This is a genomic window from Paenibacillus radicibacter (assembly GCF_024721995.1).
Classification (GTDB): Bacteria; Bacillota; Bacilli; order Paenibacillales; family NBRC-103111; genus Paenibacillus_AM; species Paenibacillus_AM radicibacter.
The window spans coordinates 115,344-230,686 of the sequence record NZ_JANQBC010000003.1 but is presented as its reverse complement, the minus strand read 5'-3'; the positions used below and the strand labels follow the sequence as shown (position 1 = coordinate 230,686).

The following is a 115,343-nucleotide window of genomic DNA, read 5'->3' as shown; positions in this document are numbered from 1 at the left end:
GAATAACCCGGAAATTTGCGCAAGCGACCAGCCCCAGCGGATAATACCGACCATGAGCAGGACAAGGAAAACACCTACAACGATTAGCACAAGGGCATGACGGCGCTCCATAGGCTTCGCATGTACCTCAGAATGAGCTTCTGTCTGCATATCGCTAGATAAGAAGCGTAAGGACGGATTGCGGCGTATTTTGCGTGCATAACGCAAGACGAAGATGATGTTAAGTAACGCGAATGCTGCGCCCATTGCGATGCGCACCTCTGCTCCTGAGAACAGAGGAACTTGTGCCAAGGTTTGCGCGACTCCTGTTGTAAAAGGATTCATCACCGCCGTCGTAAACCCCGCCGATGTACCGAGCAGGACGACCGCGGCTGCGGTCATATTGTCAAAGCCTAAGCGAATCATGATCGGTAGAAGCAAGGTGATATAAGGAATCGCTTCTTCAGCGAGTGCAATGAACGAACCGCCGATCGCAAAGACGATCATGAGAGCGGGTATTAAGTAATGTTCTTTGCCAGAGAGACGAAGGGCGAGCTTGCCGATAGCACGCTCAACAGCTTCTGTTGCACGAAGAACTTCAAAAGTTCCGCCAACGATGAGCATGTAGAAGATAATGTCGCTAACCGCGACCATGCCGTTAAGGACAGATTGCAGCATGCCCATGATCGAGACGGAAGGGCGTTGTGCCAATTGTTCGTACGTACCAGCTACGACAGATTCAATGCCCGCGGCGTCGGTTGCGCGCTGAAAGTAACCAGCGGGAAGGATATAAGTTGCTAGAGTTGCCAGGGCGAGCATGCTGAACAAAATGACAAGGACATGTGGCATTCTAGGTGACTTGATTGTTGATGTTTTTTCTGAATTCATGAATTGACTTCTCCCTCTTTTTTTAGTGTCACAAGCCACCATCTTAATGAAAATTCCCTTCGAGATTCAGTCAAAAAGCTCACACGTTATATTTTTAGGAAACATGGTTATAAGAGTTTTACTATGTAAAGTTAAAAACATGGTAAAAAACTTAGTAAAATACATAGTAAAACTAATTGAGTAAAGGGTAAAAATATGATATGTTTTACTTAATCTAAATCTACTTTATTGAATACTGAGGGGGATTTATCTATGCGTACTATGAAGTTGTGGGAAAATATCGAAGTGAGTCATCAGAATCGGATGAAGCCGCGTGCTTTTTTCCATTCTTTTGCAAGTAAAGAGAAGGCATTGATGAATGAACCGGGGTACACCCATCACTATAAAAATTTAAATGGTTCGTGGAAATTCTTGTTCTTATCAGCACCGGAGTACAGTCCGATTGGGTTTGAGCAGTCAACATATGAGGCTAAAGCATGGGACTCGATTACAGTTCCGAGCAACTGGCAGCTAGAAGGATACGGAAAGATGCACTATTCCGATCTATGGTACAACTTCCCGATTAATCCGCCTTATGTGCCGACGGATAATCCGACTGGAATTTATAAACGCACGTTTACGATTGGTCAGGACTGGCTTGCAGATCAGCAGGTGATCCTGCGCTTTAACGGCGTGGATTCGGCTTACCAAGTCTGGGTCAATGGACAGGAAGTTGGATTCAGCAAAGGTGCGCGCATGCTTGCGGAGTTTGACGTAACCGCTTTCGTGCAAGCAGGCGAGAACAATATCACCGTGCGTGTGGTGCAATGGTCAGATGGTACGTACTTGGAAGATCAGGACATGTGGTGGCTTAGCGGTATATTCCGCGATGTGGAATTGTATACACAGCCAGTTGCAGGTATTGAGGACTTTGCGGTAGTGACAGACCTGAATGCGGACTACACAACAGCGAAGCTCCAAGTTACTGCGGTTGTACGTGGAGCGCATACGGGCGGCGCAATTGCTTATGAATTAATCGATGAGCGCGGACGCACAGTTGTAAGTGGCGAAGTGGCTGTTAACGCTGGCGGGGAGCCTGGTGTAGCTATTGAAGAAGTTATTGAAGCACCGAAGCTATGGACAGCAGAGACACCGAACTTGTACAAGCTACTCCTTACTTATAAGCAGGGGGATCAGGTTATTCAAGTGATTCCACAGCCAGTTGGTTTCCGCAAAATAGAACTGAAAGGCGATACGTTCACGGTAAACGGCGTCGCTATCAAGTTCAAAGGCGTAAACCGTCATGATTACCATCCGATCACAGGTCGTGTTGTGTCACGCGAAGATATGATTGCAGACATTCATCTCATGAAACAGCACAACATTAACGCAATTCGTACAGCGCATTATCCGAACTCCACTTGGCTATATGACCTGTGTGATGAGTACGGGATGTACGTCATTGATGAGGCGGATTTAGAGTGTCACGGATTTGAATTGACAGGCAAATACAACTGGATTTCCGATGATCCAGCTTGGGAGAACGCTTATGTAGAGCGTTTAGAGCGAATGCTGCATCGTGATAAGAACCACCCTTCAATCATTATGTGGTCACTTGGTAATGAATCTGGATTCGGCTGTAACTTTAAAGCGATGGCGAAGCGTTCAAGAGAGCTAGATCCTACACGTTTGGTGCATTATGAAGGAGATCGTGAAGCAGAAGTAACAGATGTACTGTCTACGATGTATTCGTGGTTAGAGAACCTGAATGGATCTACACAGAAGCGCATTATGCAGACGATTGCAGATACATCAGCTAAGCCGCACATTCTATGCGAATATGCACATGCAATGGGTAACGGTCCAGGTAACATGAAGGACTATCAAGATCTGTTCTATGCCCACGATAAATTGCAAGGTGGATTCATCTGGGAGTGGTTCGATCACGGGATTCAGACGATCCATGAGGATGGCAGCGTGTACTACCGTTATGGTGGTGACTTCGGTGATGACCCAACGAACGGCAATTTCTGTATCGATGGTCTATTGATGCCAGATCGTACGCCGTCACCAAGTTTGCTCGAGTATAAGAAAGTAATCGAGCCTATTCATACGCATGCAGTAGATGTCATGAAGGGGATCATTCGAGTAGAGAGCAAGTATGATTTCAGTACGCTGGATCACTTGGATCTGATCTATTCCATTGTGAAGGATGACGAGATTCTGCACACAGGTAGAGCGGATATTAGCGGTATTGCAGCGCGTTCGAGCAAGGAAATTCAGCTTGATTATACATTCGATTGGCAGCCAGAGCTTGGCACGGACTACTATTTGAATATCTCATATGTCCTGAATCGCTCGTACAAGTGGGCACCACGTGGACATGAGCTTGCGACAGGTCAATTGCAGCTTCCAGTTGAGACTGCACCTTACTTCATCCAACCGCAAGGAACGCTTGCGATGATCGAGAAACACTGTGAGCTAGTTGTACGCGGTGGAGAGTTCGAGATTATTTTCGATACGGTAAAAGGTTCGATGAAATCGTGGACGCGCAATGGTCAAGTTGTGATAGAGAGAGGTCCTGCTTTGCAGTTCTGGCGCGGCCCTATTGATAATGATATGTACATTGTTGAGGATTACAAGAAGAAGACGTTTATGCATCTGATGCATGAAGTTGTGGAGTCTGTTCATTATGAGCAGCTAGCGGACCATGTACATGTACATGTTAAGACGATGAATGCAGCGACGAATGCAGCTTGGCACTATTGCTCGGCTTATGACTACAAGATTTATCCGAATGGCGATGTGCTGTTCGAAGTGAGTGGTCAGCCAGGTGGGCTTGTCGAAACAGCACCTGAGATGTTGCCGCGTATCGGCGTGAAGCTTCAAGTCAATAAGAACTGTGAGCATGCGAAGTGGTACGGTCGCGGCCCAGGCGAAACTTATATTGATTCCAAGGAAGCTGGGTTGTTCGGGGTATATGAGCAGACAGTGGATGGCATGTTCACGAACTATGTCGTGCCACAAGAGAATGGCAACCATACCGATACTCGTTGGGCGCGTCTAACGGACCGTTATGGAGTAGGTGTGATGGCAGTGGCGTATCCGTCGATGGACTTCAGCGCGATGTACTATGAGGCAGATGATCTGGATGCAGCGAAGCATACAATTGAACTGAAGAAGCGGGAATATATTGTGCTGAACCTGGATGTGAAGCAGAATGGTCTTGGATCGAACTCATGTGGACAGAACCAATTGGATAAGTACCGCTGCAAGTTCGAGCCGTTTAGCTTGAAGGTGAAGCTTGGGGTGTATTCGAATAAGGAAGTTTCGGATGTGCGCAAGGCGAAGGAGACGATTGAGGGGTAGTTTTGAGCGAAAGTGCTTGAAGGTATGACTGAAAGTACTTGAGAGTTTGAACTGAGAGCAACTCTGAGAGTCCGCCTGTGGGCAGTCTATATCCTTACGTGCTCTGTTGAAATCGTGTCCCTTGATTAGGTTAGTAGGTGAGGACACGATTTCAAAGGATCACCGCTGACGCTCTTCAGGACATAGACTGCCCTTCGGCTCTACTCGAGGGAGCAAGAATAGCGACTTCCGCTCATCAGGTGGTGAGGGGAAAAAAATGCCCGTGCTTAGCGCCGGGCATTTTTGATATATTGATATGGAACGCTTGTACGTATCTGAAACATTTATTCTTGCACTCTTAACTTACATTAATCATAACAACAAGAGAAAGTAAAACCCCCACCCATAGATTGAACGCCTTAGGTGGGGGTATCCCGAAATAAAGACTCAGAAGGGATCTGCCATCCAAGCCAATTGTCGGACCAAGTGTTAGTAGCACTTGGTCTTTGTTATGGATATTCTACCATATTTGATAAATGAATCAAGATTGAAACAGAGCTAACCTTTAGCAGATCAGGCAACTACATCGAACAATCATAACCCGATTTACTGCTGAGCGCAGTGCGGTGGTCAGTAGGGGTGACGCCGTGCCATTTCTTGTATTGTTTCGAGAAGTAGAGTGGATCTTTGAAGCCGACGGAGGCGGCGATTTGTTGCATGGACAGTTTGCTGGTCATTAGATTTTTAGCACGTTCCATCCGAATTTTGGTGACGTATTGCATCGGCGACATGCCGGTGTGTTCTTTGAACATTTTGGATAGGTAAATGCGATGATAGCCAAGTGAGTGCGCCATCTGCGCAATGGAGATTTGTTCTGCATATTTGAACTGAAGCCAGCGCACGGCTTGATCAACTTGACGCTCAATGTCGGTCATTGGTACTTGTTTGTGTGAGGGTTCAGTGAGCATTTGGTTTTTGCCGTACTCCGCAAACAACAATCGCAAATAGCCTGTCATCTCCATGTTGCAGAGCTCATCACTTCGCTTTAATGTGCGGTAGAACTGGCGATAGAGCACGTTAATTTTGCGATATTTGGGGCAGTGGATGATCGGCTGATAAGCGGAAATGTTCAGATTGCTTAAGATTTGGTCGGCATCACGCCCTTGGAATCCAACCCACATGTAGTGCCACGGCTCATCGGCATCTGCTTCATAGAGATACATCTCTTTCGGAAAAATGACAAAGCTATCCCCAGCCTGTAAGTGATATTCACGTCCCATTTGTTGAAAATATCCCTTACCCTTGATGACATGATGAATCAAATAAAAGTCGATAAAAGCTGGGCCCATCCGATGATACGGTACGGTCTGTGATTCGCCTGCAAATAACGGCATCAGCTCACCCTGAATCGGATTTGGATTAACAGCAAACAGTTCAAAAGCGGTGATCATCAGTGGTCCCTTCTTTCTATTTATTAAATCCAGATTAACAGATCATATTGCATTTCTCCATATCCATATTGTTTCACTCCATCGTCGCTATTTCCGATCCCATGTATATTAAATATAGAAGATACGAGCTTAGAGTAGCAGCGGGATTGAACCATGAGGAGGAATAAAACTTGAGTAAAATTACATTTATCGGTGCGGGAAGTACCATTTTTGCAAAAAATGTACTTGGCGATGTTATGATGACACCGGCTTTGCAAGGTTTTGAAATTGCATTATTCGATATTGACCTTGAGCGCCTCAAAGATTCGGAGAACATGCTTCAGAACATTCGTACCACGACAGGCAGTACATGTGTGGTTAAGTCTTATACAGACCGTAAGGAAGCTCTTCGTGGTGCGAAATACGTGGTCAATGCGATCCAAGTGGGCGGATATGATCCTTGTACGATTACAGATTTTGAGATCCCGAAGAAATTTGGTCTTCGCCAGACGATTGCAGATACGATTGGGATTGGCGGTATTTTCCGTAACTTGCGTACGATTCCGGTGATGTTAGGCTTTGCTGAAGACATGCAAGAAGTGTGCCCGGATGCACAGTTCTTGAACTATACGAACCCAATGGCGGTACTCACGAATGTGATGAATACATATGGGGGCATTAAGACGGTTGGGTTGTGCCATAGTGTACAGGTATGTGTACCGCATATGTTCAGAGATTTGGAGATCGATACAACAGGTGTCCAGTATAAAATTGCAGGGATTAACCACATGGCTTGGCTGCTTGAAGTAACGAAGGATGGCAAGGACTTGTATCCTGAAATTAAGCAGCGCGCAGCGCGTAGACAGCTTGAGAAGCACGATGACATGGTGCGCTATGAGATGATGTTGAAGTTCGGTTACTACATTACAGAGTCGTCTGAGCACAATGCCGAGTACCACCCGTACTTCATTAAGCGCAACTACCCAGAACTAATCGAGCGCTTCAATATTCCGCTTGATGAGTACCCACGCCGTTGTATCGATCAGATTGATCGTTGGAAGCAAATGCGTGAGTCGCTTGTTAACAACAAAGATCTTTCGCACAAGCGTACACACGAGTATGCGTCATATATTATGGAAGCGATGGAGACGAATGTTCCTTTCAAAATCGGGGGCAATGTCATGAACACAGGTCTTATCACAAACTTGCCACGTGAGGCATGTGTTGAAGTTCCATGTTTGGTAGACAGCAGCGGAGTTACACCAACTTACGTTGGAGATCTGCCGCCACAATTGGCAGCTTTAAATCGTACGAACATTAACACGCAGTTGTTGACGATTGAAGCGGCAATGACTCGCAAGAAAGATCACATCTACCATGCTGCACTCCTTGATCCACATACTTCTGCTGAACTTTCGATGGACGACATCGTAGCAATGTGTGATGCTCTGATCGAAGCACATGGCGATTGGTTACCGAAATTCAATTAATGCAATGATAATATAGGGTAATATGGAGTATAGATTTAAAGGTTGAAAACCTACCTCTTAATGAGATGTAGGTTTTTTTACTTCCTTTTTACTAAAAAAGAAAGTACAATTTAATGATACTAGGTAAAAATGATGGAGTTGAAAAATAGATGGCTACGCTGAAGGATATTGCAGAGAAAGCGAATGTGTCGATCTCGACGGTGTCACGAGTGCTGAACTTTGATCAGACGTTGTCGGTGTCGGATGAGACGAGAAGACGTATTTTTGAAATAACCGAAGAACTGGAATATAAGAAATCGAGTAAAAGTGAGAAGCCGCAGAAGTCTGCAACGAAGCGGACAGAAGTTGGGCTAATTCTGGCGTTTGCCAAGAGTGAGGAACTGAATGATCCTTACTATTTAGCTATGCGACTTGGAATCGAGGGGGCTGCGCAAGAGAAGTCGATTCAGCTTATTGAGAGTCATAAAGATGACCTGAAGTTCAATGTCCAACAGGTCGAGGGGCTGATCGTTGTAGGTCCAATGGATGTGGACGAAGTGGAGCGTCTTAGCGAATCTAATCCGAATATGGTGTTCATCGACTCGCTGTCAGTGAATTCGAAGTACGATGTAGTGATGGTGGATCTTGAAGAAGCGGTTAAGCAATCGATGAATTATCTTCAGAGCTTGGGTCATAAACAGATTGCATTTATCGGAGGTACAGATGGCGACGATTCTTCTTGCAAAATAGACCGACGTGAGATTGCTTATGAAGCGTGGATGCGTAAAGCAGGGACGTATCAGGCAAACCTTAAGCAAATTGGCGAGTTCTCTGCTGAAGATGGTTATCGCTTGATGCATGAATTATTTACATCCAAAGCGAAGTTTACCGCAGTGGTAGCGGCGAATGATTCTATGGCAATTGGCGCTGTACGTGCGATTCAGGAGCGGGGGCTTAAAGTGCCAGAGGACATTAGTATTGTTGGATTTAATGATATCAAAGTCGCACAGTTCATGACGCCTTCACTGACAACGGTAAAGCTGCATAGTGAGTTTATGGGAGAGACGGCGTTAGATTTACTATTGGAGCGAATTCAAGGCAATCGCAGCATTGCGAAGAAAGTGATCGTTCCAACTGAACTGATCGTGCGTGAGAGTTGCTCCGAGGTAGAATCATAATGTGCAATTGCCTATATGCAAAAAGGCCGCTAGTGCTCCGAATGGAGAACTAGCGGCTTTCTTTATGCATCTATGATTTCGCATATATATTATAGAAGGAATACATTATTGAGATGTCCAGCCGCCGTCGATCACAAGCTCAGCACCTGTTACGAACGAAGCTTCATCCGAAGCCAAGAATAGAACGCCATACGCGATTTCTTCTGGACGACCGACGCGGCGCATCGGTGTGCTTGCTTCTACCATGCCTTTGATGCTCGGATCAGCCATAACCCCTTCGATCATCGGTGTTACGATTGTTCCTGGATATACGGAGTTCACACGAATATTGTCTTTACCGTAGGAAACGGCTACTTCCTTAGAAGCTGCACGAACTGCGCCTTTAGAAGCGGAGTAGGATGGGCTTGTTCCTGTCGATACGATTGCCGCTGCAGATGCGATATTGACGATGGAACCACCGCCGACTTGTTTCATTTGCGGAATCACATGCTTCATCCCAAGAAGTGTACCTTTCACGTTGATGTTCAAGATTTTATCTAGGTCAGATACAGGCATGGATTCCATGTCATGGAACACGAGAATACCTGCATTATTCACGAGAATATCCACTTTACCGAATGCTTGAACCGCCGATTCTACGACTTGTATCCAATCTTCTTCAGATGTGACGTTATGTTTCACTGCAATGGCTTCACCGCCAGCCGCTTGAATTTCAGCTACGACTGCCTGCAGCTTGTCCTCTTGTAAGTCAGTAGCGACGACCTTCGCGCCTTCTTGCGCGAATAGCTTGGCTTCTGCTGCGCCTTGTCCCATTGCAGCCCCCGTAATGATTGCGACTTTACCTTGTAAACGTGCCATATTTGATCATCCTTTACTGTTGAAGTTAATGAGCATTTTCTCATATGAAGCTATCAATTGATCGAGTTCTTGATCGGAAAAATTTGTCCATAGACGATCATTGATCTCTCGATATTTCTCTTGAATCTTGGTTTCAAGCTCTCTACCGGCATTAGTTAGATGCAAGTAAATTTGGCGACGATCTTCTTCGGATTCCATACGCTGGATATATCCTTTGTTCACCAATTTATTCGTTAAGTTGGTTACAGAGGAGAGGGAGATACTTAAGAGTGCTGCAAGTTCAGAACTATTCTTACGACCTTCGTTTGCGAGTGTCATGATGATGAAGTACTGTGGAGCGGTTAGCTCATTTTCCAAATTGCGTGTGTAACTGGCGACAATCTGATTCATATGGTTTGAGACTAATGTGGAGAGACGATCTTTCTTCTGCTCCTGATCCAGTACAATCACCTCATTTCTTCATTTAATTAAAACATTCAAATATATATATTATTTAATGGTTTCATTATACAAATGATTTAATAGTTAAACAATTTGGATATAATCGATTATTCGGTCGAAATAAACCGCTTTCATGAATTTGTCTATGAAAAAAGCCACATCTCTTAGTGAATCGCTGAGAATCGTGGCTTTTTGTTTTTTTTTGATGGTAATGGGAATGCTTATTGATTGCTTTTACTAAGTACAAACGACTATTTGATAAAAAAAGAAAGATCTGTTCATATTCAGTTCATAATAATGGTGTATTTTAAATAAGACAGATTTAGTTGACAGCTAAATTATTTGGTCATATACTTAGTTAAGCTAATTTAATTAGAACTAAAATATTTGTAAACCTAACATATAAGAAGGAGATGACTTGGGTGGAGGATGAGATTCGGAAAAAAATGATCCGTGCATTTATGCAGTTTCGCCGAACGGAGTGGCATCAGCGATCTGTACAGGGATATAAGCCAAGTGAAGTTCGAATGCTATTTGCGATTAAGCATGGTCCAAGGCGCAACGGAATGAACTTGAAGGTATCGGAGCTAAGCAAAGCGCTGCATATTATGGCGCCAACTGCAACACAATTGATTAATGGTTTAGTTGAAACCGCAGTGGTAGAACGTTATGAAGATCCCGAAGATCGTCGCTCGGTACGGTTAAAGTTGACGCCTAAGGGTGAAGAAGTGACGCAAATCGCAATGGATCGGGTGAATGCCATATTTAATGGATTGATTGAGCATTTAGGTGAAGAGCGGAGTCATTTACTGGCGGATTTGCTCACAGATGTGTTTGTCTATTTTGAAGAAAATAAAGCATTTGATGCGAAGGAGGGGGACTAAGCTTGATTCAATTATTTCGATTTCTTAAACCGTACCGTCTACTCATCGGATGCATTCTGGTATTGATCTTCTTGCAAAGCTTATCGGAATTGTACTTACCAACGTTAATGGCGGATATCGTAAACATCGGGATTGTGCAACAAGACACGCCTTACATTATAAAAATCGGCGGATTCATGCTGCTGATCGCAGCAGTCGGAGTAATATTCTCAATCGTGGCAAGCTATGTGACCTCGAAGGTGGCGGCTGGATTCGGACGAATCGTTCGCGGGAAAGTATTCTCCCATGTGGAGAACTTCTCGCTGCAAGAGTTCGATAAGATTGGGACGGCATCGCTTATCACACGTACGACCAATGATATTAACCAAGTGCAACAGGTACTTACGATGATGCTCAAGATGATGGTCATGGGGCCGATGATGTGTATCGGTGGGATCATTATGGCGGTGTCCAAGGATGCAGAGCTTTCCTTGATCTTTGTTGCAGTTGTTCCGATTATTGTACTTGCCATTCTTGCGATTAGTAGAAAAGGAATTCCGCTCTTTAAAGTCGTACAAGAGAAGCTGGATAAGCTGAATTTAGTGTTACGCGAAGGCTTAACAGGAATTCGTGTGGTACGCTCCTTTAACCGTAACGATCATGAGGAGAAGCGGTTTGAAGTGGCGAATCGGGATTTAACGGAAACATCTATTAAAGTGAACAAAATTATGGCGGCACTTATGCCGACGATGATGCTTGTGCTGAACTTCTCGACGATCGCCATTATATGGTTCGGCGGTATCCGAATTGATCAAGGTAACATGCAGGTCGGGGATTTAATGGCGTTCATTCAATATGCAATGCAAATTATGTTCTCACTCATTATGTTGTCGATGATGTTCGTGATGATTCCGCGTGCATCGGTGTCTGCGGCACGTATTAATGAAGTGCTGAATATGCAACCTGAGATTAAAGATCCAACTAATCCTGCGAAACCAACTGCAGTTAAGGGTGTCGTATCGTTCAAGGATGTTGTGTTCAGTTACCCAGGTGCTGAGGAGCCTGCACTCACTAACATTACATTCGAAGCAAGGCCAGGTGAAACGACAGCGATTATCGGGGGTACAGGTTCAGGTAAGTCAACGCTCGTGAATCTAATCTCTCGCTTCTATGATATTAGCGGCGGCAGTGTAGAGGTCGATGGGCTGGATGTACGCCAGATGTCGCAAGAGAGTTTGCGGGCGAAGATTGGCTATGTACCTCAGAAGGCTGTGCTGTTTACAGGAACGGTTGCGGACAATATTCGTTATGGCAAAGAGGATGCAACAGATGTAGAGATTGAACATGCGTCAACAATTGCTCAAGCGAGTGGTTTTATTGCAGAGATGCCAGATGGATATCAATCGGTTATGGCACAAGGGGGTACGAACGTATCTGGTGGTCAGAAGCAGCGTTTATCCATTGCACGCGCACTCGTTCGTCGTCCAGAAGTATATGTGTTCGATGACAGCTTCTCCGCGCTTGATCTTAAAACAGATGCGAAGCTGCGCGGTGCACTCAAGGGCGAAACAACCGAGTCTACAGTCATTATTGTGGCACAGCGTGTATCAACCGTAATGGACGCAGATCAAATTATTGTACTCGATGAAGGCAAGATTGCAGGCATCGGCAAACATAAAGAGTTGATGGAAACAAGTGAGGTATACCGTGAAATTGTGTCGTCGCAGTTATCTGAGCAGGAAAGGGAGGGAATCGCATGAGTGAATCGAACAAGTCGCAAGGTCGTGGTGGAGCAGGGCCGAAGCACCCAGGTCCAGGTGGTGGAATGGGAATGGGCATGGGAATGCCGACGCAGAAAGCGAAGAATTTTAAAGGCAGCTTAAAGCGTCTGATGGGTTACTTAAAACCACGTAGAATTCAATTGATCGGCGTATTTATCACTGCGATTATTAGTACGGTCTTTGCGATTCTCAGCCCCAAGATTCTCGGGAATGCTACGACCAAGTTGTTTGAAGGTGTAATGGGTAAATTCAACAAAGTACCGGGTGCGCATATTGATTTTGATGCGATCTTGCAAATCCTTGGGATTCTTGCCGCGTTATATCTCATCAGTGCTGCGTTTATGTACATTCAGCAGTATTTGATGGCAGGTGTTGCACAGAAGACGGTCTATGATTTACGTCAGGAAGTGAACGACAAGTTGGCACGCTTGCCGCTGAAGTTCTATGATTCGAAGACCCATGGGGAAATATTAAGCCGTGTCGTCAATGACGTAGATAATATTAGCAGTACGCTGCAACAAAGCTTAACGCAGCTCATTACTTCAGTTGTCACCCTAATTGGGGTTATCATCATGATGCTCACAATCTCCCCGCTGATGACGCTGATCCTGATACTGACATTGCCGCTTAGTGCGGTTGTCATTAAGGCGATTACGTCGCGTTCCAAGGGCTATTTTAAAGGGCAACAAGAGGAACTTGGTAAGCTCAGCGGACATGTCGAAGAGATGTATACCGGACACAATATTGTGAAGGCGTTCGGACATGAGGATAAGTCGGTTGCAAAGTTCGAAGAAATTAACGACCGCTTGTACAATTCTGGGCAAAAAGCACAGTTCATCTCGGGTATCATCATGCCGCTGATGAGCTTCATTAATAATATTGGGTACGTGCTGATCTGTGTGGTCGGCGGGGTGCTCGTGACACGCGGTTCTATTAGAATCGGGGACATTCAAGCGTTCATTCAATATGCAAGACAGTTCTCACAACCAATCGTACAAACGGCTAACATCGCGAATATCATTCAATCGACGATTGCATCGGCGGAGCGTGTATTTGAACTATTAGATGAAAAGGAAGAAGTGCCAGAAGCAAGAGGCAGCCAGTTGAAAAGCTTGGAGGCACCGCAAGGCAATGTGAAGTTCGAGCACGTGAGCTTCGGCTACAAAGAAGATGCGACGCTTATAAGCGATATGAATATCGATGTAAAGCAAGGACAGATGGTGGCAATTGTAGGGCCGACGGGTGCTGGTAAGACGACGCTTATTAACCTCCTCATGCGTTTCTATGAGCTGAATGAAGGTCGAATTACGATTGATGGTGTGAACATTACGGATATGAAGCGCGGTGATTTGCGCAGCTTGTTCGGGATGGTACTACAGGATACATGGCTGTTTAACGGAACGATCCGAGATAATATCGCTTATGGACGTGCAGGTGCGACGGAGGAAGAGATTGTGGGTGCTGCGAAGGCTGCATTTGCACATCATTTTATACGCACATTGCCTGACGGTTATGATACGGTCTTAAATGAAGAAGCTTCGAATATCTCTCAAGGTCAGAAGCAATTGCTTACAATTGCACGTGCCATTCTCGCGGACCCTTCGATTCTCATCTTAGATGAGGCAACAAGCAGCGTCGATACACGGACAGAGGTTCATATTCAGAAGGCGATGAATGCACTGATGACAGGCAGAACGAGCTTCGTCATTGCTCACCGCTTATCTACGATTCGTGATGCTGACCTTATCTTGGTGATGGATAAAGGTAGTGTAATTGAGCAGGGGAATCATGAAGAATTGCTTGCCAAAGGTGGATTCTACGCAGATTTGTACAATAGTCAATTTGCAGGAAATTCCACCATGCAAGAAGTGGGTTAATTGACCAAAAAAAGTTGGAAAAATAGTGACTCAGAGGTATAGTTAAAGCTAGGTATACGTTTACTAAAAATTTTAATATCTTTGGAGGAATTATCGATGAGTCTATTCCAGCAAAACCTTGAGAAATACGCAAATTTAGCGATCCGTACAGGTATCAACTTACAAGAGGGCCAAACCCTTGTTGTTAATGCATCCATTGAATGCGCACCACTAGTTCGCTTAGTTGTAAAGAAAGCATATGAAGCAGGCGCGAAGAACGTTATGGTGGAGTGGAGTGACGATACAGTAACGCGTACGAAGTATGAGCTTGCACCAGATGAAGCTTTCACAGAGTTCCCAATGTGGAGAGCGCAAGGATTTGAAGAATTAGCAGCAAGTAATGCTGCATTCTTGTCCATTTACGCACCGAATCCAGATCTACTTACGGGTATTGATCCAAAGCGTATCGCAACAAACACGAAGACCGCTTCTACAGCAATGAGCAAATACCGTGCATACTTGATGTCTGACCGTGCGGTATGGTCATTGGTGGGTCACCCAACAGTGGAGTGGGCACGTAAAGTGTTCCCGAACGCGGAGAGCAATGACGATGCAGTTGCGAAGCTATGGGATGTTATTTTCGAAACGACACGTATTCCTGCAGAAGATCCAGTTGCTGCGTGGCAAGAACACTGCGATCAATTGCATAAAGTAGCAACAATTTTGAATGAAAAGCAATACAAGACGCTTGCATATGAAGCACCAGGTACGAACTTCACGCTTGATCTTGTGGAGAATCACATCTGGGCTGGCGGCGGCGCTGTAAGTGAGAGCGGTACGCCATTTAGACCGAACATGCCAACAGAAGAAGTATTCACAATGCCGCACAAAGACGGTATGAATGGTACAGTTCGCAGCACGAAGCCACTTAACTACGGTGGAACGGTGATCGACAACTTCTCGATAACTTTTGAGAATGGTAAAGTTGTGGATTACAGTGCGGAGCAAGGCTATGAAACATTGAAACACTTGGTTGAAACGGATGAGGGTTCAAGCCGTCTTGGTGAAGTTGCATTAGTGCCTCACAAATCACCGATTTCCGATACGAACCTAATTTTCTTCAATACACTATTTGACGAGAATGCTTCTTGTCACCTTGCAATTGGTAATGCATATCCAACGAACGTTCAAGGTGGTACGAAGATGACAGACGAAGAGAAAGCAGCGAGCGGCGTGAACCAAAGCTTAACACATGTGGACTTCATGATCGGTTCTGCTGAACTTAATGTAGATGGTATTACGAAAGACGGTAAGCGCGAACCGATTATGCGTAACGGAAACTGGGCTATTCTGTAATGATCGAATTAAGTGTGCTTGATCAGTCCCCCATCTCAGCGGGCAGCAGCGCAGGCGAGGCGCTGGAGAATACAGCGCGCCTTGCACAAGAAGTAGAGATGATGGGATACAAGCGCTTTTGGGTATCGGAGCATCACTTCTCGCAGAGTTTAGCGGGATCGAGTCCAGAAGTGCTTATCTCGCACTTGGGAGCGAAGACCTCTCGTATTCGCATCGGTTCAGGTGGTGTCATGCTGCCTCATTACAGCAGCTACAAGGTGGCGGAGAATTTCCGCCTCTTAGAAGCATTGTACCCGCGGCGAATTGATCTAGGACTTGGGCGTGCGCCGGGCGGTATGCCGCTGTCTACACAAGCGCTGCAAGAAGGCAAGGTAAGTGGTGTGGACCAGTATCCGCAGCAGCTTGATGATCTGATCGATTATTTGCATGATCGGACAGAAACGCATCGTTTTCGTGGATTACGTGCTGCACCGGTCATTCATACTCGCCCTGAAATGTGGCTGCTTGGTTCAAGTGGTGACAGCGCAGCTCTTGCTGCGAAGCGGGGAGCATCGTTTGCCTTTGCACATTTTATTAATGGGCAGGGTGGAGAAGAAGTCATGCAGCGCTATCTGGAAACATTCCAGCCAACGATTGTAGGCAATAAGCCGCAAGGTATGGTCGCGGTCTTCGCGATATGTGCGGAGACGGAAGAGCTGGCAAATGAGATTGCTTCGAGTTTGGATCTAACGCTGCTCTTGATGTCGAAGGGCGACTTCAGCTCTGGTGGTGTTCCTTCGATTCAAACGGCGCAATCTTATCCGTACACGACGATTGATCGGATGCGGATGTATGAGAATCGCAAAAGAATGATTGTCGGGAACCCTGAACAAGTCAAAGCGCGTATACTGGAATTAAGCGATGCTTATCAGTCGCGTGAAGTTATGATTGTGACGATCACGCATGATATCGAGCATAAGCTGCAGTCCTATCGCTTAATTGCGAAGGCGTTCAGTGAACATAAGGATTAAAGGCTTAACAACCACAACTTGGAATTGGAGGATGTGATGAAACATGAGAGGGATTGTGATTCCTCCCCATTATTTATCGATCTTGGCATCGCTTGTTGGAGGGTTGCTTGTTATCTTTCTACGGATGCGAAGTTCGGATAAGCCGACTAATATGCGTAAAATTATTATCCCACCACTTGGGATGTCTACGGGATTCTTGATGTTTGTTGTCCCAATGATGCGTATTCCATGGACGTGGGGAATTGTCGCTTTTCTAGTAGGTGCCGTATTCTTTGCTTACCCATTGATTCGCACATCCAAGCTCCATGTGGTAGGCCTAGATATTCTGCTTACGCGTTCGAAATCATTCATATTTATTATTGTTGGATTACTCGCCATTCGGCTTCTGCTTCATGATTACATCGAACAATATGTCAGTATTGCGCAGACAGGTGCACTCTTCTTTATTCTTGCTTTTGGGATGATCTTGCCTTGGCGGATTGCCATGGCACTTGAATATATGAAGCTGGCAAGAACGATGCAATCCGAATAAATCAGATCCCTTTGGTGATATGCCAAGGGGATTTTTTATGAAAATGACCAGTTTCATAATTGCAGTATTATTTTTCACAATAATAATTTCTTAACGGTTGAAAACCTTGCCAAATCACCCGAATTTCTATACGATTATATATAGAAAAGCGTCAACAAGTAGGGAGATTATTGTGTTAAAGGAGGGTAGACAAATGTTTTTAATGGGATTTAACGATGCTTGATTGACCTAATTTCATATCAGGAGGAGATTCAATGGCAAGAACGCATAAGAAGATGACATGGTTAGATTATTTGAAAAAGTTCGTTTTTATTACAATAGGTGCCATATTAATGGCGGTCGCTCTAGAGATTTTCTTAGTACCTAATGCAATTGTCGATGGTGGCGTTGCAGGTATATCCATTATGTTATCCAAGATTACCTCGCTTCCACTAGGTATATTCCTGTTCGTACTTAACATACCCTTCCTTATTCTAGGCTATAAACAAATTGGTCGGACATTTACAATTTCCACTTTGTACGGAATCTCAGTGATGTCCGTGACGACCGCGTGGTTGCATCATGTGCCGGCTTTTACGGATGAGAAGCTGCTTGCTGTGTTGTTCGGCGGATTAATACTTGGTGTCGGTGTCGGTCTAGTTATTCGTTTTGGTGGTTCCTTAGATGGAATTGAGATTGTAGCTATTCTATTGTCCAAAAAGTTCCGTTTCCCAGTTGGACAGATCATTATGATCATTAACGTGTTTGTGTTTATCGGGGCAGGATTTGTGTTTACTTGGGATTCTGCGATGTATTCCATATTTGCTTATTATATAGCGTTTAAAGTCATCGACATTGTGGTCGAAGGTTTGAACGAATCCAAATCGGTAACGATTATTTCCAATGAATACGAGGAAGTGGCTCAAGCGATCATGGATCGACTCGGGCGCAGCACGACCTTCATATATGCTAAAGGCGGTTACAAGAAAGAAGAAATTCAGATGATCTATTGCGTCGTTACGCGTCTGGAGCTTGCGAAGCTCAAAACGATTGTGCATGAGATCGACGATCGTGCGTTTATTGCGATTGAATCAGTATCGGATGTATTAGGTGGTAACTTCCAGAAGAACAATATCCACTGATGTAGGCGTGAAAAAGGGTGGGTGCTGCGTAGAAAGTATGTGTTTCCGGTCGCTGTCTCAATCGTGAATTTTGAATTGATATAAAGGTATTTTCACGATTTCAAAGGCGAACGCTACGCTCCTACAACACATACTTTCTACTTCCGCTCACCTTTTGTCAGCTACAAGGAAACAACAAAAATCAAAACACAAAAGACTTAGCTTCTATAATAGAGGCTAAGTTTTTTTGTGTTTGGCATGCTTAAGAAATTAGTAAGGTTCTGTTAAGGGAAAAGAAAAGATCGGTAGATACAATGAAAGAGTGGAGACATCGAATTGCTGAATATGTCATTTTTGTAAGATTGGTGTAAGCGAGTTCGATGGGTTCATGCCCTACGTTTGTTTTAGAATAGGGATACATAAATAGAAATGCTTCTAGAGGAGGAGCTTGCAGCATGAGAATGGGACTAACAGAAGAACAAGTACGTACGCGAATTGAAAAAGGACAGATCAACAAGACGCCGCAAGCACCATCACGCACAGTGGGGCAAATTTTGCGTACGCACTTGTTTACGACCTTTAACTTTTTGAATGCGATCTTAGCGATCGCTGTATTAATTGCAGGATCACCGAAAAATGCGCTGTTTGTTGGCGTTATCATATTAAATACCGTAGTAGGATTGTTTCAGGAACTTCGAGCGAAGGCGACACTCGAAAGATTGTCTGTTTTAAATGTGTCCCAAGTGCATGTCATGCGTGAGGGGAAAGAGAAGGAAATTGATGCAGAAGAACTAGTTATAGACGATATTATGATCTTAAAACCAGGGGATCGTATTGCCGCTGATGGAGAAGTATTAGCTGACTGCCTGATTGAAGTGGATGAGTCGATGTTGACAGGAGAGGCAGATCCAGTCGGGAAACGAGAAGAAGCAAGCATACTCTCCGGAAGTTTTGTCGTGGCAGGCAGTGGTTATGCGAGAGTTACGAAAGTTGGAGCTGACACGTACGCGGCGAAGCTTGCGAATGAAGCAAGGAAGTTCAAGCGAATTAATTCCGAGCTGCAAAATGCCGTGAATAAGTTGTTCAAAGTGATTATGTGGCTTGTGTGTCCGATTGGTGCGCTGCTTGTGATGACGCAATTTATGTTTGCTAATAGTACATGGCAAGATGCTGTAATTGCAGCAGTGTCAGGTATTGTGAGTATGGTGCCGGAAGGTTTGATTCTACTGACCAGTGCAACGTTCGTTGTGGCAATTGCGCAACTAGCGAAGCATAAGACCTTGGTGCAAGAGCTTCCTGCAACCGAAGTATTAGCACGTGTAGACGTTCTTTGTCTGGACAAGACGGGTACGATTACAGAGGGAGACTTGGAGCTTGTTGATGTTCGTGTAATTGGGAGTGCGTCTAAAGAACATGTGGAGACGATGCTTGCAGGTGTGGCTCACGCCTTGCCAAGTATGAATCCGACTCAGCAGGCCATTCGTGATCGCTATACGGAAATGCCGAATGTGGAAGTGACACATACAGTTCCTTTTTCATCCGATAAAAAATGGAGTGGGGCTGCTTTTGCAAACGAAGGTGCATGGGTGTTAGGTGCGCCAGAGATGATTCTGCGAGAAGCTTATGATCTCGTGCAAGGAATTGTGGAACTTGAAGCGCAGAAGGGTAGACGTGTGCTATTGCTTGCGCAAGTGGATGAAGCTGCACTGAAAGAGGGCGAAATTTATCTGCCCCGCAAAGCAGCAATGCTACTAATTGAAGATAGAATTCGTGAAGAAGCACCGCAAGCACTTCGTTATTTTGCCGAAGAAGGGGTGTCGATTAAGATCATCTCAGGTGATAACCCTGTTACCGTATCTGCTGTTGCAAAGCGTGCAGGTGTAGAGGGAGCGGAGTCTTATATCGATGCAAGGACGCTACCTGAAGAACCAGAGAAACTAGCAGAAATCGTTCAGAAATACACGGTCTTCGGACGCGTATCTCCACACCAGAAGAAGCTACTCGTTCAGGCGCTGCAGTCCAGAGGACATACAGTAGCGATGACTGGCGATGGTGTGAATGATGTACTTGCACTTAAAGAGGCCGATTGTGGGATCGCGATGGCGAATGGATCGGATGCTGCGAAAGCTGTGTCCCAGCTTGTCCTGCTTAATTCAGACTTCAGTGTATTACCTAAAGTCGTAGCGGAAGGGCGCAAGATCATTAACAACTTGGAGAAAGTATCTGTACTCTTCTTATCCAAGACCGTATATTCGATAATACTGTCGCTTATCTTCTCCTTGATCATGATGCCTTATCCGATTATGCCGATACATGTGACGCTTATTGGCGGACTCATGATTGGAATTCCAGCCTTCTTCTTGGCGATGTGGCCTAATCAGGAGCGCGTGCAGCGTGGATTCTTACGACGTGTACTCCGAGCGTCGATTCCGAATGCGATTATTCTTGCGGGTGTAACGATCACGATGTTCCTCTATGCTTTCAAAAGTGGACTTGGAATCGCCGAAGCGCGTACGCTTGCCGTCCTCGTTCTAGGGGGGTCTAGCGTTGTCGTATTAGCCCGAGTAGCAAGACCGCTTAGCGGCTTGAAGCTGCAACTAGTCATTGGTATGCTGCTACTCTTTATTGGAGCGTTCTTGGTGCCTGTGGTTAAGGATATATTCATGCTGACAACTTTGCCAAGCGTGATTCCTGCGATGGTCCTTGTCCTATTAACATGGCCGCTCATCTCGCTGAGCAATCGTTTGGTTCGAAGATTTGTGTAGCGGATAGATAGAAAAGACCTTAGCTCTGTATAGAGAGCTAAGGTCTTTGTTTATCGCATTCGGGTTGAAACACTACAATCGGGGCAACTTCTACTTCTGCTCTTGCAGCACGCGTGCTGCTGGGAAGTAGCCGATTTCCACGGCGTGATCGATCATTTTGCGAATAAAAGTTGAATTGGCTTCAGGACAAGCTACTTTCGTTCCTTCAAGCATCTTAGATGCTTCTGCACAGCCATAACGGTAGTTCGAATCCTTCGCACCGTCCCCTTCTAGCTGTGCCATTGCTAGCTGTAATGCTTCGGAACTTTGGTTATTACTAGGATCTAGCACCCAGTTCTCATACTGCTTGAACTTCATCGTCTCAACCTCATAACCATATTCACGGATCATATTGACGAATGAGCTGTACAAGATTGGTTTCGGATTCACAATGTGCAGCAGACGTCCAATCGTGTCTTTGCGCATTACGAAGTGAACGATGGATTTGCTTGCATAATCAATTGGCGTAAAGTCGACATACCAATTCGCTTCAGGCGCTTTGCCTAAGAGTATCATCGCTTTGATCATACGATAGAAGGCGTTGCTGTCGATATTTTTCTGGAAGCGCCCCGTTTCGGAGTGGCAAGTAAGGTTACCGGCACGGTAGATCGTTACGGCAGTTCCATTCTTCCCAGCGTCCAGTAACAACTTCTCTGCTTCTAGCTTACTATTCGTATATACATTCTCAACGGCTAGATCATCGGCAAATTCCGGCTTCTCGCACACGGATTCCCATTGGCCACTCATAGCTAAGTCTTCGGGAACTCCAATTGTCGATACATGGTGGAAGCGAACGCCTTTCTTCGCTTGTGCAATATCGAGTAGGTACTGTGTACCATGAATATTCGTCTTCGCGAAGCTTGCCACATCTCCAAAGTGTCTGACATCTGCAGCGCTGTGTAGGATTGTATCGACTTTCTCATGTAGCAACACGCGATCTGCCTCAGAGAGACCCAGTTGTTCCACTTCAAGATCGCCTTCGACTATCGTGACACGACCGTGCATGGCTTGTATAATCTTGTCCCCAAAGTATAGGGTCATAATCTGTTCAAGACGCTCTAGACTTGCGCCTGTCGCCGATTTGCGAACTAAGCAATACATATGCGCTTCGGAGCTCTGCAATAGCTCATAGAGTAAGTGAGAGCCTAAGTAACCGGTTGTGCCTGTTATTAGTACATGCTTAGGCAGCGCATAATCTTCGATCTGAACAGATCCTTCCACTCTGACAGGGTGTTCGTCCAAATCGCTGACTTCCCACACACCACTCGAAACTTCCTCTAACTGATCTTCTTCGGCAAGCGTTTCAACTCGAAGTGCAAGCTCGGCAACCGTCTTGTATTGGAAAAAGTCGTTGATTCGAAGCCCTGCAAAATGCGGTTTGAGCAGCACAAGCAATCGCATAATCTTTAAAGAATCGCCGCCAACTTGGAAGTAATCATCGTTAATACCGATTGGTTTGGTACTTAGTACCTCTTCCCATGCTTCAACAATGATTCGCTGCACTTCATTTTCTGGTGCTACATAATCTTCGGATGGCGCATGATCTTCAGCCAGCTCAATTAGTGCGAGTTTCTTGCGATCAAGCTTACCTGTCGGCGCAATTGGCATCTGCTCGATCTGATTAATAAACTTAGGAACGAAGTAAGAGGGTAAGTGCTCAACTAGGAACTTTCTGATCTCAGGCACAGCGAGTTCAGACTGATCTTGAGAGGTGAAGAACGCAGCGAGCATGTTCTGATTCTCTTGATCTTTTTTCGGAATAATAGCAACGTCTTGTACGTTCGGATACTTGGAGAGGCAATCTTCAATCTCCCCAATCTCAATGCGGTGTCCACGAATCTTAATCTGCGAATCGCGACGTCCGACATATTCGATTGTGCCATTCTCTAAGAGGCGAACAATGTCTCCAGATTTATAGATGCGATCATTCTCTGCAAAAGGATTCGGCACGAACGATTGCTCCGTGCGATCCGGTTGATTCAAATAACCTTTCGCTAGCGCAACAGTGGATACATATAGCTCCCCAGGTACGTTTGCGGGGCATAACTGATCCGCTTCGTTTACGATATATACTTTGTAGTTATGAATAGGTCTGCCGATCGGCACGTTCGCTAAGTCATCCGGGATGAATCCGCTGATGCGATGCGTTGTCGTAGCAACCGTACACTCTGTCGGTCCATACACGTTCACTATATCGATCTGCTCACCGAATTTACGCTGGAAGGCACGTACCATCTCACCATACAGGGCTTCTCCTGCAACTGTAATTAATTTCACTTTCGCAAGCTTTTTGAACCCTTCATCGGATAAATAAGTCGCTAATTGATTGAAGAATACAGTTGGCAGAATCGTAATAATCGTCGTCTTCGTACGCGCGATCGCATCTGCAAACTCTTCAACGGAAATACGCTCTTCAGGAGATAGTAGATATAACTTCGCACCGTAGAATAAAGCGCCAACCGTATCCCATACTGATGCGTCAAAGCTATAGGTTGCGAACTGCGTTAACACTTCATGCTCGTTAATGCTGCAATCCCGCTTAACGACAGCACCTAAGTTTACAACGCCTTCATGTGCGATGAGTGCGCCTTTCGGACGACCTGTTGATCCAGAAGTGTAGATGATGTAAGCCAAATCGTCAGGACGTATATCCAGATCTAAGTTGCTTGTCTCATAAGTATCTAGTCGTTCATCTAACAACAAGACCTCTCGAACGGTATTGATGCTGGCGCATAAGTGCTTCGCTTGATCCACATAGCTTTCCTTCGTTACGACAAAAGCAGACTTCGTATCTTCAATAATGTAGCTGTTGCGCTCTTCTGGATGCTCAGGGTCAACAGGTACATAAGCACCGCCAGCTTTCATAATGCCGAGGATACTGATGATTGTCTCTAAGCTTCTTTCCATTAGAATCGTGACAAAATCACCTTTGCGTAGCCCTTTATCAACAAGAAGACGGGCAAATTGATTCGCACGCGCATTTAGCTCGACGTAACTAAGCTCACCATGACTGGATGCAATCGCACAGTGTGACGGGAACGTTGCAGCTGCATGTTCGAACATCTGATGAATGGTCTTGTCGGTCGGATAATCGACTTGTGTGTCATTTAATTGTTCGTATAAATCTTTATCTATTTGCGTCAGTAAAGGCGTACTGTTGATTGCTGTGGTTGGGTGGTGCATGGCTGCTGTTAGTAATAACGTGTAGTACTCGATATATCGTGTCATTGTGTTTTCAGTAAACAAGGATTGATCATACTCAACGCAGATGCGATATGACCCATTATCCTCAATTAGCTGCCAATGCAGCATAAATTTGGGGTTCGTGAATAACTCAGCATGTGCATTCACACTCAGTATCGACTCCAGATGTTGAATAGGCAGAGTTGACTGTGGAGTATGGTTCCATGCATCTTGCAGCGTAGCTGCTAATTGCTGATAAGATTGATTTCCTTCAATAGAGATGACGATTGGTGCGAGTGTTCCGTTGGCATTTGCAGCAACTACACATAGCTCATTCTCATTGGATAGGCGATACGTCCAAGCCATATAGGTTGTTAAGAATAGAAGGTGTTGCTCGGATTTATTGTAAGCCGTAATCATTTGCTTGTTTAATTCCGGGTGTAAAGGTGCTTCCAAGCGTGTATATGTATACGTTCTAGTGTGTCTGGAGAAGTCGAGTGGAATCTGAAGAACGGGTAAATTTTCGTTTAGTATGGATGAATTTAATTGTTGTTGTAACATGGTTACTCCCTCTCTAAGCAAATACCCTCCATGCAAGGATGGAAGGTATCTGCATTCTACATTTCATTTGTCTAGGTCAGTTATTGTTTTTTCTGTACATGAAATTGTGTAATTAGATCTTGTAGATCTACAGATAGGCTCGTTAACTTGTTCGATGCATCTACAACGGATTGCATAGAGGCGGTTTGTGCATGAACGGCTGTACGAATTGAGTTGCTTGTAAGTGCCGTCTTGCGTGCAGTCGAGTTGAGTTCTTCAGCCGTTGCTGTCATTTCTTCTGTTCCTGCTGAAATCTCTTGCGTTGCGCTGGAAACCTCCTGAATTTGAGAGGATACTTTTTGTGTCGCTGTAATAATTTCAGTGAATAAAGTACCTGTTTGTTCAGTTACTTCGATACCGGTTTGAACTTCTTGCATCCCTTTTTCCATGGATTCAACGGCATTGGCAATATCGGCTTGAATCTCCTTGATTAGCACAGTAATTTGCTGTGCCGAGTGCTCGGATTGCTCAGCAAGCTTACGAACTTCACCGGCTACAACAGCAAAGCCTCTACCTTGTTCCCCAACACGAGCTGCTTCAATAGCGGCATTAAGTGCAAGTAGGTTTGTTTGACTGGAGATGCCCGTAATGATGCTTAGAATGTCACCGATTTCTCTAGAGCGATTGCCTAGAGCATGAATCGATTGCGATGTTGTCGTTACGGATTGAGAGATAAGACCCATCTGGCTGGATACTTGATCAATAATCGCGTTCCCTTGTGTTGAGATGGTTTCCATCGCATGTGCTTCATCCGATACAGCAGAAGAGCTGCCCGCAATATTGGAAATAACAACAGCCATTTCAGCCATCGCCTTCGAGCTGTCGATTGTAGCCTGTTCTTGCTTTTGAATGTTGCCAGCGATTTCTTGAATGTTATGGGTAATCTTCTGGGTATGTTCACTGTTCTGTTCAGAGATGGTGAGTAGATGACGAGCGGAACTTGTCACTTCATCACTTGCTCTACTTACCTTGATGAGCATACCGCGAATTTTACCTACCATGTCATTGAACTTTTCATTAATAAGTCCTAGGTCATCTTTACCTGTAGGCACCTGAACTTCAAAGTTGCCTTTGCTTACTTCATCAATTCCATCGATTAAGTGCCTGATTGGCGCTAGTGTTTTGCGAGAGATGAAATATTGTAGCAAGATCAGGATCAATAAGAAGACGAGCAGGATTAATATTTCATATGTAAGCAAGGTCTTCAACCCATTAGGAACTGCGCTCGCATCGGCATCAGCTGCAAAGTAAGCGAAGATTTGTCCATTTGCATCCTTAATTGGATAAGCAATTGTTGCCCATGTACCGAACATATCAGAGTAGAAGCTTGTGAATGTCGGTTGTCCGGTTTTAAGCATCTCTTGTAGCGCAGTAGCTACGGTTTGAGGCTGCTCGTACATGTCACCAATCATCACATTTTCTTTCTTAAAATCATTCATTAAGCTTGTCGGCATGGCTACTAATGATGTTTTATTGCCGTCTTGTAATTCGGTTCCAAAAATATAAGCTTGCGCGATATTCGGATTAAACTTATTAACGGAACTTAAATAATCGCGAAGGGCTGTCTGAACAGGACCCTCATAGTTCTTCTCTGTAATCGCTTCTTTGATTTTTGCGCTATCGATTCCTTTTGCCCAATTGTCGGTAATGACTTGGATTTGTTTGTGCAATTGCGTTACGAGAACGTGTTGTTGAATGATGTAACTAGCAAAAATAAGCATGGCTCCGACTAATACGATATTAATCGACGAGAAGATGACATTTTTCGTGAAAAACGATAGATTTCTATACTTCTGCAAGATTTCCAACTCCTATTTCTAAATCTAGTAAAAAGTTTCTGCCGATTGGTATATTCGTGTGCAATCTCCCTCCTATCTCTCTATATAATCGGTAGATGATGAAATATACATTAGAGCACTAGCTACCTATTATAGACCATTATTTACATGTTGAATAATAATAAATGATGTGCTAGCGCTAGTTTTCTTCAGTAAAATTATGTACTTTTTCTAGAAGAGGGAATATGTACTTTTACTGATAAGATGTGGAAGTCTTTTTTTATACTTTTGGGTAATCTAACAAGGAGTATAAGCGTAAAGGAAGTGTGATCTTGAGTTCGTCATCCAATAGTAAAAAATCTGTGAATCCTGCGCAGCATCAGAGTAAACAGCCAGGAATTGAAAGTGAAATGCACCCCAAACCGGAAGCCGTAGATCCTTCTTATAAAGGCTCGCAAAAGCTGCATGATCGAGTTGCGATTGTGACGGGTGGAGATAGCGGAATTGGTCGTGCGGTGTCTGTTTATTTTGCAAAAGAAGGCGCGGATGTTGTCATTGTTTATTTGAATGAGTCAGGTGATGCGGAAGATACGCAGAAAATGGTGGAGGCTGAGGGGAGAAAGTGTCTGCTTCTTGCAGGTGATCTGGGGGAGGAGGCATTCTGCCAGCAGGTTGTGCAGCAGACGATTAATACGTTTGGGAAGCTGGATGTATTGGTGAACAATGCAGCGGAGCAGCATATTCAGAAGGAATTAACAGGGATTACGCAACAGCAGCTTGAGCGCACGTTCCGCACGAACATCTTCTCGATGTTCTATCTGACGAAGGCAGCACTTCCTCACTTGAAGCAAGGTGCCTCTATAGTCAACACAACGTCGATTACGGCTTATAAGGGAAGTGCAGATTTACTGGATTATTCAGCGACAAAAGGGGCAATTACCGCATTCACTCGTTCGCTGTCAGCGAATCTTGCTGGTCAGGGAATTCGGGTGAACGCGGTTGCACCAGGTCCAATCTGGACGCCGCTTATTCCAGCTTCGATGGATGAGAAACAGGTGTCCGAACATGGTTCAGATACACCGATGCAGCGGGCGGGTCAGCCAAGAGAGCTTGCGCCAGCGTACGTATATTTAGCGTCGAATGATGCATCTTATGTGACTGGGCAAGTGATTCACGTAAATGGCGGGGTTATTCTCAATGGGTAATGAGTAGGTGAAATAAAGCGGCAAAGCGGATCCAATCTGTGTTTGCCGCTTTTGTTCTGTAAATCCATTTAATTAAATTATTTGAAAATAATTGAAATTATAGATTGATATGATATATTAGGAGAATAATCAATCGATACATATAACAGGGTAATGGCGCGTAAATGAAACTACGGATTGAAGGAAGGTGGACTCATGGCCGAACCGCTTCTTGAGATTAAAGGTTTAGAGACGCATTTTTTTACAGATCGTGGCCGGGTTCCAGCCGTTGATGGTGTGGATATACAGATCCGCAAAGGAGAAGTTCTGGGCATTGTAGGGGAGTCTGGTTGTGGGAAGAGCGTTATGTCGTTATCGGTAATGGGCCTTATTCCTCAGCCGCCCGGTAAAATTGTAAGCGGTTCCATTGAATTTAAGAACCAAAATTTAGCTTCCCTTTCCGAGAATCGGATGCAGCAAATTCGTGGTAATGAGATCGCTATGATCTTTCAAGAGCCGATGACATCACTTAATCCTGTGTTTACGAGTGGGAATCAGATTGTAGAGACGGTGCGTCTGCATCGGAAAATAGGAAAGAAAGAAGCGCGTGCGCACACGATTGAGATGCTTCGCAAAGTGGGTATTCCAAGACCAGAGGCGGTTGTTGATCAGTATCCGCATCAACTCTCAGGTGGTATGCGTCAGCGTGTGATGATCGCTATGGCGATGTCTTGTGATCCCGAGCTATTGATCGCGGATGAACCGACAACAGCTCTTGATGTGACCATCCAAGCGCAAATTCTGGATTTGATGAAACAATTGAATCGCGATTCGGGCACCGCCATTATGATGATTACTCACGATCTGGGCGTGGTCTCGGAGATATGTGATCGGATTGTCGTCATGTATGCAGGTAAAGTGGTCGAAGAGGGCGATAAGCGATCGATTCTGAAAAATCCGCAGCATCCTTATACAAAAGGTTTAATCCAATCCGTTCCCGATATGAGCAGCAAGCAGGAGCGGTTGTACTCGATTCCAGGTACCGTGCCAAGTCCGAGAGCACTCCCGCAAGGATGCCGCTTCGCACCACGCTGTGAATATGTGATGGAGAAGTGCCACCAAGAGATGCCAAGTCTGATGGCAATTGACGCGGATCATCGCAGCCGCTGCTGGCTGCACATGCCAGAGGAGGAAGCCTGATGGATCAGCAATTATTGACGGTGAACAATCTGAAGAAATATTTTCCGATTAGAGGCGGGATCCTCGGCAGGGAAGTCGGGCAGGTAAAGGCTGTTGATGATGTTTCCTTCGCTGTGAAGAAAGGCGAAACCCTCGGTCTTGTTGGAGAAAGTGGTTGTGGTAAATCGACTACAGGTCGCTCCATCTTACGTCTAATTGAACCGACGGCTGGGCAAGTGATGTTCCAAGGTAAGGATGTCACACAGATGACGGATGAAGAGCTGCGTCGTACAAGGCGCAATATGCAGATGGTGTTTCAAGATCCATTCGCCTCGCTGAATCCGAGACATTCGGTTGGACGCATTCTGGAAGAGCCGATGATTGTACATAAGATTGGTAACAGCAAGGAGCGTAAGGAACGTGTGATGCATTTGCTTGAAGTCGTTGGACTTGATGCTTCCCATGCTAGGCGATATCCGCATCAGTTCTCAGGGGGGCAGCGGCAGCGTATTGGAATTGCGAGGGCGCTTGCCGTACATCCGCAGCTTATTATTGCAGATGAGCCGGTATCGGCGCTTGATGTGTCGGTACAGTCGCAAGTGCTCAATTTGATGCAGGATTTGCAGCGAGAATTTGACCTTACGTACGTGTTTATCGCGCATGATTTGTGCGTTGTAAAGCATATAAGTGATCGAGTAGGCGTGATGTACTTGGGCAGACTTGTGGAGCTTGCGGAGAAGGATGAACTCTATAACAACCCGAAGCATCCATACACACAAGCGCTGTTATCTGCAGTTCCGGGAATTGATCCGGATCAAGTACGAGAGCGCATCATTCTGCAAGGGGATGTACCCAGCCCAGCGAATGCACCGGCGGGTTGTGCGTTTCATACGAGGTGTGCGCAGTCGATGGATATTTGCAAATCGGTTCGTCCTGTTCTGCAGGATTCAAGTACCGAGCATTATGTAGCTTGTCATTTATATAACTAGCACCTCAAGTAGGATGAGGATGATGCTAGATGTATAGATTGTTATTTTTCACAAAAGTTAAGGGGGTTTGTAGGATGAAAAATTGGAAATCAGCAGCATTATCTTCTGTACTGGTCATGTCGATGGTACTGACAGCTTGCTCAGGTTCAAGTGGAACAGGTGCAAGTGCAAGCCCGAACGCCGGAGGAAGCAGTAGCCCAAGTACGGGAAGTACAGGTGGCGGCAGCACGAAGCAAAGCACGATTATTGTCGGTCGTGGCGGTGATACTTCGTCACTTGACGTATCGATCACAACAGATGGCGAGTCTGCGAAAGTAGCTCAGCAAATTACAGAAACTTTGCTTCGTTACAAGGAAGGGACGACGGAAGTAGAACCGAACTTGGCAGACAGCTATGAGGTTGCAGCAGATGGTTTGTCCTACACGTTCAAGCTTCACCCAGGAATTAAGTTCTCTGATGGCACGGATTTCAACGCAGAAGCGGTTGCGTTTAACTTTATGCGTTGGCATGATCCGAATAGCCCGTACAAGTTCGCAGAGGATTCTTTTGACTACTACAATGACATGTTTGGTTCAAAAGATAATCGCGTTATTAAAGAGATAAAAGCCGTAGATAGCTTAACGGTTCAATTCATACTGAATAAGCCACAAGCGCCATTCTTGCAAAATATTGCGATGACGTTCTTCGGTATTGCGAGTCCAACGGCAATTAAAGAGAAGAAAGAGAAGTACAAGGAAAATCCGGTTGGTACTGGACCGTTTATTTTCAAAGAGTGGAAACGTAATGATTCGATTACGCTTGAGAAAAACGCTAACTACTGGAGAAAAGGGTTGCCGAAAGCAGATAAGCTGATCATTCGTTCAATTCCAGATAACTCTGCACGTTTATCGGCGCTACGCTCAGGTGAGCTGGATCTGATGGAAGATGTAAACCCAGATGATGCGAAGACGGTAGAAGGCGATGCGACCTTGCAGAAGATTCTGCGTCCATCCTTTAACATTGGTTACTTGGGCTTTAACCAGAAGAAGAAGCCTTTCGACAATCCGAAAGTACGTGTAGCGCTGAACTATGCAGTGGATAAAAACGCGCTGATCAAAGCGTTCTTCGGTGGTATGGCAATTCCTGCGGTGAACACGATGCCGCCGTCCTTATTAGGTTATAACAAAGATATTAAAGATTATCCGTATGATATTGAAAAAGCAAAGCAGTTACTTGCTGAAGCCGGTTATCCGAATGGATTCGATCGTGAGCTTGTGTTCTATGCAATGCCAGTTCCACGTCCATATATGCCGAATGCGAAGAAAGTAGCGGAAACGCTGCAAGCAGAATTTGCGAAGCTGGGCATTAAGACGAAGATCGAGTCGCCGGATTGGGCAACGTACTTGCAAGATTTGAAGAAGGGTGAGAAGGATGACATCTTTATCATCGGCTGGACTGGAGATAATGGTGACCCAGATAACTTCTTGTACCCACTCTTAGATAAAGATGCAATCGGAAGCAACAACTATGCATTCTATTCAAGCGATCCATTGCATGAAGTGTTGCAAAAAGCGCAATCCAATCCAGATCAGAAGCAACGTGCTGACCTGTATATGAAAGCACAAGAAATTATTAAAGCAGATGCACCGTGGGTACCACTCGTACACTCCACACCGCTTCTAGCTGCTAAGAAAGGATTGAAAGGTTACGCTCCATCTCCAACAGGATCGGAAACCTATATGAATATTGTGATCGAATAATTAAGTTGAACGTTATAGAACCTGAGCAGAAGGCGATATACATTGGAAATGCACAGTCTACATAGAGACGCTTGCGAGATGCTTCCTCTGGCCGACTGCTCGGGTTCTTTATCTTTTAAAGTGGATGGAAGATAGTTGGGAACGGAGGAGGTGAAGGACTATGATGGCTTTTACATTACGGCGTCTGCTTATGCTCATTCCCGTGTTGTTTGGGATGACGTTAATTGTATTCTCAATTATTCATGCAATTCCGGGTGATCCGGCGGATGTAATTTTGGGTGAGAAAGCGTCTGAAGCTACGAAAAAAGAGCTTCGTCTACAGCTTGGCTTGGACAAGCCGTGGTATGAGCAATATTCGACGTACATGGGCAAATTGCTGACAGGCGATATGGGCAATTCGATTCGAACCAAGACACCGATCGTTAAAGAAATTGTACCTTACTTAGCGGCAACGCTAGAGCTGACGATTGTGAGTATGTTAATTGCCGTCTTCGTCGGGGTAAATGCCGGTATCTTGAGTGCTTGGAAACAGAATTCGTGGTTCGACTACATGAGTATGGTCATTGCGCTCATTGGGGTGTCGATGCCGATCTTCTGGCTCGGTCTGATGGAACAATGGGCATTCGCCGTTGAGCTGAAATGGCTGCCATCTATTGGACGGATGAATATTCGAGATCCTATTGAGAGTATAACGGGACTGTATGTGCTAGATTCGCTGCTTGCGGGACGGGTCGATCAATTCTGGGTCGCGCTGAAGCACTTGATCTTACCAGGTATCGCACTCGCTACGATTCCAATGGCGGTCATCGCACGGATGACACGTTCGAGTATGTTAGAAGTCATGCGCTCTGACTATATTCGTACCGCAAGAGCGAAGGGATTGTCGCAATTTTTCGTGGTGTACAAGCATGGACTGAAGAATGCGCTCATTCCTGTTGTTACGGTCATCGGGATTCAATCCGGCTTGCTCCTAGGTGGAGCGGTGCTGACAGAGACGATCTTCGCTTGGCCAGGTGTTGGGCGTTATATCTACGATGCGATTAGCTTCCGGGACTACCCGGTGATTCAGTCGGGGATCTTGGTTATTGCGCTGATCTTCGTGCTGGTGAATTTAGTCGTAGACTTGCTCTATGCGTATATTGATCCGAGGATTAGCTACAAGTAGAAGAGGTCGGGGGAGCGAGAGTGCTAGTGCTAGTGCTAGTGCTTAGGTGCATTCTTCGGGTCGGGTCGGTCGATTGCGGGTTTGTTTATGTCTTTACGTGCTCTGTTGAAATCGTGTCCCTTTGATTAGGTTAGTAGGTGAGGACACGATTTCAACAGAGCACGGAAGGGTATAGACATCTCGCAGTCGGACTATCAAGGAACTTAGCCTTCCGAGCAACACAGAACAGTCAGCACATTCATTCCTACATAACACTTCATCTTTTACATTTCACGAAGGAGGTGAAACCATGCCACAACAACTCTCTTACGGGCCTAAAGTACCCCCTGCCAATACCCCCCTCACCAATGACATAGAGTCTCCTTGGCGCGATGCGTGGCGCGGATTGCGGAGGAATAAGCTTGCCATGATTGGTGCGGTCATCATTGTATTCTTCGTCTTGATCGCTTTGCTTGCACCTCTGCTGACAAACTATGACCATACGACACCGGTGCTGGAGGATCGGCTTCTTCCACCTTCCAGTACGCATTGGTTTGGGACGGATGATCTGGGGCGTGATTTGTTTGCACGGATTGTATATGGTGCGAGGACATCACTAACCGTCGGTTTCGTCTCTGTGATCGTCTCGATGATAGCGGGTTCCTTCTTAGGGATACTCGCAGGCTACTACGGCAGATGGGTGGACATGCTGATCTCGCGTTTCTTTGATATCTTACTTGCTTTTCCGGGTATTCTACTTGCAATTGCAGTCGTATCGGCGTTAGGACCTTCCTTAGAAAATGCCTTGCTCGCAATTGCAATCGTCAACATACCAACATTCGGTAGGCTTGTCCGCTCGAAGGTGCTCAGTTTGAAGGAAGAAGAGTTCATTATGGCAGCCAGAGCTCAAGGGATGAAAGATCGTCGTATCTTGTTCATCCATTTGCTCCCGAATAGCTTAGCGCCCATTATGGTGCAAGGGACGCTTAGTATCGGGACTGCGATTATTGAAGCCGCGGCGCTCGGATTCCTTGGGCTTGGTGCGCAGCCGCCAGCAGCAGAATGGGGGAAGATGATCTCCGATTCCCGTCAATTCTTCGAGCAGGAACCGTGGACGGTTATTTTCCCAGGGGTATCGATTATGCTGGTCGTACTCGGATTTAACTTGTTAGGAGATGGGCTGCGCGATGTTCTTGATCCACGATTGAAAAATTAGCTTTGGTTTACAAAGTCATAAAAGCAGTGCGAAGTCATTGTTCGCATTGCTTTTTTCCTGTATAACTGGAAATAGAAAGTAGCGGTGCGAGAGGATGATAATATGACGATCAAGATCATATTGGCAGATGATAATTCTTTTATAAGAGAAGGCATGAAATTGATTTTAAGTACATATCCAGATTTTGAAGTATTAGATACGGTGTCAGATGGGAAGGAAGCGCTCGATTATTGCCTGAAGCATCAGGTGGATGTGGCACTGCTCGATGTCCGAATGCCGAATATGAATGGGGTGGAAGCGACAAAGCTGATTTGTGAGCAGACCACAACCAAGCCGCTTATTATTACGACATTTGATGATGATGAATATATTCTCGATGCGATTCGTTATGGGGCGAAGGGTTATCTGCTCAAGAATAACGATCCTGAACGTATCCGCGACGCGATTATTAGCGTTTACAATGGCAATAACGTGATGCAAGACGTTGTACTAGAGAAACTGAAGTCGAACTTAACAAGTCCAGCCGAAAGGAAGGAACCGCAGGAGTCGAAGCCGCTCATCGACACGAGTCTATTTACAGAGCGTGAATTGGACATTATGAGGCACATCGCCAAGGGATTATCTAACAAAGAAATCTCCAAGCAATTATTCATTTCCGAAGGCACGATCGCGAATTACATTACTTCCATTCTTAGCAAAACAAATCTAGAACACCGCACCCAAATTGCGATTTACTATTTGACAGGAAAAATCAACTAAACGAGGTACCGAGATGGAATTAGTCCTCATTTTTAATAAATTAATTATTTTGATTTATATTATTGTGACCACTTCACAATCAGATCAGATGAATGTGACAACCCTCGTCATTACGATGCTTCTACTGCTGTGTGCGAACATGGCGATTTATGTGGTCAATATGTTCAGCGGTAAGCATAAGTGGCCGAAACAATTGTTCATGCTGTGTGCAATCGGCATCGTGTGTGTGGCTTATATTCAGGTTGACTGGCTGTTTATTCTTCTTCTACCTATACTCATCTATGAATTAGGCATTACCTTAACAACGGATAAGTGGTTGATCAGTGTTGTTTCAGTTGTCCCGGGATTGTTTATGATCGATATGGTGCATCGCCCACTCTATGGGCTATCTGCACTTTTAAGTTTATTGCTCCTCGTGACGGTACAAGTACTAATTGATAGATTTAATAGACTTGAGGCTCAATCGGATGTACTTCGTATAGATATTCAACGTTTGACGAAGAAATTGCACGGGAACACAGAGTTCATTCGTCAATCCGAGTATACGTACAAGTTGGAAGAGCGGAACCGTATATCGCAAGAAATTCATGATCAGATCGGTCATTCCATGACGTCCGCACTCATTCAGATGGAAGCGTCCAAGCGTCTTATCGATTTGGACAAAAATAAAGCCGTCGAACTTCTCCAGAATGCGATTCAAATATCTAAAGAAGGCATCGAGAACATTCGTCTAACATTGAAAAATAAGAAGCCCCCGACCGAGCAGATGGGGATTCATCGCTTGAAGTTAGCCATTGATGAATTCTCGAACATGCATGCCATTCAGGCTCATTTTACCCATCAAGGTAATCTAGACAGTATTACCGCCATCCAGTGGAAAATCATTCAAGAGAACATCACCGAAGCATTAACCAATTCAATGAAATACGCCGATGCAACCAGCATCGCGATCGACATTCAAGTGCTAAACAAATTCATTAAAGCCATGGTCAAGGACAATGGCAAAGGCTCTTCTCGTATCAAAAAAGGCCTCGGCATCGTTGGCATGGAAGAGCGCGCAGCGGCCTTAAATGGCACCGTCATCATAGACGGCTCAAGTGGCTTCTCTGTCACGACACTCCTACCCATCAAAACCTAAGAGAGTGTTAATGAGCCGAGGAACAATGGCGAATCAACTACCGCAAGCAAGGGCGAGGGAACAATCCGAGCCTTCCGTACCTACCCAACGGGAGGGTTTTCATGAGCCAAGGAACGGAGGTGAAAAGAGTCACTGGAATGGCGAATTGAAAGAGTGAGCGCACCTTAGAAACCTAATCAAAGCTCACGAATTTCACGGGAGCCTGGAAGTGACTCTTTTCGCCGCAGTGACTCCTCCTCACAAACCGCCCCCTCATGAAAACCCTCCCCCTCAACATGATATTTCTCATACCAAAAGGATGAACTTCTGCACTTATGGAGGTTCATCTTTTTTCGCTATACTTGGTTTACAAGTTGAAAACAAAGGGGAAATGAACGGTGAACATTCTAGAAGTAAAAAACCTAACGAAGAAATTTGGCGATTTTATCGCAGTAGATCATATGTCTTTATCCGTCGCAGAAGGAGAAATATTCGGTTTCCTAGGAGCGAACGGCGCGGGTAAAAGTACAACAATCTCAATCGTATCCAGCCTCATCCGCAGCACAGAAGGTGAAGTGTTCATCCTCGGCAAAGACATCACCAAACATGGCAAGTTCGTTAAATCCAACATCGGCATCGTGCCACAAGACATTGCGATTTATTCGAACCTAACTGCATATGAGAATGTTGCTTTCTTCGCAGGATTGTACGGTTTACGCGGCAGTGAACTTCATGACCGAGTGATGGAAGCATTAGAATTTGTTGGACTTACCGATAAAGCCAAGAGTATTCCTGGTAACTTCTCTGGTGGGATGAAGCGTAGACTTAATATTGCTTGCGCGATTGCGCATCGACCAAAACTCATCATTATGGATGAACCTACTGTTGGTATCGATCCTCAGTCACGTAACTATATTCTGAACTCTGTTCGAAAGCTCAATGAGATGGGTTGCACAATCATTTACACCAGCCATTACATGGAGGAAGTCGAGGAGATCTGCTCACGAATCGCAATTATTGATCACGGTAAGATCATCGCTGAGGGTACGAAAGAACAACTGAAAGCAATCATTACCGATACGAAAGATTTGTGGATCGAGGTTAAATCCGCTGAGGGTCTACATATCGATTCCATCAAGGAGGTCAGCGGTGTGAAGGCAATTCAAGTGGAAGAGAATGTTGTGAAAATCAACTCCGATACAGGGGTTAACAATCTGAATAAGATCATTCAAGTTTTCATGAATCAAGAGGTAGAGATTCGCTCCGTTCAAGAACAAGCGCCAAATCTGGAGACCGTCTTCTTAACACTAACTGGTAGAAAACTTCGGGACTAAGAGATAGAAGACGAATAGGAGGGTGAATCACGTGGTGGTGATTTGGAATATAGCGTTAAAAGAAATCAAGAGTAACTTACGAGATCGCAGATCATTCTTATTCATGTTGGCATTTCCAATCGTACTCATACTCATTCTAGGTACCGCACTTTCAGGCATGTTTGATTCAAATATCAAGATTGGCGAGATAAAAGTTTTGTATCAAGACAATAACGGGGGAGGGTTCTCCACCTATTTTGAAAAGGTAACTGAAGAAGTGGCGAAGTCTGATATCATCTTTACGAAAAACTCTTCAAACCTAGACGGGCAAGAAGAAGTGAAGCAGAATCGCTATGATGCCTTCGTTGAACTATCGCCAAACGGTGTGCAAGTATACGGCAGTAATTTAACGAGTATTCAGAGTACGATTGTGCAGGGTGTGATGAGTACAGTTGTAGATAAATATAATGCGGGAACGGAGATCACTAAAGTGAATCCAGCGGCCATCCAATTGCTCGCAGGTAATAACAATTCGACTTACATCAAGGAAACTTCACTTCATTCGCCTAATAAACCTGGAGCGATGGATTACTATGCGCTTGCAACGACAGCGAGTACAGCCTTATATGGTGCAATCTCGGCTTTGTACCTCTTACGTGGTGAACGAAACAATCATACAGCAGATCGACTCCTTGCTGCACCCATTAGCATAACGCAAATTGTTATCGGCAAAATATTAGGTGCATTCGTCATTCAATCGTTGTTCGTTCTTATCGTAATCTTAGTAACTAAGTATGCGTACAATGCCAATTGGGGCGACCACATAGGTGTCATTATCGCAATCTATCTCTCACAAGTGCTGCTTGCAATTAGCTTTGGGATTGGTTTAAGTTACATGACGAAATCTGATGAAGGTGCAAGATCAATCGTTATGATCGTTGTTCAAGTTCTTTCATTTATTGGTGGTGCTTATTTCGCGATTGATCCGACAAAAGATCAGATCGTGAATATTGTGGCCCATCTATCACCGATCACTTGGGTTCGGTTAGCTGCTACAAAGATTATTTATACCGGTGATGTATTAGCAGCACTTCCTGCAATAGGATTTAATATCGGTATCGCGGCTATTCTACTGCTCATTGCCATTTTCTCGATGAGAAAGAGGGAGGGAATCTAACATGCGAGATATACTATGGTTAATTCGACACACGTTTAAAGTGACTTTCAGCAATAAGAAGACCGTTATGTTCTACTTAATTACGCCGCTAGTGGGTATCTTCATCGCCTTTCTTGCTTACGGTAATTCAGGTCAGAATGTTGTCCGTATAGCAGTCGTTAATCAAGATGATCAAGCGATCACAACAGATACCATTCACTTTCTCTCAAATCTTAAGTCTGTTAAGGTGACCCCGATCGAATCGACAGAGGTTGATGATGCACTGACGGATAATAAACAAGATGTAGTCGTGAAATTCGAAGCAGGATTTGCTCAATCTGTACAGGAAGGAAGTCCATCTCATATTGAGGTCACTTCTATCCAGGGCGCGCAAATTACGACTTTTGTAAAAAATGATTTATACCGCTATATCGATACTATTACAGCGATGAGTAAGGCGGCGGGCGGCGATGCAGCGAAGTTTAAGACGATGTATGAGAACTACCACCAAGCGAATTTTAAGTTAACAAGTTCAACGCTCGAAGATACTTCCAGAGGCAAGCAAATGACTTATGGAGCAGTGGGTTACTTGCTTATGATCTTGCTTATGTCAGCAGGCAGCTTAACGGAAATTTTGCTCAAAGAAAAAGAGGGTAGAACTTACTACCGTCTACTATCTACACCAATTACCGCTAGAAGTTATGTGATTGCTAATGTTATGGTGAATTTGTGCGTGCTCATCGTACAGCTTACATTTACACTGCTAATGATGAAGTTTGTGTTCAACATTGATTTTGGAATCCCATTTGGGGCGATGATGTTCGTTCTCGTGTTGTATGCACTGGTTGCTATCGGCTTCTCCTTTATCACGGTTGCTTTCGCGAAGACATCGGCAAGTTCAAGCTCCATGCAGACGCTACTTTTCGTGCCGACAAGTATGCTTGCAGGCTGCTTCTGGCCAGCAGAATTTATGCCGAAGGTGCTACAGCAAATCGGAGATTTCATGCCGCAGCGTTGGGTGCTCGACACCATTACACAGTTACAAAAAGGTGTTAGTCTAAGCAGCTTATCGATGAATATCTTGATCATCTGTACCTTTGCGGTTGCATTCTTCCTCGTCTCGATCTACAAGTTTGGACGCAACAACAGCACGAACAATTATGTTTAATCCGTGATTACAAAAAAAGAAGCTCGACCACTCAGTGGTTGGGCTTCTTTCGTAATTACTCTGCAGTAAACTTCGATTTAAGCTCGGCTAGTTCATCCTCACTTAATCCAATATGACGCAAATACGCTTCGCTGCTGCCGTACTTCTCATGCATGTAATGCAGCAATTGTTCCATATATTCCGGTTCACAGCCCAGGAAGCGCTCATACATTTCTTCGGGTACGAAGGATGGGCGAGCTTCACGCATCGCTGGCAATATCGGTGCAATGCAAGACGCCGTTAGAGCATAATCCTCCACAATAGTCTTCTCTGGCACGCCTAATAGTTCAAGTAATAGCGCTGCAATGACCCCAGTACGATCTTTACCCGCTGTGCAGTGGAACAAGATAGCTCCGTCTTTAACTTCAAGAAACTGTTTGAATACTTGTAAGATCAACTCTTGAGAGTAGTCCACTAATTCTACATACATATCGTACAAGCTTGTGATCTTTATATCTTTAGGTTTAGCAGGATTGATGAGTGCGATATTGATGTAATGCACGCCGTCCATGCCATCGAATACGTCTTTCTGCTTGTCCACTTCGAAGCTGCTGCGCAAGTCAATGACGGTATGGATGTTACGATCAATTAGCGCTTGTGTGCTGTCTTCGGATAACTGATGAAGGCCATCTGCACGATAGAAGACGCCCCAGCGCGTCGTTTGCCCTGTTTTCGTCTCATATCCACCAAGATCACGGACATTGTAAGCACCTGTGACTGGAATATGACGTGAGTTTGAAATGGATGTTGTGGATGACATTTGAATCGACTCCTGTCTGTTATGAATGTCTTATGTCTTACTTTTAATGATACAAATCACGCTTTCAAAAGTCCAATGTTCATAAGGCTCGTGTATATCAGGGTTTTATTACCAAACTCTATGTGAATCGATCTTGATAAGATCTTCATAACTCTCCCGTAGACTCGTAATCAACAGCAATAGATTACGAGATTTGGAGAGTGACTATATACGATGAAGACGAAAAGATGGCTATATGTACTGCCTATTATGGTGATATGCCTTGTCCTTATATTCGACAGTTCCGACTTTACAGGTAAAGATGGATTCTATCAATCATTAGCAAGTGCTGATCCTTCCGTACAAGCGTTAAACAATGAAAATAAATTATATGCGCCTGTACATAATGAGCAGACGCAACAAGTGGATAAGACGGCAGATCAGAAGCAAACTAATAATCAACAAGAGAGCAGACGCCTTGATGTGCCGCTTATTCATCAGATGCCGGAATTGCCGCGCGGCTGTGAAGTGACTAGCCTTGCGATGCTGCTGCAATATGCAGGTGTAGATGTGGGTAAGATGGAGTTGGCAAGGAACATACCGAAGCTTCCGTTTAAAGACGCAAGCGGTTTGCATGGCAACATGAATAAGGGTTTCGTTGGTGACATGTATTCATTCGACAATCCGGGTATGGGTGTGTATGCGGATGCAGTATTTAAGCTTGGTTCCAAGTATTTGCCGACGCAATTAGTGAATTTAACAGGCGGGAGCATGGATGATATCTATGCTGCGATCGACAAGGGTTCACCGGTTTGGGTCATTACGAATGCGGCACATGCGAAATTGCCACAAGATAGTTTCCTGACTTGGCACACAGATGAAGGCTCAATGAAAGTCACGTATCGGGAGCATAGTGTTGTCGTAAACGGCTATGATAATAACTTTGTTTATATTAATGATCCACTCGATCGTGTAAGAAAAGTAAGAAAACAGGATTTCGAACAAGCATGGATTCAAATGGGACGTCAAGCGATTAGCATTGGACCGGAACTTATAGCCGGATTGTAATTCCTATCTTAAAATACATGAGCATTTAGGTGATCAGTGGTGGAAAGAAAGGTACTCGTTATCGAAGATAAAGCGATACTGCGTGAAATGATTGTCGATTATTTTCATAGCAATGATTATCAGGTCATTGAGGCTGCTGACGGGTTGCAGGGCATTACGCTCTTCGATCAGTCAACGGTCGATTTGGTCATTCTGGATATTATGATGCCGAAGCTCGATGGCTGGGAAGTATGTAGACATATTCGCCAGCACTCATCAGTACCCATTATTATGCTAACAGCGCGTTCAGATGAAGAAGATGCACTACATGGCTACGAGCTAGGGGCTGACGATTATGTCACCAAGCCGTTTAGCCCCTCTGTTCTTGTAGCAAAAGCAAATACGCTGCTGAGGCGCATTCAAGGAACGAAACATACGAAGGATCGAATTGAGCTTGCCGATATTGGGATAAATCGCTCCACACGAATCGTAACCGTGGATGACCAAGAGATTAACTTAACACATACAGAGTTTGAGATACTGGATTATTTGATGGAAAATCAGGGGCATGTGATGACGCGAGAATCACTTGTAATTCATATTTGGGGTTATGATTATGAAGGCGATGATCGTACGATTAGTACCCATATTCGCAATTTACGAAGCAAATTAGGCATTAAGGCAAACCATATTGTGACGGTATTTGGCTCTGGATATAAGTTCGAGGTTCAGCCATGAGAAATCGGAGCATCACATACAAGTTGTTTATGTGGACGATGGGATTGTTTATATTCGCGTTTATCGGTTTTTTTGTTGGTCAAACTTATTTTTTTAAATATTATTATGTGAAAAATAAAGTGATTCAGATTAATCATCAGATGGAAAATTTCGCCCAAGCGTATGAGGGAAGTCAGCAGGATGACGATGCCGTAAATTTACTAATTGAGAAGTTTTATGAACGCAATCATACTTACATCTCTATTCTGGATTCGCAAGGTAACATAAAGTTAGGCGAGGATTATTATATTGAGATGGAATATAAGTATGCCTTATTAAACAACGGGGAAGTGAAAGTTCTTCCTAAAGACTCAACACTTCGAATTCCGCTTAATAATTACATATCGCTTAAAGAAGTGAATAATCGCCAATTGTACCGACTTATAGCTGGAGATTATATCGTCGCAGCAGGTATTCTGGATCAAGACTCCCTCTATCCCTATCAAATCTTGGCGCATTCCATTCTCACCCAATTTGATTGGATGAATTCGGAGCTCATGAAGCTTTTGCAGGATGAACAGTTCGCAGCTAATCCTAAGAATACAACCTCGCCCATTGAAGGGCATATTCGGAGCATTCATTTACCTAAGAATCAAGAAGAATTGCCGCCACTTACAAGTTTGGAACAGATAAAGAGCATCCGGTATTTTCAAGCGATACTAGTCATGGGCAAATATAAGGCAACGGATCAATTGAATACGTTAGATTATGTGGAAAACGGAGTAACCAACAAATTATTTGTTAAGCCAATTGTAAAAAATGGTGAAACAACGGGCTATATATTCGGCATGACCTATTTACAGCCCGTTACAGAAGCAGTAGGGATGATGCGGAAATATTATTTATTTGGCTGCTTAATCGCAGTTGTATTTGTGATCTTGCTTTCGTTTCATTTTTCAAGAATGATAGCTGCACCGTTAATTCGAATGAAGCGGGTCACGCAGCAGATGGTGGAATTTCATTTTAATGAAAAATTACCTGTTACCTCTAAAGATGAGATTGGCAGTTTATCTGGGAGTATTAATCAACTATCGGACAACTTAAAAAGTCATATTGACCAATTAGAAGTGGCCAACAGCAAGCTGCAGCAGGATATCGATAAAGAGCGCAAGTTGGAGAAGGTACGTAAGGAATTCGTTGCGGGTGTCTCTCATGAACTCAAGACGCCACTTAGCGTGATGAAAAGCTGTATCTCCATGCTGCAAGAGGGGGTAGCCAAGCATAAGAGCGATTACTATCTGGGCGCACTAGCGGGTGAAGTGACGTATATGAATCGGATTGTCACGGATATGCTGGAGCTGGCGAAATTTGAATCCGGTACGTATAAGTTAAGTATGACGAACTTCGCGATAAGACCTTTAGTGATGAAGACCAGTGAGAAGTTCATATTTCAATTGGAGGATAAGCAATTGCATTTCCATGTGGAGGAGGTAAGTCCCCTTGTACTTGGGAATAGTGATCGAATTGAGCAGGTGCTTGTTAATCTATTAAGTAATGCGATTACGTATACCCCTCCTGGCGGAACGATTAGTGTGTCATTTAAACAAGAGGGTAAACGGATTCGAGTTGAGGTAGAGAATGAGGGTAGTCCAATAACGGATGAGGATTTAGAACGGATCTGGGATCGCTTTTATCGTATTGATGCTGCTCGTAATAGCGGGGGGACAGGACTTGGACTTGCGATTGTAAAAAATATTCTGGATCTGCATCATTCGACCTATGGAGTACGTAATACAGATCATGGGGTTATGGTTTATTTTGAACTCGATGAAGGGCATGAATATTTGTAGTATGATAGGGGATGTGTGTCTATGAATACTAAGAAAGTGAGTGTTAGTCGATGCGAGCTAGTCCAACAACCGAGTATTTTCGCGGAGGAGGGTTCAAATATTTTGGCTTGTTTTTCTTCCCTTTGCTCTTAATAGGCGGTATCATCTTATTCTCTGCGTATAACTGGGAATCAGCGCGGTTTATGGAGGCGATTGGGAAGAAAGAGTTAAATAAAGTGATGAATGGGGTCGGTTCGCTGTATCGGAATTTGAGTGCAAGGAAGACAGATGTCTTGTTTCTCTCTGATCTAGCGACACATCATGGCAAGAGTGAATCCGAGCAACTTGCGCAGGAGTATAAGGATTTCTCTAGACGGAAGGCTTTCTATGATCAGATCCATATTTTGGACATGCAGGGTTTTGAGCACACCCGAGTGAACAATAATGGAGGAAATCCGGTCATTGTCGCGCCGGATCGGCTTCAGGATCAAGCGGATACGTACTATTTTTTACATACATTAGCTTTGAATAAAGGTGAGTTATATATTGCTCCATTTGATCTGAACAAAGAGAATAACGTGATTGAAACGCCGATTAAGCCAACGATACGGATGGGAACTCCGATTTACGATCAAGATGGGACTAAGCGAGGGATCTTGGTCGTTAATTATTTGGGCAATAAATTGCTTGAGTATTTCAAAATGGCCACTATTGACGAATACGGTACTGCAGAACTTGTGAATAACGATGGGTATTGGATGGCGAGTAACGATGCTGATCTGGATTGGGGATTTATGTATCCGGATCGTCTTCATCTGACTTATGCCAAAATGTATCCGGATGAATGGGGTCGAATTTCGACTCTAACGAAAGGGCAGTTCGTTACGGAGAGTGGCTTGTTTACTTACGACACCATTATTCCTTTTCTAGAACCTTATGAGATGGATGGTGTGCATGTACAGTTCGTGACGACCGATTATTCGTGGAAAGTGATCTCGCATATTCCACAGTCGGTGATTCAAAGTTACAAAGTGAAAGAGATTGAGAAGTATATCTGGATGTTTGCAGTCGTCTTTGTACTCATTCTTGTGATATCCTGGCTAGCAAGTATGAATGTGATCCGCAAGAAAGAACGTAAATTAGAACTCATGCAGATGGCGCAGTATGATTATTTAACTGGCTTGCCGAATCGGATGTTGTTCCAGACGCGACTACACGAGATGCTGGATGTGGCGAAGAAGACGAAGCAGACGCTAGGTGTGATGTTCTTAGATTTGGATGGATTTAAGCAGGTGAATGACATGTATGGTCATGATATTGGTGACATGTTATTACAGCGGGTAGGTAAGCGACTGCAGCGGTGTGTGACAGATTCTGATATTGTTGCGCGAATTGGTGGGGATGAGTTTACCGTGATCATTCAAGTGACCAGTGAACATCATATTCAACATGTTGCAAGAAATTTTCTCGATGAAATGATAAGACCAATTCAAATTGGGGAACACACCTGCCAAGTGGGTGCATCCATCGGGATCAGTCTATATCCGGATAGTGCGGATACGGTAGATCAATTGATGATTCAAGCGGATTCGGCCATGTATCAAGTGAAAAAAAGTGGTAAGAACGGTTACCATATGGCATAGTGAAAGGGTATGCCCCGACTTCGCAAGTGACGAGGTTCGGGGCTATTTGTATGTATAGCGGGGAGGTTATTGTTACCGATTCATAATTATCTCGTACATAGTAGTGAGGGAGTAATTGTTATCTTTAGATTTATTAGATAATAAGGATGGGGAATTGTAGATGAAGTTTGAAGAAAAAGAACAATTATTAGTGGCATTAGCTGAGATTGATGCTTGGGAGAAGGATCAACGCTCACTGTGGTTCTGGGAGAAGTTAGGGCGACTGCCTTTTGCAATATTAGATAAACTCACACCGAAGTTTATGCAGGATAAGATTGGACAAGTGATTGATGAAGTAGGCAGCTATATACAGACAGGTGGACAATACTTGATTCAACCGAAAGACATTCGCAAGAAACTAGCGAAGCAAGCAGATGTATCTCAAGAAGAGGTGGACGCGGATGTGGAATTGCCGCTCGCCGTGCGAGATACCGTTGCAGATGATTTGAGTAAGTCACGTTCGAAGTTTGCTTTTATGCAGGGTGCGACTACAGGGTTTGGTGGAATCTTTACCCTAGCGATCGATATTCCTGCTGTACTTGGTCTCTCTCTTAAAGTGCTGCAGGAGATGGCGATCTGTTATGGATTCGACCCAAATGACCCGGCTGAGCGTATATTCATTGTTAAATGCATGCAATTCTCCTCATCCGATATTGTTGGCAAGAAGGCGATCTTGGACGACCTGGCTTCGTTCGGAGATGAAGAACATCGTAGACAAGTCGCTTCGCAGCTCCAAGGCTGGAAGGAGACCGTCCTTCTGTACATGGATAATTTCGGTTGGAAGAAGATATTCCAGATGGTGCCGATCGCAGGTATGGTGTTCGGTGCTTTCATCAATAAATCAACAATCGAAGACGTAGCTGAAGTGGGTAGGATGCTGTATCGCAAGCGGAGAATTAAGATGATGTTAGAGACAATAGAGAAGTGATGAGGTAAACCATCATGAATGTCCTTGTCGTGGGTGATGTACACGGTTGCTATCATACATTCCGGGAACTTGTTGAAGCCAATTGGAATCCTGAGCAGGAGGTATTGGTTCAACTAGGTGACTTGATTGATCGGGGCAACTTTGTGCCCCGAACGCTGCAATATGCAAGAGAGCTAAAGGAGCAGTACGGTGAGCAAGTTGTATTCCTTAAAGGGAATCATGAGTTTGAATGGATCGAACATGTCTTGCGTGGACCCAACGATAATTGGCTAAGGCAGTGTGGTCAAGACACTTTGGATCAGCTTGCACAGGTGAATATGGAATATGAGACTGTTACGAGTTGGGTTGAAGCACTGTCTTTAGTTTGGGAAAATGATCATGTGTTCATCAGCCATGCGGGAGTGTCGCTTGCTGCTCACAATCCACTCCTAGAAGACAGTGAAGTTGGCGTACTGTGGAATCGCACGCCACTTAAGGATATTGGTAAGCTGCAGATTATTGGGCATACGCCTTGCAAGTCGGGGAAACCCGAGTACGATGAGAGCTCGCATACGTGGAACATTGATACAGGAGTGTATAAGCCGAATGGACTCAGTGCGATTCGCGTAAGCTTACAAGGTGAAGTGTTACAATTAGTCTATCAACCGACTGAAGAAGTCGATGTTACTTCATGAATGCATACACATAAGGAGGACGAATAGATGAATCCAGTTATTGAAACGATTATGAATCATCGCTCCATTCGCCAGTTTGAAGATCGCCTCTTAACAGATGAGCAAATACACACAATCGTACAAGCGGCGCAGGCTGCTTCTACATCGAGCTTTATTCAAGCTTATTCGATTATTGGGATTAAAGATAAAGAGAAGAAGAAACGGCTAGCAGAACTTTGTGGTGATCAGTCTTATGTCGCACGTAATGGGCATTTGTTTGTTTTCTGTGCAGATTTGCACCGTCATGAGCTAATTGGTCAGATGGAAGAGGTTGATGTGCTCCCATCACTTGAGAGTACCGAGAAATTTATGGTAGCGCTCATTGATGCGACACTTGCTGCACAGAATGCGGTTATTGCGGCAGAATCGATGGGACTTGGAATTTGTTATATTGGGGGCTTGCGCAACAAGCTGGATGAGGTGTCACAGGTGCTTAAGACCCCTGCACGTGTCATTCCACTATTTGCGATAACGATGGGTTATCCGCTGCAAGAATCGAGTCAGAAGCCTCGTCTGCCGCTAGCACATGTATACCATGAAGAAGAATATGAGCAAGATGAATGGCGTACAAAAGAGCAACTTGCCGAATACAACAAGACGATTCAAGACTACTACACAGAGCGTGCTGGCGGTAAACGCAGTGATACTTGGACGAGCCAGATGGCGAATATGCTATCCAAGCAGTCGCGTATGTATATGAAATCGCACTTGGAAGAGCAGGGATGGAACAAGAGATAAGCTATTCAAAGAGCTTGTTCAAAAAGTTACATGCAAGAGAAAAAAGCAACTGTAGGAACGAAGTGTTCGCCTTTGAAATCGTGAAATTACCACCTTATCTAATCAAAACTTTCACGATTTCAACAGCGACCGGAAGTGTTTTTTTCTATGAAATGATCTAACTTTTTGGGCATGCTCCCCTAGGGAGAGGATCGCATGGCAAAACCAACGTATATTCAGCCGAATATGGAAGAGTGGCTGGGGAAGTTTTCTTTTCATACAGAGATTAAAATTCGTTATAGTGAAACGGACATGTCAGGTCATGTAAATAACACGAGCTATCTCGTGTATTTTGAGCAAGCAAGAACCGAGTACTGGCAGTTCCTTGAGGTGATGGGTGATGACTTGTTAGCTGTTACGGCAGATATTTGGTGTCACTATCATGCGGAGGCTTTTTATCCAGAAACACTAAAAGTCGGTGTACGGATTGCGAGAATCGGAACCTCTTCGTTCGACTTGGAATATTACATAAGCTCGACCCGAGATAATCGGATCGTAGCTACAGGTGCGGGTACAATCGTCCTGCTCGATAAACATACAAAACAAAAAGCCCTCGTACCACAGCAGATACGGGAGCAGTTTACACACTATTTAGGATAAGTAAGAAGAATTTAACCGTCTAATGGCTCGATGATCATGGAATCTACGATATCTGTAGGTGTACTGGTCATCGGGCTTTTTCACCTATACCCCGTAATGCCTATTCCAGTAGCTCCTATTAATCCAGTAGTTTCTACTAATCCCAACTAAGAGTGAATGACACGGGTGTTGATTTTACATCCAAAAAACATTTATACTATTATAGTAAAACGTTTTACTACATGCTCAAATAATGAGGAAGTGAGTTCGTTGAGCATTACCATTAAAGATATTGCGAAGATAGCTAATGTATCGATTACGACAGTATCTTTGATTCTGAATAACAAGTGCCACAACATTGGCGAAGAGACGATTAAGCGTGTGCGATCCATTATTGAGGAGCATAATTATCGTCCGAATGCACTTGCTAGGGGACTTATTACGAGTAAGACGCGAACGATAGGACTCCTTGTGCCTAATATCACGAATCAATTTTTTGCTGAGATTACCAAAGGTGTCGAAGATGGTTTGAGTGAGCATGGTTATAACGTTTTCCTGTGCAACTCCTACAATGACATCGACAAGGAAAAGCAATATATTCGCGTTCTAAAAGAACAGCGTGTAGAAGGGGTCATCTTATCCTCAACGAATACGGTTACGCAGGATTATTACTCGTATTTGAAAGAACAGGGTGTTGCTTTCGTATTGCTCGACCGTCATGCGTCAGAACCTCTTAATAACGGCATTATCGTAGATGATCGTAAGGGCGGTTTCTTGGCAGCGCAACACTTGCTAGAGTTAGGTCATCGTAAGATTGGCTGCTTGGTAGAAAGTACAGGACTGTGTAATATTGATGAGCGTTTGCATGGCTATAAGGATGCTCTTGCGCAGTATGGTGTTCCCTATGAGGAGAAGTTTGTTGTCTCTGGAGAGTTAACGATTGAAGGCGGTTGTCAGGCGGCGATAAAGCTTATTGAAGAGCAAATTGTAACCGCTATTTTTGCAACGAATGATCTCATGGCAATTGGGGTTTATGAGGCGGCGATCCAATTAGGTAAACGTATCCCGGAGGATATATCTGTCGTTGGATTTGACGATATTTCGTTTGCTCATTACCTAACTCCGAAGTTGACCACAGTCAGACAACCGATCTATGAGATTGGTAGGCGTGCAGCAGCAAACCTAATCTATATTTTGCAAAATAAATTGTACATGCCAAGCACAGAAGTACTTGATGTTGAACTCATCATCCGTAATAGCACATCAAGCCCTCGATAATTGAACCTGGCAGTGCTAATATGGTGAGATATACTTTTATTATTCATTATTCGAAAGGCAGGGAATAATATGAATTCAGTTATTACACAATCCATTAATAGCATTCGTACACTTGGTATCGATGCAATTGAAAAGTCTAAATCCGGTCACCCGGGTATCGTAATGGGAGCTGCACCAATGGCGTATACGCTATGGACGAAGCATCTTCAAGTGAACCCACAAGCACCACAGTGGTTTAACCGCGACCGTTTTGTACTATCTGCAGGACATGGTTCCATGCTTCTATACGGACTGCTTCACCTGTCTGGGTTTGATCTTTCCATTGATGATATTAAGAACTTCCGTCAAGACGGCTCCAAGACGCCAGGTCACCCAGAGTTCGGTCACACAGCTGGTGTAGATGCGACAACAGGTCCGCTTGGACAAGGGGTAGCAATGGCAGTTGGTATGGCGCTTGCTGAAAAGCACTTGGCTGCTAAATATAACCGTAACAGCTTAGCTGTTGTGGATCATTACACATATGCAATTTGTGGCGATGGCGATCTAATGGAAGGCGTATCTGCTGAGGCTTGTTCATTTGCAGGACACCAAAAGTTAGGCAAGCTAATCGTGATGTATGATTCAAATGACATTTGCCTAGATGGCGACCTTTCTGAAGCATATTCGGAAAATACACGTCAACGCTTTGATGCATACGGCTGGCAAACGATCCTCGTTGAGGATGGAACAGACGTTGCAGCATTAAACGCAGCGATTGCAGAGGCGAAGCTTGATACAGATCGTCCAACACTTATCGAAGTGAAGACAATCATCGGTCATGGTTCACCAGGTAAAGCAGGTACGAATTCTGTTCACGGTGCACCACTTGGCGCAGCAGAAGCAGAACTTACGAAAGCGGCATACAACTGGACACATGCACCATTCGAAGTTCCACAAGAAGTTTACACACACTACAAAGAAACAGTTGCTGATCGTGGACAAGCGGCAATGGAAGCTTGGGACAGATTAATTGGTCAATACGAAGCTGCACATCCGGAGCTGTACAAAGAGCTTATGATGGCAATTAACTCCGAGCTTCCTGCTGATACATTTGATGCACTTCCAACACATGAAGCTGGCTACCAGCAAGCAACTCGTAATTCCAGTCAAGATGCGATTAATGCAATTGCGAAGAACCTGAGCTACTTCTTAGGCGGTTCTGCTGACCTTGCGCACTCCAACATGACAATGATCAAAGGCGAAGGCTTACTTACGCCTGCTGAGTCTGCTAACCGCAACATCCAATACGGTGTGCGTGAGTTTGCAATGGCTGCAATCATGAACGGTATGGCTGTACACAAAGGTCTTCGCGTATTCGGCAGTACATTCTTCGTATTCAGCGATTACTTGAAAGCAGCAATGCGTCTATCTTCCTTGATGAACGTTCCTGTTACTTACGTGTTAACGCACGATAGTATCGCAGTTGGTGAAGATGGTCCAACGCATGAGCCGGTTGAGCAATTGGTAGCTCTTCGTGCGCTTCCGAACATGAACGTAATCCGTCCTGCGGATGCTCGTGAGACACAAGGTGCTTGGAAACTTGCGGTATCTTCCAGCAAGACTCCAACTTCTATCGTGCTTACGCGTCAACCGCTTGATGTGATGGCAACATCCTCTCTAGAGCTTGTAGAGAAAGGTGCTTACATCATTGGTGCTGAAAAAGAACGCCTAGACGCGATCCTCATCGCAACAGGTTCCGAAGTGAACCTAGCAATGAAAGCACAAGAAGCACTTCTTGTAGAAGGCATTGATGCTCGTGTCATCAGTATGCCATCTCAAGAGTTGTTCGAAGCTCAAACAGCTGAGTACAAAGAATCCGTTCTTCCACGCGCTTGTCGTGCACGTCTTGCAATTGAGATGGGTGCAACACTTGGCTGGCACAAATACGTTGGCCTAGATGGCGACGTGCTTGGTATCGACACATTCGGTGCTTCCGCTCCAGCAGGCGTATTGCTTAAGCAATATGGATTTACGGTTGAGAACGTTGTGAGCAAAGTGAAAGCTTTGGTATAAGCCCTTATCGATGTTAATTGTAAAATAAAAAATAGCCTCCATTCCGCAATTGTTGCGGAGTGGAGGCTATTTCTTTTACTTCGATCCCATCTTCGTTGCGCCAATCATTATTCCAGTATCATCCGGGTCCTTCAGTTCAATCTTGGAGATTGCCCAAGTATCGTAATCCTTGTTTACAAGATCTACGATGATTGAAGCGCTGCCTGTAGCATACGTTTGCCCGCTTGCGATCAGAGGGTAATCGAACGTAATTTGCACTTGATCTGAAGACAGCTCCTTCGAGTTTAGCTTTTCCACCTTACCCATATGCGGACTGGATCCGCCTGTTACCCAGAAAAAATCTTCGAATTCTTTTTTCGTTTGCTCGCGTAGTGCCGGGGATAGAACGGCATACTGCATGGCACCGTTACGTCGTTGAACCCCACGAATCCAAGTTTCTACTGCTACCTCTGGTTTTTCCGCTACTAGACCACTTTCTAATCGTTTCAATTGCATCGCCACTTTGGATGCCTCAGGCATATCCACATAAATCGAGTCATCCTTATACGTAACCTTTCCCTGTAAATGCTCAACGAGCGTACGTAGAGAAACCGTCGCTCGATCATTCACGATATCCAGATTAAAGTAATTGCTTGCATACTCATTGTTGTTGAAGAAAATACGAGGTAACGGTGAAGAAGCTGCAACTGTACTCGTAACGATCAAGAATGCTGCACCTGTGGTAATTAGGACTTTCCAACCTTTTTTCATTTCAAATCCCTCTATTCTATATTTTCAAGTAATTACCATTTCATTATAAAGGACGAATTGGCATATTGCCTATACTAGAAAAAGCCCTTGAACCCTCCAATTGGAGAGCAAGGGCTTTGAACATTTTATCCAATAATAATCTTTCCCTCTGGATAGCGGTACAGTTCTTTCTTCTTTCTTGAACCGAGCGCATAAGCGAGCGTTAACGGGCCGAGTCGACCGATGAACATGACCATACAGAGGACGATTTTGGCGAAATCACTCAGTTCAGGGGTAAGCCCCATCGACATACCAACAGTTGCAACTGCAGATGTTGTCTCGAACAGCACCATGATGAATTGCTTGTCCTCGGTTAGTGACAGAATCATCGACACGCCAACGACCATGAACAATGCCATGAAGATGATTGTAAGTGCCTTAAGAATCAGATCTTTCGCAATGCGGTGACGGAATAGGACAACGTCTTCTTTACCCCGTAACATGGCAATAATGGCACCAAGCATAATCGCGAAAGTTGTCGTCTTAATTCCCCCGCCGGCTGAACCTGGTGAAGCACCAATGAACATCAGCAGAATGAGGAAGAATTGAGTTGCTTGCCTCAAATCCTCAACACCGACCGTACTCGTTCCAGAGGAACGCGCGGAGATCGATTGGAAGAACGACGAGTACAGCTTTGTAATGAAATCCATCGATCCGAGCGTGCGTATATTCGTAAATTCAAATATAAAGATCACGATTGCCCCTAGCAGCGTTAGAATGATCGTCATCGAGATGACGACTTTGGAGTGCAGGGATAATCGGCGTGTTTTCCTGTAATCCAGAATTTCCGACAATACGATAAATCCAAGTCCGCCTGAGAGAACCAGAATCATCGAGACAATATTAATGAGCGGGTCGCTAGCGAACTTCTGGAAGCTGGTGAACTCACCGAATAGATCGAAGCCCCCATTATTGAACAGCGATATCGCATGAAAAATACTTTGGTAAATCGCACGATGTAGCGGCATATCCATCGACCAGCGAATCGTGAATATAATAGCCGCTACCCCTTCCATAACGAGGGAGTAGATCAATACACGTCGAATGAGTCGGACGATGCCCTCTAAGCTGTCAGTATTCATCGCCGCTTGCAGAATGAGTCTTTCGCGCAGGGAGATCCGTCTCTTTAATACGAGCGCGAAGAACATCGAGAACGTCATGAACCCGAGACCGCCAATCTGCACGAGACTGATGATCACGACTTGTCCGAATATCGAGAACGTCGTTCCCGTATCCATCACTACAAGACCCGTGACACACGTAGCCGATGTTGCGGTAAAGAAAGCATCCACCCAATTAATCGTCACTCCGCTATTTGTGGCAAAAGGTAGCTTGAGTAAGACGGTACCGAGCATAATAATGAGTGCAATCCCGACTGCTAATATGCGAGGTGGAGATTGTGATAAATACTTATTCTTAAACATCTTGCAAATTCACCTTGTTGGCCATGCGCTATATCGTGCTCCTGTTGGGCAGCCAACACCTTTCCATATCAAAAATACCACTTCATTTGAATTTGATTCTATGATGATCTTTACTTCATAACTAACCAATGCTTGCCAAAAAGTTGATTATCTCAGCTTCACAGCAGAATGTAAAGATAATTGGGATTAGGTCGTGATTTTCAGGTCACCAGGACGAATTAAACCTCTTCTGCTAAGCACCCAATAAACTGCATACGATACAACTGCTGGAATGAGTACATAAGTGACGAGCATCGCCGGAATGATCTGAGACGGATTGTATTTCGTTAAGAGATGAATCGGTGCAACGAGTGAGCTGATGCCAAGTCCTGCATACTCTTTGCCAATTTCGATACCGAAAATGAAGGTTGAGACGGGACCTGCCACTGCACTTGCGGTTAGTGTAGGCACAACAATCATTATATTACGTGTAATGTTCGGGAGTTGAATCTTTGGCGTACAGATCGCTTGAGCGAGAATAACGCCCATATTGTTCTCGCGAGCTGAGATGACTGCAAGTCCGACGAAATGCGCCGCACATCCTGCAAGCGCCGCGCCTGCTGTTACACCCGATAGTTGCAGTGCAATTGCAAGGGCCGTGGAAGAAGCAGGTGATAGAATGAGTATGCCCCAAACAACAGCAATGACGATGGAAGATAAGAAGGGACTCACTGCCGTAATTTCTGTAATCCAGCTGCCGATAGTAGCAAGCAGGGGTGCAATTCGCGCAGACAGCCATAGTCCGAATAACCCGGCGATCAATATCGAGAACAGCGGCACGATCATCATATCAAGCTGTGTCCGTCCAGAGATCCTTCGCCCAATGTAAGTAGCAAGTGTGGCTGCTAGTAGTGCGCCGATCGGCTCACCCGTTTTGATGAGATAACCACCAAAGTCCAGAGACATCTTAATTGCGCCAGCACCGACCGTGGATGCAGCCATTGCGGAGAAGATCGTCAGTGAATTTGCCCCTAGCATATATGCAATCCCCACCCCGATGCCGGGTGCCATCAGTAATTTAGTCGTCGCACCAATAGCAATAAGAGCGGGTAATCCTAGAATCACGCCTAAATTTTCAATGAGTAATCCGATGCCTAGTGTGACGAGAATGCCATAAGCAATTCCGGATGAAGCTTTAAACATACGATCCATAATGTAACTTTTCATAAAATGATAGAGTCCTTTGCTGTAAATGGAATATAATAGGTAATTTTGCCCAAAATGATAATGAATATGTGCAGTTAAAGTGAAACGTAAATCGTACATGCTCGTAACAAACTTTGTAGGATAAAGGAGGTCATTTAATGAATTGTCCAGTTTGTGATGGGGTACGCATGAGAGAAGTGATGAAAGATGGAGTAAGCATCGATACATGCCCAGAGTGTAAAGGAATATGGCTGGATCGCGGAGAGCTTGAGAAGCTACGTGCGAGAAGTGAAAGCCACGATCAATGGGATACTCACAAACCGAATCCGAATTACAAATCCCACGATCATGATCATGACCATGACTACGATAAGGATAAACATGGATACAAAAAGAAAAAGAGCGGTTTCGATCTTTTCGACCTGTTCTAATATAATCGTAAGGACCGACCAGGATCAAGCTTGGTTGGTCTTTTTTTCATGCGTGGGGGAGATTACAATAAGAGATATGGAAAGTGATCGATAAATACATATAGCAATGGTGGAGGAATGGAAATTGAAAGTGGAGCAGTTACCCATTCAAGCTGTTATGCCGCAGCTGCAAGATGCTTTGCGAACAAACAATCATGCAGTGCTTGTCGCACCTCCAGGAGCGGGGAAGTCGACACAAGTGCCGATTGCACTGTTAGGGGAGCCGTGGCTAGATAACAAACGGATTATTATGCTTGAACCACGTCGCTTAGCAGCGCGTTCAGTTGCGAAGTTTATGGCAACTTCGCTAGGTGAGCAAGTTGGAGAGACAATCGGTTATCGCGTGAAGCAGGATACAAGAGTAGGTGCGCGCACGCGAATTGAAGTTATAACAGAAGGTGTATTAACAAGAATGATTCAAGACGATCCTGCACTTGAGGATGTAGGCATTGTTATATTCGATGAATATCATGAGCGCAACTTACATGCGGACTTGGGATTGGCATTATGCTTACAGTCACAGGCTGTCCTGCGGGATGATCTGCGACTGCTGGTCATGTCGGCAACAATTGAAGCGGAGCCAGTGGCTGCGCTCATGGGTGGTTCTCCGATTATAACAAGCGAGGGACGCGCTTATCCGGTGGAAACGAAGTATTTGGAACAATTGCCGGGGAGTGTTGGGAGTAGCGTATCAGTTGGTAGCTATTCTAGTGCAACTAGCTTGTTGCGAGCAGAATTCGCACAGGGTGGAACAAGACGAGATGCGATGGAGTCATTCGTTTCACTTGTTGCACGTACGGTTCAGTCTGCCTTGCGAGAAAATGAAGGTGATGTTCTTGTGTTCTTGCCAGGAGCGGGTGAAATTCGGCGTGTAGAACAAAGCTTGCATAAGCTCGGATTAGATTCAGGAATTCGAGTTGCACCTTTATACGGAAATATGACACAAGAGGCGCAGGATCAAGCGATTGCACGATGCCCTGCTGGTGAGCGGAAAGTAGTGCTGGCAACTTCCATTGCAGAGACGAGTCTAACGGTAGATGGTGTGCGAGTCGTCATCGATAGCGGTTTGATGCGTGTACCACGCTTCTCGGTACGCACAGGTATGATGCGACTGGAGACGGTACAGGTAGCGCGAGCATCTGCGGATCAGCGCCAAGGTCGGGCAGGTCGTCGGGCATCAGGCGTGTGTTACCGATTATGGACGGAGCAGGAAGATCGTCACCTAGCCTCGCGACGTACTCCGGAAATACTAGAAGCTGATCTTGCCCCAATAGCGTTGGAATTGGCGTTATGGGGGGTATCGAATCCCAGCGAATTACAGTGGCTCGATCCGATTCCTGAAGCAGCTTATGTGCAAGCACAGGAATTGCTTCAGGAACTTGGAGCACTCGATGAGCAAGGAAGTGTGACAGCACATGGCAGACAGATGGCAAGCTTGGGCACTCATCCACGTCTTGCTCATATGATGCTGCGTGCGATTCCGCTCAACCTTGGTGAAATCGCTTGTGAACTAGCTGCACTGCTAGGGGAGCGGGATATTGTGCGTGGACGTAGTCATGGTGGACATGGTCATACAGATTCTTGTGATCTTCGTGTACGTCTCGATATCCTGCGTGATCGACAAGCTCTTGATCGGGCGGAACGCGGAGATCTGGTTCATGGATATGAAGTTGATGCTGCCACATGTAAAAGAATACGAACCGAAGCGGATCATTGGAAAAGGATGCTGCCAGCGCTGCAATCTAGTGTTACGGATAATACCAGCACTCCAGTCATTTCAGACCCATGTGGTCTGCTCGTTGCGTTCGCATATCCAGATCGAATTGCACAACGCAGAGTAAGTGGAGGAGGGTATCTGCTTCGCAATGGTCGTGGAGCGGTGCTGACGCAAGTGCAGACGATCTCAAATGAGCCATACCTTGCTGTTGCTCAAATCGAGGATCAACAAGGTGCACAGAGTCGAATCCATCTAGCAGCGCCTATTGATCAGCAATTGTTCGAGGAGCATTTTGCCGATCAGATTAAGCACGAAAATCTCGTCTTGTGGGATCGTGAGGTACAAGCTGTTCGTGCTCGCAAAAGAGTACGTTTAGGTGCGATCATCTTCCAGGAAGGACAATTGCAAAATCCAGATGCGGATGAGATTCTTCAGGCATTGTTGCAAGGAGTCGCAGAAGAAGGATTAGGCATATTACCGTGGAATCGTACTTCACGTCAGTACTTGGATCGACTTCGTTTTATGCAGTTGCATGATTCGTCGTGGCAGGATGTATCAGAAGAAGCGCTACTCGCTTCCCTTGACGAGTGGCTTGCGCCGCATCTATTTGGTATGAAAAGTCGCAGTGATCTTCAGCGACTAAACATGATGGATGTGCTGCAAACGTTAATTCCATGGGATCAGCAGCGCCTGCTCGATCAAGAAGTGCCAACGCACTATACCGTTCCGAGTGGATCAAGAATTCCGATTGATTACACCGATATGCAAGTACCTGTCCTTGCTGTTCGCTTGCAAGAGATGTTCGGTCTAACCGATACGCCTCGTATTGCCAATGGCAGCGTACCGTTAACTCTACATCTCTTATCGCCTGCTCAGCGACCTGTTCAAGTGACACAAGACCTAGCGAGCTTCTGGCGAGGGACGTACTTTGAAGTGCGTAAAGACTTGAAGGGACGTTATCCGAAGCACTATTGGCCAGATGATCCGTTAGTTGCTATGCCAACGAATCGGGTTCGACCGAAACTATAGAACAAGGATTATGGAGCAGTGTGTTTATTGAATAAAGAGAGAACACGCCTGCAAACAATGGTGAACAGAAGAACCGGGTTTTGTCTCAACTGCTCTCTGAACTGCCATCCATCTCGTATATATAAAAATAGTGTACGAACAAGTGTGAATATTCTAAAATATAACATGTACATATTTTACCAATAAAATGGGGTATAGTTTATGGAAGTGAATCCTACCAAGTGGCAATACACGAAGCCGAGAGAATCCGTTATGGAGTGGCTTCTAGACTCAGACCCATCTATCCGTTATCAAGTCATGCGTGATCTGATGAAGGAATCGGATGAAAATGTCTCGGCAGAATGTGCACGAACCGCAACGAGTGGCTGGGGGGCGCAGGTTCTCCAGCAGCAAGGGGCTAAGGGGAACTGGGGCGGTGAAGCAGATGAACGGAACTGGCTGATCACGGTCTATACGCTTATGGTCTTGAAGGATATTGGTTTGGACCCTTCCTCGGAAGAAACTCGCAAAGCGATTCGTCTCGTGCGTGAAATTGTATGGTGGCAGTTCGATGGAAATAAGTTCTTCGACGGGGAGACGGAGCCTTGTATCAATGGAGCGATCTTAACAGCAGGCGCTTACTTTGGTGAAGGTAGTGAACTCCTGGTCAATCGCCTTCTAAGCGAGCAGCTTGCAGATGGGGGTTGGAATTGTGATGCACCGAAAAAAAGCCTACGAACTTCCTTCCACTCGACAATTTGCGTCCTGGAGGGACTGCTCGAATATGAGAAGTTAATGGGACCTGTGCCCGCAGTGACAGAAGCTCGCGAACGTGCCCATGCGTACATGTTGAATCGAGGAATGCTTCGTTCGCTTTCATCTGGTGAAATCCTTGATCGTGAATGGTTGGACTTCTCCTTCCCGCCTACTTGGCATTATGATTTGCTTCGAGGTTTGGACTATTTGCGAAGCGCAGGTGTAAAGCCGGATGAAAGACTCGAAGAGGCTGTGCAGTTCGTAGCAGCTAAACAGAATGAACACGGACGTTGGCCGCTTGAGAACCCGCATCCAGATCGCGTGAGCTTCGATATGGAGACCGAGGTGGGCGAGGATAGTCGCTGGAATACACTGCGCGCTTTGCGGGTGTTAGATTGGTATTACGGGCAATCCTAGTACGGATTGCACGGATTAATTGATTAGAAGAAATGAATAAAGGCTAGAGCATCAGAAATGAACCGACTGCTCTAGCCTTTATTTTTACTGTATAGCTAGGTTCTTCGCAATTCTGCTAGTCGACAACGTAGAACGTGTGACCAGCCTTTTTGACTACTTTCGTAATATTCACCGATACTTGCATCGAATCCGTGTTGACCTCGATCCTCTTGTCCGAGATCTTAGCTTCTTTTGGTAGTGGGATCATCGATACATACGGTTGCTCTTTGAACTCTGGCAATTTCAATTCTCCTGAAATAAATCCGCTATTCTTTAAAGTGATTTTTCCATTCTGCAAGGTAGTTACGCTGCTAATTCGAGGGAAGAACGTTAGATTACTGAACTTCGAATCTAATTTTATCGAAGGGTATGAAAAGCCTCCTGAAGACTCAGGTACTTCATAATCCGTCGCATTACCAGGGATAATGAAACTTACATTCTTCGACTCGATGACTTTTTTCAAAGATTCCATGCCTGGCTTTATGACTTCTGAAGGTTGTGCTACTTTCTTATCCAAGATATCTTTAACAGATTGTGGGGTCTTCATCTCAACAGGTTTCGCGCTCTTAAGCAGCGATTCGAGTGGAGGGATTCCCTTCTCGGCATCTTTTTTCCAAGTCATATTCCCTTGACGCTCAAGTAGAATACCAGCAGGTCCACCGATCTCATAAGATTCGCTATCGCTTTGCCCATCGTAGCGCCCTAAGTGATAGTCGATCTTCATCATTTTACGGAAAATATCATCCATCTCCGCAGGAGACGCTTTCCAGCCAAGTGCAGCTCTTGCATTCGCACTCATATCGAAAAATCTCGCTGTCCCTTCAAGCAAATCATACATCCGAATACGATCATATTCATCCTTCTGCTTCTCTATCATCTGATCATACGTCCAGCGAGCCGCTTGAATGTGACTAAGTTCCATCTCAGGTTGTAGCACCGCTTCACGTAGATGATGGATAATTTCTAAGCGCATTTGACGGGCTTCCACATTGATGGGGTAGATCGTGCTTCGCTCTGTACTCGCTTCTTCTCGGTCATAACTCCAACGTTCTTGACTGTGATGGAATGTCTCGTGAGTTAGAGCCATGAATGAAACATTGGAAGTAGGTATAGATTCGAATTCACCTTCATCATAAGGCTTTTTGAAAAGATCAGGGTCAATCGTAAGCAACATCGTCGGTACATCATTCATTTTCCCAGCGTCGGGTGGTAAATAGAGTCCTGGGTAAAGTTGATAATCCTCAGGTAGATCCTTTATGTCGATTTTGCTTAATTCACCGCTCTTCGCTTTAATTAGCCATGCGTCACTGCCTGATCGAATTGCGACCTGATAACTGCCAAAGTCTACTCCTGGCCATATTTTATCGAGCTGAGACCAAGTGGTTTTAGCTTGCTGTGCAATACGTTCAACATAACGATCCATTGTCATCGTGGACCATTCTTTTTTCAAATCTTGATAGGGTAAAGTCGTATTCTCAGCGGCAGTAGGTTTCGCAAAAGGTGCTGGAGGTTTCTTGGTACCTGTACAACCCGTAACAATCATCGTCGCTGCAATGATCGTAATGGCCATGGTTACTGTTTTTCTATTATGCAGCCTCACTCGCATCGAACCTCATCTCTTATGTTGTTTGAATCATGATGTTTTTCTTACATTATAAGGGATGAAAGTAATTGTTTGAATTCAACCAGCTTACGGCAGAATGACAATTCTGTAAGAAAGAGTGAAGTGGTAATCGTTAATAAATTTGGAACTGATCTGCTAACTTTCAGTCGCAGCCATCCAGCGCTCATACAGCTCATCAAGTGAAGCTTGGTGTATGTCACGTTCAGTCTGGAGTGACATAAGCTTCTGCGTATCCGAACAAACTTCAGGAGCAAGCATCTGTGTATCAATTTCTTGCAACTGAGTTTCTAGCTCCGCAATATCCTTCTCTAATCGAGCGAATGTAAAAGGCTTCATGCCAGACTTGTTAGAGTGACTTGAGCTATTGCTACCTTGGGAGGATGGATCAACAATATGGGTGCTAATCGGTTGTTCTGTTCTTACCGCACGTACCTCCGCTTTTCCTTCATCGAACGTAAGTCCTGCCGATAGCGGCGATCTCTTCTCCATATAGTGATCAAAGTTGCCCAAATAGTTGGTGATCGCGCCGCGATTCAGCTCCCAGATCTTACTGGCAAGACGATTAATGAAGTACCGATCATGAGAAACCGCAAGTATCGTCCCTGGAAAATCTTCTAACGTCTCTTCCAGCGCTTCGCGGGAGTCGATGTCCAGATGGTTCGTCGGTTCATCGAGCATGAGCAGATTCGGCTTGCGGTACATGAGTAGAGCTAGACGTAGACGGCTCCATTCGCCGCCGGATAGTCCCCGCACTTGCTTGAACACATCGGCACCGTAGAATAGGAATCGAGCTAATTGACCGCGCGCTTCGCCTTCCTCCATACCAAGTTCCTCGCGGAAGTACTGCAAGACGGTCTTCTTATTATCGAGTGGAGCATTCTCTTGTGCCAAGTAGCCGATATCTACACGTGATCCAACACGAATCTCACCAACGTCTGGCTGCTCCTGCCCGAGAACCATCTTAAGTATTGTACTTTTACCTGTCCCGTTGTTGCCAATCAGCATAACGCGCTCACCGTATTGTAGCTGCTCACTGACGTTATCGAACAACGCACGATTGCTGAATGATTTACTAATGCCATCCAGTGTGAGTACCTGCTTGCCTGAACGATCGCTTTGGGTAAGCTGGAGGTCGATTGCTTTACGCTCTAAGATCGGCTTCTTCACTTTCTCCATACGATCGAGTGCTTTCTGCATGGAAGCCGCGCGAGTGTGGAACGATGGGTTGGGCGGATTTCCGCGATTGCCCCATTCAATGAGCTGTTTGATCGACTCTTTCATCTTCTTGATCTTCTTCTGCTGTTCTTGATAATCGGCGAACTGAGCGAGAAGACGTGCTTCCTTTTCCTTCTGATATTCACTGTAATTGGTATGGTAAGTAATCGCTTCGCCGTCTTCAATATCGACGACTTTCGTCACGACTTTATCTAGGAAATAACGGTCATGCGAGATGACCATCACGGTGCCGCTATATGCGACCAAGTATTGCTCCAACCACTCAATTGCATTCATGTCGAGATGGTTCGTCGGCTCATCGAGCAATAGAATATCGGGTTGTGTAAGGAGGAGTGCACCTAGACCAACCTTCGTCTTCTCGCCACCAGAGAGGGAAGCGAATGGTCTTGTATATTGGGATGATGGAATGCCAAGTCCACTAGCAATACGTTCAATGCGAGCATCCATTTCGTACCCGCCTTCACGTTCAAACTTCTCTTGTAACTGCCCATACTGCGTTAGCATTTTGTCAAAAGCATCCGCATCCGCGCTCTGCTCAGGGTCAGCCATTCTCGCTTCGAGCTGCTTCATCTGCTCCTGCCATCCTCTTAACTCGCGGAAGCTTTCGCCTAGCACTTCATAGACATTCGTTGTGTCTTCGTAATTCGGAATTTGGGCTAGGAAGCCGATCTTCGAATCTTTGCGAATCGCAATCTGACCTTGATCAGGTTTAAACGTGCCTTTGATTAAGTGGAAAATGGTCGTCTTTCCAGCGCCGTTACGCCCAATTAAAGCAACTTTCTCTCCTTGCTTAATTTCAAAAGAAATGTCGCTAATCGCAAGCGCTGCACCGTAATATTTTTGAATATGTTGAAAAGTTATCATCATCATGAGTAAATTTCTCCTTATGGATGACGACTCCGTAAGCCTCTTGAACAACAGAAAAAAGGCTGCAGGGAAATGTCCCTACAGCCTTTGATCATCACACGTATATCCACGTTTGAGGTTAAGGTAGGAGTGTCATCTCGCAATTTTGTTTAATCGTATTCGTTTGGCTGTAGAAGGGCAGACTGATCCCGTTCCCAGTTTTCACATGAGTAATGCCAAATAATGCCATAGGCAATTGGCTAATACGATCGTTTACAAAATTGCGTTCCATCCTACCTCACCTCCTTTATCGTTAATTATTATTAATGTAACACACAATTAGCAGAATATTCAACTCGTAGTGAGTCTATTATTTTCTAAATTGACTTGGAATACGTGTTGCAACGCCAGTCTTGATCGCTGCACGGATAACGCCTTCGCGGATTGCAGGAACAACTTTCGTATTAAATACAGAAGGAATGATGTAGAAGTTATCGCGCTCACCGTCAGTTACGATGGATGCGATCGCTTCAGCAGCTGCAAGCTTCATCTCTTCGTTAATTGTTGTTGCACGGCAATCAAGTGCCCCGCGGAACATACCTGGGAAGCAAAGTACGTTATTGATTTGGTTCGGGAAGTCGGAGCGACCAGTCGCGATCACACCTACGATATCTTCCACCTCGTGAGGCATAATTTCAGGTGTCGGGTTCGCCATCGCGAAGATGACAGGATCTTTAGCCATTTTCTCAACATCAGAACGCTTTAGAATGCCACCAGCGGATAGACCGATGAACACGTCAGCACCTTCGATTACTTCGCTTAATGAACCGGATTGACGGTGTGGATTCGTACGCTGTGCATAATCATTCCACACGGAGTTTTCGTATACGTTATCTGCATTAATTGCACCTGCACGGTCAACACCGATCAAGTTCTTAACACCTGCTGCAAGTAGAATGTTACTGCAAGCTACGCCTGCTGCACCAATACCGCACACGATAACCTTAATTTCATCAATTGGCTTGTTTACAACTTTAAGCGCGTTGATTAGACCTGCATAGATAACAACTGCTGTACCATGTTGATCATCGTGGAACACTGGAATGTCTAGCTCTTCACGAAGGCGTTGTTCGATCTCGAAGCAGCCTGGGGAGCAGATATCCTCTAAGTTAATACCGCCGTATGCTGGCGCGATAGCTTTGATTGTTTTAATAATTTCTTCAACATTTTGTGTGTCCAAGCAGATTGGGTATGCATCAACATCAGCAAATTGCTTGAATAGCATCGCTTTACCTTCCATAACTGGCATTGCTGCGTAAGGACCAATATTTCCAAGGCCTAGGACAGCGCTTCCATCTGAAATAACAGCAACAGAGTTACGTTTCATTGTAAGGGAATAAGCTTTCTTAGGCTCGTCATGAATCGCCATACATACGCGAGCTACGTCTGGTGTGTATACGCGAGATAGATCTTCACGGTTGTGGATTGGAGTTTTCGGTTTCATCTCGATCTTACCGCCAAGGTGAAGCAAGAAGGTGCGGTCCGATACGTTCACAAGTTTAACGCCGTGAAGTTCTTTGATAGATTCTGTAATTTTCTGAATATGAGAAGTGTCAACAGTGTCGATTGTAATGTCACGAATGGTCATGTTTGGTGCAGTATGAATTACGTCTATCGCAACGATGTCGCCACCTGCTTCGGAAATGCATTGCGCAATTTGTCCGAATTTGATTTCTCCTGTGCTGATTTCAAGACGAAGAATAATACTCTTAGCACCTAGCATTTTGTTTCCCATAATTTCCCCCTAATAATTGAAAAAAAGTACATGCCGGTAAATACTTCCCTATCATAGCATAGGTTTTTTGGATATTAGAGTTTTGGTTAATAGAACATTTTAAAGTACGTAATAGGAAACATTAATTATTGTTTTCACGAAATAGCAATAATTGCGAGCGAAAAATTGCTGAAATAGCGCTAGACAAGGGATTGTTGAATATGTCATAATACCCCCATAGGTATTTAATACCCCGTAGGGTATATTGAATGGGAGGCATAAATAATATGAACAAAATCGTAATTGTTGGCGGAGTAGCAGGCGGTGCAACGACTGCGGCACGACTTCGTCGTCTAAATGAGCAGAATCAGATTATTATGTTCGAGCGTGGGGAATACATTTCGTTCGCGAACTGCGGACTTCCATATTACATTGGCGGATCGATTACGGATCGCAAAAAGTTACTGGTACAGACGGTAGGCGGGATGTCCAAGCGCTTTGGGCTGGATATTCGTAATTTGAGCGAAGTCACTCGTATTAATCGGGATCGCAAGACGGTTACAGTCACGAATTTAAGTACGAATGAAGAGTACGAAGAGTCTTACGATGTGCTGGTATTATCGCCTGGCGCGAAGCCGATCGTTCCAGATTTGCCAGGTATTGCGGATGCGAAGGACTTGTTCACGCTGCGTAACATTCCAGATACGGATCGCATCAAGTCTCATATCGATAACAATAAGCCGAAGCGCGCAGTCGTGATAGGCGGCGGATTCATCGGTGTTGAGATGGTTGAGAACCTTGTGGAGCAAGGCATTCACGTGACATTAGTGGAGATGGGCAAGCAAGTGATGGCACCAATCGACTACGAGATGGCTTGTATCGTGCAGGAGCACATGCGTGCGAAGGGTGTAGACATCCTTCTTGAGGATGGCGTGCAATCTTTTGAGAATAATGGAAAGCTTGTGAAGCTTAGCAGTGGTCGAGAGCTTGCGGCAGATATGATCATTCTTGCAATTGGTGTGCAGCCAGAGAATAAGCTTGCGAAGGATGCAGGTCTAGAACTTGGCCTACGTGGTGCGATTAAAGTGAACAGCTCGCTGCTGACGAATGATCCTTCGATCTATGCGATTGGTGATGCGATTGAAGTGATGGATCTTGTGAACGGACAACCAACTGTTGTGCCGCTTGCATGGGGTGCGAACCGCCAAGGTCATATTGTGGCAGATCGGATTAATGGTCGTGATGTGAAATACAATGGCGTACTCGGTACTTCGATTGCGAAGGTGTTCGATCTAACCGTTGCGGCAACAGGCAACAATGAGAAGACGCTTCAGCGTGTAGGGGCTTCTTATGAAGTGATCCACGTACATCCGAGTTCACATGCATCTTACTATCCGGGTGCGGCGGCGATTTCACTCAAGCTTATTTTTGAAAAAGAATCCGGGCGTATTCTCGGTGCTCAAGCGGTTTCCTTCGACGGAGCAGATAAGCGCATCGATGTGATCGCAACCGCAATGCGAGGCGGACTCACGGTAACGGAGCTTCCAGAGCTAGAGCTTGCATACGCACCTCCGTATTCTTCGGCGAAAGATCCAGTGAACATGGCGGGTTATGTGGCAACGAATATCGTCGAAGGCTTGGTAGATACGGTGCAGTGGCATGAGATTGATGAGATCGTTCGCGAAGGCGGGTTGTTAATTGATGTTCGTGATGCGATTGAGCGCGAGATGGGCTATATTGCTGGTTCGATCAACATTCCGCTCAATGATCTGCGTGAGCGCATGGCAGAAGTGCCGAAGGATCAGATTGTGTATGTGTCTTGTCAGGTTGGACTTAGAGGTTACTTGGCTGCGCGTGTTCTGATGGAGCATGGTTATCAAGTGAAGAACTTAGACGGCGGTTATCGCACGTATGCGAGTGTATATCGGGAGCAAGAAGCACAGAGTAAAGTGTCCACTGGGAATGGACAGTCGCAAGGGGGAACTACGGTGGCGAGCGAAGTGAAGCAAGTAGATCAGAAGCCAGATCAGATCGAAACGCAAGCGACATCTGTCGAAGCAAGTGTCACGATCGACGCATGTGGATTGCAGTGTCCAGGGCCGATTTTGCAAGTATATAATACGGTGGAGAAAATGAAGGCTGGCGAAGTGTTGGAAGTGAAGGCGACCGACCCTGGATTTGCCGCAGATATTAAGAAATGGTGCGAGAAGCGGGGACATCAATTACTCGATTCCTCTGTGCAAAATAATACCGTTCATGCGCGCATCCGTAAGGGTGGAGGAGCAGAGGTTAATGGAGTGAACGCAGTTGCTGCTGCACCTGCAAATACGAAGAATGGCGCGACATTGGTTGTGTTCAGCGGAGATTTAGATAAGGCAATCGCGTCATTCATCATTGCATTAGGCTCGGTGTCGATGGGCAAGAAAGTGACGATGTTCTTCACGTTCTGGGGCTTAAACATTCTGCGTAAGGCAGATGCGCCGAAAGTAGATAAAGATATCGTTGAGAAAATGTTCGGCATAATGATGCCGAAAGGCGTAGGCAACTTGCCGATGTCCAAGATGAATATGGCGGGTATGGGACCGAAGATGATCGAGCACGCGATGCAGCGTAAGAATGTGGATTCCCTCGCAACATTGATGCACAAAGCGCAAGAGTCCGGCGTGAAATTTGTTGCTTGTACGATGAGTATGGATATAATGGGTATGAAGCAGGAAGAGTTGTTGGACGGTATTGAATACGGCGGCGTAGCAAGCTACTTAGGGGATGCGGAAGACGCTGGATTGAACTTATTTATCTAAGAGGAAGTGAACGTGGTGGAATATAGCGATTCTTTGAAAAATCGGCTGCGCCGCATTGAAGGTCAAATCCGCGGTGTGCTCAGCATGATGGAGAATGAGAAAGATTGTCGTGAGATCGTCACCCAGCTATCTGCCATTCGCACAGCAGTAGACCGCTCAATTGGTCTCGTGGTAGGAGACAATCTATCCCACTGCATCAAGGAAGAACTTGAGAAGGGCAATAATGCGGACGATGTGATTCAGCAAGCGGTGAATTTGCTGGTGAAGACGAGGTAAATAGTTAATTTATTTATAAAGCAAAGAGGCATTTCCAGAAGTAGTGGTTTAGCTACAGATGGGAGTGCCTTTTTTTATAAAATAAGGAGCGACAATTTGATTTAAATCACTTATAATTATATATTATATATAAAAATATATATTAAGTATGCACTTAAAACTAATATCGTAGGTGATACTATGGATAAACAAGACTATTTGAACCGTATTTAAGCCAATAAACAAGATGATTTGAACTTAGCGTATTTAGCGCATTTACAGAAACAGCATGTCATGCAAGTGCATTTTGAAAATCTAGATATAATGAACAAAAAGCCACTATCTTTAAAGGTCGAGGATCTATATAACAAGTTGTGCTTAACAATCGTGGTGGTGTTTGTTATGAATTAAATGGATTGTTCCATCATCTGTTACAAGAGCTGGGATATGAAGCTCATCTTATGGCGGGGACTGTATTTGTAGCAGCAAATCAGACTTGGGCGCTTGAGAATGCACATCTACTCATGAAGGTATCGTTGAAAACCCAAGATTACTTGGTCGATTTTGGATTTGGAGGGAGTTGTCCGCGAGTACCTGTTCCGATCAACGGGGAGGCGGTTGTTGATCGTGATGGCAATTACCGTGTCACCAAGGACGAGACCGAAACGTATTACTATTTGCAAAAAGATAGTGGTGAAGGTTGGGAGATACTCTATCGCTTCTCAACAGCACTAACTGCGTGGGATTTGGAACAAATACATCCGTATTGTGTCGCGACGGAAACGGCTCCTGAAACATCGTTTACCAAGGGGTATTTCCTTTCCAGAGTAACGGAAGACGGACGAATTACTTTACTAGGCAACACGTTAATTACGGTCAAAGGAAACGATAAGTTCAAAGAGAAATTAGAGAACCCCCAAATCGAGGAAGCGGCTCGTCGTTATTTTGAATTAATAATCAAATTGAATTAATTTACGAATTTAGCAACTCTACAAAAATAGAAGCAAGCCATTTCGCGGTTATACGCAATTGGCTTGCTTTTTGGTTTATTTAATAGGAATCATAATCACGAACTCAGGATCATTCGAGTAAGGATCATTGGTAATCGGATAGATTTCAAAATGGATAATACCAATATGTACATGAGCTAAGATCTTTTAAATTTTGTAATTGTTAAAATAATATTATCCACCAGTAGCAAGAATAGTACAGATTAATGTCCAAAATAGCAATGAGAAGAGAAGTGAGATTATAACCCTTTTTGGTTTTCCTTCAAGTAGGAGAAACATAAAAATAAAAGAAATAAATGGTGATAAATACATACCTATTAACGGGACAATACCTAGCATGGAAGCATCAACTCCTTGAAAATACATTACTTATATATTCTTTATAAGAATAGAGACGATCCTTGAGGGATCGTCTAATTAGTTATTAATTATGATACCACTCAAAACTATACGCGGCATGTGGGGCTTCATCATATTGAGTTCCCCAAGTAATTCCAACTTCCGGTGTTTTACTTAAAGTGAGAGTACCATTAACTGTTCCTTCTTTGTGGAAGTATGCTCCTGCTACATCAGTTACTTCTCGGTTGCCTGAATTGTCAATTGCCTTATGAATATCTAACTCTCCATATCCTCTATGTTTATAGGTAGAGTAAGATACAACTTGATTTGCAGGTGCATAATACTTATCAAACTTATTGAGAAGATCTACTTTCCAACCGATTCCTGTTCCTGGAGCAAAAGTATCTTGTCCATTAGAGTAGACATAATGAGTTTCAGTAGCATTATTAAATCGTCCCTCAGTTATGTAAGTGCTCTTTGCCGTACCGTTGACAATACTCCAGTCATCGCTCCAAGCCATGCCAAATTTATCTGTTAACACAAATGTTGGATTATAATTCCAATTCCAATTATAACTTATATGATATTTTTTTAGACTGTTAACTGTGCCATAAGCACTTGTAGTAATATAATTTACAAAGTTACTAAATGCATAGGGTGTAATTTGGTCATTCTGTTCTTTTAAATTACCATCCACTGCTTTATGAGAAACATAAGTTAATGAGTTAGAAAAGATAGTTTTCTTTTGATCGAATTCTAGGTAATTAATAACTTCAGCTGGATAACCTGCATTTGTCATATAAGAATCTACTTCTTCTACTGTTGGGTTAGCAGTTTTTGCGCTCACAATGCTAGATAAACTTGAAATAATTAATAACATTGTTAGTACTAATGTGAATACTTTTTTCATGTTACCCTCCAAATTGTTTGAATTGTTTGTGTCGACACTCTATTAAAATACAATATTTTCCTAAAAAAAACAATATTATTTAAAAACTATTATTTTTTTACATAAATCTATTTATGGGAAGAACTAAAAATAGTTTAGCTCCGTGTTATTGAATATGTCTAATGTCAGATAAACTACGGAATAAAGAAGAGATAACTCGACTATTAGATGTCACCCTTTCATTGTCTAACATGAGAGCATATTATCTATCATTCGGAATGTTTTTGAAATTTATATATTCAGTTTAAGAATTTTTATTTACAAATTATTATTTTAAGCTATTATCATGCTTCGCGACCCTGAGGGCTCCCAGATGAAACTTCAGCATGTAGATTCTCTTTTGTTATTTGAGATATCCTGTCATCAACTGCAATCATAATCACAAATTCAGGGTCATTCGAGTAAGGGTCATTAGCCATGGGGTAGATTTCAAAGTGGAAAGTATCGCCTTGAAGCACTTGATAACCCTGATTCTCAATCCATGCATAGATATTGTTGTAGGACATGTCGATCTGCTGACCTTTCTTATGCTCACACTTGGCGTAGGTCATCGTTGGTACGGAAATGCTGTGCATGTCTTCGGGAACGTCTTCGATTCTATCAACTTCAACGGATACATAATGGGTGAATCCGCCTTCGGTAATGTGATAGGAGAGCCCTAATAAAGACTCCGGGTGCAGCACATGCTTGATCTCTCCTAACCGCTTCTTAAACTCCGTTTGTACCGCGCGAATCCCACCTGCGCTAGCTTCCGCGAAGGTTCCTTCCCATTTTAACCCGATTGCTTGGAATGCTTCTTTGGTGACGAGCATGGTTCTATTTGCTTGTGTCATTGCTTTTGCCTCCTAAAAAGTGATATACGATTAACTATTTTCATTTTACAATAGAAGGGTGACAAAATCTGTCAGTAAAAAATGATAGGTGTGAAATTTGTGACCAAGACACAGCGATTACACGAAGTGATGATTCGAGTCTATGAAAAACAGAAGTTTACGGTGGATGAGTTAGCGGTAGAATTCGCAGTATCTTACCGCACGATGCTTCGCTACTTGCAAGAGTTAAGTGGAATGGGTGTGCCGCTATATTCGGAGACGGGTAAGCATGGGGAATACAGCATCCTAAAGTCATCGGCTGCCAGCAACAAGCAACTTCCTTTCAGCAGGGTGATCAAGCCGGTTACTCATGTTGTGGGACTTGAGTTTCAAGCTCCTTTTACCGCGGTATATATGGCGAAAGTGCATGCTCCGACATTATGGGACGAACTAAGTCGTAGAGAGAATGAGATTCCAAATCCCATGAGCCAAGTGAATCGAATCGGCGTGTCTTTGAGTAGGAGTCGAATTTATCGTTACATCGCTGGAATTGAAGTTATTAATCCAATAATGATACCGGAACATATGGTGACGATCACTTTACCTACCCGTGAGTATGCGGTTTATAACCATGTAGGTGAGACGAGCCGGACGGAGATCGATGATACGTATTTTTTCATGTTGGAGAAGATTCGTGCGCAAGGTCTTGATCATGATGCAGATGCTTATTCACTAGAGGTGTTCAAGCCCGATAAGCTAGATGAAATCGTGGTATATATTCCTTTAAAATAAATAAAAAAAGCAAACCAGGCGTAAATTATCTATACGCCTTTTAGCTTGCTTTTGATCGTTATTAAACCCGATTATTCTTCGTCCGAACAGCTTTCACCATTGATATAATAGCTGTTTTCTTGGAAGACCGTAAATGCGACTTCTACCTCCGGAATGTCAAGGGATCTTACATGTTTCGTAACGATGTCGGCGAATTTGTCGCGGACTTCTTTACCACGTTCGAACCATGCAACTTCGATGAAGGGATAAGTTTCAACAACATTACCGCCGAATACCGATGTTGTATGGATGCATTCGATCATAAAGTTATCGTTGTCGCACTCGCATAGTTCTGCAAGTTCTTTGACAAGTGGAGTACTAATTGTGCACATTTGCTCAGGTGTAACGCCTCTTACGATGAGTTGTGGCATGTGTAGGTCAACCCTTTCCAATTTGCTTATGCTATGTAGTAATAGTACTATAATATGGACGGGAATAGAAATTTTGTATGGGAATACTATGTCCATTACACCATGACTAGACACAAAGGAGAGGACACATATGGAATGTATTGTGCATTTTGAAGTGATTCGTGATGGGGAAACGAAGATGTTCCGTGGACTTATCGAACAACCCGAGTCGAAGAAACCAACAGCAGAGCAGTTGGTTACGATGTTCTCGGAGCTTGGATATAAAGTAGAGCCGTTTGGCGGTACGACGAATTTCAATCCTGTTGCGCCAGATCGCAATTACAAAATTCGCGTGAAGAAGCTAGATTTAGGTGAACCGATTGAAGAAGGTCCAGATCGCATGCGCGACAATTTACTGCAAAATTTAATGAACCTGAACCGTCGTTACTAAGTCGGATATAGGTTGAGATATAGAAGGAGCTGTGCCATGTGGTCGTGTGACTGCGGGTGCAGCTCCTTTTTATCATGCAAGGGATGATTAGATCCAATAAGTCATCAGATTAAAAAGTAGCCAATTGACGCCGAATTATCTCAAGATTATGATATAAGGAAATTCCATAGGTTGTAAGGAATGGATTCATGAATAAAGGAGCAAGGAGGTGCACAATTGACTCGACTTAAAGATATTGCAGAGCGTGCTGGGGTATCCATCTCAACGGCTTCTCGTGCCATTAGTGGGGATACGAGTAGACCCGTTAGTGAGGACACCAAGCAGAAAGTACGTCAGATCGCGTTGGAACTCGGTTATGAAATAACTGAATCACCGGTTAAGTCAAGTAAGTCTATCCCGAAGAAGAACGCGAATCTCCTACAGATTGCTTGTATTGGCCCGCAGCATTTAATCTACAACCATCCGTATTTCACCCGTGTATTTGACGGGATTCATCACAAGATGAAAGAGATGGGTCTGCCTGCCCCGATTATTCGTACATCGGAAGAAGTGGATGATGCAGCGAAGATGAAGGCATTGGTCCAAGAACATGATATACAAGGGGTGCTTGCAGTCAGCTGGTATGATGAATCGCTTTATCAGGTGCTGCGTAAGGAAAATGTTCATGTGCTTGGAGTTAGTATTAACGATGATAAACTGAATGTCCCAGTGGTAGATTGTGATCGGGTGTATGCTTCACGAGCTGGGGTTCGCCATTTAATTGATCAAGGGCATACGCGAATTGGATTTATTGGAGGACCGTCTTTTTCGAAGACGATGGATAGTGAAGAACGGTTTGTCGGATATAAATTTGCGATGCTGGATGCAGATTTACGGATCAATCCTTCGTGGATGATTAATTCGCAGTGGAATGTGAATCGTAGTTATCGCAAAATGGGCGATATGCTCAAGAATTTGCCGCGTAACGAGTGGCCAACTGCAATGTTCTGTGCAAGTGATATGCTCGCTATTCCTGCAATGCGCGCAGCACTTGAGCAGGAATGTCGTATACCGGATGATCTTGCATTCATGGGCATGGACAACATTGAGATGGCGCAATATACGACCCCTCCACTCACGTCTGTGCAAGTTCCTCGATTTGAGATTGGTATGATGGCAGCGAAGTCGATCGTGGATTACTTGGAAGGGCATTACCCTGCACCACCTAAGATTCTACTTCCTTGCTCGATCATTGTTCGTGAATCATCCCTTTATTCTCGGCTCGTGACAACAGGATAGTGTAACAAAGCCCGCATGATAGTAGCGGGTTTTTTGTTTGTCTTTTTTTAGATTAAGGATATTTTTTTTGGATCCAAATATTCTGAAAATTATGATTGACAATACCAAAAACGTAGTTTAGGATGAAAAACAAAGAATAATTTGGATAAAAATTTGTCCAAAAAAATAAAAACATCCAATAAGTGAGTAAATGGATGAAGTTGCAACACTTAATTGTATGCGCTTCCATTTTAGATGTGGCGTGAATTAACCGGAAATTTCTAGCTTTAACTTGAAAATGTTAACCCATTTCGCATTTTTTACTCCAACTAAATCGCTATCCAAATAATTATCCAAATATTCAAACATAAAAGCAGGAGGAATGAATCATGGCTGATCTTACGAATGTTTCCGATGCTGCCGTATCATCTGCAGTAACGATCCCACCTAAGCCGAAACGCAAGAACAAGAAACTTCACTCCATCGCACGCAATTGGCAGCTCTATCTACTCATCTTACCTGTTGTTGCTTATTACCTCCTGTTTCACTACACACCGATGTACGGGATCCAAATTGCGTTCAAGGATTTTTACGCAACGAAAGGGATCTGGGGCAGCACTTGGGTAGGCTTCGCAAACTTCGAACGGTTCTTTGACAGTTACTTCTTATGGCGCTTAATTAAGAACACAATAGGGCTTGGACTCTACAGCTTGGCGCTCGGCTTCCCAATCCCGATTATTCTTGCGCTCTTACTCAACGAAGTTCGAAGAGAGAAATTCAAGAAGTTCGTACAAGTGGTCACCTATGCACCACACTTTCTATCGACAGTCGTTGTAGTCGGGATGCTCTTCTTATTCCTCAATCCAAGGTACGGCATTCTCAATACATTCATCCAGATGTTCGGCGGTGATCCGATCAACTTCTTGGCAGAACCGGGTTATTTTAAGACGATTTATGTACTCTCCGATGTATGGCAGACGATGGGCTGGAGCTCTATTATCTACTTGGCAGCATTAGCAGGTATTGATCCGCAGCAGCATGAAGCCGCAAGGGTAGATGGAGCCAATCGATTGCAGCGCATCTGGCACATTAACATTCCGGGCATTATGCCGACGATTGTCATCTTGCTGATCTTGAACTTAGGTACGGTAATGGCGATTGGTTTCGAGAAAGTGTTCTTGATGCAATTGCCAATTAACATGGAAGCTTCGGACATTATCGACACCTATGTGTACCGAAGCGGAATACAGGAAGCGGATTACAGTTTCTCCGCAGCCATTGGACTCTTTAACTCAGTCATTAATTTCGTTCTGCTGATCACGGTGAACTTTATTGCCAAACGTGTCGGCCAGACTAGCTTATGGTAGGGGGAACAGCACATGTTTGCACAAACGCGTGGAGATCGGCTATTTGAAATTATTAACTATATTATTCTAACGCTTGTCGTCATTATCGTTCTGTATCCGCTTGTGTTCGTTCTCAGCGCATCGTTCACGAATCCAGAGATTATCATGCGAGGGGAGATGCTGCTCTGGCCGAAGGATGTGACGTTTAACTCCTACGCCAAAATTTTTCAGAACAAGGACATTGTCAGTGGCTTCGTAAACACACTTACCTACACAGCGCTCGGGACAGCACTTAACTTGTTCATGACAATCTGTGCAGCTTACCCGCTTTCTCGTAAAGACTTTGTCGGTCGTAACATCTTCATGCTGCTCTTCGTCTTCACGATGTTCTTCAGTGGGGGTCTTATCCCAACTTACATGCTCATTAAGGATTTGGATCTGCTCAATAAGCTGTGGGTGATGATTCTGCCTAATGCCGTGTCGATCTGGAATATCATCATCATGCGTACGTACTTCCAGCAGACGATTCCATTAGAGATGCAAGAGGCGGCGACGATTGACGGCTGCTCTAATTTTCAACTTCTGCGTAAAGTAGTGCTTCCATTGTCCATGCCGATCATTGCGGTGACGATTCTATTCTATGCGGTTGGTCACTGGAATTCGTTCTTCAATGCACTCTTGTATTTATCAGATAAGAGTAAGTTTCCACTTCAACTCATTCTTCGTGAAATCTTAATTCAAGGTCAAGCAGGCGACATGGTCAAAATGTCCACAGAATCTGCGATCAAGCAGCAGCGTGAGGTGGAAGGGATCAAGTATGCGGTGCTTGTCGTATCGAACATACCGATGATGCTGATGTATCCGTTCTTGCAGCGATATTTTGTAAAAGGCATTATGATTGGCGCCATTAAAGGGTAATTCCTTTGATAGGGATACAGTTCGTCCACAAATAAAAGGGAGGAATACAAATGAAGGTGAAAAAGTGGGGAAGTATGGTGCTGACCAGCGTGTTATCTGTGACCATGCTAGCAGCATGTAGTGGAGGAACGACGAAAGATACTTCAAGTTCGCCTAACCCGGCACCAGCAGGTTCGCCAAGCGGTGATGCAAGTGGTTCTGGATTCCCGATTTCCAAAGATAAGATTACGATCAATGCGTTTGCCGGAAAATTCATTTCTGACGCAGATTGGAATACGATTCGGATCTGGCAGGAATACGAGAAAATGACGAATGTACATATCAACTGGGAAACAGTTCAGAAGGATAATTTGAAGGAAAAACGCAATCTGATGCTCGCTGGCGGCAACTACCCTGAAATCTTCTATGCTTCTTCTTTTCCAAAAGCGGACTTAATCAAATACGGCAAGCAAGGCGCATTCTTACCGCTTAATGACCTCATTGATAAGCAAATGCCTAATTTTAAGAAAATATTAGAGAAATACCCATCGATCAAGAAGGCAATCACAATGCCAGATGGAAATATTTATAGTATCCCGACGTTGTTCGATCCAGAGTTCAAGTCTGTTCTATACGGTACACCTTGGGTGAAGAAGCCGTGGCTTGATAAATTGCAGGTCAAAGAGCCAACGAATCTAGATGAATTCTACGCAATGCTCAAAGCATTCAAGGAAAATGATGCGAACGGAAACGGACAGAAGGATGAGATTGCATGGGGCGGAACAGGCACGAATGGTATCTTGTCGTACCTCAAGGGCGCATACGGACTTAACAATCGCGGACTATCGAATGCTAACGTTGATAGTGATCCAGCGACAGGTAAGATTCGATTCGTACCTGCCGATCCGAAATACAAAGAATTGCTGCAATATGTGAATAAGCTGTACAACGATGGTTTGATTGAGAAAGATATTGTAACAGTTAAAAGTTCAGAGATTGATGCCAAAGGGATGGAAGGCAAGCTAGGCATCGTCGATAACGTCGCACCAGAAGCGATCTATAATCAGAACGACTATGTAGGTTTACCGGTACTCAAAGGGCCACATGGTGACCAAATGAACACGGCGGTGTATTCACCGGTATGGGGCTTTGGTAACTACGTCCTAACAGATAAGAACAAGCATCCAGAACAATCTGCTCGTTGGGTCGATTACTTCTTCAGTCCAGAAGGTACGAAGATGTTCTTCATGGGTTGGAAGGGTGAAACTTATAACGAGGACGCAAGCGGAAACGTGGATTACGTAGATGACATCAAGAAGAATCCGAATGGACTTAACCTTGACCAAGCGGTGGGTCGTTACCTGATCTGGCCGGGTGGTTTGTACCCTGGATTCGTAACACAGAAATATTTTAAAGGAGCAGAAGGCTTGCAATCATCAGTCGATAATGCGAAGAAGTCAGAAGCATTCTCGCTCACTCAAGATAAAGTGTGGCCATCTCTTAACTTCACAGCAGAAGAGCAAGCTGCAACAGGCACGGTTCAGAATGATATCAACACGTATGTAACGGAAATGCAGGATAAGTTCATTATCGGTCAAGTTGGATTTGATAAATGGGATGAGTACGTAGCTACATTAAATAAGATGGGCCTTGAGAAATACGTGAAGACTTACCAAACTGCGCTAGATCGTTATTCATCTGTTAAATAACACAATTCCATCGACATAAAGGAGAGAGAAACTATGGGTAGTCCATTAACTGCTGTTCTCATTGGAGCAGGTGCGAGAGGATTTGGAGGTTATGCACCGTATGCCCTGCATTATCCGCATGAACTAGAAATTGTGGCGATTGCAGAAGCGGATCCAGTGCGGCTTGCGAAGGCGGCGGAAGCACACGGTATATCAGACGATCGTTGTTATGCATCTTGGGATCAATTGCTTGCGGAAGATCAGCTGGCTGACATCGCTATTATCTGTACACAAGATCGAATGCATTATGAGCCGACGATTGGGGCGTTGAACAAGAAGTATCACGTTCTGCTAGAGAAACCGATGTCGCCAAGTCCAAGAGAATGCGTGGAGATGGAGCTTGCAGCTAAAGCGAATAATCGTCTGCTAACGATCTGTCACGTAATGCGATACACACCGTTCTGGAGCCGAATTAAATCCTTGATCACTGAGAATAGAATTGGAGATGTTGTCTCGATTCAATTGAATGAGAATGTAGGCTATTGGCATATCGCACATAGCTTCGTACGTGGAAATTGGAACAACTCGGACACATCCAGTCCGATGATTCTGGCAAAGTCGTGTCATGACATGGATATGTTGTCGTGGCTAATGGATGAACCTTGTATGCGTGTTAGCTCATTCGGATCTTTGATGCATTTTAATGAAAGAAATGCACCTGAGGGGTCAACGGCTCGCTGCCTGGATTGTCCGGTCGAGACGACATGCGCGTATTCGGCGCAGAAGTTTTATTTTGACCCAGAATTCAGAGGTTGGGCACGTCACTTTACGCCTGACTTAGCACGCGAGAACATCATTAAGGGTTTACGTGAAACTGATTATGGACGCTGCGTGTATCGTAGTGACAACAATGTAGTGGATCATCAAGTCGTGAATATGGAATTCGCGAGCGGAGCGACAGCCATGTTCAGCATGTGCGGATTTACGTTCGAGCAGGAGCGACGCATTCAGATTATGGGGACACGCGGGGAGCTTCGAGCAGAGGGTGATGTCATTACAGTCTATGACTTCCTCACGCATCAGAAGACGGAGATTACGATTCCTGTGCAAGCAAGTGGTCACGGCGGTGGAGATAGCGGAATTGTTCGCAGTTTCTTGCAAGAAGTACGTGGCTATAACGGGCAGGAAGGTCTGACTTCCGCATCCGCTTCTGTTCGCAGCCACTTGATGGCATTCGCTGCTGAAGAATCCCGCTTAAACGGTGGTAAGCCGATTGAGCTGAATACGTATGCGAAGCAATTATTGACTGTCTAAATGATAAAAGCGGCATACTTCCCACCTGTTGATGGTGGTGAAGTATGCCGCTTTATTTTTATCTGGAAAATATAATGTGGTTCGTTTATGCGTTACTATTAACGGGTTTAGTTTCCTTGTCCTTACCAGGTAAGAATACGGATAGTACCAGCGTTAAAGCTGCCAAACTGATTAGGATAATGAATAGCTCATGAATACCTGTTGCGAGTGCATCGCGTAATACAGATTGCGTATCTGCAGTAAGCTCACTTGCCTTAGCTGGGTTAATGAGTTGATTCATTAGTGATGGATCGACACTGCTAGATGCGCTACTTGCCAGTTGATTCGCAATCGTAATGTTGAAGTAACTACCGAAGATGGAGATACCGATCGTCTGTCCGAGTGTACGGAACAACATGTTCGCAGAAGTTGCTACGCCACGCATATTCGGTTCAACAGATGATTGCGCAACAAGGGTATAGAGTGTAACGGTAATCCCGAATCCAAATCCGATCATAGTCGAGATCAAGACAAAATTGATTGTACTGCTCGCCATTTGAATCGTGAGGAACCATAGTGTACTTAATAGCAGAATGGATGTACCAATAATTGAAGCCATACGGAAACCACGATTGATGATCCGACCGCTCCAGAATGCGCCAATTGCCCATGTAATGGACATCGGCATGAGGATAAAGCCAGACTGAGTAGCACCAAGTCCGAGAATCCCCTGTACCCACATCGGAACATAGACGACCAGTCCAATCATGATCGCATGTACGATGAACGTAATCGCATTGGACATGGAGATTGGCAATGAGCGGAAGATCGTAAGTGGAATCATCGGTTCTTCGACTTTGGATTCGATAATGACGAATAGCGCCATACATATAACGAAAGCGGCAAATAACAGCAGCACGAATGGAGATAGCCACTCATTCGTTTCACTACCCTTTTGTACCGCATAGAGTAGTGCCAATAAACCGAGGGAAAATGTAAGTGCGCCCCAATAGTCGATTGATTTTTTTGTTTTTTCGATCTTCTCTTTCAGATAAACGACAATAAGTACGATGGTTGCGATTCCAAACGGAATGTTAATGAAGAAAATCCAGTGCCAAGTCACATAATCAACAAGGAATCCACCGAATAGTGGGCCAAGAATACCTGCTGCGCCCCATACGAATCCGACAAGTCCCATCATCTTCGCACGTTTTTCAAATGGATATAAGTCAGCAATAATTGCCGTTGAGATAGGTAAGATCGCACCCGAGCCAATGCCTTGAATGAAACGGTAAATAATGAGTTGCTCCATATTCGCTGCAAATCCACATAACGTAGATCCGGCAAGGAAGATGAGTGTTCCGATCACAAGGATGCGTTTACGGCCGAATAGATCAGATAATTTCCCGAAGATGGGTACGGCTACAGATGAAACTAATAAATAAATAGAAAAAACCCAGTTCATTAAATCAAGACCCTGTAGGTCACTTACGATCTTCGGCATGGCGGTACTCACGACCGTACCTTCAATCGCGGTTAAGAACGTGGCAACCATAATGGCGATCATGACCATCGTTCGGTTTGTTTGTGGTTGTACTGCACTCACGCTCGTTATCACTCCTTTATGTAGATGGGCTATATGTATATTGCCCTAATTATCTCTTGGTAAGATAACTGAGTTTCCTTTATTAGTCAACTATTTTGAACATATGCATAGAGTTAGAATGAGACAACTAAGAAATAATAATTCTTAAAAAAAGTCTTCTTATGAATTCGATACAGAAGTAGTAGTCATCTGTTATAATAACGGCTATGATGGCAGCTTGCTGCTGTTTGGGTGGGTTGAGGGGCTTTATTGTTAAAGGAAAAGTAAAGGATGATGAATCGAATATTTGGTTTAAGTAAGTATAATACCAATGTGAAGACGGAATTTTTGGCAGGGTTTGTTTCCTTCATTACGGCGATTTATATCGTCGTGGTAAACGCATCGATCTTGGCGGATGCAGGGATTCCATTCGAAGCGGGTATTGTGGCAACGGGTTTAACGTCATTTGTCGGCTGTTTGATCATGGGATTCTGGGGTAATAGTCCACTTGCGATTGTACCGGGGATGGGAATTAACGCCTTGTTCACGTACACGATTGTACATGGGCTGCACTTGTCATGGCAAGAAGCGCTAGCGGTTGTGTTCGTCTCAGGGGTGTTGTTTACAGCGATTTCGTTTACGACACTTTCAGGGGTTATCCAAAAAGCCATTCCGCGTTCGCTTAAAGATGCCATTACAGCGGGAATCGGCTTGTTCATTACGTTCATTGGTTTGCAAAAAGGCGGCATTGTCGTTGCGCATCCATCAACTTTAGTTGCGCTTGGTGATCTGAGTAGTGTTCATGTACTGCTTACCCTAGCGACCTTGATTGTGATGTTCATCTTGTTCGTTCGTAATGTACCAGGGAACTTGCTTATCGGTATTGCGGTCGGTACTGTTCTTGCGGCGCTTAGCGGAACGATCCAGATAGATGATGCTGGACAGTCCAGTGTAACCTTTGCAGATTCACTATCTGCACTGGGTGCAATGTCATTTGGCAGTATTGGAACCATTGCTTTCTGGATCGCGACTTTCTCACTGATGCTTGTCCTTGTCTTTGAAAATGTGGGTTTGATCCACGGACAACTGGGCATGCTCAAGCAACCTGAGAAGTTTGATCGCTCTTTACAGGCAAGTGCAATGGCAATTACAGCATCGGGTGTGCTCGGAAGCAGTCCAACGGTATCGTCTGTAGAAAGCACAGCAGGCATCTCAGCAGGTGGTAAAACAGGATTAACGGCAGTTACTACAGGTTTCTTATTCTTAATTGCTCTGTTCTTTATCCCGTTCATTAAGATGATTCCGGATACGGCGATTGCGCCGGTCTTGATTCTTGTAGGCGGGCTCATGATTCAAAGTGTGAAGAACATTCCGTTCGAAGATCTATCTGAGGGTCTGCCAGCATTCTTGGTACTTGCAACAATTCCACTAACTTCAAGCATTGTGGATGGTATGGCAATTGGTTTTATTGTGTATCCCATCTTAAAAATTGCGACAGGTAAGTGGAAGCAAGTTGGTATTCCGCTTCTAATCATTGCAGTATTGTTCTTATTAAACTTAGTGTTTAACGCGATCGGTTAATACCTAATGGGTTAAACCCTCGCGGGTGAACACGCATATACAATTGAAAAGCGCAGTTGCAGGAGGTTGTTCGTACTCCTAGCAACGGCGCTTTTGTGTTTGTTATTCGGCACTCATAATGCCAAGCGGACCATTCTCATCAAGGATGGAGGAGAGGCTGTATACCGAGATTGGAAACATCGGTGTACCGAAGTAGGAAGGTGTAATTTCATATTGTTGAAAATAAATGACAAGTGCTTTGTCGGCAATGTAGTAATCTTGGTCAGGGCGGATGCCTTTCCATGGAGTAAGGAGTGGGATTTGACGTTCCTTAATCTGCTCGGCTACGAGTTCGGATAACACCGTGACATAGTTGCTTCCGGGCTTGAATAGTTCTTGAAGAGTGTAGCTATGTCCGTTATGAATATTGAAGGTAAGTGATTGCAGCAGAGTGAGTCCGTGGGCATGCTTTGTCATGAAGGTATAATTGCTTAATGTAAGGCTTAACAATCCGCGTTCATTGGACTTGATCTCATATTCGCCGAGCATCTCTTGAATGTCATTCGAATCTTGTTTAATCGTTTGTTCCTGCATGAGGTTATGAACAGCTTGGAGGATTCTCTGGTTGATCTGCTTCTGCGCTGCTGTATTAGACAGTTCAGTAACAACGGGGTAATAAACCGTCGTATTGCGAGCGCGGATGACATGGGTATGAGTCATGACAGGTGGCTCAAAGGTGGGCATGGGAACACATCCCTTTTTGATAAAATGGTTAACACTACCAATAGCCTATGCGCATGAGCAGGGATATACTGTATTTTTGTTGAACTGATGTAGGAAGTCTTGAAAAATCGGAAATACTGCTAGGAAGATAGAGGGAAAGGGGATTTATACATGTTTAAGAAATTTAAGGATTTTGCGTTTAAAGGCAACATGATTGATCTAGCGATCGGGGTAATTATTGGGGGAGCTTTCGGTAAAGTTGTTACATCTATTGTGAACGATCTTGTGATGCCGGTGATTGGACTCATCTTAGGTAAAGTGGACTTTAGAAGTTTGTATATTGCATTAGATGGTAAGCATTACGATAACTTGGCTAAAGCACAAGCTGCAAAAGCTCCAACATTAAACTACGGAAGTTTACTTTCGAACTTGCTCGACTTCCTTATCATTGCATTCGTGATTTTCTTAGTCCTAGAACAAATCGTGCGCTTCCGTAAAAAAGAAGAAGCGAAACCAGCTACGACGAAGGAATGTCCTGCATGTTTGTCGGAAGTGCCAATCAAGGCAACTCGCTGTAAATACTGTACTTCGCAATTAGAAGTTCAAGCAGATAAATTGTAAGTTATTTAAGGATTTATCTTGTAAAACAAGCCCCTTCAGACTTGAAGTCCGAAGGGGCTTGCTGTTTGTTTATTCAGCAGGATCTGCTGAAGATGGTTTGTGCTTCGGTGGAACGATGACGTTCCGCGTTCCACTCCATCTCTCATAGAATAATATCCGGTTGCGTTTGAACATGCTTCGGATGAAATCGAATACTATGAATAGAGCAATAACAAAGGTCAGGAGCACGAGTATAATTGCCACTTCGCCGCTGGAATTCTCGCCTCCAAATATAGACATGATTGCAGGACCAATGCCGATAAATCCGAAGAGGATTGCATATCGTGTGAATAATTCCTTGAAGGTAATGCGATCATGGTTTCCAACTAATCGAATGCGCAAGATCCATTTCCCTAGTGTAAACCCGCCAGTTCGCAGCGGGAGCACGACGAAGTAAAGGAAGAACACAATCGCAAGACTAAGCAGCGCTGTCATCGTATGAGACGCGTTAAATAAATATGCCGGTAAGAACCAAGATGTCGAGAGGGCGAGCATTGGTGTCAAGATACACATCATGATCCAATCAATCTGCATGGCGATCAAGCGACGAATGAATGCAACAGGACGCGCTGTAAAATCGACATTCTCATCCAACTGGTGAGATTTCGGCAGAAAGAAAGTAAATAGTGGTGTAATTGCAAAGCCAAGCATCGCGCCAGCCGTATTCAGCATTAGGTCATCAATATCGAACAAACGATAGGGGCAAGTATAGATGCCATAAAGTCCTGTCAGTTGCGTAACTTCGAAGAATAACGATACACCTAAAGCGAAGAATAACGTCTTCACCCATGTCTGACGGAAGTAATAGCGCAAGTAAATACCAAGCGGCAGAAGCAATACAAAGTTAAATATAACTTGCAGGAAGCCGCGTTCTTTCATGATCTGCAAGTATGTGGAAGGCTGCCCCCAATTCACTTTCGTTTCTTTCAAAAAATCGTGAACGAACTGGAATGGAATTAGCGACATATGTTTGGTTCCTGGTTTTTGTAGTGAACACGTATCTCGTACGTCAGGCAATGGCAGAATGACGAGATAAAGAGCCGTCAACAAGAACAGCATCATCGAGTAGAGGACTACGGCGCGAAACCAGTTGATGTAGCTGTACTTATGGTATTGGTAGATCAAGAACGGTAAAGTGATGATAAAAGCAAGGATTGGAAATGTGATAATCGCTTGCCGAATCGGAAGAAAGTAAGTATCCATGTTAGCTGATCACCATTCTCGATTTCACTGCACGTTCAATGCGATTCATTGCTTCTTCAACAATATGGCGTGAGCATGCGATATTCATGCGTTCAAATCCAGAACCTGATTCCCCGAATACGAATCCTGAATCCAGCCATACGAGTGCTTTGTGACGCAAGAATTGCTGCAATTCCCATTGATCTAATCCCAGATCACGGAAGTCAATCCACAGCAAGAATGTTGCTTCGGAGTCTAATACGCGGATGTTCGGTAGCTTCTCCTCTACAAATTTCATCACATACTGTTTATTACCTTCAATATAATCAATGGCAGCATCCAGCCAATCGCCACCTTCACGATAACCAGCTTCCGCTGCAACGAGTGCGAAGGGGTTAAATGACCCTACACCTGTTTTATTTATTTCATCAACGAACCCTTGGCGCAAGATCGGATCTTCAATAATGATGTTGGCTGATTGTAATCCTGCGATGTTAAATGATTTATTCGGTGCGGTGCAGGTGATGGTACGCTTCGAGATGGCTGATGAGAGTGAAGCCATCGGAATATGCTTGATCCCTCTGCTTGGGAACACAAGATCATGATGAATTTCATCTGAAATGATGAGCACATCGTTAGCTAAGCAAATGTTAGCTAGTCGAGAAAGCTCTTCTTTACTCCATACCCGACCGATTGGATTGTGCGGATTACACAGAATGAACATCTTGGTACGCGGATCACGAGCTTTATGCTCGAAATCTTCAAAGTTTATTTCATAGCGATCATGCTTAAATTCCAGTTCATTGTTTACATATTCAAAGCCATTGGATTCGACAACTCGCATGAATGGATAGTACACAGGTTGTTGAATGATGACTTTGTCACCGGAATTAAGAAATGCTCGCACAGCAAAGTTAAGTGCAGGAACTACGCCAGGTGCTGTTGCGATCCATTCTGAGGTGATCGTCCAGTTATGGCGGTCACGCATCCAATTGACGACAGACTCGAAGTACTCTGCTGAGCATTTGGAATACCCGAATACAGCATGGTCAGCTCTCTTACGTATAGCTTCTGCAATTGGAGGAGCAACTTCAAAGTCCATATCGGCAATCCACATCGGAATTGCTTCTTCAGAGATTTGATTGCACAATTTGGATTCAAATTTAACAGAATGGGAACAACTGCGATCTACAATTTTGTCGAAATCATATGTCATCTAAGGTGCCTCCGAAATCATAAAGTGATCTATATTGTATCCCCAACAGGCACATGTGACAAGCGAATCGCGCGCTCGATACGATCCATTGCTTCGATCACAACAGACCGTGGACATGCAATATTCATTCGAGCGAACCCATTGCCGCTTTCGCCAAACATCGAGCCTGCATTCATCCATACAAGTGCTTCGTTATTGAGGAAATGTTGCAGACGCTTCGGCTGTAGCCCAAGCTGATTAAAGTCAATCCAGAGCAAGTAAGTTGCTTCCGAATCCAACACATGAAGCATCGGTAGCTTTTCTTTTGCAAATTGGATGACATATTGCTTGTTACCTTCTATATAATCAATGGCTTGTTCTAGCCAAGCAGCACCCTCGCGATAGGCAGCTTCAGATGCAATCCCCGCGAACACGTTAGGCGTCTCCATGCCTACTCGATTTAGTTCTTTAACAAACCGCGCGCGAAGATCTGGATTTTCAATAATAATATTAGCGGCTTGCAGTCCTGCCATATTGAACGTCTTGCTCGGCGCTGTACATGTGATCGTGATCTGAGAAATTTCTGGGGACAGGGAAGCCATTGGAATATGGGTATTGCCCTTAAATACGAGATCATGATGAATTTCATCGGATACGATCAGAATGTCATGGCGCAAGCAGATGTCGGCAATTTGCAGCAAAGTTTCTTTACTCCAAACTCGTCCAACTGGATTGTGAGGATTACATAGAATGAACAATTTGGCTGCAGGGTCAGATGCTTTTTGTTCGAAATCTTCAAGGTCCATCTCATATGTACCGTTTACCCGAACAAGTTCATTATTGAGATATTCGAACTGATTATTCGTTGGCACGCTCATAAATGGTGGATATACAGGCTGTTGGATAATTAGTTTTTCATTCGTATTCAAAAACGCACGCGCGATACAGCCCAGTGCAGGTACGACGCCAGGAGCATGTACGATCCAATCTGCTTGGACATTCCAATTGTGACGCTCCTTCATCCAAGCGATAGCAGCTTCATACTTATTATCACCTAAATGTGTGTATCCATAGATGGGATGGCTAAGGCGTTTACTAATTGCTTCTGTTACAGCAGGTGGTGTGGCGAAATCCATATCCGCAACCCACATGGCAAGAGCATCTTCCGGAATGTGATTGCGTGCTTTAAAATCGGTTTTTACAGCAAATGAATTTGTACGATCAATGACTTCATCAAAGTTGTATGTCATGAAATAACCCTTCTTTCCCCTGTAAGATGCTCTCATTGTACGAGGTAATATTTGGGATTACAACCCTATAAAATTTAACATTTACAAGATTCATTTTATTATGAAAAACGTATTCCAACTGTCTTCATATGAGGTTATAATGACCACGTACAGCTAGTGTTGTCTTACATACAAACAATTTAATGATGAAGAACCTATGTCAGGTTAGAGGCGGACGCGATGATGAGCTTACCGAAGGAATTACGAAGTTTATTGCTGATGGGTGTAGTGTCTAATATTGTGATTATCTACATCGGAATTTTCGTGAATTTGTACATTTGGGAACAAGGAAACAGCATCTTTGATGTGACATGGTTCAATCTGATTCTCTTTGTGGCATGGGGAGTTGCATATGCTTTAGGTTCTCAGCTACTCTTCGGTCGAACGATCCGCACACTGTATGGGTTGTCAGCAACTATGGGGGCGATCGCGTTCCTTGTGCTGTCACTACTTAAGCTCGATAATCAGATGCTCTGGATTGTATGTATTGCAGTGCCTGTGGGACTGATGCAAGGCTTCTTCTCTGCTGGGCAGAATATTAGTTTATCCACGCTTGGTAAAGGGACGGACTTTGCCAACTATATGGCGATTAGTGCGATTACAGGTAATATCCTCAACATGACAGTTCCGCTTCTATCTGCACTTGTGATCAAATGGATGGGGTACTCGGGTTCCTTCATCTGCATGTTCGTGTTTGTTGGGCTGATGCTGCTGTTCTCAACGAAATTACCGCAAGTTTCGCTTATCTCGTATGCAGCAAGCAAAGGTTCGTTCTGGCAAGAGATGCGGATCGGTAAGGTGTTTAATATTCCGGGTGCGAGATGGTTCATCTTATCGTGTTTAGCAGCGGGGTTTATCTTACAATTCCAAGGGTTATTCGCTCTTCTCTTCACTTTTAGTGTGACGGAAGACAAGACGGAAATTGCCCTCTTAAATATGATGTACACGTTCTTTGCACTTGTGGCATTATTCCTTTTCAAAAAACTGAAGTTTATGGAAAATAGGTGGCTTACCGCAGCGGTCCTTCTGCTGACTAGCGGAATGCTGCTCATGCTTGTTCCGTATCCCGTTACAAGGATTTGTGCGAACGTGATTACGACGATGGGGATGTTCTATTTCGTCACGGTTTGGTCGGGTGATCAGATCAAGGCGGTTAGCAGCTTGGGTGTTGTTCAGCAGTCTCGTGTGTTAGTATGGAGAGAATGGTTCCTCTGCATTACACGGATTATTATGCTGATTCTAGCACTGGGAATTAAAGATTTCAGTAGTATGATGTTTATCTTCTTAGCGATGTTGACGATAACTTGCTTACTGACGGTTTCTTTTTTCCAGACGAAGTTTGGTGCGAGCAGGAAAATGGACAACATAGATTTAGACGCTTGATGCAGTTGAATCGAAGGATGTTGCAAGGAAAGGATGTGAGCATTACGCATGTTTTCACGCAGGGAAAGTTTCAAGCAATATATTCAATTTTATCCGATCACATCAATACTTATCGCGATCAATGTAGCTGTATTCCTCGTGATGTTGTTGACCGGAACTTCATTCAGCAATGAAACGCTCTATGATTTTGGTGCGATGTTCGATCTACCCGGCATGCAGCCGGAATGGTGGCGTAATTTCACCGCGATGTTCTTGCATGCTGGTTTTGGGCATTTGTTCTTTAATATGTTTACGATCGTTATTTTTGCACCGCCGCTTGAGATCATGCTCGGCAAGGTACGTTATTTATTGTTGTATCTGATCAGTGGTGTGGCGGGTAACTTGGTCAGTGCATGGATGCACAAGTTGCAAAGCGAATACTATATCGGCGTAGGGGCTTCAGGCGCGATATACGGGCTGTACGCCGCTTTCTTGTTCTTAGCTGTATTCCGTAAAGACATCATGGATCAGGCGACGAGACAAACGATTTTGATAATTATCGTAGCGGGCTTTGTATCCTCTGTCATTACACCTCGTGTCGACATATATGCACACCTTGGCGGTTTCATCGGTGGTTTCGGTTCACTTGCTCTGATTGTGCTATCAATCAAGCGACGGGTGCGCAGACGCCAAGAGCAAATGCCGCCAACAAACGAGTATTAGATTTTAGTCAAACAGTGACGACAGTAATTTCTGTTGTCACTGTTTTTTTGTTGTCATCTGCACATGCTAAAGCAGGTTAAGTGGAGGGGGACTTGTTCAAAAGTCTACTTCACTACGAAGAAAAGAAGCACTTAGATGCTTACGATGTGGCTTTCTTCGAAAGCCTGTGAGTCTCAATCGTGAATTTTGAATTGAATTAATGGTATTTTCACGATTTCAAAGGCGAAAACTTAAACTTTTCCATAGGAAAAGTACTTCGGAAGTATGAAGTTGCTTCCTTTCTTCTTCGTTCGACTTTTGATCAGTCTATATGAAGTAAGGAGCATGGTTGCGATGCGGATAGCTAATTTGATGACGGAGAGCAGCGTCATTCTATCTCTAGGGGCGAGGACGAAGGAAGAAGTCATTGATGAGCTTATTGCGGTGCTGTCGGATGAAGATCAGGTGCGAGATGCTGCGCAATTGCGAGATGCGATCATTACACGCGAAGTGTATGAATCAACGGGAATTGGGCAAGGGGTAGCGATTCCACAAGCGACGACAGCAGCGGTTTATGATGTGAATTTAGTCTATGGGTACAGTGAGGCTGGGCTAGACTATGAATCGATGGATGATCAGCTTGCACACTTCTTCTTCCTAATTGTTGCACCTCCGAAGCGAAGTGAAGATCAGATGGACGTATTATCACGCTTGGCTGCTTGTTTAGGGGAACCCGCATTTCGTGCCAATCTCGCGGATGCTGTAACACCCCAGCAAGTATTGGATGTAATCGTAGCCCAAGAAAATGCATTATATCCTCGCATGGATACACCTGAGTCAATAGCGGAGGATAATGTTGAGATTCCCTTGCTCGATCGCGTAACAAACAGCATCGCAGAGTGGTGGGGGAACAATCGTGACTGATTCGTGAAATCTGTTACTTTTGGCGAATCATGTATTGATTTATTTAGCAATCATAGGGTAAAATGAGCCTTTAACTGATAAAACTATTTTTGTTTAAATAGTTTACAGGAACGATTCTAGAGGTGAAAACATGTCAGTCAGTCAGAACAAAGAAAAAACAGGCTTTAAAATGAGTCGCACACAGCTGCTCGGGTTATGCCTTGTAATTGCGATTTTATTTATCGACATGCTGCTTTACAGCATTGTCATACCAATTATTCCTCACTTTGAAAAAATGTTAAGTCCTTCAGCAACGATGTTAGGTGTGCTCTTTGCCAGCTATGCAGTTGCCTTGTTTCTTGCAACACCTTTCTTCGGACCTTTATGCGATAAAATCGGCAGACGTACGCCGATTATTATTGGATTGATTGGGATGGCGATCTCGACAATTATGTTCGCTTATGCCGAAACGATGCTTATGCTAATCGTGGCACGGTTTGTCCAAGGGATTGCAGCAGCTGCAACATGGACGGCGGCACTCGCGTTCTTGGCAGATATTTTTCCAGGAACAATGCGAGGAACAGCGATGGGGATGGCGCTCACAGGGATTTCGACGGGATCACTAATGGGTGCGCCGCTAGGTGGATGGTTGTTCGAATACGGCGGAACGAAGCTGCCATTCTTCTTTACGGGAGGACTTACGCTGCTTACAGCTTTACTCGTCGTATTCTTTATGAAGGAACCGCTGCGGGAGAAGGAAGAAAGCATGGGGACCTTCCATCTACTACGTAATAAATCGGTCGTCTTTATTGCTTGTGTGATATTGCTTGCGGAAATATCGATGACGTTGTTAGAGCCTGTCTTACCGGTGTTCTTAGATGCTAAATTTGAATTTAGCCCTGCAATGATCGGCTTTGTGTTCGGAGCGATGACACTTACTTACGGACTTAGTGCACCAATTGCCGGAACGCTAGCAGGTAAACGCAATCCTTTCATCATAATGCTTATCGGAATTGGGTGCTTAGCACTATCGTTACCCTTACTCGTATTCTCCTCAACATTATGGCAAGTGTTAGCAAGTGCAGCGGTTGTAGGTGCATTAATTGGTTTCACATTATCACCAACGCTTGCAACGCTCGGAATCTTGGTCGATCAAGATGAGCAGGGTGGTTATGGAGCTGCCTATGCGCTGTTTAATATGTTCCACGCAGTGGGGATCATTCTAGGTCCGCTCATTGGTGGTGTGCTGACTGACTTCATGGAAGTTCCAACAGCAGTGATTGCAGTAAGTACGGCGATTCTGATCGTAGTTGCGATTCTTTCAGCGGTACTGAAATGGAAGCTGCCGAAGTGGCAAGGAGTACGATAAGATGCTGCTAGGTAAGGGGAAATTACAGCTTCTTGAAGTGACCGCTCATAATTGGCGGGAAGTAGCTGGGCTAAGTGTTGATGAAGCACAACTGACTTATATTGAAAGCAATGCGTTCTCTTTGGCGGAGTCGATGTATGAACCGCAGTGGATATCTGTTGCTATGTATGATGAAGAAACCCTCGTTGGGTATGCCATGCATGGAACAGATCTTACAACGGGCAACATTTGGCTGGATCGATTGATGATTGACGCACATTTTCAAGGAAAAGGGTATGCTAAAGCCTTTATTCCGATGTTGATCGATCGCATGATTCAGTTATACGGATGTACGCGGATTTATCTCAGCATTCATCATGATAATTGTGCGGCGCAGAAGCTGTATGAGAAGTTTGGTTTCGAAGTTAACGGTGAGGAAGATTGCGGTGAGACCGTGATGGTACTCGATATTCCAATGCAATAATTTAATGAAATTAATAAGAGGGTTGTCCATTCATCGATAAGAGATGACGGGCAGCCCTCTTGTTAGATTTCCCACCAGCTGACGTTAAGTGTTGTGCTAAGTATGCCTGCAACAGTCAAGGAACCCGATAGTGTAACGGTAATGGATTTAGTATTCGGTACGATGATGCTGCCGGTATAGTTGGTTTCAAATATTCCCCCATTTAATGGCATAGCCCAGAAAGTAGTTCCTCCCGTAACTGCCGCAGTGGAGGACCGAACGGTCATCGCGCTTGTATTCGTGCTGCTGAAGTTCGCATTAGTTGGTATTAAAGTTGTGGGAGTGGTTAGGGTTCCACCGGAAATGATGTTTGTAGTGCCTGTTAAAGAAGATAGTAAGTTGAGGGATACACCAAGACCACCTGTAATCGCGGAAATATATACACTCTTGGCTGTGGAATTCGTTATTTGAATAGCGATAGAAACCGATCCGCCTAGCAAACCAAGTGATGCGGAGGTTGTTGCCGTTGTGATATACAAATTACCAGCCTTGCTCGCACTTGTTTCAGGTGGAGCGATGATTCCTGGAGTTTTGTACGTATTGACTAATCGGGAATAGACGGGATGTGTCTGAATATCAAATACGAATTTATTTGTCATCGCGGGTCACCTGCTTTTTCGTGGATTAGAATTCATACCAAGAGATATTGGCGGAAGCTGTAAGTGCACCTGTGCCAATGGTTACGGTTAGCGTTCGGTTCGGGGGAACAATGAGTGCTCCATTAAAACCAATTTCGTAATATCCCGCAGCAAGTAACACAGATGTGAACTGTACAGGAGAGCCACCGATGGTTCCGATTGCATTTCTTGTTGTCATTGCACTTATATTGGTACTACCTAGATTCATATTAAAAGGAGCTGGTGTCGTGCCGCCTGTAACCGTTCCCCCTGAATAAAGTGAAATCGTATTAGCTGCTGATACGCCTCCTGTTACGCGCCATACATACATCGTAACACCGCTTCCGCTCGGATTGGCAACTTGGAGAAGTAAGCTGTTGGAGGCAGTTACACTAACACTGCCTGAGGTAAGGGTATATAGTGCACCGGATTTGGCAGCATCACTCTGTGCAAACGACTCGATACCCGGGGTCGTGTACGTATTCGTTAATTGGGTATATAGCGGATTACCCGTGACGTTAAAAATGAAATTATTCGGCATCATTCACCCTTCTCTCGTTATGCATATAATAGGATATGCCAAGCTATTGCGAAACGTATGGATTAAAAACAGGTGTAAAATGAGCGATTACATCTACTTTAAGATATGCAAATAGGGTATCCGACTGAACAACGAGAATGATTGTGAAAAAGTGTTCAAACAGATATGATATAATAGAGAGCATGATCATGGAAAGGGGTGGTTACACATGGCTAACACCCATACGTATAGTCCAAAAGAAGAAATTGCGAATGCCATTACACACGGAATTGGCGCATTACTAAGCATAGCAGCGCTCGTCTTGCTCGTTGTATTTTCCAGTATTAACGGTACGGCTTGGCATGTTGTGAGTTTCTCAATTTATGGAACGACAATGATTCTACTGTTCGTCTCTTCCACGCTGGTTCACAGTTTTCCAGAAGGTAAGGTGAAAGATTGGTTCGAGTTCTGTGACCATTCTTCGATCTACTTGTTTATCGCAGGCACATACACACCTTTCATGTTCGTCGTTCTAAAAGGAACGCTCGGATGGACGTTGTTCGGGATTATCTGGGGGATTGCGATTGGCGGGATCGTGTTTAAGCTCTTCTTCACGAAGAGATTCCTGTTCATGTCAACGTTATTCTATATCATCATGGGTTGGCTCATGATCGCAGCGTGGAATCCGCTTGTTGCGAAATTGCCGCAAGGTGGTATCATCCTGCTTGTTGTTGGTGGTGTCTTGTACACATTAGGTACGGTGTTCTATGTATGGCGCGGCTTCCCGTTTCATCATGCGGTATGGCATCTGTTCGTACTGGCAGGGGCAATTGCACACTTCTTCATGATGTTTAACTACGTTCTTCCGTTACAGATTACTTAATGTATAGTCTTAGTTTAAAAAGTTAAGGGGCGATCTCTGAAGGTTATATTCTAACCTCAGGATCGCCCCTCTTGTTATATCATATCAATTCGCAGAATTACTTAGCAGGCAATTCAACGATCAATGTGTCAGCTGTGCTCATGCCAGGAAGACTTAGCATAACAGCAGGGCCATAGTAACCGCTGATTTTCATGCCGTCTTTAAGATCGTTAGCATCAACCGGTGTACCGTCAGCTGTCATGATGCGCGTGTAGCTGTCTACAGTTAGGATCATGTCGTTGCCAACTTCTTTGTCACCTAGACCGTTAACATATACTTGGAAAATGAAAGTATCCATTGGATGAGCTGTTTTATCAATCGTTCCGTGAACAGGAACGGTTTGTTTTGTTACGAACAATTTGCTAGCGTGACCCACCGGCGGCAAGCTCTTCGTTAGGCGCTCACCATAGAATGCTGTAACTTTATATCCTTCGTGAAGATCTTCAAGTTTAAGAGCTTTACCGTTTACAAGGTCGATGATTTCCGTGGAAGCATCTACTGTAAGTTTTACGTTGTTAAGACCTTTCTCACCAAGACCTTGGCCTGTGATTTCAGCTGTGTAGTGGCCTTCGTTCTTCGTAAGAGATGTCATGATTCCACTAGTGGATAGGGAAAGGTCAGCTTGTGCTTTCGTTAAGTTGATGGATTGCTTTTCCTCATTCCACTCGACACCAAAGCCCATTTTGTCAGCAAGGTCGCGAAGTGGTAAGTATGTTTTTCCGTCATATGTAAGTGGTGCAAGAGATTGTTTAGCTCCGTTTAGAGAGATTTCAAGTTTAGAGTTCAAGAACGCCTCAACCTTATCAGCTATAGAGGATGCACTTGCTGCTACCGGTACGATGCTTACTGCTGCAGCTAGAGATGCTGCTAATAATACTTTGGATTTCTTCTTCATGATGATTCCCCCTGTTAGTTCACTCATTTTTTTTGATTTGCACCCTTACAAACGGTAAATGTGTCCAATATGTTGCACCGATTTATTTTTTTATAGCAAAAAATGATTTTTTACGAGAACCATTATGTCTCGGATCAGTCAAAATAGTTGATTGTTTTTCCCCTTGGTAAGCGGTAATTTTCTAGATAAGAACTTGCCGTTTATGAAGCTGTCAGGGAGATGATCAACATGAATGATACGTACTCGAAAGTTCATATGGGATCGATTCGAACGAAGAAGGACTTACAGCAACTCGTGAACGAGTCGTTAGCACCGCTAGCCTCTTATTTTACACCGGGTAAAAGTGGGCTGGATCTAGGTGCCACGGGAGCGGTTTACAATAAATCAATTGAAAGAATGGAAGCATTCGCAAGACCTTTATGGGGGCTCGCACCACTTGCACATGGGGGTGGAGAGAGTGACCTGTGGGCGTACTACGTGGAAGGGTTGGTTCATGGAACTGATCCGAACCATGAAGAATATTGGGGCAGTTTTGACAAAAAAGATCAGCGTATGGTGGAGATGGCAGCAATCGGACTCGCGTTAGCACTTGCGCCAGATCAAATCTGGCATCCGCTGACAGATGAGCAGAAATGGAATGTCCATCGCTGGCTCGATCAAGTGAATGTTGCGCCGCAAAATCCGAATAACTGGCTCATGTTCACGATTCTTGTGAATCTCGGTTTCAAGCGGGTTGGAATGCCGCACAATCAAGAAAAGATGGAAGAGTATCTGAATCAGTTGGATACCTACTACTTGTCCGACGGTTGGTATTCAGATGGAAAGACTGATCAACGAGATTACTATATTGCTTTTGCAATGCAGTTCTACACGCTGATCTATGCGCAATTGAATGAACAGGATGATCCCGTACGTGCGCATAAATATCGGGAACGTGCAAAGCAGTATGCGCAGCAGTATATGTACTGGTTCGCTGAAGACGGTAGCTCCATTCCGTTCGGACGCAGCCTAACGTATCGGTTTGCGCAAGGATCGTTCTGGTGTGCACTGGTGTATGCAGGCGTGGAAGTATACTCGCTTGGCGTCATGAAGGGCATGATTATGCGACATTTACGCTGGTGGTTTAGTCAGCATATTTTTGATAAAGCAGGATTATTATCTATTGGTTATACATATCCGAATCTCATCATGGCTGAGAATTACAATGCACCCGGTTCACCGTACTGGGCTTATAAAGCGTTCTTGCTCTTGGCACTTCCAGATGATCACCCATTCTGGGTAGTGGAGGAAGAAGAGATGCCAGAGTTAGACGCTTTGTCGGTGCAGCCACATGCACGAATGCTCTTGCATCGTCCAGAGGGGAATACACATGCTGTCGCCTTAACAGCCGGTCAACTTGCGAATTTCGATATGGCGCATAATGCTGCAAAGTATGCGAAATTCGCCTATTCAACCCTATTCGGATTTAGTTGTCCGAAAGGCAGCTATGGCCTGTACGAAGGTGCTTATGACTCGATGCTCGCACTTGCTGAGCGTGATGAGATGTATCGTGTAAGGCGCAAGGTTGAAGCGTTTGAGGTCACTGAAGATTATGCCTATACCTACTGGAAGCCTTGGCATGATGTTGATGTGCATACGTGGCTTATTCCCGCAGGTATGTGGCATGTACGTGTCCATCAGATTCAGACAAAGCGACCACTGGATACAGCAGAAGGCGGCTTCGCTGTCAGTCGACCGACAGATTTTACAGTTGATGAGGAAGCGTGTGTGAATGTGGCAGGTGATTACGCTATCGCGAGATTTAAGCAAGGAACAAGTGGGTTAGTGAATTTGCTTGGGGAACGTAACGGACAGATGATCTACCCGTATCCGAATACGAATGTACTTTATCCTCGTACGGCGCTGCCAACCCTAACTGGGAGCTTAGAGCCGGGTGAACACTTACTAATCTGTGCCGTATTCGGTTCAACGACAAGTGAAGTGAATGATGTGAAGTGTAGCCAAGTTCCTGAAGTAAGTAGGGAAAGCGATACACTTCATTTGGAATATGTAATAGACGATCGAGTTTATACGAAGCAATTATCTCTTATTGATACCACTACTTACTAGAAAGAGTGTGTGCAAAAAGTTAAACGGAAGAGAAAAAATGTACTGTAGGATGCTTTCGATGTACTTTTCCTATGGAAAAGTTGTATCGCCTTTGAAATCGTGAAAATACCATTAGACCAAATCAAAATTCACGATTTCGACAGCGACCGGAAGTGCTTTTTTCTCTGTAGTGTCCAAACTTTTTAAACACAGTCCAAAGGAGCTAAATGAAAATGGGCACAATGTGGAGCGCTGCAATTGAGGATGCGATGTTAAAGGTTAAAACGAATATGATGAAGTATGAAGGTCTATTCCCCCACATTACCGAGAATCAGCGCTATGAGTGGGGAGTGAATGAAGATTGGATCGAGGGCTTCTATACCGGGATGATGTGGCTCTCTTATGAATACGGGGGCGACACATACTTTAAGGCGTATGCAGAAAGTCAGCTTGCGAATTACAAGAACCGAATGGATCAACATATCAGCCTAGATCATCATGATATTGGCTTCTTATATTCGTTGTCTGCGATTGCACAGTGGCGTGTAACGGGTAGTAGGGAAGCGCGTGAGCTTGGGCTACAAGCTGCTAAACGTCTGGTAGAACGCTGGCGTCCACAGATCGGTGTCATTCAAGCATGGGGCGTTGAAGGCGACCCGGAGAACGGTGGACGAATCATTATCGACTGTCTGCTGAATCTGCCGCTTCTGTATTGGGCATACGAGCAAACAGGCGACCCACATTATTATGAAGTTGCGCATGCACATGCCCTGATGAGTCGTCGTTACCTTGTTCGTGGAGATGGTTCTTCGTACCATACCTTTTACTTTGATCAGCAAAGCGGCAATGCGCTTCGTGGCGGTACGCATCAAGGGTACCAAGATGGCTCGACATGGACGCGTGGGCAAAGCTGGGGGGTATACGGATTTGCCCTTAGCTATCGTTACACGAAGGACGAACGCTTCTTGGAAACGTCGAAGCAGCTTGCTCGTTACTTCATCGACCATTTGCCAGAGGATCATATCGCTTATTGGGATTTCGATGCACCGATTACAGTAGATACACCAAGAGATAGCTCTGCATCAGCCATTACAGCGTGTGGTTTAATTGAATTGCTAGCGATCATTGGGGAGGAAGACGCAGATTATAGCTACTTTAAGGACGCTCTTCAGAAGACGATGGAATCGCTCGTTCGGGACTATTCAACTATGAAGATGCCAGATGCCGAAGGGCTATTGCAGCATGGTTCCTATCATGTGCGTGGCAATCGTGGGCCAGACGATTATATGATTTGGGGCGACTATTATTATATGGAGGCACTTATTCGTATGGAAAAAGGACTTCATACCTACTGGTAAAATTATAGATTACAATCTTGGACTGCATTGGTATAATTTGGTTATTAGTGCAGTCTTTTTGTATGCATCTACCAAAAAAGAATAAGGGGGAACGCTATGAGATCGAATCGCTGGGTCGTCTTACTGTGTTATACCGCACTTGCAGGAATTAGCCAGATGCTGTGGCTAAACTTTGCACCTATTATTAGTCAATTGGAAACCCGTTATCAGGCTTCGGCTGCGGACATCAATTGGCTATTAAGCGTGTTTCCTCTTATTTATGTGCTGCTGTCTGTACATGCAGGTATGGTTATTGATCGACGCGGGTATCGCTTTGCTGTTGGAATTGGCGGGATATTCATGGCGGTATTTGCCTGTGTACGCATCATGGACTTTAACTTTTACTGGCTGCTCGTTGGGCAGATCGGTATCGCCATCGGTCAGCCGTATGTAGTCAATGGCATCACGAAATTGGTCACGGATTGGTTTCCACGAAGCAAGCAAGCCATGGCAACGGGGATCGGAACGATGGGGATGTTCATTGGTATGGCTCTTGCGCTTGCAGGCACTCCTATTCTGGTAGAAGCGACGAATTTGCAGATGACTTTGCTTATTTTTGCAGCAATAACGGTATTCTTTACAGTCTTGTTCTGGATATTCGTACATCCGAATCCACAGGGATCTCAAGAACAAATCGATAAGAGAGGGCAGGCAAGTGGCTGGCGTAGTATGCTGCCATTATTACGGGATCGTCAATTATTGCTTATATGCGTAATTGCATTTGCAGCACTTGGTTTCTTTAATGGATTGACGTCGTGGTTGGAACAAATATTAGCACCTTATCAAGTTACGTCAGAGGAAGCGGGCTGGATAGGCGGGGCGTTCATTATCGGAGGAATTCTAGGAGCGGGTGTTATTCCAGCAATCTCAGATAAAATCGGCAAGCAGCGACCGTTCTTGCAGTTGTGTTGCTTAACCGCATTGGTACTCATCTATCCGCTGTGTACGCAAGGGGATGTGACGATACTCCTCGTACTGAGCAGTCTGCTCGGATTTTTCTTCTTACCGGGATATGCCATGTTGTTATCGATGACAGAGCGAATCGCAGGAGAGAAGCAGGCAGGTGAAGCGACAGGTCTGATGATGCTTGCAGGTAATCTTGGCGGTGTGATTGTCATTCCTGCAATGCAGATGGTGACAGGTAGTAGCAGTACATGGATAAATGCGGTTTATCTCATGCTAGCTCTCGTTCTTGCGAGTCTTCTGCTTACGATTGGCATAAAAGAAAAGAAGCAAGATGTGATGCAGAGTAATCTTCCTCTCTAACTTGTTTATCGAAACAGCCCCAACTGCGCGCTCGGCAGTTGGGGCTGTTTGTTCGGGCTGAATCAAGCCAGTTTCTCAATGATAATGATAGCATTCGTGTTCGTTGCAGCAAGTGTTAATCCGATCCCGGTGATAATCAGTTGAATGGTGCCTGACGTGGTAGCTTGGAACATTAATTGTCCAGTAAGTCCCACACCAGCAACTGCTAGGGAGAATGGATTTCCTGCGGGGTGCGGGGTCGCCATGCCTGTAAATTCAACAGTGACTGTACCCAGTAAGCTTAGAACTGCAGTATATAAGGTGAAATCAACCTTGTAATAACCAGGCTGCGAGATGCTAAATGTAGTTGGCCCGATCTGCCGAATAACGTTACCGAATTGGACACCGGGTGTATTAAATGGAACAGGATGTGCCATCAAGAGTAGAACACCGTTGTTCACATTGGAAGCACTGAGGAAGTTGGATAAGCCACTTGTGCCAGTAGCACCAGTAGGACCTGTTGGTCCAGTAGCACCTACTGCACCTCTAGCCCCGACGGGACCTCCTGCTGGCCCTGTTGGACCGGTTGGCCCTATTGGACCGCCAGATGGACCTGTCGCCCCGGTTGCGCCAGTAGGTCCGGTTGGACCTGTCGGACCAACCGGACCACGTGGACCGATTTTACCGCGTACACCAGCAACTTTTATATCAACGACATTTTTACATCCTTTCTTGATGCGTCCTTTATGACAACCCATATAAATCTCCTCCATTTATATTCCTACTCCATTCTATTGGACAAAATGGAAAAAGGGTTGGACGAATACTAGGGTGCTAGAACCTATTCTGAGAAAGTGCGTAAACATTTATCTGTAAAAATAGATTGTTCTGTACTAAAATGGTGATGTATTCCATTTTATCCAAGCGGAGGGGTATGAATGAAAGATAAAGTTGTGATTGTGACAGGCGGTTCTAGTGGAATGGGCAAGGCGATGGCGCAGCGCTTCGCGACAGATGGAGCTAAAGTTGTGATTACGGGAAGAACGCAAGAGAAATTGGAAGCTGCGAAGGTAGAGATAGAGACTTATCCGGGTCAAGTATTAGGTGTAGTGATGGATGTTAGAAACCCTGAAGATGTACAGCGCATGGTACAAGAGACGGTTAATGCTTATGGAACAATTGATTACTTAGTCAACAATGCAGCAGGTAATTTCCTAGTTGCAGCAGAGGATCTATCGATAAACGGATGGAATTCGGTCATTAATATTGTGCTCAATGGCACGTTCTATTGCAGTTCGGCAGTCGGCAAGTATTGGATTGCGGAAGGGATTCGCGGCAGTATCCTTAACATGGTTGCAACCTACGCATGGGATGCAGGACCAGGTGTGATTCATTCGGCGAGTGCAAAAGCTGGAGTTCTGGCGATGACACGCACGCTTGCTGTGGAGTGGGGACATAAGTATGGGATTCGCGTTAATGCGATTGCACCGGGAATGATTGAACGCACAGGTGGAGCGGAGAAATTAGTGGCATCTGCTGAAGCTGGCGAGCGTATGCTTAGAGGTGTGCCACTTGGTAGATTAGGTACTCCAGAAGAAATTGCGGGACTGGCAGCCTTTTTATTTTCCAAGGAAGCGGATTATATCAATGGTGCCTGCATGACAATGGATGGCGGAGGATCGCTTCACCAACATTTTGTATAGAGAAACTTGCGTAAAGCAAGAAAAGTAGGAGGGATCTGGTGTGAAACTGTCTGAATTGCACCCTGTCTTTTATCATGCGCGGATTAAACAGTTCCAACTGACGCGTAGTTTGCGAGATTTAATCTCAAGGAACAAATTTGCTCGTGATTTAGTCCATAAAGATTTACCATACTCGTGTAAAAAGCATCAATCCCTACTTCGTAGGAAGCTTGGACAATCCGACCCGATGTTGCAGGAGAACAAGATCATCAATTTACAATTGGCTGTGAAACAGTTGAATGGGGTATGTATTCGTCCAGGTGAGACTTTCTCATTCTGGAAGCTAGTCGGCAAGACGACAGCCAAACGTGGCTATATCAAGGGCTTGCTCCTCTCACAAGGGAAAGTGATAACGGGAGTAGGTGGGGGCATCTGCCAACTTGCCAATCTGCTCTATTGGATGGGACTGCATACACCCCTTCAAATTGTGGAGCGTCACCATCATCATTTTGACCCGTTTCCAGATGATCATCGCGTGCTTCCTTTTGGCAGTGGGGCTAGTGTATTCTATAACTATATCGATTTGCGGATGCACAATCCGACTGACCAAACCTTTCAATTTCGCGTATGGCTGACGGATGAACATCTAAGGGGAGTCGTGTTTAGCGATCAACAGCTGTGTTATTCGTATCACATTAAGGAGAAGAAGCATCGTTTCTCTCGCGTTGGGGAGAAGACCTATCGAGAGAACGAGATTTGGCGCGATGTGATTGATAAGAGAACGGGAAACACGATCAAAGAAGAGATGCTCATTGCGAACTTCTCAGAGGTGAAGTATGAGGTGGAAGTGGTGTGATGCCGATGAAGAGTAAATCGCCTAAGTTAAATTTGAGTGCTGATGAGCGTAGTCGGCTGCGGAAGAACAAATTGTTATTAAGTGATATCGGTTCTTTGAATCCTGATGTACTTAGTAGTATGTTGGAAGTTCCTTATAAGCGGGCGCGGGATCTCGTGGCATTGGCTACTTTTCAGCGGGTTCCATCAGTGGGGCCAATGTTTGCGCAGGATTTAGTTGATCTCGGTTACTATGAGCTGGCAGAGCTAAAAGATGAGGACGGAGCAGATCTGGTGAATCGATTCGAGCTCATGCGCGGTGGTTGGATGGACCCTTGCTTGGAGGATCAGTTCCGACTCATTGTCCACTATGCGAACCATCCGGATAGCAAGAAGCAGTGGTGGGATTTTACTGCGCAGCGTAAAGCCTATCGAGCGAAGTATGGCTATCCAGCGAATCGACCGACGAAGGAACTGCGAAGTCATTATGTATAGGAGCAGCGAGATTGCTTGATGGGAGGCTATGGACATAATGAGTGATTTAACAATGAGGTATGCACAGATTGAGGACCTCCCTGCGATTGTTGAGATTTACAACTCGACGATTGCCGGGCGGATGGTGACGGCAGATACGCAGCCTGTAACGGTGGAAAGTCGCCTGCCGTGGTTCCATGCGCATACGAATGATCTTCGTCCGCTTTGGGTGGGTGAGATCGAGGGTCAAATTTGTGGCTGGATTAGCTTTCAATCCTTCTACGGCAGACCTGCTTATCTCGGAACGGTAGAGATTAGTATCTATGTGTCAGAGCAGTTTCGTGGACAAGGTTTAGGTAGACGGTTCCTAGAGTTTACAATAAGTGCGTGTGCGACGCTTGATGTACATACGATTCTCGGATTTATTTTTGGACATAACGAGCCAAGCTTAAAGTTGTTTGAAAAATACGGCTTCGAGCGCTGGGGTCATTTCCCACGTGTCGCTGTACTTGATAGCGTGGAGCGGGATTTGGTCATTGTAGGCAAGCGGGTGGGGTAGGCGGAAGCCGCCCTTTTTTTATTTCCTATTTTTAAGAAGATTGGCTAGAGTAGATTAGGTGATCTTTACCGAAAATGAATGTCTCTTTCTCTACGGTAAATCCAATCTTCTCGGCAACACGCATGGAAGGTTGATTACGTGGATCAAAAATACTGACTCCTCCTCACACAATAAAGCAGCTCCCTAAATCGTACTGGAAGCTGCTTCTATCATGTCTATTGAATTATTATCTTACACCCAACCGCGAGCTTGCATCGCTTCCGTAATACGCTTAAGCGAGATCATGTAAGCTGCTGTACGAAGATCTGTGCTGTATTCGTTAGCAAGTTTGCTAACGGCTTGGTAAGAAGAAACCATCTTCACACCTAGCTTCTCGTTCACTTCTTCTTCGGACCAGTAGAAGTTCATGAGGTTCTGTACCCACTCGAAGTAGGATACGGATACGCCGCCTGCATTCGCCAAGATATCAGGGATAACAACAATGCCTTTGCCGAACAAAATTTTGTCAGCATCTGGAGTCGTTGGACCATTCGCGGCTTCGGCTACGATCTTCGCCTTGATGTTGTCTGCATTCGAAAGTGTAATTACGTTCTCAAGTGCAGCTGGAATCAAGATATCCACTTCAAGCTCAAGTAAATCGTGATTCGTGATGTGGTATTCTTTGCCGTAATCAAGGATGGAAGCTGTGTCTTTCAATTGACCGATTGCTTCAACATCAAGACCAGCAGGGTTATAGATACCGCCTTTGGAGTCACTAACTGCAACGACTTTGCAACCTAGTTCAGCAAGCAAGTTCGCTGCAATACGACCTGCGTTACCGAATCCTTGGACAGCAACCGTAGCACCAGCAGGTTCACGTCCAACTTCTTTTAATGCCTCAATAATTGTGTAGACACAACCGCGAGCTGTTGCTTCGTTACGACCTTTGGAACCACCAAGAATAAGCGGTTTGCCTGTAATGACACCTGGGGAATGTACGCCTTTAAGACGGCTATAAGTGTCCATCATCCAACCCATGATTTGAGGTGTTGTATACACGTCTGGTGCAGGAATATCCGTTTCCGGTCCTACGATATCTGCGATTGCTTCCATGAAGCCACGGCTTACACGCTCTAGCTCACCTTTGCTGAAATCGTGAGGATCACAGATAACGCCGCCTTTACCACCACCGTAAGGAAGACCAACCACACCGCACTTGAAGGACATCCACATGGATAGTGCTTTTACTTCATCAAGTGTTACGTCCGGGTGGAAGCGAATGCCGCCTTTAGTCGGGCCGATTGCATTGTTGTGTTGGGAACGGTAGCCTTCGAATACGCGAACGCTGCCATCGTCCATTTTCACAGGGAAGTTTACCGTAAGTACACGCTTGGGTCTTTTGAGAATGTCGATAGCGGATTGCGGTAAGTTAAGAAGTGCGCTTGCTGTGTCGATTTGTTTCTGTGCGATTTCAAAAGGGTTCAAGGATTCTGTGTTGTTAACAGTTGTTTGCATAGGGATTACCAACCTTTCTTCTCGTTCATTAGGATTGTATATTGAAATAAAATTATTCTTTAGTGCTTTAACGGATTCGATTGATTCACATTATATGTTAGCAATCCTCCATTAGGGAAATTAATTATTGTTTTCATAAACATAAGCAATATTTATCATAAAATTCAGAAAACGGTTACAAATGAAGCGGGGTAAGGGTTTGTTTGAAATAAGCACCTGGCAAAAATCGTGCCAAGTGCTTTGAGAAATGTATATTTATACCTTAAAACGACTAATTATTTCTTGTAATTCGTGTGCTAGCTGTTTCATCGATTGACTGTCTGAGGACATATTTTCTAGACTTGTGAGCTGTTCTTGAGCGGCAGCTAGAATGTTCTGGGTAGAAGCGAGTGTCTCTCCAGATAAGTTCGCAATATGGTCGATGGATGAAGAAATTTGTGATGTGCTTGCAGACATTTGCTCAGCTGCAGCCGATGCCTCTTCAATCTGCATGACAACTTGTTTGGTAGCATGAACGATTTCTTGGAAAGCTGCTTGCGTCTCTTGGATGAGTACGATACCGCTCTGAGTTTCTTGCTGTGTGCTGTTCATGGCTGCAACGATGGATTGAATGTCACTTTGAATCGCCAATACAATCTCATTCACATGCTTGGAAGTGGAATTGGATTGTTCAGCAAGTTTACGTACTTCAAGTGCGACAACAGCAAAGCCTTTACCATGTTCACCTGCGTGTGCGGCTTCGATGGAGGCATTAAGGGCTAATAAATTTGTCTGCGTTGAAATCCGTGTAATTGTGCTAACCATCTGTTCAATCTGACCAGAGCGTTCATGCAGATGCTCGACTAGCTGCGAAATACCACCTACGCGATTTTGGATGGTGTGCATTTGATTCATTGAACGCTGTAGTGAACTTTGACCGACTTCGACTTGTTCTGCTGATTGAGCGGATGTGTCAAAGGCTATTGTGGAAGAGGATGCAATACGTTTGATGCCTTCTGCCATCTCTTCAGCTGCAATCGCACTTTCAACCGATTGGTTAGCCTGATTCTCACCGCTTGTAGCAATTTCTTGAATGGCTGCTGCAATATGTTTGGAAGCAGCAGAAGTGTCCGTAACCGATAAATTCAAATGGTCGGATGCCGTTGAAACATGTGAACTGCTAGACTGAATATGGGTGACAAGTTTCTTGATCTGCCCATTCATCTCGGTAAAGCCTGCCATGACATGACCGATTTCATCTTTACGCCAAGGCTGTAGATCAATAGGAGCTGTAAGGTCGCCACTAGCAACGAGTTTGAAGCTGTCATTAATGCGCTGAAGTGGTTTGACTAGATGCCTGGAGAAGAAGAAAGCAATCACTCCGCCAAGTACACTGCATAGAAGTGAAGAGATAATGATGGTGTACAAGATAGTCTTTTGACCATGGTTGTAATCACTCTCGAATGAGCCCGCATTAATAATCCATCCCCAATTTGGATCTTTCTCGGAATACGTCACTTTCGGTTCTAATCGATCTGTACCAGGAAACGGCCAAGAGAAGTTCGTAAATCCACCTCCATTACGCGCTTTCTCAACAATTACCTGACCATAATAGATACCATCTTCGTTCTTGTCGTTCCATAAGTCTGCACCCTCTGAGGTTGGATGTGCGATTACATTCGCCTTCTGATCCAATATGTAGAAATAACCGTGCTCGCCCATATCAAGACCGGATTGATTCGGTCGTGTGCCATCCGCTTGTTTTTCACCGAGCAATAGAATCTTGATCTGATTCTCGGCATCTTCAAGTTTCATTACGCCTTGTTTGACGGACTGATCAAGCTGTGCGATCGTGTTAATCGCCATTTTGACATTGTTTCTTAAATTGGCATGGATCAACTTCTCCGTTTCCTGACGTGCTTCGTTATAGCTGAAAGAACCTGTTATTAGAGCAGGGATGATAAGAATCCCCAAGAAAATTCCTAGCATTTTGAACCCAATATTAAAATTTAACAATTTGTGCCACAGCTGTTGCATGTTTCATATCCCTTCTGACTGAATGTTTGTGAAGTCGTCACAATTAGTATTCCTCACTTGAAATTCATTTTCCTTTATAAAAATGCATGAGCGCAATTAGACGGAATTGTATGTATATTGAGAAAAAATATTTTAGTAAAAATATGAAAATTTTGTGTATTTATCAAAGGATTTTACAGGAATGAAACGAATCAATTACACATAGGTATTTTACTTTCATATGGAAAAGGGGGCTTAAGCCGAAAGGTTGTGTCATTCCAGACGTTTTGCTGCATATAGTAGAGATAAATGCTGATTCGTCCATAGGACAACTTGTCTACACCATGCGAAGTACTTTTCTAGTAACCTCATATGTACCTTTTTTCACAAAATTGGAGGGATAATCATCATGCTGCATATTGTTGTATGTATCAAGCAGGTACCTGACAGCAGGGAAATTCGCATTGATCCGAAGAACAACACGCTCATCCGCCAAGGGGTACCGAGTATTGTGAATTTTTATGATTTGCACGGGTTGGAAGAAGCGCTGCGAATCAAGGATGAACAGGGTGCGAAAGTAACGGTGGTAACGATGGGTCCGCCGCCTGCGGAAAAGAGCCTCAAGGAGTGCATTTCGCTAGGGGCAGATGAAGCGGTACTTGTGACGGATCGTGGATTTGCAGGGGCGGATACGCTAGCAACTTCCTATGTGGTGGCAAGTACAATCGCAAAGGTCGCAGAGACCTGGGGACCGGTAGATATGGTGTTCTGCGGCAAACAGACACTTGATGGTGATACAGGACAAGTTGGGCCTGGCATTGCTTGTCGTCTGGATTTGGAACAACTTACATATGTAAGTAAGGTCGTGAAGGTAGACGAAGTGAATCGCAAAGTAACGGTACAGCGCTTGCTCGAAGATGGAATCGAGGTCGTTGAGACCCAGATGCCGCTACTCATTACGGCGCTTAAGGAATTGAATAAAGTAAGACGTGCCTCCTTGCCAGGCATGATTCGTGCCGCGCGGTATAAGCCGACAGTGTGGACAACAGCCGACTTCCCGGGCCTCGAGAAAGCGAAGATTGGGCTCAAAGGGTCACCAACAATCGTATCGAAGACATGGGTACCAGAGATTAAATCTGTGAAGTCTGAACGTGTGGAAGGAGATTCACCTGAGGCGATAGCTGAGGCACTTGGCGGCAAGCTGTGGGATGCGGAGCTACCGAAGCGATTGGGCTGGACGTCGTAAGGGTGGGGTTGTTTAATGGAGCTGCGTGTTCAAAAAGTTTAACGGAAGAGAAAAAATACACTGTAGGAGCGATAGCGTTCGCCTTTGAAATCGTGAAAATACCATAAAATAAATTCAAAATTCACGATTGAGAGAGCGACCGGAAGTGCTTTTTTCTCTGGAGTAACCTAACTTTTTGAAAACGCACGAAAGTCATGAGAGAGTCAAGGGAGGGCGTAACTTATGGCAAGACAGGAACAGCTTGATGATATGCCGGATTGGTCGGCTTACCGCGGGGTTATGATTGTCGTGGAACAGCGCGCAGGAGAGGCGAAGAAAGTGTCGTGGCAGCTGCTTGGAGAAGGTAAGAAGCTCGCTGCGAAACTGGAAGTGCCGCTGATGGCGCTTGTGATGGGCGACAAAGTGGAGCATCTTGCCCAAGAGGCAATTTACTATGGAGCCGATCAAGTGTATTTGTGTGAGGCAGAAGAGCTGCGGGATTACCGCACACGACCGTACAGCCGTGTATGTCTGAAATTAATTCACGATGCAAAGCCGGAAATTGTACTGTTCGGCGCGACGGCAACGGGGCGCGATCTCGCGGGGGCAATTGCAACGCACTTGCCAACGGGACTGACAGCAGATACGACAGAGCTGGATGTAGAGCTGCCACCGTCAAGGCTGCTTCTTGCAAGCCGACCGGCATTTTCTGAGAAAATGATGGCGACCATTCTGTGCAAACAGTACCGCCCACAGATGGCGACAGCACGAGCAGGCGTGTTTCAAGCGTTACCTCGTGATGTGACACGAACAGCAGAGATTATTCGAATTGAGAACACCATGCACGAGGACGAAATTGCCGCGCAAGTCATTGATTTCATACAGGAGACCGGCAGCATTCACTTGGAAGAAGCGGAAGTGATCGTTGCTGGTGGCCGTGGACTTGGTGGGGCAGAGCCTTTTGCGATGCTGAAGGAGCTGGCTGATGCGCTGGGCGGGGTAGTTGGAGCATCCCGTGCAGCCGTTGATGCAGGCTGGATTAAGCATGAGCATCAGGTCGGTCAGACCGGATTCACTGTGCGACCGAAGTTGTACTTTGCAATTGGTATCTCAGGAGCCGTACAGCATACCGTCGGCATGAGCGGCTCAGATATCGTCGTCGCTATCAACAAGGACGACAAAGCACCGATCTTCCAATTCGCGCATTATGGCGTCGTCGGCGATTTATTCCGTATCGTGCCAGCCATCACCGCCGAAGTAAAGAAGCGCCGCGGCATATTCGGCATCGACGCCAAGCCCGAACAACCACCTAAGCCATCTATCCTCGATGATGTGGATCAATCCCACCAGGAAACCGCAGCAGGAACGGTTCAATAATGTTAACAAGGGAGCGGGGTCAAGAATGACACGGAGTTGAAAAGAACTACTTCACGAAGATGCGTTTAATAAGTTTAACGGAAGAGAAAAAAATGTACTGTAGGAACGAAGTGATCGCCTTTGAAATCGTGAAAATACAATAAAATAAATTCAAAATTCACGATTGAGACAGCGACCGAAAGTACTTTTTTTTTCTGCAGTGTTCGAACTTATTAAAGGCATACGCACGATGAAGCTCTTCTCGACGCAGCGACGCATTCTTGAGCCCACTCACCAATCCGTGAAGGAGCGAACCTCTGTGAATGAAAAATTCGATGCAATCGTCGTAGGTGGAGGACCTGCTGGAGCAGCGGCAGCTTTAACGATGGCTAGGGCAGGATTGTCAGTTGTGTTACTTGAGCGAGGCGAATTCCCTGGCGCGAAAAATATATTCGGTGGCGTCCTATACCGCAAGCAGATCGAAGAACTCGTACCTGAGTTCTGGACGGAAAAGAACTTCCCAATGGAGCGCTACATCGTCGAGCAGCGCATCTGGATGATGGGCAAGGAATCGATGGTGACATTCGGTCATCGTAATGAGGCGTACAAAGAACCGTTCAACTGTTTCACCGGACTTCGTGTGAAGTTCGACCAATGGTTTGCGGAGAAGGCTGTCAGCGCAGGAGCGCTGCCCGTCTACGAAACCGTCGCTGTCGATGTGATCCGTGAAGGGGATCGTGTCGTTGGTGTGAAGACCGATCGGGAGGATGGCGACCTGTACGCAGACGTCGTTGTCATCGCTGATGGGGTGAACTCCTTGCTTGGTAAAGCCATGGGCATCCACAAAGAGTGGAAGCCTGACGAAGTGTCACTTGCGGTGAAGGAAGTCATTCAACTGCCTCGGGAGAAGATCGAAGATCGCTTCGGGGTGGAAGGTGATGAAGGCGTTACGATTGAGTTCATGGGTGAGACTTCGCTCGGTATGGCGGGCATGGGTTTCCTTTATACGAATAAGGATACGATCTCGCTAGGCGTAGGGGTTATGGTGAATCATCTGCGCGATAAGAAAGTGAAGCCGTACGCCATCCTTGATTCGGTGAAGCAGCATCCTATGATTCGTAAGCTGATTCAAGGTGGAGAGACGAAGGAGTACTCCGGTCATCTCATTCCTGAGGGAGGATTCACCTCGATTCCGCCACTGTCCGGTAATGGTTGGGTCGTGTGTGGGGATGCTGCACAACTCGTGAACTTCGTCCATCGGGAAGGAACGAATCTGGCGATGACATCCGGTCGTCTTGCGGGTGAAGCGATTGTTGAGGCGAAAGCGCAAGGCAGTTTCTCAGCGGCGACGCTCAAGACGTACGACGAGAAGATCAGGAACTCTTTTGTCCATAAAGACCTCAAGAAGTATAAAGGCATGCACCAATTCCTCAGAGAGCAAGACCCTGAGTTGCTATTCGATAAGCTACCACGCGCTGTGAATGAAGCTGCCTATAACATGTTCTTAATTGATGGCATTAGTAAGGCTGAGAAGCAGAAGATGGCAGTGAAACTCATTAAGAATGCAGCCGGTGGTACTGTGAATTTGATGAAACTAGGGTATAAGGGATGGAGGGCGATGAACGGATGAGCAGCTGCGACGTTTCGGAAAAGTTATTTACGATTCGTTACAAATGTGATGACAAGTCCCACTTGGTGATCAAAGAGTCGGATACGTGTGTGAAGTGTACGACGAAGGATTGCAACTATTTTTGCCCATCTGATGTGTATGAATGGGAGAAGAAACTGAAGATCACAACGGTTGCATACGAGAACTGTATTGAATGCGGCACGTGCCGAATTGCATGTCCATCGGATAACATTCATTGGGTATATCCGAAGGGCGGTCACGGTATTACGTATAAATTCGGATAAGCAGATAGGAATTCATCCGTTATATCCTACAGGCAGCGGTACAATTATTGTGCCAAAGCCTGTTTTTTTCGTTTACATACGGGTGTGTATCCGATATATTAGGCGTTAAGTCATTATTTATCAGAAAATTTAATTATATTAAATAAAGGGAGAGTCAATCGGATGAGATTACAATGTGTGGATTGCGAAAGAGAACTACCAACTGGAAAGTTTGAGTACCAATGTACGTGTGGAGGGCTTTATGACATCATCCATGACAATGCAAACCTAGATGCTGATTATTTAAAAAGAGTGTTCCGCGACCGATTGTCAGAGCGTATGACTCCATACGCAAGCGGTGTGTGGCGTTATAAAGAACTCATTGCTCCTGAAATTCCGGAATCATGTATCGTAACCAAATATGAAGGCAATACAGGATTGTATAGCTCAGAATTGCTGCAGCAATACACGGGCATTCGCCGCATCTTACTTAAAGCACAGAGCGAGAATCCGAGCGGCTCCTTCAAAGACAACGGCATGACAGTTGCGGTATCCCATGGACGATCTCTCGGCTATGAGCGCTTCACTTGCACGTCCACTGGCAACACCTCCTCATCACTTGCGATGTACGCATCCCTGGCACAATGCACCTCTTACGTATTTGTTCCGAACAAGAATATTTCCCTCAATAAAGTACTACAAACCTTGTCCTATGGGGCAAACGTAATCAGCTTTGATGGCACTTATGATGATGGTATCCATTTCTATGAAAAGTATTCTGAAGAGCTAGGTTTATACATCTGTAACTCCATTAATCCATGGCGGATCGAGGGGCAGAAGAGTATTATCTTTGAAATTGCTCAGTATTTAAATTGGGAAATGCCCGATTGGGTTGTGATTCCAGGTGGGGCATTAAGTAATGTGACGGCGCTCGGTAAGGGGCTTGAGGATCTGAAGCGACTCGGCTTGATTAACAAAGTACCTCGTGTAGCACTTGTGCAGGCTGAGGGTGCAAGTCCGTTCCATCAGATGGTGGCGAAAGGAGAAGATACGCTTACTCCACAGCCGAATCCGTATACAAGAGCGTCTGCGCTCAATATTGGTAACCCGCCGAGCTGGCAGAAGGCACTTCGTACTTTGGAACAGACTACTGGCGTTACATGCTCAGTCACGGATGATGAGATTATGGATGCAAAAGCGAAGGTGGATCAAAGTGGTATTGGCTGTGAACCGGCGTCAGCTGCAACTGTGGCGGGGCTGCGTAAACTCATCACCCAAGGAACGATTCATAAAGATGAGACAGCAGTCTGTATTCTGACGGGGAATGTGCTTAAGGATACCGATGCGCTACGCGACTATCACCTAGGAGATGCGTTCACGTCTTCCTACCGTAATCCGATTGTAAATGCGGAGCTAACAATCGAACATATGCGTGATTTTTTAAAAGGAAATGCGTATACTAAGTAGTCGAGGATTTCATCCTATTGGACCAGCGTATATCCAACTAGAGACTGATCCGGTGATTCACACAATTATGTAGACTTAGTTTATTGATAAAAGGTGGCTGGCGCATCTCATGTGTACCGCATCTAGGGAGAGGATTGGGAATAAATGAGTAATGCCCCAAGTGTGGGAACATTTTTTAGGAATCGATTTGTGCAGGCAATTCTATTGTCGGGATTGTTCATGCATATCGGAATTTGGGTCAGAAATTTAGCAATATTGATGTACGTCATGGATCAGACGAACGGAGATAAATTAGCAATTTCGATGATCTCGGTTGCAGAGTTTGCACCGATCTTTATTTTCTCCTTTATTGGAGGAGCTTTCGCAGATCGTTGGCGTCCGAAGCGGACAATGATTTCGTGTGAGCTGCTAAGTGCGGCATCCATTCTAATCGTCTTATTGTCTATGGAATTTGGAACGTGGAAGGCCGTATTCTTCGCAACGTTAGTCTCGGCAATTCTTTCACAGTTCTCGCAGCCTTCGGGTATGAAGCTATTTAAGCTTCACGTTCCTGAAAATCAGATTCAAATGGGGATGTCCATTAATCAGACGATGGCGGCACTCTTCATGATTTTAGGACCGATTATTGGAACATTCATCTTTGTGCAGTTCGGTATTATGGTATCGATCGCTGTGACAGGTACAGCATTTATTCTATCTGCAATTGCTCTTCTTTGGCTGCCGGCAGATCGTGTGCTGGAAGAAGATAAAAAACCAACTAAGATTACGAGTGAACTCGCTGAAGGTGTACGTTATGTGATGGGTAAGAAGATCCTTAAATTGTTAGGTGGTTGCTTTATTGCGGCAGGCCTCGGAATCGGACTTATCCAACCACTTGGTATCTTCTTGATAACAGAGCAATTAGGATTGCCGAAGGAATACTTGCAATGGATGCTTACGGTGAACGGTGTAGCGATGATCATTGGCGGTGTAATCGTAATGGGCTTTGCGAAGAACATGAAGCCCCAACATCTACTTGCGATCGGAATGTCGGTGAGTGCAATTACAATGATCGGATTCGGTATGTCTACGCAGTTATGGTTAACGCTAGTGATCCAGTTCTTCAGTGGTCTCATTATGCCGTGTATCCAGATTGGAATCACGACGATGATCTTGAAAAACTCGGAAGAAGAGTTCCTCGGCCGAGTGAACGGCATTCTAAATCCAATGTTTATGGGTTCTATGGTTGTGACGATGAGTCTATCGGGATGGCTCTTAAGCTTATCTTCACTCGTATTCATGTATGGACTCGCTGGTGCCTTGTTCCTTGTCGGTGTCTTGGTAATGCTTCCGCTGCTTAAGCGTGGCTATCAAGAAGGCGTAACAGGCAATGAGAGCGTAGTGCAAGAGTCGGCTTAAGTAAATATAGCTTAAATACAGTTTCGAAAAGCCGTTAGACACACGTGAATCGTGTTGTTTATCGGCTTTTTCCTTTGATGCTAGGTCCTTTTTCATTGGACAACTGATTTTGTAAATCGTATTATGGTAACAATGAGTTTTACGTGGAGTAGTATCCAGTATGAAAGGTTGAGAATGATGGACAATAAACCGACTGCTAACAATTTTATCAAAACAATCGTAACTGAGGACCTTCGTGAAGGAAAAGTGAACACGATTATGACACGTTTCCCACCTGAGCCGAATGGTTATTTGCATATTGGACATGCCAAGTCAATTTGCTTGAACTTTGAACTGGCTGATGAGTATGGCGGTAAGACGAACCTTCGTTTCGACGATACGAACCCGCTTAAAGAAGACGTGGAATATGTAGAATCGATTAAAGAAGATGTGAAATGGCTTGGATTCGAATGGGATAATCTGTTCTTCGCATCCGATTATTTTGAAGAAATGTACAACCGTGCTGTGCTCTTGATCAAAAAAGGCAAAGCATACGTGTGTGACTTGAACGCAGAAGAAATGCGCGAAATGCGTGGAACATTAACTGCGCCGGGTCAAGACAGCCCTTATCGAAATCGTTCTGTAGTAGAGAACTTGGACTTATTCGATCGTATGCGTAAAGGGGAGTTCCCAGACGGATCGAAGACGCTTCGTGCGAAGATCGACATGAGCTCACCGAACATTAACTTCCGCGACCCTGCCATCTACCGTATCTCCCATGCTGAACATCACAATACTGGGGACAAATGGTGCATCTATCCGATGTATGCATTCGCGCACCCGCTTGAAGATGCGATCGAAGGCATTACTCACTCGATCTGTACATTAGAATTTGAAGATCAAAGACCGCTCTATGATTGGGTAGTCGCT

94 protein-coding genes and 2 pseudogenes (2 of these 96 cut by a window edge) are annotated in these 115,343 nt (G+C 44.7%); 67 read left to right on the top strand and 29 right to left on the bottom strand.

The features are described 5' to 3' along the window. Nucleotides 1-867, bottom strand: the 5' portion of a protein-coding gene (locus tag NV379_RS08780) for a YfcC family protein (RefSeq protein WP_258206920.1). 534 nt of this gene lie to the left of the window's left edge; the window shows 867 of its 1,401 coding nt (coding positions 1-867); the start codon lies at nt 865-867; the stop codon falls past the left edge of the window. A gap of 252 nt (nt 868-1,119) precedes the next feature. On the opposite strand from NV379_RS08780, the gene ebgA reads away from it, so the two are divergent. Beyond that, entirely contained in the window at nt 1,120-4,215 is a 3,096-nt protein-coding gene (ebgA, locus tag NV379_RS08775; RefSeq protein ID WP_373426098.1) for a beta-galactosidase subunit alpha, read from the top strand. Nucleotides 4,216-4,775: 560 nt separating this feature from the next. Here the strand turns inward: ebgA and NV379_RS08770 are convergent. Continuing rightward, nucleotides 4,776-5,588, bottom strand: a complete 813-nt coding sequence (locus NV379_RS08770) for an AraC family transcriptional regulator (RefSeq protein WP_258206919.1) — start codon at nt 5,586-5,588, stop codon at nt 4,776-4,778. A 227-nt stretch (nt 5,589-5,815) separates the two neighbouring features. On the opposite strand from NV379_RS08770, the gene NV379_RS08765 reads away from it, so the two are divergent. Further along, complete coding sequence (locus NV379_RS08765) at nt 5,816-7,114, top strand: alpha-glucosidase/alpha-galactosidase (RefSeq protein WP_258206918.1); 1,299 nt, start codon at nt 5,816-5,818, stop codon at nt 7,112-7,114. A gap of 149 nt (nt 7,115-7,263) precedes the next feature. After that, on the top strand, nt 7,264-8,271 hold the full coding sequence (locus NV379_RS08760; protein ID WP_258206917.1) for a LacI family DNA-binding transcriptional regulator: 1,008 nt from the start codon (nt 7,264-7,266) through the stop codon (nt 8,269-8,271). Between the two features lie 105 nt (nt 8,272-8,376). On the opposite strand, the gene NV379_RS08755 is transcribed toward NV379_RS08760, so the two are convergent. Together NV379_RS08755 and NV379_RS08750 are read right to left on the bottom strand one after the other, a co-directional pair. Continuing rightward, nucleotides 8,377-9,129, bottom strand: a complete 753-nt coding sequence (locus NV379_RS08755) for an SDR family NAD(P)-dependent oxidoreductase (RefSeq protein ID WP_258206916.1) — start codon at nt 9,127-9,129, stop codon at nt 8,377-8,379. A 6-nt stretch (nt 9,130-9,135) separates the two neighbouring features. After that, nucleotides 9,136-9,579: a MarR family winged helix-turn-helix transcriptional regulator gene (locus NV379_RS08750; RefSeq protein ID WP_258206915.1), complete on the bottom strand. Its 444-nt coding sequence runs from the start codon at nt 9,577-9,579 to the stop codon at nt 9,136-9,138. A 413-nt stretch (nt 9,580-9,992) separates the two neighbouring features. On the opposite strand from NV379_RS08750, the gene NV379_RS08745 reads away from it, so the two are divergent. The 8 genes from NV379_RS08745 (at nt 9,993) to NV379_RS08710 (ending at nt 20,833) form a co-directional block, all read left to right on the top strand. Continuing rightward, nucleotides 9,993-10,454, top strand: a complete 462-nt coding sequence (locus NV379_RS08745) for a MarR family winged helix-turn-helix transcriptional regulator (protein WP_258206914.1) — start codon at nt 9,993-9,995, stop codon at nt 10,452-10,454. A 2-nt stretch (nt 10,455-10,456) separates the two neighbouring features. After that, complete coding sequence (locus NV379_RS08740; RefSeq protein WP_258206913.1) at nt 10,457-12,193, top strand: ABC transporter ATP-binding protein; 1,737 nt, start codon at nt 10,457-10,459, stop codon at nt 12,191-12,193. Further along, a complete protein-coding gene (locus NV379_RS08735) occupies nt 12,190-14,091 on the top strand; it encodes an ABC transporter ATP-binding protein (RefSeq protein WP_308860267.1) in 1,902 nt (633 codons plus the stop codon). Before NV379_RS08740 ends, NV379_RS08735 begins: the two co-directional genes overlap by 4 nt. Before the next feature lie 96 nt (nt 14,092-14,187). Further along, entirely contained in the window at nt 14,188-15,426 is a 1,239-nt protein-coding gene (locus NV379_RS08730) for an aminopeptidase (protein ID WP_258206912.1), read from the top strand. Continuing rightward, entirely contained in the window at nt 15,426-16,436 is a 1,011-nt protein-coding gene (locus tag NV379_RS08725; RefSeq protein WP_258206911.1) for an LLM class flavin-dependent oxidoreductase, read from the top strand. The genes NV379_RS08730 and NV379_RS08725 overlap by 1 nt, the downstream gene beginning before the upstream one ends. A gap of 43 nt (nt 16,437-16,479) precedes the next feature. After that, nucleotides 16,480-16,968 carry a CcdC family protein gene (locus NV379_RS08720; protein ID WP_258206910.1) on the top strand — a complete coding sequence of 163 codons (489 nt, stop codon included), beginning with the start codon at nt 16,480-16,482 and terminating at the stop codon, nt 16,966-16,968. A 254-nt stretch (nt 16,969-17,222) separates the two neighbouring features. Beyond that, nucleotides 17,223-18,089: a YitT family protein gene (locus tag NV379_RS08715; protein ID WP_258206909.1), complete on the top strand. Its 867-nt coding sequence runs from the start codon at nt 17,223-17,225 to the stop codon at nt 18,087-18,089. Between the two features lie 434 nt (nt 18,090-18,523). Continuing rightward, nucleotides 18,524-20,833 (top strand): cation-translocating P-type ATPase, encoded by a 2,310-nt coding sequence (locus NV379_RS08710; RefSeq protein ID WP_258206908.1) that lies wholly within the window; start codon nt 18,524-18,526, stop codon nt 20,831-20,833. Nucleotides 20,834-20,923: 90 nt separating this feature from the next. Here NV379_RS08710 and NV379_RS08705 read toward each other — a convergent pair whose 3' ends face one another. Next, nucleotides 20,924-24,616 (bottom strand): non-ribosomal peptide synthetase family protein, encoded by a 3,693-nt coding sequence (locus NV379_RS08705; protein ID WP_258206907.1) that lies wholly within the window; start codon nt 24,614-24,616, stop codon nt 20,924-20,926. Between the two features lie 80 nt (nt 24,617-24,696). Continuing rightward, complete coding sequence (locus NV379_RS08700; RefSeq protein ID WP_258206906.1) at nt 24,697-26,454, bottom strand: methyl-accepting chemotaxis protein; 1,758 nt, start codon at nt 26,452-26,454, stop codon at nt 24,697-24,699. A gap of 311 nt (nt 26,455-26,765) precedes the next feature. Here NV379_RS08700 and NV379_RS08695 point away from each other — a divergent pair, with 311 nt between their 5' ends. The 11 genes from NV379_RS08695 (at nt 26,766) to NV379_RS08645 (ending at nt 39,397) form a co-directional block, all read left to right on the top strand. Continuing rightward, nucleotides 26,766-27,638: an SDR family oxidoreductase gene (locus NV379_RS08695; protein ID WP_258206905.1), complete on the top strand. Its 873-nt coding sequence runs from the start codon at nt 26,766-26,768 to the stop codon at nt 27,636-27,638. 195 nt (nt 27,639-27,833) lie between these two features. Continuing rightward, nucleotides 27,834-28,817 (top strand): ABC transporter ATP-binding protein, encoded by a 984-nt coding sequence (locus NV379_RS08690; protein WP_258206904.1) that lies wholly within the window; start codon nt 27,834-27,836, stop codon nt 28,815-28,817. Beyond that, nucleotides 28,817-29,785: an ABC transporter ATP-binding protein gene (locus tag NV379_RS08685; RefSeq protein WP_258206903.1), complete on the top strand. Its 969-nt coding sequence runs from the start codon at nt 28,817-28,819 to the stop codon at nt 29,783-29,785. The genes NV379_RS08690 and NV379_RS08685 overlap by 1 nt, the downstream gene beginning before the upstream one ends. Before the next feature lie 74 nt (nt 29,786-29,859). Then, a complete protein-coding gene (locus NV379_RS08680; RefSeq protein WP_373426097.1) occupies nt 29,860-31,524 on the top strand; it encodes an ABC transporter substrate-binding protein in 1,665 nt (554 codons plus the stop codon). Nucleotides 31,525-31,684: 160 nt separating this feature from the next. Next, nucleotides 31,685-32,689: an ABC transporter permease gene (locus tag NV379_RS08675; protein WP_258206902.1), complete on the top strand. Its 1,005-nt coding sequence runs from the start codon at nt 31,685-31,687 to the stop codon at nt 32,687-32,689. A gap of 289 nt (nt 32,690-32,978) precedes the next feature. Then, on the top strand, nt 32,979-33,884 hold the full coding sequence (locus NV379_RS08670) for an ABC transporter permease (protein WP_258206901.1): 906 nt from the start codon (nt 32,979-32,981) through the stop codon (nt 33,882-33,884). Between the two features lie 102 nt (nt 33,885-33,986). Then, nucleotides 33,987-34,643, top strand: coding sequence for a response regulator transcription factor (locus tag NV379_RS08665; protein ID WP_258206900.1), 657 nt, complete (start codon nt 33,987-33,989; stop codon nt 34,641-34,643). 13 nt (nt 34,644-34,656) lie between these two features. Then, nucleotides 34,657-35,781 (top strand): sensor histidine kinase, encoded by a 1,125-nt coding sequence (locus NV379_RS08660; RefSeq protein ID WP_258206899.1) that lies wholly within the window; start codon nt 34,657-34,659, stop codon nt 35,779-35,781. A gap of 377 nt (nt 35,782-36,158) precedes the next feature. After that, the gene (locus NV379_RS08655) at nt 36,159-37,094 is read left to right on the top strand and encodes an ABC transporter ATP-binding protein (RefSeq protein ID WP_258206898.1); all 936 of its coding nucleotides are present in this window, start codon (nt 36,159-36,161) and stop codon (nt 37,092-37,094) included. A gap of 31 nt (nt 37,095-37,125) precedes the next feature. Continuing rightward, nucleotides 37,126-38,250, top strand: a complete 1,125-nt coding sequence (locus NV379_RS08650; RefSeq protein WP_308860266.1) for an ABC transporter permease — start codon at nt 37,126-37,128, stop codon at nt 38,248-38,250. 1 nt (nt 38,251) lies between these two features. Beyond that, entirely contained in the window at nt 38,252-39,397 is a 1,146-nt protein-coding gene (locus NV379_RS08645) for an ABC transporter permease (RefSeq protein ID WP_258206897.1), read from the top strand. A gap of 55 nt (nt 39,398-39,452) precedes the next feature. On the opposite strand, the gene NV379_RS08640 is transcribed toward NV379_RS08645, so the two are convergent. Beyond that, nucleotides 39,453-40,196: a tyrosine-protein phosphatase gene (locus NV379_RS08640; protein ID WP_258206896.1), complete on the bottom strand. Its 744-nt coding sequence runs from the start codon at nt 40,194-40,196 to the stop codon at nt 39,453-39,455. A 213-nt stretch (nt 40,197-40,409) separates the two neighbouring features. On the opposite strand from NV379_RS08640, the gene NV379_RS08635 reads away from it, so the two are divergent. The 10 genes from NV379_RS08635 (at nt 40,410) to tkt (ending at nt 51,777) form a co-directional block, all read left to right on the top strand. Continuing rightward, on the top strand, nt 40,410-41,243 hold the full coding sequence (locus tag NV379_RS08635; RefSeq protein WP_258206895.1) for a C39 family peptidase: 834 nt from the start codon (nt 40,410-40,412) through the stop codon (nt 41,241-41,243). A gap of 39 nt (nt 41,244-41,282) precedes the next feature. Then, nucleotides 41,283-41,960, top strand: coding sequence for a response regulator transcription factor (locus NV379_RS08630; protein WP_258206894.1), 678 nt, complete (start codon nt 41,283-41,285; stop codon nt 41,958-41,960). Next, nucleotides 41,957-43,789, top strand: a complete 1,833-nt coding sequence (locus NV379_RS08625; RefSeq protein WP_258206893.1) for a HAMP domain-containing sensor histidine kinase — start codon at nt 41,957-41,959, stop codon at nt 43,787-43,789. The genes NV379_RS08630 and NV379_RS08625 overlap by 4 nt, the downstream gene beginning before the upstream one ends. A 50-nt stretch (nt 43,790-43,839) precedes the next feature. After that, on the top strand, nt 43,840-45,411 hold the full coding sequence (locus NV379_RS08620; RefSeq protein ID WP_258206892.1) for a diguanylate cyclase domain-containing protein: 1,572 nt from the start codon (nt 43,840-43,842) through the stop codon (nt 45,409-45,411). Between the two features lie 160 nt (nt 45,412-45,571). Then, the gene (locus NV379_RS08615; protein ID WP_258206891.1) at nt 45,572-46,378 is read left to right on the top strand and encodes an EcsC family protein; all 807 of its coding nucleotides are present in this window, start codon (nt 45,572-45,574) and stop codon (nt 46,376-46,378) included. A gap of 14 nt (nt 46,379-46,392) precedes the next feature. After that, nucleotides 46,393-47,052 carry a metallophosphoesterase family protein gene (locus tag NV379_RS08610; protein ID WP_258206890.1) on the top strand — a complete coding sequence of 220 codons (660 nt, stop codon included), beginning with the start codon at nt 46,393-46,395 and terminating at the stop codon, nt 47,050-47,052. 27 nt (nt 47,053-47,079) lie between these two features. Next, on the top strand, nt 47,080-47,829 hold the full coding sequence (nfsA, locus tag NV379_RS08605) for an oxygen-insensitive NADPH nitroreductase (protein ID WP_258206889.1): 750 nt from the start codon (nt 47,080-47,082) through the stop codon (nt 47,827-47,829). A gap of 195 nt (nt 47,830-48,024) precedes the next feature. Next, nucleotides 48,025-48,468: an acyl-CoA thioesterase gene (locus NV379_RS08600; protein ID WP_258206888.1), complete on the top strand. Its 444-nt coding sequence runs from the start codon at nt 48,025-48,027 to the stop codon at nt 48,466-48,468. A 249-nt stretch (nt 48,469-48,717) separates the two neighbouring features. Beyond that, the gene (locus NV379_RS08595; RefSeq protein WP_258206887.1) at nt 48,718-49,725 is read left to right on the top strand and encodes a LacI family DNA-binding transcriptional regulator; all 1,008 of its coding nucleotides are present in this window, start codon (nt 48,718-48,720) and stop codon (nt 49,723-49,725) included. Between the two features lie 69 nt (nt 49,726-49,794). Continuing rightward, on the top strand, nt 49,795-51,777 hold the full coding sequence (gene tkt, locus NV379_RS08590) for a transketolase (RefSeq protein ID WP_258206886.1): 1,983 nt from the start codon (nt 49,795-49,797) through the stop codon (nt 51,775-51,777). Nucleotides 51,778-51,852: 75 nt separating this feature from the next. On the opposite strand, the gene NV379_RS08585 is transcribed toward tkt, so the two are convergent. From NV379_RS08585 to NV379_RS08575, 3 genes are all read right to left on the bottom strand, one after another. Further along, nucleotides 51,853-52,527, bottom strand: coding sequence for a hypothetical protein (locus tag NV379_RS08585; RefSeq protein WP_258206885.1), 675 nt, complete (start codon nt 52,525-52,527; stop codon nt 51,853-51,855). A 125-nt stretch (nt 52,528-52,652) separates the two neighbouring features. Beyond that, a complete protein-coding gene (locus NV379_RS08580; RefSeq protein ID WP_258206884.1) occupies nt 52,653-53,990 on the bottom strand; it encodes a TrkH family potassium uptake protein in 1,338 nt (445 codons plus the stop codon). 186 nt (nt 53,991-54,176) lie between these two features. Beyond that, a complete protein-coding gene (locus NV379_RS08575; protein ID WP_258206883.1) occupies nt 54,177-55,196 on the bottom strand; it encodes a PTS sugar transporter subunit IIC in 1,020 nt (339 codons plus the stop codon). Between the two features lie 137 nt (nt 55,197-55,333). Here NV379_RS08575 and NV379_RS08570 point away from each other — a divergent pair, with 137 nt between their 5' ends. The 3 genes from NV379_RS08570 (at nt 55,334) to NV379_RS08560 (ending at nt 59,543) form a co-directional block, all read left to right on the top strand. Further along, nucleotides 55,334-55,606 carry a TFIIB-type zinc ribbon-containing protein gene (locus NV379_RS08570; RefSeq protein ID WP_258206882.1) on the top strand — a complete coding sequence of 91 codons (273 nt, stop codon included), beginning with the start codon at nt 55,334-55,336 and terminating at the stop codon, nt 55,604-55,606. 106 nt (nt 55,607-55,712) lie between these two features. Next, nucleotides 55,713-58,391: an ATP-dependent helicase HrpB gene (gene hrpB, locus NV379_RS08565; RefSeq protein WP_258206881.1), complete on the top strand. Its 2,679-nt coding sequence runs from the start codon at nt 55,713-55,715 to the stop codon at nt 58,389-58,391. 201 nt (nt 58,392-58,592) lie between these two features. Next, on the top strand, nt 58,593-59,543 hold the full coding sequence (locus NV379_RS08560) for a prenyltransferase/squalene oxidase repeat-containing protein (RefSeq protein ID WP_258206880.1): 951 nt from the start codon (nt 58,593-58,595) through the stop codon (nt 59,541-59,543). A 115-nt stretch (nt 59,544-59,658) separates the two neighbouring features. Here the strand turns inward: NV379_RS08560 and NV379_RS08555 are convergent, their stop codons facing one another. From NV379_RS08555 to NV379_RS08540, 4 genes are all read right to left on the bottom strand, one after another. After that, nucleotides 59,659-61,152: a hypothetical protein gene (locus NV379_RS08555; protein WP_258206879.1), complete on the bottom strand. Its 1,494-nt coding sequence runs from the start codon at nt 61,150-61,152 to the stop codon at nt 59,659-59,661. A gap of 189 nt (nt 61,153-61,341) precedes the next feature. Beyond that, complete coding sequence (gene abc-f / locus NV379_RS08550) at nt 61,342-63,309, bottom strand: ribosomal protection-like ABC-F family protein (protein WP_258207183.1); 1,968 nt, start codon at nt 63,307-63,309, stop codon at nt 61,342-61,344. Nucleotides 63,310-63,427: 118 nt separating this feature from the next. Beyond that, on the bottom strand, nt 63,428-63,580 hold the full coding sequence (locus NV379_RS08545) for a hypothetical protein (protein WP_258206878.1): 153 nt from the start codon (nt 63,578-63,580) through the stop codon (nt 63,428-63,430). A gap of 78 nt (nt 63,581-63,658) precedes the next feature. Then, complete coding sequence (locus tag NV379_RS08540) at nt 63,659-65,083, bottom strand: NAD-dependent malic enzyme (RefSeq protein ID WP_258206877.1); 1,425 nt, start codon at nt 65,081-65,083, stop codon at nt 63,659-63,661. 266 nt (nt 65,084-65,349) lie between these two features. On the opposite strand from NV379_RS08540, the gene NV379_RS08535 reads away from it, so the two are divergent. From NV379_RS08535 to NV379_RS08520, 3 genes and pseudogenes are all read left to right on the top strand, one after another. After that, a complete protein-coding gene (locus NV379_RS08535) occupies nt 65,350-67,863 on the top strand; it encodes a CoA-disulfide reductase (protein WP_258206876.1) in 2,514 nt (837 codons plus the stop codon). Between the two features lie 15 nt (nt 67,864-67,878). Continuing rightward, the gene (locus NV379_RS08530) at nt 67,879-68,139 is read left to right on the top strand and encodes a metal-sensitive transcriptional regulator (RefSeq protein WP_258207182.1); all 261 of its coding nucleotides are present in this window, start codon (nt 67,879-67,881) and stop codon (nt 68,137-68,139) included. A gap of 273 nt (nt 68,140-68,412) precedes the next feature. After that, a pseudogene (locus tag NV379_RS08520) lies at nt 68,413-69,089 on the top strand (arylamine N-acetyltransferase family protein). Between the two features lie 463 nt (nt 69,090-69,552). Here NV379_RS08520 and NV379_RS08515 read toward each other — a convergent pair. Together NV379_RS08515 and NV379_RS08510 are read right to left on the bottom strand one after the other, a co-directional pair. After that, the gene (locus NV379_RS08515; protein ID WP_258206874.1) at nt 69,553-70,377 is read right to left on the bottom strand and encodes a hypothetical protein; all 825 of its coding nucleotides are present in this window, start codon (nt 70,375-70,377) and stop codon (nt 69,553-69,555) included. A gap of 323 nt (nt 70,378-70,700) precedes the next feature. Next, entirely contained in the window at nt 70,701-71,249 is a 549-nt protein-coding gene (locus tag NV379_RS08510; RefSeq protein WP_258206873.1) for a GyrI-like domain-containing protein, read from the bottom strand. Between the two features lie 99 nt (nt 71,250-71,348). Between NV379_RS08510 and NV379_RS08500 the strand changes: the two genes are divergently transcribed. Then, nucleotides 71,349-72,020, top strand: a complete 672-nt coding sequence (locus NV379_RS08500) for a GyrI-like domain-containing protein (protein WP_373426096.1) — start codon at nt 71,349-71,351, stop codon at nt 72,018-72,020. A 71-nt stretch (nt 72,021-72,091) separates the two neighbouring features. Here NV379_RS08500 and NV379_RS08495 read toward each other — a convergent pair whose 3' ends face one another. Further along, the gene (locus tag NV379_RS08495) at nt 72,092-72,430 is read right to left on the bottom strand and encodes a DUF1904 family protein (RefSeq protein WP_258206872.1); all 339 of its coding nucleotides are present in this window, start codon (nt 72,428-72,430) and stop codon (nt 72,092-72,094) included. Nucleotides 72,431-72,560: 130 nt separating this feature from the next. Here NV379_RS08495 and NV379_RS08490 point away from each other — a divergent pair, with 130 nt between their 5' ends. The 6 genes from NV379_RS08490 (at nt 72,561) to NV379_RS08465 (ending at nt 79,362) form a co-directional block, all read left to right on the top strand. Further along, nucleotides 72,561-72,860, top strand: coding sequence for a hypothetical protein (locus tag NV379_RS08490; protein ID WP_258206871.1), 300 nt, complete (start codon nt 72,561-72,563; stop codon nt 72,858-72,860). Nucleotides 72,861-73,076: 216 nt separating this feature from the next. Next, complete coding sequence (locus NV379_RS08485) at nt 73,077-74,138, top strand: LacI family DNA-binding transcriptional regulator (protein WP_258206870.1); 1,062 nt, start codon at nt 73,077-73,079, stop codon at nt 74,136-74,138. Between the two features lie 368 nt (nt 74,139-74,506). Beyond that, nucleotides 74,507-75,484 (top strand): ABC transporter permease, encoded by a 978-nt coding sequence (locus NV379_RS08480; RefSeq protein ID WP_258206869.1) that lies wholly within the window; start codon nt 74,507-74,509, stop codon nt 75,482-75,484. A 12-nt stretch (nt 75,485-75,496) separates the two neighbouring features. Further along, a complete protein-coding gene (locus NV379_RS08475) occupies nt 75,497-76,381 on the top strand; it encodes a carbohydrate ABC transporter permease (protein WP_258206868.1) in 885 nt (294 codons plus the stop codon). Nucleotides 76,382-76,431: 50 nt separating this feature from the next. Continuing rightward, nucleotides 76,432-78,069, top strand: a complete 1,638-nt coding sequence (locus NV379_RS08470; protein ID WP_258206867.1) for an extracellular solute-binding protein — start codon at nt 76,432-76,434, stop codon at nt 78,067-78,069. A gap of 33 nt (nt 78,070-78,102) precedes the next feature. Beyond that, nucleotides 78,103-79,362 carry a Gfo/Idh/MocA family protein gene (locus NV379_RS08465; protein WP_258206866.1) on the top strand — a complete coding sequence of 420 codons (1,260 nt, stop codon included), beginning with the start codon at nt 78,103-78,105 and terminating at the stop codon, nt 79,360-79,362. 85 nt (nt 79,363-79,447) lie between these two features. Here the strand turns inward: NV379_RS08465 and NV379_RS08460 are convergent, their stop codons facing one another. Beyond that, nucleotides 79,448-80,947 (bottom strand): MDR family MFS transporter, encoded by a 1,500-nt coding sequence (locus tag NV379_RS08460; protein ID WP_258206865.1) that lies wholly within the window; start codon nt 80,945-80,947, stop codon nt 79,448-79,450. Nucleotides 80,948-81,217: 270 nt separating this feature from the next. Here NV379_RS08460 and NV379_RS08455 point away from each other — a divergent pair, with 270 nt between their 5' ends. Further along, nucleotides 81,218-82,507, top strand: a complete 1,290-nt coding sequence (locus NV379_RS08455) for an NCS2 family permease (protein WP_258206864.1) — start codon at nt 81,218-81,220, stop codon at nt 82,505-82,507. Nucleotides 82,508-82,609: 102 nt separating this feature from the next. On the opposite strand, the gene NV379_RS08450 is transcribed toward NV379_RS08455, so the two are convergent. Beyond that, nucleotides 82,610-83,230, bottom strand: a complete 621-nt coding sequence (locus NV379_RS08450; RefSeq protein ID WP_258206863.1) for a DUF3298 and DUF4163 domain-containing protein — start codon at nt 83,228-83,230, stop codon at nt 82,610-82,612. Nucleotides 83,231-83,380: 150 nt separating this feature from the next. On the opposite strand from NV379_RS08450, the gene mscL reads away from it, so the two are divergent. Next, complete coding sequence (gene mscL / locus NV379_RS08445; protein ID WP_258206862.1) at nt 83,381-83,830, top strand: large conductance mechanosensitive channel protein MscL; 450 nt, start codon at nt 83,381-83,383, stop codon at nt 83,828-83,830. A gap of 69 nt (nt 83,831-83,899) precedes the next feature. Here mscL and NV379_RS08440 read toward each other — a convergent pair whose 3' ends face one another. The 3 genes from NV379_RS08440 to NV379_RS08430 are packed head-to-tail and all read right to left on the bottom strand — an operon-like array spanning nt 83,900 to nt 87,496. Beyond that, nucleotides 83,900-85,072, bottom strand: a complete 1,173-nt coding sequence (locus NV379_RS08440) for a VanZ family protein (protein ID WP_258206861.1) — start codon at nt 85,070-85,072, stop codon at nt 83,900-83,902. 1 nt (nt 85,073) lies between these two features. Continuing rightward, on the bottom strand, nt 85,074-86,267 hold the full coding sequence (locus tag NV379_RS08435; RefSeq protein ID WP_258206860.1) for a MalY/PatB family protein: 1,194 nt from the start codon (nt 86,265-86,267) through the stop codon (nt 85,074-85,076). A 29-nt stretch (nt 86,268-86,296) separates the two neighbouring features. Further along, complete coding sequence (locus NV379_RS08430) at nt 86,297-87,496, bottom strand: MalY/PatB family protein (RefSeq protein ID WP_258206859.1); 1,200 nt, start codon at nt 87,494-87,496, stop codon at nt 86,297-86,299. 222 nt (nt 87,497-87,718) lie between these two features. Between NV379_RS08430 and NV379_RS08425 the strand changes: the two genes are divergently transcribed. The 5 genes from NV379_RS08425 to NV379_RS08405 all read left to right on the top strand — a co-directional run bounded on the left by NV379_RS08425 (nt 87,719) and on the right by NV379_RS08405 (nt 92,334). Continuing rightward, on the top strand, nt 87,719-88,918 hold the full coding sequence (locus tag NV379_RS08425; RefSeq protein ID WP_258206858.1) for an MFS transporter: 1,200 nt from the start codon (nt 87,719-87,721) through the stop codon (nt 88,916-88,918). A gap of 48 nt (nt 88,919-88,966) precedes the next feature. Beyond that, nucleotides 88,967-89,620 (top strand): rhomboid family intramembrane serine protease, encoded by a 654-nt coding sequence (locus NV379_RS08420; RefSeq protein ID WP_258206857.1) that lies wholly within the window; start codon nt 88,967-88,969, stop codon nt 89,618-89,620. A 333-nt stretch (nt 89,621-89,953) separates the two neighbouring features. Continuing rightward, nucleotides 89,954-90,523 (top strand): PTS sugar transporter subunit IIA, encoded by a 570-nt coding sequence (locus NV379_RS08415; protein ID WP_258206856.1) that lies wholly within the window; start codon nt 89,954-89,956, stop codon nt 90,521-90,523. A gap of 130 nt (nt 90,524-90,653) precedes the next feature. Next, nucleotides 90,654-91,871 carry an MFS transporter gene (locus NV379_RS08410; RefSeq protein ID WP_258206855.1) on the top strand — a complete coding sequence of 406 codons (1,218 nt, stop codon included), beginning with the start codon at nt 90,654-90,656 and terminating at the stop codon, nt 91,869-91,871. Nucleotide 91,872: 1 nt separating this feature from the next. Next, nucleotides 91,873-92,334, top strand: a complete 462-nt coding sequence (locus NV379_RS08405; protein ID WP_258206854.1) for a GNAT family N-acetyltransferase — start codon at nt 91,873-91,875, stop codon at nt 92,332-92,334. 62 nt (nt 92,335-92,396) lie between these two features. On the opposite strand, the gene NV379_RS08400 is transcribed toward NV379_RS08405, so the two are convergent. Together NV379_RS08400 and NV379_RS08395 are read right to left on the bottom strand one after the other, a co-directional pair. Continuing rightward, a complete protein-coding gene (locus tag NV379_RS08400; protein WP_258206853.1) occupies nt 92,397-92,972 on the bottom strand; it encodes a hypothetical protein in 576 nt (191 codons plus the stop codon). A 25-nt stretch (nt 92,973-92,997) separates the two neighbouring features. Beyond that, nucleotides 92,998-93,531, bottom strand: a complete 534-nt coding sequence (locus NV379_RS08395; RefSeq protein ID WP_258206852.1) for a hypothetical protein — start codon at nt 93,529-93,531, stop codon at nt 92,998-93,000. Between the two features lie 208 nt (nt 93,532-93,739). Between NV379_RS08395 and trhA the strand changes: the two genes are divergently transcribed. Beyond that, nucleotides 93,740-94,393 carry a PAQR family membrane homeostasis protein TrhA gene (trhA, locus tag NV379_RS08390; protein ID WP_258206851.1) on the top strand — a complete coding sequence of 218 codons (654 nt, stop codon included), beginning with the start codon at nt 93,740-93,742 and terminating at the stop codon, nt 94,391-94,393. A gap of 97 nt (nt 94,394-94,490) precedes the next feature. Here trhA and NV379_RS08385 read toward each other — a convergent pair whose 3' ends face one another. Then, nucleotides 94,491-95,327: a stalk domain-containing protein gene (locus tag NV379_RS08385; RefSeq protein ID WP_258206850.1), complete on the bottom strand. Its 837-nt coding sequence runs from the start codon at nt 95,325-95,327 to the stop codon at nt 94,491-94,493. Between the two features lie 228 nt (nt 95,328-95,555). Here NV379_RS08385 and NV379_RS08380 point away from each other — a divergent pair, with 228 nt between their 5' ends. The 3 genes from NV379_RS08380 (at nt 95,556) to NV379_RS08370 (ending at nt 100,078) form a co-directional block, all read left to right on the top strand. Beyond that, nucleotides 95,556-97,436, top strand: a complete 1,881-nt coding sequence (locus tag NV379_RS08380) for a DUF2264 domain-containing protein (RefSeq protein WP_258206849.1) — start codon at nt 95,556-95,558, stop codon at nt 97,434-97,436. A 221-nt stretch (nt 97,437-97,657) separates the two neighbouring features. Then, entirely contained in the window at nt 97,658-98,773 is a 1,116-nt protein-coding gene (locus NV379_RS08375) for a glycoside hydrolase family 88 protein (protein ID WP_258207179.1), read from the top strand. 96 nt (nt 98,774-98,869) lie between these two features. Beyond that, on the top strand, nt 98,870-100,078 hold the full coding sequence (locus tag NV379_RS08370) for an MFS transporter (RefSeq protein WP_258206848.1): 1,209 nt from the start codon (nt 98,870-98,872) through the stop codon (nt 100,076-100,078). A gap of 62 nt (nt 100,079-100,140) precedes the next feature. On the opposite strand, the gene NV379_RS26045 is transcribed toward NV379_RS08370, so the two are convergent. Beyond that, the gene (locus NV379_RS26045) at nt 100,141-100,815 is read right to left on the bottom strand and encodes a BclA C-terminal domain-containing protein (RefSeq protein WP_308860264.1); all 675 of its coding nucleotides are present in this window, start codon (nt 100,813-100,815) and stop codon (nt 100,141-100,143) included. Between the two features lie 180 nt (nt 100,816-100,995). Here NV379_RS26045 and fadH point away from each other — a divergent pair, with 180 nt between their 5' ends. From fadH to NV379_RS08340, 4 genes are read left to right on the top strand one after another with little or no spacing between them, the layout of a single operon-like run. Then, nucleotides 100,996-101,760, top strand: coding sequence for a 2,4-dienoyl-CoA reductase (gene fadH / locus NV379_RS08355; RefSeq protein WP_258206847.1), 765 nt, complete (start codon nt 100,996-100,998; stop codon nt 101,758-101,760). A gap of 40 nt (nt 101,761-101,800) precedes the next feature. Next, nucleotides 101,801-102,595, top strand: a complete 795-nt coding sequence (locus NV379_RS08350) for a VanW family protein (RefSeq protein WP_258206846.1) — start codon at nt 101,801-101,803, stop codon at nt 102,593-102,595. Next, nucleotides 102,595-103,068 carry a helix-hairpin-helix domain-containing protein gene (locus tag NV379_RS08345; RefSeq protein ID WP_258206845.1) on the top strand — a complete coding sequence of 158 codons (474 nt, stop codon included), beginning with the start codon at nt 102,595-102,597 and terminating at the stop codon, nt 103,066-103,068. Before NV379_RS08350 ends, NV379_RS08345 begins: the two co-directional genes overlap by 1 nt. 28 nt (nt 103,069-103,096) lie before the next feature. Further along, on the top strand, nt 103,097-103,606 hold the full coding sequence (locus NV379_RS08340) for a GNAT family N-acetyltransferase (protein ID WP_373426095.1): 510 nt from the start codon (nt 103,097-103,099) through the stop codon (nt 103,604-103,606). Between the two features lie 31 nt (nt 103,607-103,637). On the opposite strand, the pseudogene NV379_RS08335 reads toward NV379_RS08340, so the two are convergent. The 3 genes and pseudogenes from NV379_RS08335 to NV379_RS08325 all read right to left on the bottom strand — a co-directional run. Continuing rightward, nucleotides 103,638-103,763 (bottom strand): annotated as a pseudogene (locus NV379_RS08335) (GNAT family N-acetyltransferase); the annotation flags it as partial. A 74-nt stretch (nt 103,764-103,837) separates the two neighbouring features. Continuing rightward, nucleotides 103,838-105,100 carry a Glu/Leu/Phe/Val family dehydrogenase gene (locus tag NV379_RS08330; RefSeq protein ID WP_258206843.1) on the bottom strand — a complete coding sequence of 421 codons (1,263 nt, stop codon included), beginning with the start codon at nt 105,098-105,100 and terminating at the stop codon, nt 103,838-103,840. A 255-nt stretch (nt 105,101-105,355) separates the two neighbouring features. Next, nucleotides 105,356-107,116, bottom strand: a complete 1,761-nt coding sequence (locus NV379_RS08325; RefSeq protein ID WP_258206842.1) for a methyl-accepting chemotaxis protein — start codon at nt 107,114-107,116, stop codon at nt 105,356-105,358. Between the two features lie 388 nt (nt 107,117-107,504). Between NV379_RS08325 and NV379_RS08320 the strand changes: the two genes are divergently transcribed. The 7 genes from NV379_RS08320 to NV379_RS08290 form a co-directional block, all read left to right on the top strand. Beyond that, a complete protein-coding gene (locus tag NV379_RS08320; RefSeq protein WP_258206841.1) occupies nt 107,505-108,341 on the top strand; it encodes an electron transfer flavoprotein subunit beta/FixA family protein in 837 nt (278 codons plus the stop codon). Nucleotides 108,342-108,563: 222 nt separating this feature from the next. After that, complete coding sequence (locus NV379_RS08315; RefSeq protein ID WP_258206840.1) at nt 108,564-109,697, top strand: electron transfer flavoprotein subunit alpha/FixB family protein; 1,134 nt, start codon at nt 108,564-108,566, stop codon at nt 109,695-109,697. A 298-nt stretch (nt 109,698-109,995) separates the two neighbouring features. Further along, on the top strand, nt 109,996-111,306 hold the full coding sequence (locus NV379_RS08310) for an FAD-dependent oxidoreductase (protein WP_373426101.1): 1,311 nt from the start codon (nt 109,996-109,998) through the stop codon (nt 111,304-111,306). Continuing rightward, nucleotides 111,303-111,590, top strand: coding sequence for a ferredoxin family protein (locus NV379_RS08305; protein ID WP_258206838.1), 288 nt, complete (start codon nt 111,303-111,305; stop codon nt 111,588-111,590). The genes NV379_RS08310 and NV379_RS08305 overlap by 4 nt, the downstream gene beginning before the upstream one ends. A 162-nt stretch (nt 111,591-111,752) precedes the next feature. Then, nucleotides 111,753-113,036 (top strand): threonine synthase, encoded by a 1,284-nt coding sequence (thrC, locus tag NV379_RS08300; RefSeq protein ID WP_258206837.1) that lies wholly within the window; start codon nt 111,753-111,755, stop codon nt 113,034-113,036. Nucleotides 113,037-113,180: 144 nt separating this feature from the next. Continuing rightward, nucleotides 113,181-114,434 carry an MFS transporter gene (locus NV379_RS08295; protein ID WP_258206836.1) on the top strand — a complete coding sequence of 418 codons (1,254 nt, stop codon included), beginning with the start codon at nt 113,181-113,183 and terminating at the stop codon, nt 114,432-114,434. 177 nt (nt 114,435-114,611) lie between these two features. Continuing rightward, nucleotides 114,612-115,343, top strand: the start of a protein-coding gene (locus NV379_RS08290; RefSeq protein ID WP_258207177.1) for a glutamine--tRNA ligase/YqeY domain fusion protein. Its footprint extends 921 nt past the window's final position; 732 of the gene's 1,653 nt are visible here — the first part of the coding sequence; the start codon lies at nt 114,612-114,614; its stop codon lies off the right edge, out of view.

Bases quoted from the DNA above. Each gene is read 5' to 3' on its own strand.
- ebgA (WP_373426098.1), top strand. From the start codon at position 1,120: ATGCGTACTATGAAGTTGTGGGAAAATATCGAAGTGAGTCATCAGAAT.
- NV379_RS08770 (WP_258206919.1), bottom strand. From the start codon at position 5,588: ATGCCGTTATTTGCAGGCGAATCACAGACCGTACCGTATCATCGGATG.
- NV379_RS08760 (WP_258206917.1), top strand. From the start codon at position 7,264: ATGGCTACGCTGAAGGATATTGCAGAGAAAGCGAATGTGTCGATCTCG.
- NV379_RS08755 (WP_258206916.1), bottom strand. From the start codon at position 9,129: ATGGCACGTTTACAAGGTAAAGTCGCAATCATTACGGGGGCTGCAATG.
- NV379_RS08735 (WP_308860267.1), top strand. From the start codon at position 12,190: ATGAGTGAATCGAACAAGTCGCAAGGTCGTGGTGGAGCAGGGCCGAAG.
- NV379_RS08730 (WP_258206912.1), top strand. From the start codon at position 14,188: ATGAGTCTATTCCAGCAAAACCTTGAGAAATACGCAAATTTAGCGATC.
- NV379_RS08725 (WP_258206911.1), top strand. From the start codon at position 15,426: ATGATCGAATTAAGTGTGCTTGATCAGTCCCCCATCTCAGCGGGCAGC.
- NV379_RS08720 (WP_258206910.1), top strand. From the start codon at position 16,480: ATGAGAGGGATTGTGATTCCTCCCCATTATTTATCGATCTTGGCATCG.
- NV379_RS08715 (WP_258206909.1), top strand. From the start codon at position 17,223: ATGGCAAGAACGCATAAGAAGATGACATGGTTAGATTATTTGAAAAAG.
- NV379_RS08710 (WP_258206908.1), top strand. From the start codon at position 18,524: ATGAGAATGGGACTAACAGAAGAACAAGTACGTACGCGAATTGAAAAA.
- NV379_RS08705 (WP_258206907.1), bottom strand. From the start codon at position 24,616: ATGTTACAACAACAATTAAATTCATCCATACTAAACGAAAATTTACCC.
- NV379_RS08690 (WP_258206904.1), top strand. From the start codon at position 27,834: ATGGCCGAACCGCTTCTTGAGATTAAAGGTTTAGAGACGCATTTTTTT.
- NV379_RS08685 (WP_258206903.1), top strand. From the start codon at position 28,817: ATGGATCAGCAATTATTGACGGTGAACAATCTGAAGAAATATTTTCCG.
- NV379_RS08680 (WP_373426097.1), top strand. From the start codon at position 29,860: ATGAAAAATTGGAAATCAGCAGCATTATCTTCTGTACTGGTCATGTCG.
- NV379_RS08675 (WP_258206902.1), top strand. From the start codon at position 31,685: ATGATGGCTTTTACATTACGGCGTCTGCTTATGCTCATTCCCGTGTTG.
- NV379_RS08670 (WP_258206901.1), top strand. From the start codon at position 32,979: ATGCCACAACAACTCTCTTACGGGCCTAAAGTACCCCCTGCCAATACC.
- NV379_RS08665 (WP_258206900.1), top strand. From the start codon at position 33,987: ATGACGATCAAGATCATATTGGCAGATGATAATTCTTTTATAAGAGAA.
- NV379_RS08660 (WP_258206899.1), top strand. From the start codon at position 34,657: ATGGAATTAGTCCTCATTTTTAATAAATTAATTATTTTGATTTATATT.
- NV379_RS08645 (WP_258206897.1), top strand. From the start codon at position 38,252: ATGCGAGATATACTATGGTTAATTCGACACACGTTTAAAGTGACTTTC.
- NV379_RS08640 (WP_258206896.1), bottom strand. From the start codon at position 40,196: ATGTCATCCACAACATCCATTTCAAACTCACGTCATATTCCAGTCACA.
- NV379_RS08635 (WP_258206895.1), top strand. From the start codon at position 40,410: ATGAAGACGAAAAGATGGCTATATGTACTGCCTATTATGGTGATATGC.
- NV379_RS08625 (WP_258206893.1), top strand. From the start codon at position 41,957: ATGAGAAATCGGAGCATCACATACAAGTTGTTTATGTGGACGATGGGA.
- NV379_RS08620 (WP_258206892.1), top strand. From the start codon at position 43,840: ATGCGAGCTAGTCCAACAACCGAGTATTTTCGCGGAGGAGGGTTCAAA.
- NV379_RS08615 (WP_258206891.1), top strand. From the start codon at position 45,572: ATGAAGTTTGAAGAAAAAGAACAATTATTAGTGGCATTAGCTGAGATT.
- NV379_RS08610 (WP_258206890.1), top strand. From the start codon at position 46,393: ATGAATGTCCTTGTCGTGGGTGATGTACACGGTTGCTATCATACATTC.
- nfsA (WP_258206889.1), top strand. From the start codon at position 47,080: ATGAATCCAGTTATTGAAACGATTATGAATCATCGCTCCATTCGCCAG.
- NV379_RS08600 (WP_258206888.1), top strand. From the start codon at position 48,025: ATGGCAAAACCAACGTATATTCAGCCGAATATGGAAGAGTGGCTGGGG.
- tkt (WP_258206886.1), top strand. From the start codon at position 49,795: ATGAATTCAGTTATTACACAATCCATTAATAGCATTCGTACACTTGGT.
- NV379_RS08585 (WP_258206885.1), bottom strand. From the start codon at position 52,527: ATGAAAAAAGGTTGGAAAGTCCTAATTACCACAGGTGCAGCATTCTTG.
- NV379_RS08580 (WP_258206884.1), bottom strand. From the start codon at position 53,990: ATGTTTAAGAATAAGTATTTATCACAATCTCCACCTCGCATATTAGCA.
- NV379_RS08575 (WP_258206883.1), bottom strand. From the start codon at position 55,196: ATGAAAAGTTACATTATGGATCGTATGTTTAAAGCTTCATCCGGAATT.
- NV379_RS08570 (WP_258206882.1), top strand. From the start codon at position 55,334: ATGAATTGTCCAGTTTGTGATGGGGTACGCATGAGAGAAGTGATGAAA.
- hrpB (WP_258206881.1), top strand. From the start codon at position 55,713: ATGGTGGAGGAATGGAAATTGAAAGTGGAGCAGTTACCCATTCAAGCT.
- NV379_RS08560 (WP_258206880.1), top strand. From the start codon at position 58,593: ATGGAAGTGAATCCTACCAAGTGGCAATACACGAAGCCGAGAGAATCC.
- NV379_RS08555 (WP_258206879.1), bottom strand. From the start codon at position 61,152: ATGGCCATTACGATCATTGCAGCGACGATGATTGTTACGGGTTGTACA.
- abc-f (WP_258207183.1), bottom strand. From the start codon at position 63,309: ATGATGATAACTTTTCAACATATTCAAAAATATTACGGTGCAGCGCTT.
- NV379_RS08545 (WP_258206878.1), bottom strand. From the start codon at position 63,580: ATGGAACGCAATTTTGTAAACGATCGTATTAGCCAATTGCCTATGGCA.
- NV379_RS08540 (WP_258206877.1), bottom strand. From the start codon at position 65,083: ATGGGAAACAAAATGCTAGGTGCTAAGAGTATTATTCTTCGTCTTGAA.
- NV379_RS08535 (WP_258206876.1), top strand. From the start codon at position 65,350: ATGAACAAAATCGTAATTGTTGGCGGAGTAGCAGGCGGTGCAACGACT.
- NV379_RS08515 (WP_258206874.1), bottom strand. From the start codon at position 70,377: ATGAAAAAAGTATTCACATTAGTACTAACAATGTTATTAATTATTTCA.
- NV379_RS08510 (WP_258206873.1), bottom strand. From the start codon at position 71,249: ATGACACAAGCAAATAGAACCATGCTCGTCACCAAAGAAGCATTCCAA.
- NV379_RS08495 (WP_258206872.1), bottom strand. From the start codon at position 72,430: ATGCCACAACTCATCGTAAGAGGCGTTACACCTGAGCAAATGTGCACA.
- NV379_RS08490 (WP_258206871.1), top strand. From the start codon at position 72,561: ATGGAATGTATTGTGCATTTTGAAGTGATTCGTGATGGGGAAACGAAG.
- NV379_RS08480 (WP_258206869.1), top strand. From the start codon at position 74,507: ATGGCTGATCTTACGAATGTTTCCGATGCTGCCGTATCATCTGCAGTA.
- NV379_RS08475 (WP_258206868.1), top strand. From the start codon at position 75,497: ATGTTTGCACAAACGCGTGGAGATCGGCTATTTGAAATTATTAACTAT.
- NV379_RS08470 (WP_258206867.1), top strand. From the start codon at position 76,432: ATGAAGGTGAAAAAGTGGGGAAGTATGGTGCTGACCAGCGTGTTATCT.
- NV379_RS08465 (WP_258206866.1), top strand. From the start codon at position 78,103: ATGGGTAGTCCATTAACTGCTGTTCTCATTGGAGCAGGTGCGAGAGGA.
- NV379_RS08455 (WP_258206864.1), top strand. From the start codon at position 81,218: ATGATGAATCGAATATTTGGTTTAAGTAAGTATAATACCAATGTGAAG.
- NV379_RS08450 (WP_258206863.1), bottom strand. From the start codon at position 83,230: ATGCCCACCTTTGAGCCACCTGTCATGACTCATACCCATGTCATCCGC.
- mscL (WP_258206862.1), top strand. From the start codon at position 83,381: ATGTTTAAGAAATTTAAGGATTTTGCGTTTAAAGGCAACATGATTGAT.
- NV379_RS08440 (WP_258206861.1), bottom strand. From the start codon at position 85,072: ATGGATACTTACTTTCTTCCGATTCGGCAAGCGATTATCACATTTCCA.
- NV379_RS08435 (WP_258206860.1), bottom strand. From the start codon at position 86,267: ATGACATATGATTTCGACAAAATTGTAGATCGCAGTTGTTCCCATTCT.
- NV379_RS08430 (WP_258206859.1), bottom strand. From the start codon at position 87,496: ATGACATACAACTTTGATGAAGTCATTGATCGTACAAATTCATTTGCT.
- NV379_RS08425 (WP_258206858.1), top strand. From the start codon at position 87,719: ATGAGCTTACCGAAGGAATTACGAAGTTTATTGCTGATGGGTGTAGTG.
- NV379_RS08420 (WP_258206857.1), top strand. From the start codon at position 88,967: ATGTTTTCACGCAGGGAAAGTTTCAAGCAATATATTCAATTTTATCCG.
- NV379_RS08415 (WP_258206856.1), top strand. From the start codon at position 89,954: ATGCGGATAGCTAATTTGATGACGGAGAGCAGCGTCATTCTATCTCTA.
- NV379_RS08410 (WP_258206855.1), top strand. From the start codon at position 90,654: ATGTCAGTCAGTCAGAACAAAGAAAAAACAGGCTTTAAAATGAGTCGC.
- NV379_RS08405 (WP_258206854.1), top strand. From the start codon at position 91,873: ATGCTGCTAGGTAAGGGGAAATTACAGCTTCTTGAAGTGACCGCTCAT.
- NV379_RS08400 (WP_258206853.1), bottom strand. From the start codon at position 92,972: ATGACAAATAAATTCGTATTTGATATTCAGACACATCCCGTCTATTCC.
- NV379_RS08395 (WP_258206852.1), bottom strand. From the start codon at position 93,531: ATGCCGAATAATTTCATTTTTAACGTCACGGGTAATCCGCTATATACC.
- trhA (WP_258206851.1), top strand. From the start codon at position 93,740: ATGGCTAACACCCATACGTATAGTCCAAAAGAAGAAATTGCGAATGCC.
- NV379_RS08385 (WP_258206850.1), bottom strand. From the start codon at position 95,327: ATGAAGAAGAAATCCAAAGTATTATTAGCAGCATCTCTAGCTGCAGCA.
- NV379_RS08380 (WP_258206849.1), top strand. From the start codon at position 95,556: ATGAATGATACGTACTCGAAAGTTCATATGGGATCGATTCGAACGAAG.
- NV379_RS08375 (WP_258207179.1), top strand. From the start codon at position 97,658: ATGTGGAGCGCTGCAATTGAGGATGCGATGTTAAAGGTTAAAACGAAT.
- NV379_RS08370 (WP_258206848.1), top strand. From the start codon at position 98,870: ATGAGATCGAATCGCTGGGTCGTCTTACTGTGTTATACCGCACTTGCA.
- NV379_RS26045 (WP_308860264.1), bottom strand. From the start codon at position 100,815: ATGGGTTGTCATAAAGGACGCATCAAGAAAGGATGTAAAAATGTCGTT.
- fadH (WP_258206847.1), top strand. From the start codon at position 100,996: ATGAAAGATAAAGTTGTGATTGTGACAGGCGGTTCTAGTGGAATGGGC.
- NV379_RS08345 (WP_258206845.1), top strand. From the start codon at position 102,595: ATGCCGATGAAGAGTAAATCGCCTAAGTTAAATTTGAGTGCTGATGAG.
- NV379_RS08340 (WP_373426095.1), top strand. From the start codon at position 103,097: ATGGACATAATGAGTGATTTAACAATGAGGTATGCACAGATTGAGGAC.
- NV379_RS08330 (WP_258206843.1), bottom strand. From the start codon at position 105,100: ATGCAAACAACTGTTAACAACACAGAATCCTTGAACCCTTTTGAAATC.
- NV379_RS08325 (WP_258206842.1), bottom strand. From the start codon at position 107,116: ATGCAACAGCTGTGGCACAAATTGTTAAATTTTAATATTGGGTTCAAA.
- NV379_RS08320 (WP_258206841.1), top strand. From the start codon at position 107,505: ATGCTGCATATTGTTGTATGTATCAAGCAGGTACCTGACAGCAGGGAA.
- NV379_RS08315 (WP_258206840.1), top strand. From the start codon at position 108,564: ATGGCAAGACAGGAACAGCTTGATGATATGCCGGATTGGTCGGCTTAC.
- NV379_RS08305 (WP_258206838.1), top strand. From the start codon at position 111,303: ATGAGCAGCTGCGACGTTTCGGAAAAGTTATTTACGATTCGTTACAAA.
- thrC (WP_258206837.1), top strand. From the start codon at position 111,753: ATGAGATTACAATGTGTGGATTGCGAAAGAGAACTACCAACTGGAAAG.
- NV379_RS08295 (WP_258206836.1), top strand. From the start codon at position 113,181: ATGAGTAATGCCCCAAGTGTGGGAACATTTTTTAGGAATCGATTTGTG.